This is a genomic window from Arthrobacter crusticola (genome assembly GCF_004357995.1).
Classification (GTDB): Bacteria; Actinomycetota; Actinomycetes; order Actinomycetales; family Micrococcaceae; genus Arthrobacter_D; species Arthrobacter_D crusticola.
Map to the genome: position 1 here is coordinate 285,306 of NZ_SMTK01000001.1, position 113,551 is coordinate 398,856.

A 113,551-nucleotide genomic window follows, 5' to 3' on the forward strand; every position below is an offset into this window, starting at 1 on the left:
CTCTCATGGCCGCCCGTGTAGCCGGAGACAACCGCCGTGACGCCGCGGGTTTTCTGGTAGAGGGCGTCGAGGCACCAGAAGCAGCCTCCGCCAAGTACAAAAGTTTTCATACCTTGTACAATGCGCGTGACCGCCCGAGAATTCCCACCCGTGGCAAGAGTCACAGCGGTATCTTGCTGCCATCCCTTACCAGCACCCGTCCGCGATCAGAGCGCGACACGCCGAAGTTGATCGAGACCACATAATTGGTCGGCGGCGCGGCGCGCGGGGTACAACTGGTCCTATGGAAGAGAACCTGCAGCCCTCCAGCCCGGAACAAAGCGGGACGGAAACGGTTCCGACAGTCGGTGAGGTCCTGCTGGCCATCGAGGAACTCTGGCCCGAAAGCCTCGCCGAAGGCTGGGATGCCGTCGGCCTCGTGGCCGGCCGTGCGGACGTCGAGGTCAGCCGCATCCTCTTCGCCGTCGACCCCACCAGCGAGGTGCTCGACGAGGCCCTCGCCTGGGGCGCGCAGCTGATCATCTCCCACCACCCCCTGCTCCTGAAGCCGGTGAACTCGGTGGCTGCCACCGGACCGAAGGGGGAGGTGCTGCACCGGCTGATCGAAAGCGGCTGCGCCCTGGCCACGGTGCACACCAACGGTGACAGCGCCGTGGGCGGGGTATCCGATGTCCTGGCCGACGCCTTCGGACTCAGCGAGGTAAAACCGCTCGTACGCTCCCAGGACGGCCTGCCCGAGGAGGGCATTGGCCGGGTGGGAAACCTCCCGGATGCCACCACCCTCGCCGACTTCGCCGAGTCCGTCTTCTCCATCCTTCCGTCGGTGGCCGGCGGCGTCCGGGTCGCCGGGGACAAGGACGGGCTGATCCGCAGGGTCGCCGTCTGCGGCGGCGCCGGCGACAGCCTGTTCGACGCCGTGCGTGCCAGCCAGGCCGATGTGTTCGTCACGGCCGACCTTCGCCACCACCCAGCGTCCGAGGCCCGGGAGCGGGCGGCGGGCGGACGGCCCTACCTGATCGACGTGTCGCACTTCGGCAGTGAGTGGCTTTGGCTCACACCGGCCGCCGCCGCGCTCGGCAACGTCCTGACCGACCAGGGCTTCCTGACCGACATCCGGGTCAGCAGCGTCAACACCGACCCCTGGGACTTCGTCCTCACCCCCGGCCACGCCTGAGCGTCCCGCCTCAGCAATGAACCGGGCGGAACCGGCGCCCGGTCGACTGTGCGCGCCGCCCCGCAGCGGGACGGGTGGGATCCGTGGAGGTCTCCGCCGTCCGTGCAATAGGCTAGGACGGAACGTCAGTCGCCCACACACCGGAGGATAACCGTGGCCAAGGCTCCACCAGAGGAACAACTGCGACTGCTGGATCTGCAGGCGCTTGACTCCCGGCTGAACCAGCTCCAGCGGCAGGCAGCGGTGGTGCGGAACAACCCCGAGATCACAGCCCTCCAGGCGAGGGTCGCCACGGTCGACGGCGAACTGGTCAAGGCCACCACCGAGCTGGCCGACCTCGAGCGGGAGCTGACCCGCGCCGAGGACGACGTCCAGGCCGTCGTGACGCGCCTCGAGCGCGACGAACAGCGGCTCAACAGCGGCACGGGAACCTCGAAGGACCTCACGGCGCTGCAGAGCGAGGTCGCCTCCCTGACCCGCCGGCGCTCGGACCTCGAGGACGTCGAACTCGATGTCATGGAGCGGGTCGAACAGGCCCGCGCCGCGCAGCAGGAGGTCCAGCAGCGCACCGACTCCGTCCGCAGCGAACTGGCCGCGCTCGAAGCGGCACGGGATGCCGAGCTCGAAACGCTCGGGGCCCAGCGCGCCGAGGTGCAGGTCCAGCGCGATGAGCTCGCCTCGACCTTCGATGCCGCACTGCTCGGCCTGTACGAGAAGACGCTGGCACGCCGCGGCGTCGGGGCGGCGAGGCTTTTCCACGGCAAGTCCGAGGGCTCGGGCATGCAGCTCAGCCCCGGTGACCTCGCTGACATCTCCAAGGCGGCGGCGGACGACATCGTGATGTGCCCCGACTCGGGCTCCATCCTGGTGCGTTCCGCGGAGTGGGGACACTGACACCCGTGGGATTCGATGCAGAACTGTTCGACCCGCATGCCCGCGCCGGTGCGGACCCGTCGGGGGATGCGCCCCTGCTCGTCGTCGAGGCCGACGGCGGCTCCCGCGGCAACCCCGGGCACGCCGGCTACGGCGCGCTTGTCCGCGACCCGAAGACCGGCGCGATCCTGGTGGAGAAGGCCGAGTACATCGGGAAGGCCTCCAACAACGTGGCCGAGTATTCCGGGCTCGTGGCGGGCCTTGAACTGGCCAACGAGATCAATCCGGGCAGCCGGATCCACGTGAAGATGGACTCCAAGCTCGTCGTCGAGCAGATGTCGGGCCGCTGGCAGATCAAGCACGCCGATATGCGCACCCTCGCCGCGAAGGCCCGGAAGGTCGTCGATCCACGCCGGGTGACCTATGAGTGGATCCCGCGGGAGCGGAACAAGGACGCCGACCGGCTGTCGAACGAAGCGATGGACGCCGGCATGTCGGGCGTTCCGTGGAAGCCGCGCACTCCGGCCTCGGCGGCCAAGGCACCCGAGGCGGTTCCCGAGCCGCCGGCACCGCCGCGGGCGCCGGGGCGGCTGCATCATCTTGAGGTATGGGTTGCCGACCTTGAGGCCGCCCGGAACAGCCTGGGTTGGCTGCTGGAGCGCCTCGGATTCGCCGAGAAGGACTCCTGGGCCGACGGCGTCAGCTACAGCGGCGAGGGGTTCTACCTCGTCCTTGAGTCCGGGCCCGACGTTCACGCGGCACCGCACGAGCGCCGCCGTCCGGGCCTGAACCACCTGGCCTTCCGTGCAGGTACCCGCAGCGAGGTGGACCTGCTGGCCCGGCGCGCCGCGAGCCACGGCTGGACGCTGCTCTTCCCGGACCGGCACCCGTTCGCCGGGGGAGCCGAACACTATGCGGCTTACCTCGAGAACGCCGAAGGGTTCGAAGTGGAGCTGGTGGCCGACGCCGGCTAGCAGTGCCTCTGGTTCCGGCAGCGCACGCGGCCAGGCAGTGCACCATGTCCAGTAGCGCGCCCTAAGCAGTGCACCCGCCTGCGGCAGGACCCGCCTCAGGCGTCGAGGACGAGGTTCAGACGGGCCGGTTTCTTCCCGGAGGCCGGCTCAAGCTCGGACCTCCATGCCTCGGACGCCGCCGACAGCAGCTGATCCGGTGTCGAGGGCGCCTTGCCCCGCCGCGTCAGCAGGTGCCGGGCGAGGGCGCCGCGCGTGTGCTTGGCGAAGTGCGACACCACTGTGCGCTTTCCGTCCCGCTCGGCAAAGACATTGACGGCCACGGTGCGCTCCGCCGGGGGAGTCCACGCCGAGGCATACGTGCTGGAGCGGCAGTCGATGATCAGGGACCCCTCGGAGTGGGCGCGCAGCGGGGCGTCGAGGACGTTCTTCCAGAAGGAGCCGAGCCTCCCGGCACCGGGCAGCGTCACGGACATGGCCAGGCGGTACGCCGGAATCGGGTCGCCGAAGCGCACCGCGCCCCAGAGCGCCGACACGACCACGATGTGCTCCCGGGCCTTCCGGCGCTGGGCGGGGGTCATCCCGTTGTAGTCCAGCGCGTCGTAGAGGACGCCCGTGTAGATGTTGTGGGCCGGGGCCGCGGGCTCGGTGTCGAGGGCTGTGTTGCGCAGGATCTCGGCCCCGAGCGATGCGCCGACGCCCAGCACCTCGTGCGCGTCGGGCGTGGCGCTGACGTCGCGCAGGGCCCGCAGGACCCGCTCCCGGGCGGGGTTCAGTTCGGGGAAGTGGAGATTGTCGAGGGATACCGGCACACCCTGCGCCGCCGCGGACTTACCTTCAGACGGGGGCAGCAAAATCAGCACCCGAATACTCTACCGATTCCGGCCCGCGTCCGGGTTCACCGTACACTTGGAGGCGGATGGGTCGACCAGGCGGTCGCGTTGGCTGCGGGTCGGAAGATGCCGCAGGCACCGAGGAACGTCCGGGCTCCGCAGAGCAGGGTGGTGGGTAACGCCCACTCGGGGTAACCCGCAGGCCAGTGCCACAGAAAACAGACCGCTTCCCGGGGCCCTCGCGGTCGGAGGAAGTAAGGGTGAAAAGGTGGTGTAAGAGACCACCAGCGTGCCGGGTGACCGGCACGGCTCGGTAAACCCCACCCGGAGCAAGGCCAGACAGGGCGCATTTGAGGGCTGCTCGCCCGAGTGTCCGGGTAGGCCGCTGGAGGGCGTCGGCAACGGCGTTCGTAGATGGATGGCCGCCGCTCCCGCACCGGCAACGGAGCGGGAGAACAGAACCCGGCGTACCGGTCGGCCCATCCCCCGACCGGCCCTGAGCGGTCCCCGGCGCGATCCGGGTTACCGCGCGGTAATGCGGCCGCGAACAATAGGCAGATTTAGTAAAAGGGTCAACCCACCGGAAAGTTTTTTCTTTCCGAACGTCCGCCCGGGTGATAGCAATCACACGCGCTCCGCTACTCTGTGTCAATGACCGACACCGCCCCGCCGCGAAGGCACCTTCTGGTGCGCAACGCGGACTTCCGGTCGCTGTGGATCTCGGGTACGGCGGGGGTCTTTGGCAATGCCGTGACCGCCGTCGCCCTGCCGGTGGTAGCCGCCGTCGAACTCAACGCGAGCAACTTCGAAGTCGCCGCCCTCGCCGGAATGGTGTTCCTGCCCTGGCTGCTCTTCGGCCTTGTCATCGGCGTCTGGGTCGACCGGCTCCCGCGCAAACCGGTGATCCTCTGGTCGCTGGCGGTGCGGGTCGCCGTCCTGCTGACCCTTCCGCTGGCCTACTGGCTGGGCATACTCACCACCGTCCATCTCTTCGCCGTCGCGTTCGCGGCCGGACTCACGTCCGTGTTCTTCAACCTTGCCGACACGGCCCTGGTGCAGCAGGCCGTCTCAAAGCATGAACTCGTAGAGGGGAACGGGCTCATGACCGGCTCGGGAGCAGCGGCCGATGCCGCAGGACGTTCCCTCGCCGGCTGGCTGACGACGGTCGCCGGGGCATCCAATTCACTCCTGGTGCAGGTGGGGGCCTCGCTGGTCTCCCTCGGGGCGGTCTCGCGCCTGAAGGTGCAGGAGGTGAAACTCGCGAAGACCGAACACCGCCTGCTTCGGGACATGGCCGACGGCATGAAATACACCTTCAGCACCGGGCCCCTGCGGGCCATCCTTTTCAACGCGGCGCTGTGGAACCTCGGTGGAAACATCGCCGCGTCCCTGATCGTGCTGCTGGTGCTGCGCACGCTCGGTGAATCCGAGGTGTGGCTGGGCCTGCTGCTCGCCAGTGCCTCCGCGGGAGGAGCGGTCGGGGGGATCTCCGCCAAGGCCATGAGTGAACGGTTCGGGTCCGGGCCGCTGTGGCGCTGGTCGATGGTGCCCGGAGTGGCGGGCTATGCGTCCCTGCTGTTGATGACCCCGGGGTGGGGCATGCTCGTCGGCGTGCTGGGAATGTTCGTGATGGGCGCCAGCGTGGCCTGGAACATCGTCGTGGGCGCCAGTTTCCGGCAGCAGGTCTGTCCACCGGGGATGATGGGACGGCTGGGCGCCGCGTCCCGCACGGTGAGCTGGGGGATGCTGGCCCTTGCGAGCTTCGCCGCGGGAACCCTCGCCCATCTCTTCGGGGTGCGGGAGGCCGTCCTGACCGGCGTCCTCATCGCCTGCGGGGCGCCGCTCATCGCCCTATTGGGGCCGTTGCGCCGGGTGCAGCGGCTCGAGGACCTCGAGCCGGCCCCCGAGGCGGACGGCGCCCAAGCACCCTGACCGCTGCTGCCGCAGGGCGGCGTCGGGCGTGTGCGTTGGAGCAGTGCGTCAGTGGCCGAATGGATCGGGGTCGACTCCCGGCAGCCAGGTGAGGCCCGGAACGCCCCACCCATGGGCCTTCACCGCCTTCTTGGCCTTGCGGCCCTGGCGGGCATTGAGCCGGTCCACGTACAGCTTCCCGTCGAGATGGTCATACTCGTGCTGCATGCAGCGGGCGAACCAGCCGGTGGCCTCGAACTCCACAGGCTTCCCGTCGCCGTCGAACCCGGTTACCTTCACCCATTCGGCCCGCTTCAGCGGATAGGCCTCGCCGGGCACCGACAGACACCCCTCGGACTCCTCCTCGGGGTCCGGGTCGGCGCCCGAGATCTTGGAGGTGACCAGCGTGGGGTTGACCAGGACGCCGCGCGGCGGCACACCGTCGTCGTTCGCCATGCCGTATACGAAGATGCGCAGGCCCACGCCGATCTGCGGGGCGGCGAGCCCGACGCCGTTGGCCTTGTCCATGGTCTCGAACATGTCGGCGATCAGGGCTCGGAGCTCGTCGTCGAATGCTTCGACCTCTGCTGCCCTGCGGTGCAGGACGGGTTCTCCGACGATGGTCACTGGGTGAACAGCCATGGGTCCTTCCGGTGGTGCCGGGAGGACGGCCAGGGGCCTCCCGGGATGGTGACGTGGTGCCGGCGCTAGCCGGCGATCGAGCGGCCCACGGTCTCGCGCATGATTTCGCTTGTGCCGCCGAAGATGGTCAGCAGGCGTGCGGCGAGGAAAGCCTGCGACACGGGGTACTCAAGAATGTAGCCGTACCCGCCGTGCAGCTGGAGGCAGCGGTCGGTGATGGATTTGACCCGTTCACTGGCCCAAAGCTTGACCCGGGCGGCGGAGACGGCGTCGAGCCGGCCCTCGTTGAAGGCCGTCATGGCCGAATCCACGTAGGTTTCGGTGACTTCGACCTCGGTGAGGATGTCGGCGAGTTCGAACCGGGTGTTCTGGAAGTCCAGGATCCGTTCGCCGAACGCGTTGCGTTCGCGGGTGTAGGTGAGGGTCTGGGTGTAGATGGCGCGGGCGACGGCGGCCGATGCCACCGCGATGCCCAGGCGGCCCTGGGGGAGCTGCTCGAGGCTGTAGCGCAGGCCCGAGCCGACCTCGCCCACCACGTTGTTGCCGGGAACCCGCACCTTGTCGAAGAACAGTTCGGCGGTGTCCGAGGCCTTCAGGCCCATCTTGTCCAGCTGCCGGCCGGTCGAGTAGCCCTCGGTCTTCTCCACCATGAACAGCGTGAAGGAGTCGCTGGCGCCGCGGCCGCTCCCTCCGTCGGTGCGCGCGAGCACGAGCGAGGCATCGCCGGTGATGCCGTTGCCGATGAACGTTTTCTGTCCGCTCAGCAGCCAGTCGTCGCCGTCGCGGACGGCCTTGGTACGGATTCCGCGCAGGTCGCTGCCGGCGCCGGGTTCGGTCCACGCGACCGAGGTGACCTTCTCACCCGAGACCATGGCGGGCAGCCAGCGCTCCTTGAGGTCGTCGGAGCCGTAGGCCAGCAGGTGCGGCAGAACCATGTCGTCGTGGAGGTGAAAGGCCAGACCGACGGCGAGGTGGTTGCTCCGGGCGAACTCCTCGTCCAGGACGGCCCGGAACCGGTAGTCCGACATTCCGGCCCCGCCGAACTCCTCGGGCACGGCCATCCCGAGCAGGCCCTGCTCGCCGGCGGCTTCCCAAAGCCTGCGCGGCATGCGGTGCTCCCGGTCCCACTCCGCGTAATGCGGGGCGACCTCCCGGACGTTGAACTCGCGGGCAACTTCGCGGAATAGCTCGTGATCTTCTTCGAACACTCGGCGCTCCATGCGGCACTCCTCAGCGGTGTCAATGGCTCGGTTCCTTCGCCTGCCGGCAAAGCCCTGAAAAAACAACTGCCGCCCCGGAGGATCTCCGAGGCGGCTCGTTGTGCCGGCCGTTGAAACGACCGGCCTCTTCGGGTGAGTAACGGGGGTTGAACCCGCGACCTCCTGGACCACAACCAGGCGCTCTGCCAACTGAGCTATACCCACCATGCAGCCTTTTCGTTCCCCGGCCCGGTCTGCGCTCGGGCCCCGGATCGATTCGCTAAAGGCAGCGGAAACAAGTTTACACACTTTTTCGGATGCTTTTGCCACCACCCGTTCCGGCGCGGCCGAGCAGGCACCCGGTCCGGCCGATCAGGCGTCCAGTTCCTGCGCCAAAGCCTTGCTCGCCGCCGAATCCGGGCCGGGGCTCGGCACGAAGACGGCCCGCCGGTAGTAGCGAAGCTCACGGATCGAGTCCTGGATGTCTCCCAGCGCGCGGTGTCCGCCGAGTTTGGCCGGGGCCTGGAAGTAGGCGCGGGTGAACCACCGACGTGCCAGTTCCTTGATCGTGGAGACGTCGATGATCCGGTAGTGGAGGTGCTCGATGACCCGGGGCATGTCCCGGGCAAGGAAGTTGCGGTCCGTCCCGACCGAGTTGCCGGCCAGCTGGGCCTTCCGCGGCTCCGGCACCCATTCCTGGATGTACGCGAGGACCTTCTCCTCCGCCTCCTCCATGGACATCCCCTCAGGGAGCTCCTCCAGCAGGCCGGAGGTGGTGTGCATGGTGCGGACGAAGTCACCCATTTGGGCCAGGGCTGCCGGGTCCGGAGCGATGACGACGTCGACGCCGTCGCCCAGAACGTTCAGCTCCGAGTCGGTGACCAGGACCGCCACCTCGATGAGGGCATCGGTTTCGAGGCTGAGGCCGGTCATTTCGCAGTCGATCCAGACGATGTGTTCATTTGAGATTGGCACCCGACCAATGTACCGCTGACGGGGCCCGGCCGCGGCGATCCGGTACCCCCGACGGGGGCATCCGGGAGCGGCAGCGGGGGTCCCCGGCCCGGCGCCGGTGACGGCGTTCACCGGGCCGGGCCGAGCGGCGCCGGTGCTAATATCGAGGCAGTCTGGGCGGGATCCCCGCGGACGGCCGGTCCGGAATCGTCGGGCCACCCGGTCCGCTCATGGGGAACCACCGGGTGCCCGGTCGTTCCGTTCCGTCGTCCGATCCGGTGCCGACCGCGGGTCTTGGTGCGTCCAGCCCCGCCAGTGCCGACCAACGATTGGATACCCGTAGATGACCGCCCAGGTCCCAGTCACTGAGCCCTCGTCGGCGCCGCGCGTCGACCGGCCGAACACGGCGATCCTCCAGGGATTCATCGGTTCGCTGCTGATGTGGGCCGGATCCCTCGGGGTCGGGTGGCTTTCCCTGGCCTCGGTCGAACTGCGGCGGATTCCCCTGATCATCTGGCTGAGGTTCGAACCCGCCGGCGCCGTGGTGTCGGTGCTGGTCCTGGCTGTGGGCGGGATGCTGCTCGTCCGGTCCTGGCTGCGCCTCGGGCAGCGGCTGCACGGCTGGGGGCCGGAAACGCGCCCCTACGTGCTCAAGGCCGTAATCGCCTGGGCGGCGCCGATGGCGGTGGCGCTGCCGCTGTTCAGCCGGGACGTCTTCGCGTACATCGCCCAGGGGCAGGTGATGGTCGCCGGCCTCAACCCGTATCGGGACGGCTATTCGCAGATTTCGAACTATCTGCAGATCGGCGCCGACGATCTCTGGGCGCAGAGTCCAACCCCCTACGGGCCGGTGTTCCTCTGGCTCGAGGAGCTGGTGGTCCGCATCACCGCCGGGCAGCCTGACTTCTCCATCATCCTCTTCCGGGTGATCGCCCTGGCCGGGGTGGCGCTGTGCGTGCTGATGGTGCCCAAACTCGCCGCGCTTCACGGCATCAACGCGAACCGCGCCCTGTGGCTGACCGCCGCCAATCCGCTGTTCCTCACGAACTTCGTCGCCTCGATCCACAACGATGCGCTGATGCTGGGCCTGGCGCTCGCCGGCCTGTACCGGGCCGCTGTCCACCGCCCGCTCTGGGGCATCCTCCTGGTGACCCTCTCGGTCGCCATCAAGCCCATCACCCTTCTCTTCCTGCCGTTCATCGGACTGATGTGGGCCGGCAAGGGAGCGTCCTGGAAGCGCAAGTTCGCCTACTGGGGCATGACCGCCGGAATGTCGCTTGGCCTGCTGTGGATCCTGGGGCTGATCAACGGGTTCGGCTTCGGCTGGGTGGGGGCGCTGAGCACACCGGGGAGCATCTGGATCTGGTATGCACCGATCGGCTACCTCGGGCTGGTGGTCGCCACCCTCGCCGGAGCCCTCGGGCTGGACGGGTGGTTCCTGGCCGACCTTGTGCACAAGGCGGCGCGGGTCGCCTCGCTGGTCATTATTGCCCACCAGATTTTCATCGGCAGCCATGCACGCCTCGTGCGCAGGCTGGCCGTGGCGCTCGCCGCCGTCGTCCTTCTGGCGCCCATCATCCAGTCCTGGTACGTGGTGTGGCTCATCCCACTGTTTGCCGTGACCGGAATCCGCGAGGACTGGCAGGTGAAGACCCTGTACTTCACCGTCTCCTTCTTCATGATCTACGCCATTTCGGACCAGCTGGACATCTTCCCCTACTTCGAACTCAGCCTGACGGTGGCACGCCAGATCGCCGCCGTGGTGGCCTTTGCCTTCGCCTTCTATCTGGTGTTCCTCGACCCGCGCACCAAGGTCCTCTTCCGCCGGCGGTTCCGTCCACGGGGTCCGGGAATGCTGCGCTGAGGACAGCGCATTCCGGGTTCGGCCGGACCGTGGCCGGGCCGCGGCGGCGTCCCCCGGCATGCGGTCACCGCAATCAGCGGTAATACTTGAAGGATGACCGAACTCGAAGAAACCCTGTTCCGCGGCGAATATGAGATCACCGAATGGGACCCCCAGCCCTACCAGGTGGAGGGAAGCAGCTGCGAGCTGTCCCGGGTGCGGGCAGTAAAGGTGTTCACCGGGGAGATCTCCGGCACGAGCACCGCCGAACTTCTCATGGCCGGCAATAACCTCGGTGCCGGATACGTCGCCTCCGAGCAGTTCACAGGGTATGTGAGCGGACGATCAGGCTCGATGACTGTGCAGCACTGGGGCGTTGCGGAGGGCTCCGAGGCCGCGGCCTCCGGGCACATTGTGCCGGGCTCCGGAACAGATGGGCTCGCCGGGATCTCGGGCAAGGCCACCTTCTCGCAGGACCCCGATGGGCAGCACCGGCTCGAGCTGAAGGTCTCCTTCGGACCCACGGACTAGGTGGCGGTGCGCGACCCCCGGCAGCAGATCTCTCCGGACGGCCCCGCACGGCATAGTAAACTGGCAGTGCTGCCTCCGTAGCTCAGGGGATAGAGCAGGGGCCTTCTAATCCTCTGGTCGCAGGTTCGAATCCTGCCGGGGGCACTTCCGAAAGCGGCCTGAACCGGCCTTCCGCCCGGTCGGGCCGCTTTTCGTTAATGTCGGGCCGCAATGCCGGGTCGTTGTCTGACACTCGCTGACCGTCGGCCCGGTCCGGCTACTCCGGCCTAGCTGCCTGCCGAGGCCTGCAGGACGATTCCATTGCCGTCGGGGTCGTTGAACTGCACGAACCGGCCCCACGGAGCAGCCTCTATTCCGCCGGGGATGTCGACACCGGCGGCCCGGAACCGGGTGACGTCGCCGTCGAGATCGCCCGTCTCCAGGACGATCCCCTTGAGGGACCCCGGGGGCATGGTGGGGAACCAGGTGACCAGGGTCATCGCCGTCTGGGCGCCGGCCGGTGAGACCATCACCCAGCGCATGTCCGGTCCCATCTGGGTATCGGCTACGAGCTCGAGGCCGAGGACGCCGACATAGAAGTCGCGGGCGCGGTCCTGGTCCGAGACGGGAATTGAGAAGAGCTGAACCTTGTCGATTGCCATGGCTCGATTCTTGCACCCGGGTCGGTGCCATCCCGCCCGGCGCGGGTCGGACCGGCGCTGGTGGTGCAGGATTCAGTTCGTCAGCCCGGCCAGCTGCCCCCGGGCAGCCTCCGCCATCAGGTCCGAGCCCTTCCGGTTGGAGTGAATCCCATCGTTGCTGAGCCCGGCGCGCCACGACCCGTCGGTCGCCGCCACCGGGGTGTAGACATCGAGCAGGGGCATGCCCCGGGCCTCCGCGGCGGTCCTGAGCAGCCGGTTCAGCTCGACGGCGAGGGCAGGCTGCGTTTCCGACGGCGGCACGAGGGCAGCGACGGGCGCCGCGCCGCGTGCGGTGATGCCGTCCCACAGCACGCGCACGCCCTCGGCGGCCTGTTCGGGGGACCGCCCCTTCCGGATGTCGTTGGTTCCGGCCTGAACCACCACCAGGTCCGCCTGGTGGGCCGCCGCATCGAGGCGGTCGACCAGGGCCACTGTCTGCGCCCCGGGGTGGGATTCGTACGCCCCGAGCCGAAGTCCGGGCACGGTGCCAGCAACGACCGTCTGGCGCCACCACGAATGCTTCCCGTAGGCGTGGGAGTCCGAGAGGATGCCGATGGTCCGTGCGGTGGACGTACCCGCGGCTGCCGTGCGGGCGTTGGCGGGCCCAGTGCCGGCGGGCAGGGCGGCCGCGTCCCGGCGGGTGGACCGGCGGCGGGCCGTCCGCCGTCGAAGCGCGGCTTGAAAGGCGATCAGTGCCACTGCCGCCGCGGCTCCTGCAGCGGGCAGGATCCCGGGTCGGCGGGTTCGTCCAGCCATAGTGTCCCCTTTGCAGCTCGGGTGTTTCCCCATGCTAACTTCCGGCGCCCCACCCGGGTGTGCGGGGAAAAGCCAGCCCAGGGGAGAGCCAGTGCCTCGCAGATGTCCACATACGCGGGCCGCCCCGACCCAACCCTCCTGGACCTGGGGAGACTGAATCAGGGCCGGCGCTCGGCCGGCCCCGGAGGTTCCGGTCGGAAGGAACAACGATGAACGAGACCATCACGGTGCGTGGATATGTTGCCACGGAGGTGCGGCTGGCGCTCACGCCCAGCGGCCTGCCGATCGCGGGGTTCCGCATGTGTACGACCGAACGGCGCTACGACCGGGAGGCTGGGGCCTGGGTCGACGGGCACACGAACTGGTACTCGGTCTCGATGTTCCGCCAACTCGCCACCAACGCTTCGGCGAGCCTGAAGAAGGGCGACCGGGTCGTCGTCTTCGGACGGCTAAAGGTCCGTCCGTGGTCAAAGGAAGACGGGCGGACCGGAACCTCGGTGGAGATCGACGCGGAGTCCGTGGGCCACGACCTGATGTGGGGGACTGCAGCGTACCGGAGGAGTTCCGCGGAGAAGACCGAGAATATCGAGAAGACCCAGGAACCCGGGGACGGGGCGGAGGAGGCGGTGCCGGAGGGTGTCGACCCTGCCACTGGACAGATCCTTGATGCGCCCGACAATCTGGGCACCACTCAAGGCTCCGACGAAGGACAGGGGCCGGAAGGCGGGGAGGCCGACGTGGCAGACGTGGCAGACGGTGGAGGAAGGTCGGCTGCGAAAGCCGGCGCCGCGCGCTGATACGGGATGGATGACTCATTCGCGGAATGTGAGATATGCCGTGCCACGCACTAGCCTTGGTGGTATGGCGGAATTTATCTACACAATGACCAAGGCCCGCAAGGCCGTCGGCGACAAAGTGATCCTCGACGACGTGAGCATGTCCTTCTTCCCCGGCGCAAAGATCGGCGTGGTCGGCCCGAACGGTGCCGGTAAGTCCACCATTCTCAAGATCATGGCCGGTCTCGACACCCCCTCCAACGGCGAAGCCCGCCTGAGCCCCGGCTACACCGTCGGGATCCTGCTTCAGGAGCCCCCGCTGAACGAGGAAAAGACGGTGCTCGGCAACGTCCAGGAGGGCGTCGCGGAAATTTACGGCAAGATCGAGCGTTTCAATGAAATCTCCGAAGAGATGGCGAACCCGGACGCGGACTACGACACGCTCCTGACCGAGATGGGACAGCTGCAGGAGGCTATCGACGCCGCCGACGCGTGGGACCTCGACTCCCAGCTCGAGCAGGCCATGGACGCCCTGCGCTGCCCGCCGCCGGACGCCGACGTCACGGTGCTCTCCGGTGGTGAGCGCCGCCGCGTCGCCCTGTGCAAGCTGCTGCTCCAGAAGCCGGACCTGCTCCTGCTCGACGAGCCGACCAACCACCTTGACGCCGAAAGCGTGCTCTGGCTCGAGCAGCACCTCTCCGCCTACCAGGGCGCCGTGCTGGCCGTCACCCACGACCGGTACTTCCTCGACCACGTCGCCGAATGGATCGCGGAGGTCGACCGCGGTCACCTCTACCCCTACGAGGGCAACTACTCCACCTACCTGGAAAAGAAGCGGGCCCGCCTCGAAGTCCAAGGTAAGAAGGACGCCAAGCTTTCCAAGCGCCTCACCGAGGAACTCGAATGGGTGCGCTCGAACGCCAAGGGCCGCCAGACCAAGTCCAAGGCCCGCCTGAACCGCTACGAGGAGATGGCGGCCGAGGCGGAGCGGACCCGGAAGCTTGACTTCGAAGAGATTCAGATCCCGCCGGGACCGCGCCTGGGCAGCCAGGTCATCGAGGCGAAGAACCTGCGCAAGGGCTACGACGAGCGCGTGCTCATTGACGGGCTCTCCTTCTCGCTGCCGCGCAACGGCATCGTGGGTGTCATCGGGCCCAACGGTGTGGGTAAGACCACGCTGTTCAAGACCATCGTCGGCCTCGAGCCGCTTGACGACGGCGAGCTGCGCATCGGTGAGTCGGTCAAAATTTCCTATGTTGACCAGTCCCGCGGCGGAATCGATCCGAACAAGTCCCTGTGGGAGGTCGTCTCGGGTGGTCACGACTTCATCCAGGTCGGCCAGGTCGAGATGCCGTCCCGGGCCTACGTCTCCGCGTTCGGCTTCAAGGGCCCGGACCAGCAGAAGAAGGCCGGTGTGCTCTCCGGTGGTGAGCGCAACCGCCTGAACCTTGCCATGACCCTCAAGCAGGGCGGCAACCTGCTGCTGCTCGATGAGCCCACCAACGACCTCGACGTCGAAACGCTCTCGAGCCTCGAGAATGCGCTGCTCGAGTTCCCGGGCTGCGCCGTCGTCGTCTCGCACGACCGGTGGTTCCTTGACCGGGTGGCCACGCACATCCTCTCCTATGAGGGCACCGAGGCCGAGCCGGACAGGTGGTACTGGTTCGAGGGTAACTTCGACGCCTACGAGGAGAACAAGATCGAGCGGCTCGGTCCCGACGCGGCCAAGCCGCACCGGGTCACCCACCGCCGCCTGACCCGCGGCTAAGCGGGCAGTCGGCGGCAGACGCCGGCCGGCTCCGGTCGGCGCCGGGGTCCGCCCAAAGGCAGGCCGCACGAAGGACCAACGCAGAAGGACACGGACCGTTCGGTCCGTGTCCTTCTGCGTTGTGCTGGGGCCGGTGCGGGCGGAGGTGTCATCCGGGCGGGGAACGGGATGCCCAGCCCGTCCGGGAAGCCTCGGTACTCAGCCCTCCCGGGGGACGCGGACCATGCCCTCCTGCGCCACGCTGGCCACCAGGTCCCCGGCCCGGTTGTAGATTTTCCCGGCGGCCAGCCCGCGGGCGCCCGAGGCGCTGGGGGAGCTCTGCACGTACAGCAGCCATTCGTCGACCCGGACCGGGCGGTGCCACCACATGGCGTGATCGAGGCTGGCCACGCTCATTCCGGGATGGATCCAGCTCAGCCCGTGCGGCCGCAGGATCGGCTCGAGCAGCGTGTAGTCGCTCGCGTAGGCCAGGGCCGCGCGGTGCAGCCCGTCGTCATCGGGCATCGGGCCGAAGGTCTTCATCCAGACGGCGTTGCGCGGCTCGCGGACGCCGTCATTGCTGACGTAGAGCGGGGAGTCGAGGTGGCGGACATCGAAGGGGCGGTCGAAGGCCCAGGCCCGCGCCACCGGGTGGTCAAAGCCGCCCAGCAGGTCGGCGGTGCTCGGCAGCGATTCGGGGTCCGGCACGCCCGAGGGCATCGCGTCCTGGTGGTTCAGGCCCTCGTCGGGCTCCTGAAAGGAGGCGATCATCGAAAGGATCGGCACGCCGTCCTGGTAGGCGTGCGTCCTCCGGGCGGAGAAGGACCTGCCGTCACGAAGGCGCTGCACGCCGAAGGTGATGGGCAGGTCGGCGTCGCCGGCCCGCAGGAAGTATGCGTGCATCGAGTGCACTTCCCGGGTGGGCTCGACGGTTCGGATCGCTGCGATGAGCGACTGGCCCAGTACCTGGCCACCGAACACCCGCTTGCCCGGCTGGGGGGCCGAGGTCCCAACGAAGATGTCCTCATCGGTCTGAGCGCCATCGGCGCTGCTCAGGTCGAGCAGGGACAGCAGCGAGTGCGTGGGGTCGGTGCGGGGCTCTGCGGCCATGGGGCGGTTTCTCCTCGGGGCGGGTGCGTTCTCCGGATCCTCGGCGTAGGCTTCCGGGCCTACTGCTGACCTTAGACGCACCGGCACCGGCGCCTCAAGGCGGCACCGGGCGGCCCGGTTGGAGGTTCCGTCGAATGGTCCGCAGGCGGCGGGTTTGAGAGGATGGATCCATGCCCCGCACCCTCCCAGTCCTTCCCCCGCCGCGCTCCCGCGATGGCGATACCAACGCACGCCCCGCCACTGTCGTCCATTTCCCCACTTCTTCCGGCGGACGGCGGGCACATCAGTGACAGCGTCAGCGGAGTCAACGCACCTGATTTTCCCCGACGCGCAGGTGTCGGCCGACCTGCGCACCTTCACGTCGCGGGCGCGGGCGACCGACGACGGCGCCGTACGGCTGCAGGCCTCGGGATCCGTCCTGGCGGCCTACGTCTGCATGCTGCGCCCCGCGGTGCTCGGCGAGGCGATCCCCACGGTGCTCGGACTGCGCACCATGCCCCTGGCGGAGCCGGCCCGGGTCGATGTGACGGTGGCGCTTGCCTCGGTCTCCGACCGCCTGGCCCGCATGCGGGATGACGTCGTCTTCACCGTGCCGACGGTCACCTTGCGGCAGAACTGGGCCGGGGTGCTGCCGCCCCGTTCCGGCTGGCAGCCCGCCGGAACGCTCGCCACCGACGCACTTGAAGAGGCGGCGAGGGCCGGGATCGCCGACGTCGCCGGCAGTCTTCCCGACCGCGCGGGGGCGCTGATGGTCAACAACCGGCGCGGCACGGTGTGGGGGAGGGCGATCCCCGGTGCTCCGGCCGACCTGCCGGCGGGGGCCGCCTTCGGCGCCTTCGCCCTAGGGTTCCTCGTCGACGGTGAAACCCCGTCGCTGTTCACCAGCGGCCGGTGGACCCGGCTGAGCACGTCGCGGGGGCATGTGCTGGTGCGCGCCGCCGCGGTGCTCTAAGCGCCTCGAGAGCCAGGCCTGCCGCCCCGTCGGTCCTCGGGATCCTGGGTGCGATTCCGGCCACCCTCGAGGACTGAGCACTGACCGCCGAATGGTCGTGTCGCCGGCAAGTAGTGCGTCCTCGACGCCGCGGGGGAGAAGGTCAGGCCGGGTCGGCGGCGTTCACCATGGACTGCGCGGCCCGGTCGAGGTAGTCCCACAGGGTCGCTTCGTGAAGGGGAGCGAGGTCCAGGGAGTCGACGGCGGTGCGCATATGGCGCAGCCAGGCGTCCCGGGCCTTCGGCGTGACTTGGAAGGGGATGTGGCGCATGCGCAGCCTCGGGTGTCCGCGCTGCTCGCCGTAGGTCTTCGGCCCGCCCCAGTACTGCTCAAGGAACAGCAGCAGGCGCTCCTTGGCGGGCCCGAGGTCCTCCTCCGGGTACATGGGCCGCAGGATCTCGTCCTGGGCCACGCCGTCGTAGAACACGTCGATCAGTTTCACGAAGGTCGGGTGGCCGCCGACCGCCTCGTAGAAGTTGTAGTCGGGCTGGGTGAAGCCCCGCCCGACCTGAATGACCCTCTCCGCCGGCAGGGGCGGGCGGCCCGGTGTCAGCGGAATGGTCTCCTGGAGCAAGGGCTCTGGTTCGGTCATGGCTTCTCTCCTGCCGATTCCGGCTGGTCCGCCGGCGCCGGCTCGATGTAGTTTCCCTGCGAGCGGTTGCCCACCTTGGTGATGTCGCCGTTGCGCACGTACCAGATGGCGCCGTTCGCATCGACCATGCGGGTGATGCGCAGTCCGACGGACTGCACCACGCCCACGGTCTCGCCGATCTCGATGGTGTCCCCGATGCCGTACTGGTCCTCGATGGTGATGAAGAAGCCGAGGAACGCGTCCCGGATGACCTCCCGCGCGCCGAAACCGATGGCGATGCCGACGATCCCGACGCTGGCGAGGATCGGGCCGATGTTCAGGCCGAGTTCCCCCAGCGCCATCATGATGGCGACGGTGGCAAGGCTCACGGCGGCGACGCTGGTGAGGAGCCCGCCGATGGTTTCGGCCCGCTGGCTGCGCCGGCCCGTATCCAGTGAGCGGAGCACGGGCTGCGCCCAGCGGAAGTGGGGCTTCTTGAAGACGCTGTACCCGTTCCGGACCCGGGTCACCGAGCGGTGCACCAGGTAGCGGACGATGAGCCAGAGGAGGAGGGCGGCGATCAGGATGACGACGGCGCCGATGACACGCCCGCCATAGCCGAGCTCCGGAAAAAGATGCATGCCGGTGTTTACTGCTTCCTTCGTGGGTGCCGCGGGCCGGCTCCCGCCCGGTGCGGGGGCCCGGCGGCGCTGCTGTTACTAGGCTACCGCCGGGTCCGCCAGGACCGTGACGGGCTCATGGTCGACCGGGAAGTTCACCGAACGGGCGATGAAGCACGTCGCAGCGGCCCGGGCGTGAAGTCCGGTGGCCTTTTCGACATCCTCCGGTGAGGCGACCGTCACCCGGGGACGGAGGAGAACGCGGGTGAATTCGCCGGTGCCGTCGCGGTTGAGCCGCATAAAGCCTTCGGCGTCGTCGTCGTAGGCGGTCACTGTCACACCCGCCTTCACCGCCACATGGAGGTAGGACAGCAGATGGCACTGGGACAGTGCGGCCAGGAGCAGCTGCTCCGGGTTCCACCGGTCCTTCTGGCCATGGAAGGTCGGATCGGCGGTGCCCGGAAGGAGCGGCAGACCGGGGGCGGTGACCTCGTTCTCCCGGCTGTAGTCCCGGTAGCCCGAGGTGCCGGTGCCGAGGTTCCCCGTCCACTTCACCGCCACGTTGTATCGATGTTCGGAGAGGTTCACGGCTACCGGTCCACGGCCTGGGCGCGCAGCGCCCGCTGCACGCCGTCGCGGTTCTCCAGGATCAGGCGCCGCAGCGACGGAATCTCGTCACCGAGTTCGGCCAGGAATGCGTCGGTCCTCTCGAGGGTATCCTGCGAGACGAGCCGGGAGGGGTACAGACCGACGACGATCTGCTGGGCGATCTCGTAGGTGCGCGAGTCCCAGACCTCCCGGACCGAGTCGAAGTACTTCGCGGCGTACGGCTCGAGCAGCGCGGTGTCGTGGACACGGGTGAAACCCTGGATCGCCGACCGCTGGGCGGCGTTGGGCAGGTCACTGCGCTCCACGATGGCGCTCCAGGCATCGGCCTTGGCCTCCGCGGTCGGCACTGCGGCGCGTGCCTGGGCGGCCGCGAGCTGGCCGGTCGCGGTGGAGTCGGCGGCGAGCTCGGCATCGATCTTCTCTTGGCCGTACCGGCCTCCGGCGACGAGGGAGGTGAGCAGCTCCCAGCGGAGGTCCTGGTCAACCGTCAACCCTTCGGGAACCGACGTGCCAGTCAGGATTGCCTCGACAACGTCGAGCTGGGCATCGGTGCGGGCGTGGGTGGCGAAGGCCTTGATGAACTGCAGCTGCGAGTCCGAGCCGGGCCCTGCCGCCTCGGAGAGCTCAAGCAGGCTGTCGGCCACGGCGTCGCTCATCGCCTGCCGGTCCTCGGGCTTGACGTAGAAGGTGAGGGTGGCGGCCAGCTGGCGGAGCAGCACCAGGACGACCGAGGAGTCCGATTCCTCCCCGATGTTCTGCATGATCAGTTCGACGTAGTTCCGCGCCGGCGTCTCGCCGTCCCGCGCCGCATCCCAGGCCGAACCCCACACGAGGGTGCGGGCCAGCGAGTCGGCGAAGTGCCTCAGATGCCGGATGGAGGTGCGCAGCGACGCCGGATCCAGGCGGATCTTGGCGTAGGCGAGGTCGTCGTCGTTCAGCAGGACCAGGGCGGGCCGGCGCTGCCCGAGGGCTTCGGGCACCTCGGTGCGTTCGCCGTCGACGTCGAGCTCCATGCGGGCCACCCGGGTCAGCCGGCCCTCGTCGTCGAGGTCGTAGAAGCCGACCGCGAGGCGGTGGGGACGGATGGTCGGGTAGTCCTCGGGTGCGGACTGGGCGATGGAGAAGGCGGTGATCACGCCGTCCTCGTCCACGGTGAACTCGGGGCGCAGGGTGTTCACGCCAGCGGTCTCGAGCCACAGGGAGGACCACTGGGTGAGGTCGCGCCCGCTGGCCTTTTCGAGCTCGACGAGCAGGTCCTTGAGTTCGGTGTTCTTCCAGGAGTGCCGGGAGAAGTATTCCCGCACGCCCTCCATGAACTTTTCCTGGCCCACCCAGGCGACCAGCTGCTTGAGCACCGAGGCGCCCTTGGCGTAGGTGATGCCGTCGAAGTTCACCTGGACGTCATCGAGGTCCTTGATCTCGGCGACGATCGGGTGAGTGGAGGGCAGCTGGTCCTGGCGGTACGCCCAGGACTTCTCGAGCGAGGCGAATGTGGTCCAGGACTGGGTGAACTCCGTCGCCTCCGCGGCGGCGAGGGTCGACATGTACTCGGCGAAGGACTCATTGAGCCACAGGTCGTTCCACCACTTCATGGTGACGAGGTCGCCGAACCACATGTGCGCCAGCTCGTGAAGGATGGTGATGGCCCGGCGCTCCACCGTGGCCTCCGGGACGCGGGAGCGGAAGACATAGGTCTCCACGAAGGTCACCGCGCCGGCGTTTTCCATGGCCCCGGCGTTGAACTCCGGGACGAACAGCTGGTCGTACTTCTCGAAGGGGTAGGGCGTGCCGAACTGCTTCTCGTAGAACTCGAACCCCTGGCGGGTGAGCTTGAAGATGTTTTCGGCGTCGAGGTGCTGCATGAGGGACCGGCGGGCGAAGACCCCAAGCGGGATGGTGCGTCCGTCGGCGCTGGTCAGTTCGCTGCGCACCGCCTGGTACGGCCCGGCGATCAGGGCCGTGACGTAGGAGGACATGACCGGCGTCGGCTCGAACGACCAGGTGGAGCGTGCCGGCTCCTCGCCGGCAGCGGCTGCGGCGACCGGCTCGGGGGTGGGCGAGTTGGAGATGACATCCCAGTGCGGCGGCGCGGTCACCGTGAAGCGGAAGGTCGACTTGAGGTCGGGCTGCTCGAACACCGCGAACACGCGCCGGGAGTCAGGAACCTCGAACTGGGTGTAGAGGTAGACCTCACCGTCCACCGGGTCGACGAAGCGGTGGAGCCCCTCGCCCGTGTTCATGTACAGCATGTCGGCGTCAACGACGAGCTCGTTGGAGGCGGCGAGGTCCGGCAGGGCGATGCGGTGCCCGTCGGCGACCGAGGAGGGATCGAGTTCCACGCCGTTGAGGCTCACGCGGTGCACCGTGTCGGTCACGGCATCGATGAATGTTGAGGCACCCTGGACCGCATCGAAGCGGATCACCGTCCTCGATCCGAACACGCGCTCCCCGCGCATCAGGTCGAGGTTGATGTCGTAGGAGTGGACTTGCAGGAGTTCGGAGCGGACGCTGGCTTCGCTGCGCGTCAGGTTCATGCCGGGCAAGGGGTCGCCTCCAGGGTGGGGAACAAGGACGCCGCGTCGGGGTCGCCCTGCGCAGCGTTTCGTATTCTCTCACTTTTTCCTTTTATCCACCTCCCTTCGGGCGCCCCGGCAGCACGCTGCCGGGGAGCGGGGAAGCGGGCGGAGGCCGGGCAGCGGCACCGGGGGAGACGGGGCGGCGGTGGCGTAGCAGTAGGCTAGAAGGCGGAATCACCCCCGACCGAACGGATTGCTCATGCGTGTCCACCTCGCCACAGATCATGCAGGGATGGAGCTCAGCGCCCACCTTGTCGGCCACCTCGGCGCCGCCGGCTACGACGTGGTCGACCACGGCCCCACCGAGTACGACCCCGAGGACGACTACCCACGCTTCTGCATCAACGCGGCCCTCGCCGTCGTCGCCGACCAGGCCGCAGGGGTCGAGGCGCTCGGGATCGTCCTGGGCGGGTCCGGCAACGGCGAGCAGATCGCTGCCAACAAGGTGCGCGGCATCCGCGCCGCCCTGGCCTGGAACCTCGACACCGCCCGGCTTGCCCGCAACCACAACGACGCGAACATCATCGCCGTCGGCGGACGCCAGCACAGCGTCGAGGAGGCGACCTCAATCATCGAGGCGTTCCTCGCCGAGCCGTTCAGCAACGACAGCCGCCACGTGCGCCGCATCGGCAAGATCGCCGACTACGAAGCCACCGGGGACGTCCCCGAGTAGGCCCGGCGGCCGCCCCACGGGAGCGCACACAAAAACACCCGGACGTTCAAGACGTCCGGGTGTTGTCGTTTCCGAGGGGATGACGGGAATCGAACCCGCGTAATCAGTTTGGAAGACTGAGGCTTTACCATTAAGCTACATCCCCGGAGTCCGGGCCTCAGAGGCTCTCCGGAACGCATATAACTACACCACAGGTCGGGTGCAATCGCCAAATGTGCAACGGGGGTCAAAGTTACGTAGACTGGCTCTCGCACTCTCGGGGTGTAGCTCAGCTTGGTAGAGCGCCTGCTTTGGGAGCAGGAAGTCGCAGGTTCAACTCCTGTCACCCCGACTCCGTATGTCGAAGACCCTAGTATTTTCGGATGCCGGGTCCTCGTTTTTCAATACGGAAACTATCCCAATCACTCAGGAGTCCTACGCTGTGAAGAGCGCTGTCGAAAACCTTTCCCCCACGCGGGTGAAGCTCAATGTCGAGGTCCCGTTCGAGGAACTCAGGCCGAACATCGACGCGGCTTACAAGACGATCGCCGGTCAGGTGCAGGTTCCTGGATTCCGCAAGGGCAAGGTTCCCCAGCAGCTCATTGACCAGCGCGTTGGCCGCGGCTACGTCATCGAGACCGCCGTCAATGACGGGCTTGACGGGTTCTACCAGAACGCCGTCAAGGAAACCGGAATCCGGCCGCTGAGCCGCCCCGAGGTCGAGATCACCGAGGTTCCGGACCCCGCCAAGAAGGACGGCCAGCTCGTCTTCACCGTTGAGCTGGACATCCGCCCCGAGATCGAACTGCCCGACTACTCGGGCATCGAGGTCACCGTCGAGGCCGCAAAGGCATCGGACGAGGACGTCGACAAGGCCGTGGACGAGCTGCGCAGCCGCTTCGGCACGCTCAACTCCGTCGACCGCCCGGCCAAGGACGGGGACTTCCTGACCATCGACCTCAGCGCCAAGATCGACGGCGAAGAGGTCGACTCCGCTCAGGACCTCTCCTACCAGGTCGGCGCCGGCACCATGCTTGAGGGCATGGACGAGGCCGTCACCGGCCTGAGCGTCGATGAGTCCGCCACCTTCGCGACCAAGCTCGCCGGCGGCGAGCACTCCGGCGCCGACGCCGAGGTCACCGTCACCGTCAAGGCCGTCAAGGAGCGCGAGCTTCCCGAGGTCAACGACGACTTTGCCCAGCTGGCCAGCGAGTTCGACACTGCAGCCGAGCTGCGCGAGGACCTCGCCAAGCGCGCCGCCGAAAGCAAGATCGTCGACCAGGGCGTCGAAGCCCGCGACAAGGTCCTCGACAAGCTGGTCGAGATGATCGAGGTGCCCGTCCCCGAGGCCGTCATCACCGAGCAGCTTGAGCAGCACTTCAAGCCCGAGAACGCCGGCAACGCCGGCGAGGAGCACGACACCGAGGAGCACCGTGCGGAGGTGCGCACCAACACCGAGCGCGCCTTCCGCAACGAGATCATCCTCGACACTGTTGCCGAGAAGGAAGAGGTCTCGGTCAGCCAGGCCGAACTGATCGACTACATCGTCTCGACCGCCAGCCAGTACGGCATGGAACCGAACCAGTTCGCCCAGATGCTCGACTCCAGCGGCCAGGTGCCGATGATCGTCGGAGAGGTCCGCCGCCGCAAGGCCCTGGCCAAGGTTCTCGAACTGGCAAAGGTCACCGACTCCAACGGCGACGCCGTCGATCTCACGGACTTCGTGCGGCCCGGTGCCGACGACACCGAGACCGTCGAGGTCGAGGACACCGTCGAGGACGCGCCCGCCGCCGAGGTCACCGAGGGCGACGACGCGCAGCGCGCCTGATTCCGTTTCACCAGCGTGAAAAGACGCCGCGCCCTTCGGGGCGCGGCGTCTTTTGCGTTGCCCAGGCGGCCCCGGTTCCGGCCCGGAATGTCCCGCCCGGGCTGGTGCGCCGTCAGCGAACAGTTCCCGGAGCAGCAGCAAAAATTCGCCGGGCCGGGTTAGTGTCCAATGTGAGACAAACGGACGGGCAGCCCCTTTCGGGGAAGCGCCCGCCAGAGTGAGAGGTTAACGAGAATGGCAACCGAACCAACCACCCCCAGCATGGCGACCGCCGATCCGGGCGGACGTGATGACTACATCTTCAACCGGCTCCTCAAGGAGCGCATTATCTGGCTCGGTTCCGAGGTGCGGGACGACAACGCGAACGTCATCTGCTCCCAGCTCCTGCTGCTCTCGGCGGAGGACCCGGAGCGGGACATCTTCCTGTACATCAACTCGCCCGGCGGCTCGGTGACCGCGGGCATGGCCATCTACGACACCATGCAGTTCATCCCGAACGACGTGGTCACGGTCGCAACCGGCCTCGCGGCCTCGATGGGCCAGTTCCTGCTGTCCTCCGGCACCAAGGGCAAGCGCTACGCCACCCCCCACGCGCGCATCCTCATGCACCAGCCCTCCGGTGGCATCGGCGGCACCGCCTCCGACATCCGCATCCAGGCCGAACTGATCCTCCACATGAAGCGGGTCATGGCTGAGCTGACTGCCGAGCAGACCGGCCAGAGCGTCGAGACCATCCTCAAGGACAACGACCGCGACAAGTGGTTCACGGCCCAGGAAGGCCTCGAGTACGGGTTCTTCGACCACATCTCGGCGCACGCCGGCACGGTGTCCGGCGGCGGCGGAACCCACCGCCCGTAAGTGCCTGCAGTTTCCTACCTTTCACAGCCTTTCCACCAGGAGACCCTCATGAACACCAATTTCTCGGCCACGGCCGGGTCGCAGGCACCCCAGATGCCCTCAAGCCGCTACATCCTGCCGCAGTTCGAGGAGCGCACGCCCTACGGCTTCAAGCGCCAGGATCCGTACACGAAGCTGTTCGAGGACCGCATCATCTTCCTCGGAACCCAGGTCGACGACGCCTCCGCCGACGACATCATGGCCCAGCTGCTCGTGCTCGAGTCCACCGACCCAGAGCGCGACATCACCCTGTACATCAACTCGCCCGGCGGGTCGTTCACGGCCATGACGGCGATCTACGACACCATGCAGTTCATTCGTCCGGAGGTGCAGACGGTGTGCCTCGGGCAGGCCGCCAGCGCCGCCGCCGTCCTGCTGGCCGCCGGTGCGCCCGGCAAGCGCCTGGCGCTGCCGAACGCCCGCGTCCTGATCCACCAGCCTGCCCTCTCGGGCGGGCAGGGCGGACAGGCCTCCGACCTGGAAATCCAGGCCAACGAAGTGATGCGCATGCGCACCTGGCTCGAGGACACCATCGCCCTGCACAGCGGGCGCGACACCGAACAGGTCAACCGCGACATCGAGCGCGACAAGATCCTCACGGCGGCCGAGGCCGTCACCTACGGTCTCGTCGACGAGGTCCTGACCTCGCGCAAGATGGTCCAGCCGATGATCAACACGCCGTAATCTCCACCGGCCGCTCCCGGCCGCCGATGCCCGTAGTGCCAGGTTTGGCACTACGGGCATTTTGGTACTGATTCGCGGGATCATGTGGCCTAGAGTGGAAACAGCATCCAAGTACCACGTAAGGGGACTGACACATGGCTCGCATTGGTGAGAGCGCGGATCTGCTGAAGTGCTCTTTCTGTGGAAAAAGCCAGAAGCAGGTGCGGAAGCTCATTGCCGGCCCCGGGGTCTACATCTGCGATGAATGCATCGACCTCTGCAACGAGATCATCGAAGAGGAGCTCTCGGAGGTCGCGGACCTCGGCACGTTCGAACTGCCCAAGCCCCGCGAAATCTTCGACTTCCTGCAGGAGTACGTGGTGGGCCAGGAGCCCGCCAAGCGTTCCCTGGCCGTTGCCGTCTACAACCACTACAAGCGGATCCAGTCCGGCAGCGCCCCGCGCACGGCCGGAACCCTCACTGGCGCAGCCGGTGCCGAGGAAGTGGAGATCGCCAAGTCCAACATCCTGCTGATCGGGCCGACCGGCTGCGGCAAGACCTACCTGGCCCAGACCCTCGCCCGGCGGTTGAACGTTCCGTTTGCCGTGGCCGATGCGACGGCCCTCACGGAGGCCGGGTATGTCGGGGAGGATGTCGAGAACATCCTCCTGAAGCTGATCCAGGCCGCGGACTATGACGTGAAGAAGGCCGAGCAGGGCATCATCTATATCGACGAAATCGACAAGATTTCGCGGAAGAGCGAAAATCCCTCGATTACCCGCGACGTCTCCGGCGAGGGCGTCCAGCAGGCCCTGCTGAAGATCCTCGAGGGAACCGTGGCGTCGGTTCCGCCGCAGGGCGGACGCAAGCACCCCCACCAGGAGTTCATCCAGATCGACACGACCAACGTGCTGTTCATCGTCGCGGGCGCCTTCGCCGGCCTCGAGGAGATCATCGGGTCGCGTGCCGGCCGGAAGGGGATCGGGTTCGGTGCGCCGCTGAGCTCACTGAAGAACGAGGAAGTCAGCTACGGCGACGTCATGCCCGAGGACCTCCTGAAGTTCGGGCTGATCCCGGAGTTCATCGGCCGGCTTCCGGTGATCACGACGGTGACCCACCTTGACCGTCCGGCGCTCATGCAGATCCTCACCGAGCCCAAGAACGCCCTCATGAAGCAGTACCAGAAGATGTTCCTGCTCGATGGCGTCGAACTGTCCTTCGACCCGAAGGCGCTCGAAGCGATCGCCGACCTCGCCCTGGAGCGGGGAACGGGCGCCCGCGGGCTGCGGGCCATCATGGAGGAAGTGCTGCTGCCGGTCATGTTCGACCTGCCAAGCCGTGACGATGTCGCCTCGGTCGTCATCACCGCCGATGTCGTCGCCAAGCGCGCCGAGCCGACGCTGATTTCGCACGACGTCGTCGCCAAGCGCCGCACCAAGTCGGCCTAGTCCCCATTCCCATCCCGTAGAAAAACCGCCAATACCCGGCATCGGCGCCGTGCCCTGAGGGCACGGCGCCGTTCTTATCTGCCGCGGTTCGCCGCGAACAGAACTGTCCCAACCCCAAAAAGGAGTATCCCCATGCAAGATTCCGTAGCCGAGAAGGCCGACTTCTGGTTCGACCCGGTGTGTCCGTTCGCCTGGGTGACATCCCGGTGGATGGGTGAGGTGCAGCAGGTCCGCAGCATCAGCATCGACTGGCACGTGATGAGCCTTTCGGTGCTGAACGAGGGCCGCGATCTTCCGGCGGACTACCGGAGCCTTATGGACTCGGCCTGGGCGCCGGTGCGTGTCCTGATCGCGGCGGAGACGCTGCACGGCGCCCAGTACACCAAGCCTCTCTACGATGCCATGGGCACCCGGATCCATGTCGACGGAAACCGGGACTTCGAACTGGTCATCAAGGAATCCCTCGCGGAGGTGGGGCTTCCCGATGAGCTGGCGGACTATGGTTCGACGGACGAATTCGATGCCAGGCTGCGGGCTTCGCACCAGGGGGCCATCGACCGGGTGGGGGACGACGTGGGAACTCCGGTCGTCGCCTTCAACGGCACCGCCTTCTTCGGCCCGGTCCTCACCCGCATCCCCCGGGGGGAGGAAGCCGGCCGAATCTTCGACGCCGCCGTGCAGCTCGCCTCGTTCCCCGGCTTCTTCGAGATCAAGCGCACCCGCACCGAGGCCCCCAGCTTCGAGTAGGCGGTCGACGCCGCCCACCGGCGGCATCGACACGAACGGCCCCGCGCAGTGCGCGGGGCCGTCGTCGTTGCAGGTGCCTGGGGCCGATTCAGACGCCTAGGCGTCGGCGGGCGTGACCTCGGCGGGAACGAGTTCCACCGCGGAGACGGTCAGGTCGCCGTCCCCCTCGGCCAGGGTGAGGTCGCGCGCATTGCCGGCGGCGAGCAGGTCGGGAAGGCCCGCCCGCAGGTGCGCCACGCGGGCCGGCGACGCCGTGACGACGGCGGTGGCCACCTCGGTGCGCTGTTTGACCTTCGCCTCGGACTTCGCCTTGCGCACGCCGCCCAGGGCCAGGGCAACGGAGGTCAGCAGCTCCGGATCGGCGCCGTCGAGGCCCTGCAGGGCTTCGGCCGACGGCCACGGCGCGCGGTGCACCGAACCTTCCCGCCACCAGCTCCAGACCTCGTCGGTGGCGAAGGGCAGGAACGGGGCGAACAGCCGCAGCAGGGCGTCGAGCGTCGTGGCCAGGGCCGTGAGCACCGACTCCTTCGCGTCCTCGCCCGCCGCACCGTAGGCGCGGTCCTTCACGAGCTCCACGTAGTCGTCGGTAAAGGTCCAGAAGAAGGACTCGGTAAGTTGGAGTGCCCGCGCGTAGTCGTACTTCTCGAACGCCGCCGTCGCCTGCGCCGTGACCTCGCGCAGCTGCGCCAGCAGGGCGAGGTCGAGGGGCTGGGTGACCCGCGGCAGGGCCGACGGGGAGGCCGAGGCCTCCGTGGCCCCAAGGTTCAGCACGAACTTTGACGCGTTGAGCAGCTTGATCGCCAGCCGGCGGCCGATCTTCATCTGGTTGATCTCATAGGCGGTGTCGGCGCCAAGCTTTGCCGAGGCCGCCCAGTAGCGCACCGCGTCCGAGCCGAACTGCTCGAGCACGTCGGTGGGGACCACGACGTTTCCCTTGGACTTGGACATCTTCTTGCGGTCCGGGTCCAGAATCCAGCCGGAGAGCGCCGCGTGGCGCCACGGCGCGGAGTTTTGCAGGGCGTCGGCGCGCACGGCGGTCGAGAACAGCCAGGTGCGGATGATGTCGTGGCCCTGCGGGCGCAGGTCGAAGGGGAAGACGCGGGAGAACAGCTCCTCGTCCCGCGACCAGCCGCCGACGATCTGCGGGGTCAGCGACGACGTCGCCCAGGTGTCGAGCACGTCGGCGTCGCCGATGAACCCGTTCGGCTGGTTCCGGGCGCTCTCCTCGAAGCCGGGAGCCGGCTCTCCGGCCGGGTCCACCGGCAGGGACTCATCGGAGGGCACGATCGGGTTCTCGTAATCCGGCTCGCCGTCGGCGTCGAGGGGGTACCAGACCGGCACAGGCACGCCGAAGAAGCGCTGGCGGGAGACCAGCCAGTCGCCGTTGAGGCCCTCGATCCAGTTCTCGTACCGGGAGCGCATGAACGCCGGGTGGAAGTCGATCTCCCGGCCGCGGGCGAGCAGGCGCTCGCGCTTGTCGGCGTCGCGTCCGCCGTTGCGGATGTACCACTGGCGGCTGGTGACGACCTCGAGGGGCTTGTCGCCCTTTTCGTAGAAATTCACTGGGTGCAGGATCTTCTTCGGCTCACCGTCGAGGTCCCCGCTGGCGCGCAGCAGTTCAACGACGGCCTCCTTGGCGCTGAAGATCGTCTTGCCGGCCAGGGCCGCGTAGTTCTCCCGGGCGCGGTCGGTGGCGATCCATTCGGGGGTCTCGGTGCGGATGCGCCCGTCGCGGCCGACCACGGCGCGGGTGGGAAGCTGCAGTTCGCGCCACCAGGTGACGTCGGTGAGGTCACCGAAGGTGCAGATCATCGCGATGCCGCTGCCCTTGTCGGGCTTGGCCAGCGGGTGCGCCTTGATCTCGACCTCGACGTCGAACAGCGGGGAGGTGACGGTGGTGCCGAACAGCGCCTTGTAGCGTTCGTCGTCGGGGTGGGCCACCAGCGCCACACAGGCGGGCAGGAGCTCGGGCCGGGTCGATTCGACGTGGATCGTCTGCCCGTTCGGGGCGTGGAAGGCGATGCGGTGGTAGGCGCCGGGCTGCTCGCGGTCCTCAAGTTCGGCCTGGGCCACCGCGGTGCGGAACGTGACGTCCCACAGGGTCGGCGCCTCGGCGAGGTACGCGTCCCCGGCGGCGAGGTTGGCCAGGAAGGCGCGCTGGGAGACGGCCCGGGAGGTGTCATCGATGGTGCGGTAGGTCAGGTTCCAGTCGACCGACAGGCCGAGGGTGCTGAAGAGGTCCTCGAAGACCTTCTCGTCTTCGACCGCGACCTGCTCGCAGAGCTCGATGAAGTTGCGGCGGGAGACGGCGTCGAAGTCGCGCTGGTTCTTCGCGGGCTGGGCCGGCGGTGCGTAGCCGGCGTCGTAGGGGACCGAGGGATCGCAGCGCACCCCGAAGTAGTTCTGCACCCGGCGCTCGGTGGGCAGGCCGTTGTCGTCCCAGCCCATGGGGTAGAAGACGTTCTTCCCGCGCATGCGCTGGAAGCGCGCCAGCACGTCCGTCTGGGTGTAGGAGAACATGTGCCCGACGTGCAGCGAACCCGACGCCGTGGGCGGGGGAGTGTCGATCGAGTACACCTCCTCCCGGGTGGTGTCCCGGCGAAACGCGTACGTCCCGTTGTCCCTCCACTGCTTGGCCAGGCGCGGCTCAAGGCCCTCAAGGGCTGGCTTGTCGGGAACGGTGACGGGCTGGTGGGCGGGCGTGTCTGTGCCCTGAATGTTTTCGGCCATGGTGTCCATTCTTCCATGACGCCAGTGCCTCCCGGCCGCCGCGCCGGGCACCGGCCGGGGGTTGCTGGCTAGAGTGGTGGAATGAGCACCGAACCAGCGCCAACTCCTGCCATCGGCTCCCCTTCACGCAGCGCGGACGGGCCCCTGCGCGCCGTCGTCACCGGCGCCAGTTCCGGGATCGGCGCCGCCACGGTCCGTGCGCTGCGCGCCGCCGGGTGGGACGTCACCGCCGCGGCCCGGCGGGCCGACCGGCTCGAACAGCTCGCGGCCGAGACGGGGGCACGGGCCGCCGTCGTCGACGTGACCGACCAGGACTCGGTTGACGCCCTGGTGCGGGAGGTGACCGCCGGCGGGGAGGTCAATGCGGTCATCAACAACGCCGGTGGTGCGTTCGGGATGGAAACGGTGGCCGAGGCGCGCACCGCCGACTGGGAGCACATGTACAACGTGAACGTGCTTGGGTCGATGCGCATCACCCGCGGCTTCCTTCCGGCGGTCCGCAGCAGCGGGCACGGCAGCTTCGTGTTCCTCACCTCCACCGCGGCCCTTGCAGCCTACGAGGGCGGGGCCGGCTACGTGGCCGCGAAGGCCGCCCAGCAGGCGGTGGCACGGACCCTGCGCCTCGAGGAGGCCGCCAACAACGTCCGCGTCATCGAGGTGGCCCCCGGCATGGTCCACACCGAGGAGTTCTCCCTGAACCGCCTGGGCAGCTCGGCGGCCGCCGACAAGGTTTACGAGGGGGTCGCGAACCCGCTGAGCGCCGCCGACGTCGCCGACGCCATTGTGTACGCGCTCAACGCCCCGCTCCACGTCAACGTCGACACCCTGGTGTTGCGTCCCCTCGCCCAGGCGGCGAACCACAAGGTCATCCGCGCCACCTGAGGTTTTCAGCGGCACCGGTTCCCGGGCTCCGCGGGCAATTTCCGCGGCCCCGGCGGCGCCCGGGCGTAACCTTCGCACCGGCGCCCGGGCGCCTTTCGACACTCCCGCGCGCGGGCGGCTAGACTTTGACCCATAAGCGTCGAACCGGCAATCACCGGGGAGCTTCCGGAAGAACAGCACGGCGGGCCCGGCAGGGGCTGCACGGCCCAGTAGAACCGGACGGGTGGGCCCGTCACCGCCTGAAAATGAGTGGCAGCCCTGCGGGGCCGGCCTCCCCGCGGAGGCCCGGCACGCGGCGGCGGCAAGTGAGGTGGTACCGCGGGTTCCGCTCCCGGTGGCCGGCATCCCGGCCTCCAGGTTCAGAGCACGTCCTCGCAGCAGGATAACCGCCCCTTGTTCTGTCTCCACCGTTGTTCAGGATGAATACATGCCGCAGATCTACCCCAAAGCCACCTCAGCCACCGACTCCGCCCCGGACGGCCAGGGCCAGCCCGAAGGCGCCGGCGCCTCGCCGCGCTTCCCGGAGATCGAAGAGCGGGTCCTGAAGTACTGGGACAAGGACGGGACCTTCCAGGCCTCGATCGACGCCCGCGACGCCGGCGAGAACGGCTCCAACGAGTTCGTCTTCTATGATGGGCCTCCCTTCGCCAACGGACTGCCGCACTACGGCCACCTGCTCACCGGCTACGCGAAGGACCTCGTGGGCCGCTACCAGACCCAGCGCGGCCGCCGCGTCGAGCGGCGCTTCGGCTGGGACACCCACGGCCTGCCCGCCGAGCTCGAGGCGATGAAGCAGCTCGGCATCACCGAAAAGCGCCAGATCGAGGCGATGGGCATCGATGCGTTCAACGACGCCTCCCGCGCCTCGGTGATGAAGTACGCGGGGGAGTGGAAGGACTACGTCACCCGCCAGGCGCGCTGGGTGGACTTCGAGAACGACTACAAGACGCTCAACATCGAATATATGGAGTCCGTCCTGTGGGCCTTCAAGACCCTCTACGACAAGGGCCTGCTCTACAACGGCTACCGGGTGCTGCCCTACTGCTGGAACGACGAGACCCCGCTGTCCAACCATGAGCTGCGCATGGACGATGATGTCTACCAGGACCGGCAGGACCAGACGGTCACCGTCACCTTCCCGATCCTCGCCGGCGAATCCGAACTCTCGAAGGAGCTGGCCGGCACCGCCGCCCTCGCCTGGACCACCACGCCCTGGACCCTGCCCACCAATGCCGCGCTCGCCGTCGGGCCCGACATCCGGTACGCCGTCGTTCCCGACGCCCGCGAAACGCCCGGCGGGACCCCCGGCCGCTTCCTGATCGCCGAGGACCTCCTCGGCGCCTACGCCAAGGACCTCGGCTACCCCGACGCCGCCGCGGCCGCCGCGGCCGTCACGGCCACCTACGCCGGCACCCAGCTCGAGGGTCTGACCTATGAACCGCTCTGGGACTACCTCGCGGACCCCGAGGCCGGCGGCTACCGCAACGCGTTCCGGTTCCTCGTCGCCGACTACGTCACCACGACCGACGGCACCGGCATCGTCCACCAGGCCCCCGCCTACGGCGAGGAGGACCAGAAGATCTCCGAAGCCGCCGGCATCCAGGTGATCCTCTCGGTCGACTCCGGCGCCCGCTTCCTGCCCCTGTTCGGCACGGGCCCGCTCGCCGAGATCGCCGGCCAGCACGTGTTCGCGGCGAACAAGCCCATCACCCGGGTGCTCAAGGAGCAGGGACGCCTCGTCCGCCAGGCCAGCTACGTGCACAGCTACCCACACTGCTGGCGCTGCCGCAACCCGTTGATCTACCGCGCCGTGTCCTCCTGGTTCGTCGAGGTCACCAAGGTCAAGGACCGCATGGTCGAGCTGAACAAGGAGATCAACTGGATCCCCGGCAGCGTCAAGGAGGGCCAGTTCGGCAAGTGGCTCGCCAACGCCCGCGACTGGTCGATCAGCCGCAACCGCTACTGGGGCAGCCCCATCCCCGTCTGGCAGTCTGACGACCCCACCTACCCGCGCACCGACGTCTACGGGTCCCTGGCGGAAATCGAGGCGGACTTCGGCCGGCTGCCCCTGAACAAGGACGGCAAGCCGGACCTGCACCGGCCGTTCATCGACGAGCTCACCCGGCCCAACCCGGACGACCCGCGCTCCCCGGAGGAGGGCGGATCGACGATGCGCCGCGTCACCGACGTCCTCGACGTCTGGTTCGACTCCGGGTCGATGCCCTACGCGCAGGTCCACTACCCGATGGAGAACGCCGACTGGTTCGCCTCGCACAACCCGGGTGACTTTATCGTCGAGTACATCGGCCAGACCCGCGGCTGGTTCTACACCCTGCACGTCCTGGCCACGGCACTGTTCGACCGCCCGGCGTTCCGCAACGTGATCAGCCACGGCATCGTGTTGGGCTCCGACGGGCAGAAGATGTCCAAGAGCCTGCAGAACTACCCGGACGTCTCCGAGGTCCTCGACCGCGACGGTTCCGACGCGATGCGCTGGTTCCTGATGTCCTCGCCGATCCTGCGCGGCGGGAACCTCGTGGTGACCGAACAGGGCATCCGCGACGGCGTGCGCCAGGTCATCCTGCCGCTGTGGAACGTGTGGCACTTCTTCAGCCTCTACACCAACGCCGCCAACGGCGGCGCCGGCTACGAAGCGCGCACCGTAGGCGCCGAGGCCGCGGCGGGACTGCGCGAGCCGCTCGACCAGTACCTGCTGGCCAACACCGGCAATCTGGTCCGGGAGGTCACCGAGGCCCTCGACGCCTTCAACATCAGCGACGCCAGCGAGTCGCTGCGCCGCTACCTCGACACGCTGACCAACTGGTACGTCCGGCGCAGCCGGCAGCGGTTCTTCGACGAGGACACCGAGGCCTTCGACGTCCTCTACACCTGCCTCGAGGCCGTGTGCCGGGTCGCGGCCCCGCTGCTGCCCCTGATCTCCGAGGAGATCTGGCGCGGGCTCACCGGCGCGCGCTCGGTGCACCTCACCGACTGGCCCTCGGCGTCGGAATTCCCCGGGGCCCCCGACCTGGTGGAGCGGATGGACCGCACCCGGCAGATCTGCTCGGCCGGATCGAGCCTGCGCAAGGCGGCCAACCTGCGGGTCCGGCTGCCGCTCTCGGAACTGATCGTCGTCGCGCCCTCAGCGGAGGGCCTGCAGGGCCAGTTCACCTCGATCATCGCCGACGAACTGAACATCAAGTCGGTGCGCCTGATCGACGCCGACGACGCCTCGCCCGAGGAATTCGGCATCACCCAGCGCCTCGCCGTCAACGCGCGCGCCGCCGGGCCGCGGCTCGGGAAGAACGTCCAGACCGTCATCAAGGCCGCCAGGGCCGGCGACTGGTCCGTGGACGACGCCGGCGCCGTCACCGCCGGCGGGGTGGCGCTGGAGCCGCAGGAGTACACCCTGGAGACCGTCGTCGAGAGTGCCGACTCCGATGAGAAGGCCGTCGCGGTGCTCCCAGGCGGCGGCTTCCTCGTCCTCAGCACCGCCGTCACGGACGAGCTGGCCGCCGAGGGCACCGCCCGAGACGCCATCCGTGCCATCCAGCAGGCCCGCCGCGACGCGGACCTGTCGATCAGCGACCGCATCACCGCGGTCGTCGAGACGGCCCCGGCCAGCGTGAAGGCCCTGCAGGACCACGCCCGGCTGATCCAGGACGAAACCCTCACCAACGAACTGATCGTGCGGGCCGGCAACGGCTCGGGCGAGGACTTCCGCGTCACCGTTGAAAGGCACAAGTGAACCCGAACGACGAAGCGCCCCTTGACCAGTTCTCCGTCGAAAGCGTCTACGCCGAGCTGCTGAGCCGGGCCCCCGAAAACAAGATGGAGCCGCGCATGGCTCCGATGTTCCGGGCTATGGATATCCTGGGCGAACCCAACAAGGCCTTCCCGATCATCCACATCACCGGGACGAACGGGAAAACCTCGACGGCGCGGATGATCGAGTCGCTGCTGCTGGCCCACGACCTGCGCACCGGGCGCTACACCAGCCCGCACCTCTCCAAGGTGACCGAACGGATCAGCATCGACGGCGAACCCGTGCCCGACGAGACGTTCGTGCGGGTCTGGGACGAGATCCGCCCCTACCTCGACATCGTCGACGCCGAACTCGAGGCCGCCGGCGAGCCGCGGCTCACCTACTTCGAATGCGTCACCGTGCTCGCCTTCGCCGTCTTCGCCGACCAGCCTGTCGACGTCGCCGTCATCGAGGTGGGTCTGGGCGGGATCACCGATGCCACCAACGTCGGCGACGGCGCGGTCTCGGTGGTCACCCCCATCTCCCTGGACCACACCGACCTGCTGGGTGACACCGTGGAGGACATCGCCTACGAGAAGGCGGGCATCATCAAGCCCGGCGGGTTCCTCGTCAGCGCCGCCCAGCCCCGCGACGCCGCCCAGGTGCTCCTGGAGAAGGCCCGCGAGACCGGGGTGGAGTTCCGCTTCGAGGGCGTCGAGTTCTCGGTCGACTCCCGCAGCGTGGGCGTCGGCGGGCAGGTCGTCTCCATCACCGGCATCGCCGGACGCCGGTACGAGGAACTGCTCGTCCCGCTCCACGGCGAGCACCAGGCGCAGAACGCCGCCGTCGCTGTCGCGGCCGTCGAGGCGTTCCTGGGCGGGGGAGCCCGCCAGCTCGAGCCCGACGTCGTGCGTGCCGGGCTGCGGGCCGTGACCTCCCCCGGCCGGCTCGAGGTGGTCCGCACCGCCCCCAGCATCCTCGTCGACGCGGCCCATAACGCCGACGGGGCGCGGGCCGCCGCCCGCGGCATCGCCGAGGCCTTCCAGTTTCCCCGCATCGTGCTGGTCATCGGGGTCCTCCAGGACAAGGACGCTGCGGCCATCCTGGCCGAACTCCACGAGGAGCTGGCCGGGGTGCTCGAGGACGTCGTCCTGACCCAGTCCACCTCGCCGCGCGCGATCCCCGCCGCCGACCTGCTCCCCGACGCCCTGGCGGCCGGGTTCGCCGAGGAGAACATCCACATCGCCGAGCGCCTCGACGACGCCCTCGAATGGGCGGTGATGAAGTCCGAGGAATCCGGCGACCTCGCCGGCGGAATCCTCATCACGGGCTCCATCACCGTCGTTGGCGAGGCCCGGACCCTCCTAGGAAAGTAGGACCATGGCCCGCCTGACCAAGGCCCAGCGCGAGTGGCGTCCCGGCATGCCCAGGAAGCGCCGCTCAATCAAGATCATGTTCGCCTCGACGGTGCTGCTGCTCGAGGCGTTCGTGGTGTTTTTTGGGACCCTCGTCATCTTCGGCCTGCGCCGCGACGAGCTTTCCCCGGCCCTCATCCTCGGCTCCGGGGTGGCGCTGAGCCTGCTGCTCGTGCTCACCTGCGCGGTGCTGACCCGCCCGTGGGGCATCGCCGTCGGCTGGGTCCTCCAGCTGGCCATCATCGCCGCCGGGTTCCTCGAACCCACCATGTTCCTCGTCGGAATCGCCTTCGCCCTCACCTGGCTCTACGGCATCCGCACCGGCAGGAGGCTCGACCGGGAGAACGCCGAGCGGGACCGCGCCCAGGCCGAGTGGGAGAGGGAGCACCCCGAGGCGGCCGCCGAATAGGCAGCACCCTGCCTGTCTTTAGTAGAGTCAAAGACGGAGCACTTCGATTCCTTTCCCCACGAACCCCCTGGAGGACCGCGTGAGCACTGAACGCACCCTTGTACTGATCAAGCCCGACGGCGTCGCGCGGAACCTGACCGGCACCATCCTCGGCCGGATCGAGACCAAGGGCTACACCCTGGTCGACCTGAAACTCATGTCTGCCACCCGTGAGCTCCTCGAGGAGCACTACGCCGAACACGTCGGCAAGCCCTTCTACGAGCCGCTCGTCGAGTTCATGCTCAGCGGCCCGATCGTCGCCGCCGTCTTCGAGGGCCAGCGCGTCATTGAGGGATTCCGTTCGCTCGCCGGGTCCACGGAGCCCACGGCCGCGGCCCCGGGCACCATCCGCGGGGACTTCGGCCGCGACTGGGGGCTGAAGGTGCAGCAGAACCTCGTCCACGGCTCCGACTCGGCCGAGTCCGCCGCCCGGGAAATCGGCATCTGGTTCTCCGCGTCCTGATCCCGCTCCACCGAACTCCCCGGGAAGGGTGAGGCATGACCGAATACCGACGGCTCGGGTCTTCCGGCCTGAGCGTCTCAACCGTGGGCCTGGGTTGCAACAACCTTGGCCGCCCCGGCACGGCCACCGAGACCCAGCAGGGGACCGACGCCGTCGTCCACGCGGCCATCGATGCCGGGATCACCCTGTTCGACGTCGCCGACATCTACGGCGGGCACCCCGGGCTGAGCGAGGAGATGCTCGGTAGGGCCCTCGGGAAGCGCCGGGACGACGTCGTGCTTGCCACGAAGTTCGGCGCGGACATGCGCGGCGCAAACGGTCCCGACTGGGATGCCCGCGGCTCCCGCCGGTACATTTTGCGCGCCGTCGAGTCGTCCCTGAAGCGGCTGGGCACCGACTGGATCGACCTCTACCAGTTCCACGTCCCCGATGCGGGCACGCCCATCGAGGAGACCCTGTCGGCGCTCGACACCCTCGTGAGCGATGGAAAGGTCCGCTACCTCGGGCACTCGAACCGGGCCGGCTGGCAGATCGCCGAGGCCGAGTTCACGGCGCGGCTCGAAGGACTCACCCCCTTCGTCTCCGCCCAGAACCCGTACAGCCTGCTCGACCGGGCTGCCGAAGACGAGGTGATCCCTGCCTCCGCCGCGTACGGGCTGGGACTGCTTCCGTACTTCCCGCTCGCCAACGGGCTGCTGACCGGCAAGTATTCCTCCGGGAAGGCGCCCGAGGGCAGCCGGCTGACCCGGGTCCGTACGCACCTGCTCGCGCAGGCCGACCTGCAGCAGTTGGCGGTCTTCGGTGCCTTCGCGTCGGCCCGCGGGCTGACCGAGGTCCAGGTGGCCTTCTCCTGGCTTGCGGCGCAGCCGACCGTGTCGAGCATCATCGCCGGGGCCACGACCCCCGAGCAGGTGGCCCAGAACGCCGCGGCCGCCTCCTGGGCGCCGTCGCCGTCGGACCTGGAGGAGCTGGACCGGATCTTCCCGCGGGGCTGAGCCCCGACGTCGGCGTCCGTTGCACGGGCTGCGCGGCCGAAAGCCACGGCGGCGCCGGAAAACGACAAACGCACCCGATATTGCAGGTGCGTTTGTCGTTATCTGGCGTGTTCGTCGTAATCGGGGGCGGCCTAGCGGAACGTCCTGCCGCGGACCCTCTCGGAGGCGCTCGTGCGGTCGAGGTACGGCGTGATACCGCCGAGGTGCATCGGCCAGCCGGCGCCCATGATGACGCACAGGTCGATGTCCTCCGGGGCGGCGACGACGCCCTCGTCGAGCATCCGGCCGATCTCGTCAGCGAGGGCGTCCTGCGTGCGCCGCAGGATCTCCTCACTCGACGACGGCGAGGAACCGCGCTCCATCAGGGCCAGGGTGGACTCGGGCACGGTTTCCCGGCCCGACTCGTCCGGAACCCACAGGCCCTTGATGCCGGCGTCGATCAGTTTCTGCTGATTCGCCGAGACGTGGAACCGGTCGCCGAAGGCGGCGTGCAGGGACTCCTGGACGTGCTGGCCCACCGGCAGGCCCACGAGGGCCAGCAGCCGGAACGGCGTCATCGGCAGGCCCATGGGCCGCAGAGCGTTGTCGGCGGTCTCGGCGTCGGTGCCCTCGTCGAACACCTTGGTGATCTCGCCGAACATGCGCCCCAGGATCCGGTTGACGACGAACGCCGCGGCGTCCTGGACCAGGACGGCGTTCTTCTTCAGCTGCTTGGCCAGGGCGAAGGCGGTGGCGAGCACGGCGTCGTCAGTCTTGGGCGCCCTCACGATCTCCAGCAGCGGCATCGCGGCCACGGGGTTGAAAAAGTGGAATCCGACGACCCGCTCGGGGTGGGCCAGGTCGGCGGCCATGTCAGTGACCGACAGGGATGAGGTGTTCGTGGCGAGGATGCACTCGGGCGACACAACGGCCTCAACCTCGGCGAAAACCTGCTTCTTGACGCCCATCTCCTCGAAAACCGCCTCGATGACGAAGTCGGCGTCAGCGAAGGCCTCCTTGGAGACCGATCCGGAGACCAGCGCCTTGGTGCGGTTGGCGGCGTCGGGGGAGAGCTTCTTCTTGCCCAGCAGCTTATCGACCTCGGCGTGGACGTAGGCGACGCCCTTGTCGACGCGGGCCTGGTCGATGTCGGTCAGGACCACGGGCACCTTGAGCTGGCGGGCGAACAGCAGCGCCAGCTGGCTGGCCATCAGCCCGGCCCCGACGACGCCGACCTTCGTCACCGGGCGGGCGAGTTTCGCGTCCGGCGCCCCGGCGGGCCGCTTGGCGCGCTTCTGCACCAGCTCGAGGAACGCGTACACGGTCGCGTGGAACTCGGGGGTCTGCATGAGTTCGGCCAGCGCGATGCATTCGGCCTCGGCGGACTGCTTCCGGGTCAACGTCTTGCCTGCCTCGAACAGGTCGAGGACCCGCGCCGGGGCCGGCGCGGCGTTGCCGGTGCGGGCCTCGATGAAGGCCCGTCCCGCGGCGGCGGCGGCATCCCAGTCGGCGTCGCTGTAGGCGGTGAAGCCCGCACGGCGCTCCTCGACGGACTGCACCGTGGCGGTGTGGCCGGCGACGACGCGGGCGGCCCAGGCCAGGGACTGCTCGAGGAAGTCCGCCGGTTCGAAGAGCGCGTCGGCGATGCCAATCCCGTAGGCGGCGGACCCGTCGAGCATCCGGTTGTTGCTCAGCGGATTCTCGATCATCACCTTCACCGCGGAGGCGGGGCCGATCAGGCGCGGCAGCCGGTACACCCCGCCCCAGCCGGGCACCAGGCCGATGAACGCCTCAGGGAGTCCGAGTCCGTTGGCTCCGGTGGAGACCGTGCGGTAGTCGGCGGCCAGGGCGATCTCAAGGCCGCCGCCGAGGGCCACCCCGTTGATGAAGGCGAAGCTGGGCACGCCGAGGGAACCCAGCAGGTCGTAGGCCGCGTGGCCAAGCTCGGCCATCGCCCGGCCGTGCTTTTCGGCCTTGAGCGACTTCACCGTCGAGAGGTCGGCGCCGGCGACGAGGAAGTAGGGCTTGCCCGTGATGGCGACCGCGGCGATCTCCCCGCGGCTGCTGCGCTCCTTGAGGCCCTCGAGGGTGCGTCCGAACTCGATCAGGGTGTTCGGGCCCAGGGTGGTCGGCTTGGTATGGTCCTTGCCGTTGTCGAGGGTGATGAGCGCCAGGGTGCCGGCCCCGCCGGGCAGGGCGACGTCCTGCACCAGGGAGTGGGTGACGATCTCGTTGGGCACCAGTCCGGCGAGTTCCTCAAAGCGTTCGAAGCTCATGCTGCGTCCTGTCCGTAGTCGGCGTGGTGGGGGTTTTCCCAGATGACCGTGGCGCCCATTCCGAGGCCGATGCACATGGTGGTCATGCCGTAGCGCACCGAGGGGTCCTCCTCGAACTGGCGGGCGAGCTGGGTCATCAGCCGGACGCCGGAGGAGGCGAGGGGATGCCCGACGGCGATGGCGCCCCCGTAGCGGTTGACCCGCGGGTCGTCGTCGGCGATGCCAAAGTGGTCCAGGAAGGAGAGCACCTGCACGGCGAAGGCCTCGTTGATCTCGAACAGGCCGATGTCTTCGATGTCCAGTCCCGCCTGGCGCAGGGCCTTCTCGGTGGCGGGGACCGGGCCGATGCCCATCACCTCGGGTTCGACGCCGGCGAAGGCGTAGGCCACCAGCCGCATGCGCACCGGGAGGCCGAGTTCGGCGGCGCTGCCGGCGGAGGCGAGCAGCGCGGCGGTTGCGCCGTCGTTGAGGCCAGCGGCGTTGCCGGCCGTGACGCGGCCGTGCGGGCGGAAGGGGGTGCGCAGCTGGGCGAGGTCCTCTACCGTGGTGCCGGGCCGCGGCGGCTCATCGGCGCTGTGCAGGGTCCAGCCCTCGCCGGGCTTCCGGCCCGCGACGGGCACCAGGTCCGGCTGGATGCGGTTCTCCGCGTAGGCGGCGGCGAGCTTGGCCTGGCTGCGGACGGCGTAGGCGTCGGTTCGGTCTTTGGTGATGGCGGGGAAGCGGTCGTGCAGGTTCTCGGCGGTGTTGCCCATGTTCAGGGCCGCCGGATCCACGAGCCGTTCGGACAGAAACCGCGGATTCGGGTCGGCGCCCTCGCCCATCGGGTGGTTGCCCATGTGTTCAACGCCGCCGGCGATCGCGACGTCGTAGGCGCCGAAGGCGATGCCGGAGGCCGTGGTGGTCACGGCGGTCAGGGCGCCGGCGCACATCCGGTCGATGGCGAAGCCTGGCACGGTGCGGGGGAGCCCGGCGAGCAGGGCGGCGGTACGGCCGATGGTGAGGCCCTGGTCCCCGGTCTGGGTGGTCGCGGCGATCGCGACGTCGTCGATCCGCTCGGGGGGCAGCGAGGGATTGCGGCGCAGCAGGTCCCGGATGCACTTGACCACCAGGTCATCGGCCCGCATCCCGGCATAGATCCCCTTGTCGCCGGCCTTGCCGAAAGGGGTCCGTACGCCATCGACGAAGACGACGTCCCGCACGCTGCGGGCAGCGGCACGGGCAGGGGTGGTTGCTGCTGGTTGGCTCACACTGTGCTCCTCTTTGAGATGTTGATCCGACCTCATGTTACTCAGCAGTAACTTAGCGGTGCAAGCGGAACCCGGACCCTCGCTACCCGGCGGCCTCCACCGGGCCCGTATCTGGCGCCGCCTTCGGCGCCGGGGCCTTGACGGGAAGCGGGTCGGGGTCGAGGAAGGCCACGGTGATGACTGCCGCAACGCGGTCGATCTGCCAGGGCCGGGCACCCAGTTCCGCAAGGGCGGCGCTGATGCTTTCCAGGGTGATCTCGGCGGGCGGACGCCAGGCGATCCGGCGCAGGAAGTCCGGCGTCAGGAGGTTCTCCACCGGCATGTCGAGCTTGTCGGCCTGCGCGGCGATCCGTGGGCGGGCGGTGATGAGCCGGGCGGCCGCCTCGGGATCCTTCTCGGCCCAGACGCGCGGCGGCGGGGGAGTGTTGCTGGAGATGTGAAGGGGCGGGAGGTCCTTGGCCCGGCGGGCGTCATTGATGCACCGCATCCAGCGGGGCGCTTCCTTCTGGGCGGCGCGGCCGTGGAAGCCCTTGGTGGACAGCAGCTGCGGCACCGTGGTGGGCATCGCCTTCGCCGCGGCGACGATTGCGGAATCCGGGATCAACCGGCCCGGTGCGACGTCACGCCGCTGGGCCAGTTCCTCGCGTTCGGTCCACATCCGCCGGACCGCCTCGAGCTGGCGGCGGTCGCGGATCTGGTGGAGCCCCGACGTGCGGCGCCAGGGGTCGGTCTTGGGTTCGGCCGGCGGAGTCGAGCGGATGTGCTCGAACTCCTCCTCGGCGATCTCAAGCTTCCCCTGCCCGTCCAGCAATGCGGCGAGCTTGCCGCGCAGTTCGGGGAGCACTTCGACGTCGAGGGCGGCGTACCGCAGCCAGGGCTCGGGCAGCGGGCGGGTGGACCAGTCGGCCGCCGAGTGTTCCTTGGCGAGGGTGAAGCCCAGCTGCGACTCGATCACCGCGGCGAGCCCGACGCGCGGGAGCCCGGCCAGCCGTGCGGCCAGTTCGGTGTCGAAGAGGCGGTCGGGCCACATGCCGAGGTCCGAGAGGCAGGGAAGGTCCTGGCTCGCGGCGTGAAGGATCCACTCGACGCCCTCGAGGGCGTCGTCGATGATCTTCAGGTCTCCGAAGGGCTCCGGATCGATGAGCCAGGTGCCTGATCCCTCCCTGCGGATCTGCACGAGGAAGGCCCGCTGGCCGTACCGGAAGCCGGAGGCGCGCTCGGCGTCCACGCCGGCCGGCCCGGTGCCCGCGGCCAGGGCGGCGGCGGCCCGTTCGAGCCCGGCGGGGGTGTCGATGACGAAGGGAACGCCGTCGCGCGGTTCCGTCAGCAGCGGCAGGTGCCCGGCCTCCGGTTCCGTGCCGTTCTCGGGCGTCTCGGTGGGCGGGGCGGCGTCGGCGGGCAGGTCCTGCCGATCGGAATTCTCGGAGCTCATGGTGGTTCCAGTCTATCGGGAGGCCGGACGGGCCTAGCTGCGCCGGTGCGGCAGGGACAGGACGCCCTCGGGGAGGGGTGGCAGCCCCGCGAAGGTGCACACCATGTCGGACCACGCCTCGAGATGCCGTCGGATCTCGGCGCTGTCCGGTGTCCAGGAGGCCCGCAGTTCGATGTCGATGGTGTCGGGCCGGTCCTCGAGCGTCCCGTAGCTCTCGGAGAGGATGCGGGTTGCCGTCCCGCCGGCGTTGGAATGGGCGGCACCGTGGTTCTCGAGCGCCTCCGCAAGCCAGGTCCAGGCCACCGAGCCGAGCAGCGTGTCATTGCCCATATCCGGTTCGAGCTGGGCGCGGATGTAGGTGACCACCCTGAATTTGCCGTCCCAGACCGCCGAGCCCTGCGGGTCGTACAGCAGAATGAACCGTCCGGTGGCAAGCTCCACGGGTTCCTGGGGGAGCAGCTCGACGCCGGCGGGCCCGTGGGCCGGGCGCCGCGCCGGCTGGGCCGGCTGGTAGACCTCCGCGCCAAGCGCGACCGCGAAGGGCGCAAGGCGCGAGGGCGCCGGAATCTCCTCAAGGCGCAGCTCGGTGCGGCAGCGGGCCTCCTTGAGGCCGGCAAGAGCCGTTCGGAATTCGTCAGGTGCCTGCGACAGGCCGCCAAGTGCGCTCACCCCCGCAGGCTATGCCAGAATCTGGGGCGTGTCGCGGGGGGACTCGCGGGGGTTACCTTTTCGTAACCATAGGCAATGAGCGCTTACGCGCCGACTTCGCGTGCGATGGCCGCCGCGAAGGCGTCAACGTCCTCTTCGGTCGTGTCGAACGAGCACATCCACCGCACCTCGCCGGTCGCCTGGTCCCAGTCGTAGAAGCGGAACTGCTTCCGTATGCGGTCGGCGGCGGCCGGGTCGAGGATGGCGAAGACGGCGTTCGCCCGGGTCTCCTGGGTGAGCCGGACGCCGTCGATGCCGCGCACCGCCTCGGTCAGGCGTGCGGCCATGGCGTTCGCATGGGACGCCGAGCGCAGCCACAGGCCGTCTTCGAGCAGGGCGATGAGCTGGGCCGAGACGAAGCGCATCTTCGAGGCGAGCTGCATGTTCATCTTGCGCAGGTATTCAAGCCCGGTCGAGGCCGAGGGGTTGAGCACGACGACGCATTCGCCGAACATCAGGCCGTTCTTGGTGCCGCCGAAGGAAAGGATGTCCACGCCGGCGTCGCGGGTGAACGCCCGCAGAGGCAGGCCCAGCGCCGCGGCGGCGTTGGCCAGCCGGGCACCGTCCATGTGCAGGTGCATCCCGCGGGCGTGGCAGTGGTCGGCGATGGCCCGGATCTCCTCCACCGTGTAGAGCGTGCCGAGTTCGGTGGTCTGGGTGATCGAGACGGCCAGCGGCTGGGCCCGGTGGGCGTCCCCCCAGCCCCAGGCCTCGCGGTCGATCAGCTCGGGGGTGAGCTTGCCGTCCGGGGTGGGCACCGTCAGGAGCTTGAAGCCGCCGACACGCTCGGGTGCGCCGTTCTCGTCGACATTGATGTGCGCGGTGGCCGCGCAGATGACGGCGCCCCAGCGCGGCAGGATCGACTGGAGCGACAGGACGTTCGCGCCGGTGCCGTTGAACACGGGGAACGCCTCGATCCCCTCGCCGAAGTGCTCCTCGAGCAGTTCCTTGAGCCGGGCGGTGTAGACGTCGTCGCCGTAGGCCACCTGGTGGCCGCCGTTGGCCGCCGCGATGGCGGCGAGCACCTCGGGGTGGATGCCCGAGTAGTTGTCGGAGGCGAAGCCGCGCTCGTTGATGTCGTGCAGCGGGCGGAAGGTCGAAAGAGTTTCAGTCACTGTTCCATTATCCCCTAGCGGCGCTCAGCCGTCGGCCTTGGCCAGCAGGTCCGCCGGCGCCGTGCGCGCGCCGTTGATGTCCGCTGCGGGCGTCTCGAACAACAGCGCGGCGGCCCGGGCGAGGTCGTCGACGTGGGTGTAGCCCGGGAAGCGCCGCTCCGGGTGGGCCTCGCGCAGAGCGTCGTCGAGCAGGGCCTTGACGACCAGCGCGGTAGACGCCCCTGCGGACCCGTCCCGGACGAAGCCGTCGGCGACGGCGCGCAGCCAGGTCTCCACCGAGGCCTTCACAGCCGCGTAGGAGGCGCTGCCCGCGGTGGGGGAGTCGACGGCGGTGGCCGAGACGGCGGCGAGCCGGCCGCGGGGTGAGCGCGCCAGTTGGTCGTAGAACGCGCGGCTCGTGTTGAACAGGGTGCGGAACACCGAGTCGTGCAGGAAGGCGTAGTCCTCGTCTGTCTGCGTGGTGATGCCCTTGGCGCCGCGCCAGCCGCCGACGAGGTGGATCAGCCCGTCGGCGCCGCCGGTGTCCGCCTCGACCGCGGCCGCGAGGGCGGTCACGGCGGCGGCGTCGGTCAGGTCGCACACCCGCTGCTCGACGCCGTCCAGGTGCCCGAGGGCGTCCTGCAGCCGGCCGGCATGGGAGCCGACGGCGATCACGCGCGCGCCCCGGGCGGTGAGCTCCCGGGCCGTGGCCACGCCTGAGGCACTCGTCGCCCCGGCCACCACCACCGTGAGGCCGGCGGGCCCGGATGCGCCCGCCGGCGGAACGGCGTCCGTCACGCCGACGCCCCGGTGATGCCGGCCGTCGACTCGATGACAGGCTTCATCTTGCGGTCAAGGGCTTCGAAGAACATCGACAGCGGGAACTCGTCGTCGAGCACGGCGTCGGTCAGGCCGCGCGGCGGCCCGCTGAGCGGGAGGGCGTCGGGTCCCTTGGCCCAGACCGACGCCGGGTGGGGCGTGACGGTCTTCGAGACCAGCTCGTAGGCGGCGAGCCAGTGGGCGGTCTTGGGCCGGTCGATCGAGCGCCAGTACAGCTGCTCGATCTCCTCGCCCAGGGCCACCACGACGTCGGCCACTTCGTCCCAGTCGATGGTGAGCTTGGTGTCGGTCCAGTGCAGGACGCGGTGCTGGTGCATCCAGGCGAAGAGCAGCTGGCCGCCGAGGCCGTCGTAGTTGCGCACGCGGGAGCCGGTGATGGCGAAGCGGAAGATCCGGTCGAAGATCACCGCGTACTGCACCAGGCGGGCGTGCCGGCGGGTCTCGGGCGAGGCCTCCTCGTCCTTCGCGATGCGCACCGATTCGCGGAATGCAGTCAGGTCGCAGCGCAGCTCCTCGAGGGAGTACAGGAAGAAGGGCATGCGCTGCTTGATCATGAACGGGTCGAAGGGCAGGTCCCCGCGCATGTGGGTTCGGTCGTGGATCAGGTCCCACATCACGAACGTTTCCTCGGCCAGCTTCTGGTCGGCGAGGAGCTCGCGGGCCTCCGCGGGCAGGTCGAGACGGGTGATGTCGGCGGCGGCTTCCACCACGCGGCGGAAGCGGGCGGCCTCGCGGTCGGCAAAGATCGCGCCCCAGGTGAAGGTGGGGGTTTCACGGACGGCGACGGTCTCGGGGAAGAGGACGGCGGAGTTGGTGTTGTAGCCCTCGGTGAAGTCGAGGAAGCGGATGGGCACGAACAGCCCGTTCGAGTAGTCGCCGGCCTCAAGGTCGGCGATGAACTCGGGCCAGATCACTTCGATCAGCACGGCCTCCACGAGGCGGTTGCTGCTGCCGTTCTGGGTGTACATGGGGAAGAGGACAAGATGGGTCAGCCCGTCGACGCGGTGCTGCTGCGGCTGGAAGGCCAGCAGCGAGTCGAGGAAGTCGGGAATGCCGAAGCCGGACTCCGCCCAGGCCAACAGGTCCTTCACCAGCGCGGTGAGGTAGGCGGAATCGTGCGGGAAGGCGGGGGCGAGTTCGGTGACCGCCTCGACAATCGCCGCGTTGAGCTCGGCGGCCTTCGGGCGGTCAGCGGGTTCGGGGACCGATCCGTCCTTGACCTGCAGCTGCTGCAGGGCGCCGGCGGCCGCCTTGAGGCGGAGCCAGGCGGGGTGCTCCGCGAGGGCGGTGGAGCTGAGCGGTGAGGACGCCAGAGTGGTCATGGATGCCTGCTTTCGGAGCGGCCCCGGCGGGCGGGGCGGTGGATCGGATGCTGAGGCGAGCCTAGCAACAAAAAAGCATTGCTTACTCCAAAAGCACTCTCCAATTAGACACTCTTATGCTCATACGCCGTCCCTGTATGCCGAGACCAAGAGGACCTGCGGCTGCCCGCGCAGGGCGGCAACCGCAGGTCCTGTTGGCAGTCTCCGGTGGTCAAGCCTACCGGGCTACTCGGCCGGAACGAGCTTCATGGAGATGGAGTTGATGCAGTAGCGCTGGTCGGTCGGGGTCTGGAAACCTTCGCCCTCGAAGACATGGCCCAGGTGCGAGTCGCACCGGGCGCAGCGCACCTCGATGCGTTCCATGCCAAGGCTCCGGTCGTGGATGTAGCGGACCTTGTCCTCGGCGAGCGGGGCCCAGAAGGACGGCCAGCCGCACTGGGAATCAAACTTCTCGTTGCTGGTGAAGAGTTCCTGGCCGCAGGCGCGGCACTGGTAGACCCCGGCGGTGTAGGCATCGGTGTATTCCCCGGTCCACGGACGTTCGGTCCCGGCCTTCCGCAGCACCTGGAACTCCTCGGGGGTCAGTTCCTGGCGCCACTCGTCATCGGTCTTGAAGATTTCGGGCTGAGCGGCGTTTTCTGATGTCGTCATACCTTTGGCAACGCTTATGAGTCGCCAATAAATCCCGAGCCGGAATACAGGTGCAGCACGGGGATCCCCAGGTGGCTTTGCGCGCGGTTGGCCCAGTCGGTGTGGAGGGTGTCCGCCACGGCGTGCGGGCGGGTGATCACCACGGCCTGCGCTGCGCCCTCGTCGGCCGCGGCCCGCACGAATTCCTCGACGGCGTTGTCCCCGACCGTGTAGCCCCGTGCCCTCAGGCCCGATGCCGCAGCAATGCGCAGGGAGACCTCCAGTGCGTCGGCGGCCGTGTGCTCCGGCCGGCGGTCGGCATCATTGCCGGCAACGTCCCGGAACGCCTGTGCGAACTCAAGCATGCTCAGGTGGTGGAAGAACTCGCCGAGCATGCTCTTGTTCCGGTCCGCAGGAACGAGAATGATGAATTCGGCTTCCTCCTCGCCCTGCAGTGTCCTGAGGTTCGAGACATCCGCGTCCTGAAGGGCTTCCTCGGTCAGCACCAGAATGGTTGAAGTCATACCGCCAACAGTAGACCCGGCCCGCCGGGCGCGGGAGGACCGCGGTTCGGCCCTGCCCGTGGCCCCGGCGGCGGCGTCGCGCGGAGGGGCGGACGCACCGGCTCCAACGAAATTGCCCGCTGGGCGCCGTAACGGGTGAGAATGGCCGTATGGCATTCCCACCAGCATCACAGGCCACCGCCCCCGCCCCCTGGTTGAAATGGACGGCATTCGGAATCGGCGTGGGTGCGCTGCTGACGTCCTCGGCGGCCACGGCGGCATCGGCGCTCGCCGCCTACTTCGCGCGCCGGGTCGTGACACCTGCCCGGACGCGCGAGGAGAACCTCGAGATCCTGGCGGTCACCGGAGCCGGGCAGTCCCAGCGGGTGATCCTTCCGGCCAACGAGGACACCACGGTCGAGGGCACCTACAGCCTCTACTTCAACCGGGGGGCCGGCCACGCCCGGATCGGTGCCATCCACTCGTACAGCCCCGGCGAGGGAACTGTTGAGCGCGACGTCGAGGAGGTGTACGCGGGGGACCTGCGCACCGCCCGGCGCGGCTGGTGGAGCGGGAGCGTCTACCCGGCGCCGTCGGGCATGGGGTTCGCCGACGAGGAGGTCCAGGTGCCGGTGGACGGCGGGGTAGCGCCGGCGTGGCTGATCCGCGCCGAGTCGCCGGCCGACACCTGGGCGATCATGATCCACGGCAGGGGCGCCCAGCGCACCGAGGCCCTGCGGGCCGTGCGCACCGCCCGCAGTGTCGGCCTGACCAGCCTCGTCATCTCCTACCGGAACGACGGCGATGCACCATTCGCCCCGGACGGCCGCTACGGTCTCGGCGCGACCGAGTGGCGCGACGTCGAGGCGGCCATCGACTACGCCATCGCCGCCGGCGCCCAGGAGGTGGTCCTGTTCGGCTGGTCGATGGGAGGTGCCATCGCCCTGCAGACCGCGGACCTCTCCCGCCACCGCCGTCGCATCGGCGCGCTGGTGCTCGACGGCCCGGTGGTGAACTGGATCGAGGTGCTGGCCTACCACGCCCAGCTGAACCGGATCCCGGCCCCGGTGGGCCGCCTGGGCCAGTGGCTTCTGGCCAACGACGCAGCCAAGCGCATCACCGGCCTGGCCGCGCCCCTCGACCTCAAGAGCATGGACTGGATCTCAAGGGCAGAGCAGCTGACCATCCCCACCCTCATCCTGCACAGCGAGGACGATGAGTTCGTTCCCGTCGCCCCCTCGGTCGAACTCGCCGAACGGAACCCGGCCTTTGTCACCTTCGAGCGGTTCCACCGGGCGCGCCACACCAAGGAGTGGAACGTCGATCCGGCCCGCTGGGAGGAGACGGTCTCACGCTGGTTGGACCGGGTGCTGCACCAGCGCACCCTGCCGGGCGGCAGGCACCCCGGAGCGGAGGCTAGGCCGCAGTCTCCCTGATCTGCCGCTTGATCCGGCCCAGCATCGCGCTCATGCCGCGCATGCGCAGCGGCGTAATGGCTCGGGTCAGGCCCAGCCGGTCCGGCACGTCGTCCGGGACCGCGAGGATCTCCTCCGCGGGAAGCCCGTCGAGGCCCTCCATCAGAACTCCGGCGAAACCGCGGGTCGTCGGAGCCTCGGGCGGAGCCGAGAAGAACAGATTCACCAGGCGCTCGGGCCCGTCGCCCACCTCCAGGGTGAGGAACACCGGGCTCTGGCACTCGACGACCTGCTCAAGCAGCTCGGGATGCTCGCGGAGACGCTCGGGCAGCTCCGGAAGCTCACGGGAGAAATCGAGGAGCAGCTGGAGCCGGTCCGGCTCCGTCAGGTCCTGGAAGTCATCGATGATCTCGGCCAGCTGGGCCGGCAGGGCCGTGCTCATCGCCGGGCCTCCGCCGGACGGGCCGGAGCCTCGCCGCGTTCGGGACCGCGGACGATCGGCACGCGCACCGCGTTGCCCCACTCCGTCCAGGACCCGTCGTAGTTGCGGACCCGGTCGAAGCCCAGCAGGTGGGTGAGGACGAACCACGTGTGGCTTGAGCGCTCACCGATGCGGCAGTAGGCCACGACGTCGTCACCGTCCTGAAGGCCCCCTTCTCCGCGGTAGATCGCGTCGAGCTCCTCCCGGCTGCGGAAGGTGCCGTCCTCGGCGGCAGCGCGGCCCCACGGGATGGAGGCCGCCGTGGGGATGTGGCCGCCGCGCATGGCGCCCTCCTCCGGGTAGGCGGGCATGTGCGTACGGGCACCGGTGTATTCCTCGGGGGAGCGGACATCGATGAGCGGGTTGCCGAAGTGCTCAAGCACGTCGCCGAGGTAGGCGCGTACGCGGGGATCGTTCCGCTCGATGACCGGGTAGTCGCCGGGGCGGACCTCAGTGGCCTCGGTCGTCAGCGGCCGTCCCTCGGCGATCCATTTATCACGTCCGCCGTCGAGCAGCCGGACGTCCTCGTGGCCGAACAGCTCGAAGACCCAGAGGGCGTAGGCGGCCCACCAGTTGCTCTTGTCACCGTAGATGACCACAGTGGTGTCGCGGGAGATGCCCTTGGCGGACATCACGCGGGCAAAGGCCTCACCGTCGACGAGGTCGCGGCGCACTTCGTCGTTGAGTTCGGTGTGCCAGTCGATCTTCACGGCCCCGGGGATGTGCCCGGTCTCGTACAGCAGGATGTCCTCGTCGGACTCGAGGACCACCAGCCCGTCCGCGCCGAGGTGGTCGGCGAGCCAGTCCGTCGAGACGAGCCGGCCGGGGTGGGCGTAGGCAGCGAACTTTTCGGACGAATCTGTTTCGAGCGGCATCAAATGGCTTTCTGCTGGGGGCGGCTTCTCTCTCTTAGCCTAACCACGCCCGGTGCGAATTGCTTCCGGTGGGTTGGAGTCCGGTGCCGTAATGTTGCCTAGCGGGCGCGCCGTCGCGCTCCCCATCGCATCCTTCGGCCGGCAAGAGAAAGCACCCCAGATTCGTGGCATCCGTAGAGCACCTGACCGACCGCGCGCCGAAAGTCTCAGTCGAGGAACTGCTCGACGGGTTTTACCCCTCGCCGCGCTTCAAGGACGTGTCGTTCTCCAGCTACCGGCCCGACCCCTCACAGCCCTCCCAGTCTGCCGCCGTCCGGGGGCTGCGGGCGTTCGCCGCGACCGTTGACGAGCCCGAGCCCAGCGGACTGCGGAAACTCTTCGGCGCACGAAAGGCGCCGTCCCGCGCGGGGATCTACCTCGATGGCGGCTTCGGCGTCGGAAAGACGCACCTGCTCGCCTCCCTCTGGCACGCGACGCAGGGACCCAAGGCCTTCGGCACGTTCGTCGAATACACGAACCTGTGCGGCGTGCTTTCGTTCCGCAAGACCGTCGAGTCGCTCAGCGGCTACAACCTCGTCTGCATCGACGAATTCGAACTCGACGATCCGGGTGACACGGTGATGATGTCCCGGCTCATGCGCGAACTCGCCGACGCCGGCGTCAAGCTGGCCGCCACCTCCAACACCCTGCCGGGCTCCCTCGGCGAAGGCCGGTTCGCGGCGGTCGACTTCCAGCGGGAGATCCAGGTGCTCGCCGACCAGTTCGACGTGCTGCGGATCGACGGCGAGGACTACCGCCACCGCGGGCTGCCGCAGCCGCCGGCGCCCCTGAGTGAATCCGGCCTGCGCGACCACGTCCGGAACTACTCGGGCAACGGCGGGGTGCTGGCCGAGGATGACTTCGGCGACCTCATCCACCACCTGGCCGGGGTGCACCCAAGCAAGTACCGGCAGATGCTCGACGGGGTGGAGGCGGTGGCATGGCACCGCGTGTCCACGATCACCGAGCAGTCCGTGGCGCTGCGCTTCGTGGTGCTGGCCGACCGCCTCTACGACCGGGACGTACCGATCTTCGCCAGTGGTGTGCCCTTCGACAAGCTGTTCACCGATGAGATGATGCACGGCGGATACATGAAGAAGTATTACCGGGCGGTCTCCCGCCTCACGGCGCTGGCCCGCCAGGGCGGCTCCGTAGCGTAGCCTCCGGGCCGGAGGTTAAACAAAAGCGCCGGTTCCGCCTCACGGCGGGACCGGCGCTTCCTTTTTGCGGTACTTAAAGCGATGAGGCCGGAGGAGGTGTAGGTCCGGTCGTGCCGCCGCGCTGCTCGCGTTCGATCTTGTCGACCATCGCCGAGGCCTTCGACTGCACCCCGCGGATGCGCCCGGAGTACTTGCCGCCGGTCCTGCCGTCGACAAAGCCGCCGGCCTTGGTGATGCCGGTCTTGACCTTCCCCGAGTTGGCGCCGATCAGTCCGGTCGCCTTGTCCTTCAACCCACCGGCCTTGCCTTTGAGCCCGTCAAAAACAGACACAGGCACCTCCTTTCCTACCCGGGAACCTGGTGTTCCCCTCGTCACAATCGTAGTGCAGATTGCCGGGAATCGTCCGGGGGAGGGGTGGTAGCTCCTCCGGGGGTTCCGCAGTCCGTCGAGTGTGCAGGTCACCACGCTCTGCGTGGGACATAACGTGGTGTGCTGCAATTTCGCCGGGAAGGCTTGGCGGGAGGCGCTGCGGTCGCGGTCGAGTGTGCAGGTCACCACGCTTCGAGTGGGACATAACGTGGTGAGCTGCAGTTTCGCCGGGGGGGGTGCCGAGAGGGCGGTGGGGGCGGCAGGCGGCAGACGTGCTGCGGTGGCGCAGTTCCGGCTGGAAGCCTGAAGCGATGGAGCGGACGACGGGATTCGAACCCGCGACATCCACCTTGGCAAGGTGGTGCTCTAGCCAGCTGAGCTACGTCCGCAAAAGGCGCCCCTGCACGGGACCCCGGGTGATATGTGCCTGGCTCTAAGGGGATTCATCAGCGGAAGGCTATTTACGCTTCGCGAAACCGGTTCAAACCAGTGGCTCAACAATATCGCGCCGGGAAGGGGGAGCCAAATCCGGGGCAGGCGGTTCTGCGGCAACCGCTGAACCGCTCCGAGGGGCGCCGGAAGGGTGCCGTGGAGCCGGCATTCGGCCGGAGGGGAGGTGTCCTTTCCTCCGGCAGGAGCATTACGCGATCGTGATGTCGCTCAGGTCGATCTCGATCAGAACCCAGGACAGATCGGGGGTCCTGTCATCGTTGCGGATGTGGATGTGCCGCTTCGTGGGGATGATGAGTCCGTCGACCTCGGCCTCCCCGCGGATGTAGTGGGCACCGGGGGCGTTGCCGTTGACCTCCGGCTGATAGTCCATGCGGCGCAGGTGCCCTGCCGCGTCGAAGTAGTACAGCTGGGTGGTGTTGTGGGTGTCGATCGAGGAAGGGAAGGTGACGCTGAGTACGCGCCAGGTCTCGCCGTTCTCGGTCCAGGGCTCCACTTCCTGAGTCTCGACGCCCGGCCAGGTGAAGATGTAGGGCTCGACGAGGTAGTGCCAGGTGGCGTAGCTGCGGAAGTAGTACATCTGAGCGAGGGTCCACTGCGTTTCGAAGGTGTAGCCCTCGAAGCTGGCGCGGGGGTTGGTCAGTTCCTCGATGAGCGTGCCGTCGGCGGCGGTCACCGTCACGCGGTCTGACTTCTTGTCGTATTCGATGACGCGGCCGGTGCCCTCCTGCGTGTGGCGGGTGCGCTGCTCCTGCAGGCTCGCCTCGACGAGGTCGGTGCCGAGGACGTCGGGCTGTCCCTTGAATTCCCAGAACGGGCCGCCGTAGGCGATGCGGGCGGTGAAAGTGTTGAGGCTCTTCCAGCGGTCAAGGCCGCCATTGGCTTCGAGGACCTGCTCGAGTAGTGTCGCCATGTCAATACTCCTTAGGACGAACCAGTTCTGTTTCGATATCAACTTCTGGCGCCGAGGGATAATTCCCCTTCAGTGGGCCGGATCACTTTTCGGTCCCGGGGCACTGAAAGGTGATCCGGACGCCTTCGCGTCATTCCTCCAGCGGTTCTCCGACGCGGCGTCCAAGGTCCAGTTCGACCCCGCCGGCCTGCTGCAGGCCCTGAGCGAACAGGCTGCGGATCAGCGGCTGGCTTCCGGGCCGGCCTGCCGTCGCAAAGAATGCCTGAAGGCCCGGCGCGAAGTCTTGATCCTCCGGCAGCGTCGCCTTGTCGACGAGCGCCTTCGTCCTAGACAGGGCCGCCCTGTCGAACCCGGCGATCCGGCGGGCGAGTGCATCGACGTCGGCCTCGATCGTCGCATCACTGATGACCCGGTTGACATAGCCGTAAGCGGCGGCATCCGCGGCATTGATGTCATCGGCTCCGAGGAGGATCTCGAGGGCCCGGCCGCGCCCGATGAGGTGTCCGAGTCGCGCCATTGGGCCTCCCCCCGGTACGGCGCCGATACCCACTTCGAAATGGCCCAGAACCGCGCGTTCCGACGCAAACCGCATGTCGGTGGCTAGGACGAACTCGCTGCCGGCTCCGCGCGCGCGTCCCCGGATGACGGAGATGGTTGCCACGGGGAGCCTGCTGAGGCGGACGAAATTGTCGAGGTAGGGGTGGAGGCCCGTCGGTCCCGGAGCCATGTTCGCCACTCTGGTTCTGTCGCTGAGGAGATCCCAGTGTGCCATGAAAAAATCCGGGTTGTCGCTGCGGAAGACGATCACCCGAAGGTCGGGATCCTGCTCGGCGGCGGTGAGCAGGAGGGCGAGTTCATCGATCGAATCCGGGTCGAAGAGGTTGACGGGACCATTGGCGAAGGTGACCCGCCAATAGGACGGAGAGACGGGGTCGACGGTGAATTGTTTCGAAGTCATGGACTGACGCTGGCTCCTTGGGTCCGCGGAACGAAAGAGTTCCGGATCGGTTGCGGCTTCGCGGGTGGGGAGGGGGAAGGCCCGCTTTGGATCGCTCTCGCCGGGATGGGGGCGGCGGATCCGCCGCCCCCGGCCGGTGCTAGTTGCCTGCGCTTTGCCCGCCGTCGACGTGAAGGAACTCGCCGGTGACGAACCGGGCCTGCTCAAGGTAGAGCACGCCGTGTACGACGTCGTCGATGGTTCCCATCCGGCCGACCGGGTGGAGTGCTCCGTAGGCGTCGTGCGTCTCCTCGGCGTGCAGCGGGGTCTTGATGATGCCGGGGGAGACCGCATTCACGCGCACCCCGCGGGCCGCGTACTCGATCGCGAGCGACTTCACGACGGAAGCGAGGCCGCCCTTGGTCAGGGAAGCGAGAGCAGACGGGACGTTCGAGTTCGCGTTTTCAACCAGGGTGGTCGTGATGTTCACGACGTGCCCCGAGCCCCGCTCGACCATGTTCGCCATGGCCTTCTGGCTGATGTGGAAGAAGCCGCCGAGGTTCACGCGCAGGGCGTTGTCGTAGTCCTCCTGGGTGTAGTCCGCAAACGGCTTCGCGATGAAGATGCCCGCGTTGTTCACGAGCGTGTCCACGCGGCCGAAGCGCTCAACCGCCGTGGCAATGACGCGCTCGGCAACCTCGGGGTCCGAGATGTCTCCGGCAACGGTGACGAGGTCGAAGTCCTCGGACGGGGCGATGGAACGGGAGTTGGCGACAACCGCATACCCGAGCTTGCGGTAGCCGTCGACGAGACCTGCGCCGATGCCCTGCGATGCGCCGGTAATGACGGCAACTTTACGTGTTTCCATAGTTTCGATTCCTTTGGTAGACAGTCGGTCAACTACCGACCCGTACAGTTATAGCCAACCAGTCGTTTAATAGCAACCCTTTGGAGAGGAGCCTTGGATCGGGAACTCAGCGCCGGGCGGGTCGGGGTGTGGACGGCGGGTGCGCAGCGGCAGGCAATGGCAGGGTGTCCTGGCCCCACCGGCGCCGCAGGAAAGCGCACCCGCCGGCTTTTTCCGGGAGTCCTGAAGATACAGAGCGCCCCGCGTCGATGCTCAAGGGTGACTCGCCTCACGCCGACACCGGGAACCCGTGGAGCGTGCCTTAGAAAACAAAAGACCCCCGGTTTCCCGGGGGTCTTTCTCCGTGGGCGATACTGGGATCGAACCAGTGACCTCTTCCGTGTCAGGGAAGCGCGCTACCGCTGCGCCAATCGCCCAATTTCCTGCTCTGCAATTCACCTACTGGAGGTGGGGACGGGATTCGAACCCGCGTGCACGGCTTTGCAGGCCGCTGCCTAGCCACTCGGCCACCCCACCGCTATCCAACAAACAGACAGCCGGATGAACCGGCCATGCAGTGACTTGCGAGCGGACGACGGGATTCGAACCCGCGACATCCACCTTGGCAAGGTGGTGCTCTAGCCAGCTGAGCTACGTCCGCAGAAAGAAAATTTAGAACACCGAAACCCTTGAGTTCCTCGTGTTTTTCTGTTTTCCAACGAGAAAAAACTCTATAGGACTATTCGAGGTTCGTCCAATCGGGCGCGTCTTCGGGTCAACGGAGCGGCGCGGGAGTGTCACCGGAGAGTGACAGACTTAAGCCATGACTGAACCGCTGCTCGCCCACTCCACTCCCTACGGACGGATGTATGCGAGGTCGACGTCGGACCAGCCCACCGTCCCGTCGATCACGACCGTCATCGCCCAGGCGCCGTCGTCCCTCGGTGGCTGGTTTGGGCACATGGCGGCGAACGCCCTGGCTGCCGATCCGCGCCTTCCCGGATCGCTGGGCAAACCTGCCGAGCTGAAGCAGGCCGTCCGGGACGCCTCGCAGGCCGCCGAGCGGTACCGTGACGACGCGGCGCTCCGGGGCACCCGGGTGCACAACTACTGCGAGCAGGTGGCCCTGCGTGCCCTCGGCCGGCCCTCCACGCTCGACGCCGCGCGGCTCGCCCTCGCGGAGAACGGGGAGGAGGGTTTCGCGGCCCGTTTCGACGAGTGGTGGGAACTCTATGATGTCCGGCCGATCGCCCCGGAGCTGACCGTCTGGAATCAGGAACTCGGGTACGCGGGAACCCTCGACCTGGTGGCCACCATCGGAGGCCGGCTGTGCCTCATCGACTACAAGACCAAGAACACCGACCGCGACGGCTTCGTCAAGGGGCTCGATGACAAGGTCGTCATGCAGCTGGTCGCGGGCATGAAGGCCCAGGAGAGCCTCGTTGATCCCCATCAGGGCGAATGGGAACCGTGGAAGTACGGCGAGCAGCCCCTCCTCCTCGGTGTGGCCATCGGCCAGACGGAGGTCCGTGCCCTCCGGGCCAACCCCGAGGTGTTGAAGGAGCACTGGTTTAGATTCTGTGCACTGCGCCGCGCCTGGGAAGCCGGCCGAAACGCCGAAACGGCAGGGCGGGCGCTGCTTCCCATCGGCCCGCCGCCCGCCCGCGCTGCGGCCGGGGCGCCGGCTCCGGTCACCGGTGCGGACGCTTCGGGCCCGGCCGCACCCGCTCCGGAAACGCCGTCCTCCGTCGCAGCCGGCTGACGGTTACCGCGGAGCCCGGGCCGGCTCCCGCCCGGCAGATTACAGGCCGTGGGCAGCGACCGGCCCTGCCCAGATGCGCCCGGCACTCCCGCAGCCCAGCGGCGCCGGGGACGGCAGGGCGGCGCGGCGTTCTAGAATGGCTCGAGGGCTTTCGCTGATGGGTCCGAGCCCTCCGCGCACGCCGCAGACCCCCGCAGCGCCCACCCGGGCATCCGCCCGCCGCGCCCGACAGGTGAAGGAATTCGAACCGAATGGCTGTACTGAGTATCAGGATCATCGGCGACCCGATCCTGCGCACCCCTGCCGCGACGGTGACGAACTTCGGCCCCGAGCTCGAAAAGCTGGTTGCGGATATGACCGAGACGATGCTCGATGTGCAGGGCGTCGGCCTCGCTGCACCCCAGATCGGTGTGGGCCTTTCGGTCTTCACCTACAGCATCGACGGTTTCGAGGGCCACGTAGTCAACCCCGTTCTCGAGGTGGGGGAGACCCTGCAGCAGGACGGCGCCGTCGAAGGCTGCCTCTCCGTCCCGGGGCTTGGGAACTTCCTTGAACGGGCCGAATGGGCGAGGGTCCGTGGGCAGGATGCGCACGGGGAGCCGGTCGAGGTCGAAGGCACCGGCATGCTGGCGCGGTGCCTGCAGCACGAGACGGACCACCTGCGCGGAACGCTCTACATCGACAGACTCCGGGGCGAGGAGAAGAAGGTCGCCATGCGCGCCATCCGCAGCGCCGACTACAACAGCGTGGCCGGCCAAACGGCGGCACAGCGGGCCAAGACCCTCGGGTCGAGCTTCATCAGCGCATCGGCCGCCGGTCCCGCGGGCGCACCGCGGCGTGCGGAGAACTCGGGACGCCGGCGGTGAGGATCCTGTTCGCCGGCACTCCGGCCGTCGCCGTCCCCTCCCTTAACACGCTGTCGGACGCCGGCTTTGAGATCGCCGCGGTGCTCACCCGCGTCGATGCCCCCGTCGGGCGGAAGAGGACCCTGGCCCCGAGCCCCGTGGCCGCCCGGGCCGAGGAGTTGGGGCTGCCCCTGATCAAGACCAACCGGTTCACTGACGAGGTGGTCGAGCAGTTGGCCGCGCTCGACCTCGACGCCGCGGCAATCGTCGCCTACGGAGGGCTTGTGCCGCCGCGGGCGCTCGAACTTCCCCGGCATGGCTGGATCAACCTTCACTTCTCGCTGCTGCCAGCCTGGCGCGGCGCCGCACCGGTGCAGCACGCGGTGCTTTCCGGTGACGACATCACCGGGGCGTCGACCTTCCGCCTCGAGCGCGGACTCGACACCGGCCCCGTGTTCGGAACCGTGACCGAAGCGCTGGCGCCCTCCGACACCAGCGGGGAGGTCCTGGACCGGCTCGCCGGCAGCGGCGCGGTCCTTCTGGCGCAGACGCTGACGGCGCTCGGGCAGGGCGCGGTCGAGGCGGTTCCGCAGCAGGGGGAGGTCAGCCTCGCCCCCAAGCTTTCGATCGATGACGCCCGGATCGATTGGACGCAACCGGCCGTCGCCGTCCGGCGGCGGATCAATGCCGTGACCCCCGAGCCGGGCGCGTGGACGCTCCTTGCGGGTCAGCGCGTGAAAATCGCGCCGGTGCGCCCGGCGTCCGAACTCCGGCCGGCGCGGCCGGACACCGGGTCCGGCGATCCGGTGGACCTTGCCCCCGGTCGGGTGGAGCTCCGGGACGGCGGCGTACAGGTCGGCACCGGGTCGGAGCCGGTGGTGCTCGGCCGCCTGCAGCCCGCCGGAAAGACAATGATGGACGCCCGTGACTGGGCGAGGGGCGCCCTCGCGCGCGGAGAGTTGGTTTTCGATGTCTGATACCCCAGGAGCGGGTCAGCGGCCGGGCCAGCGCCCGCGCCGTAATGAAAAGGGCAGGGAGCGGAACCGTTCGGGGGAGCGCAAGTTCTCCCAGTCCGCTCCCTCCCAGCGGACCCGGAAGGCCGATCCGGCGCGCCTTGTCGCGTTTGAGGTGCTTCGGGCGGTGGCTGCGGAGGACGCCTATGCGAATCTCGTCCTCCCGGTGAGCATCCGCAAGCATCGACTCGACCGCCGAGACGCAGGGTTCGCGACGGAACTGGCCTACGGCGCGCTGCGCGGGCAGGGAACCTACGATGCGGTGCTGGCCCGCTGCGTCGACCGTCCCCTGGCTCAGCTCGATCCGGCCGTGCTCGACGCGCTGCGCATCGGTGCCCATCAGCTCCTCGGGATGCGCGTGCCCGCCCATGCCGCGCTCGATCAGACGGTCGGCCTGGTCCGTGCGGTGATCGGCGCCGGGCCCGCTTCCCTCGTCAACGCCGTGCTGCGCAAGGTGGCCGCCCGCGACCTCGCCTCCTGGATCGGGGAGCTGACCGCCAACCAGACCGACGGCGTCAAGATCGCCTCCCTGACCCACAGCCACCCGGAGTGGATCGTGCGGGCTCTGCGGCAGTCACTGGTCGCCCACGGACGCACCGTCGAGGAGATCGACGAGCTGCTCGAGGCCGACAACGCTGCGCCCGTGGTGAACCTCGTGGCGCTTCCCGGCCTGGGCTCCCTCGACGAAGCCCTGGCCGAGGGCGCCGAACCGGGCCGCCTGGCCGAAGGGTCCGCCTACTTCGCAGGAGGTGACGTCGGACGGCTGGCCGGGGTGCGGGAGGGTACGCTCCGTGTGCAGGACACCGGTTCGCAGCTGGTCGCCCGCGCCCTGGCTGCCGTCGACCTGCTTCCCGCCGGACCGGAGAACGGAGCCGTGGCCGGCTCCGTTCCGGCGCCCGACGCCGGATCCGAGCGCTGGCTCGACCTGTGCGCCGGGCCCGGAGGTAAGTCCGCGCTCCTCGCCGCGCTGGGCCGCTCCGTGCCCGCCACCCTTGTCGCCAATGAGCCGGTGCCGCACCGCGCACAGCTCGTCCGTCAGGCCCTGCGTCCGGTCGACGGCGGGACGTGGACGGTGCGCGTCGGCGACGGCAGGGAGGTTGGGCAGGAGGAACCGGAAAGCTATGACCGGGTCCTGGTCGACGCGCCGTGCACCGGGCTCGGTGCCCTGCGGCGCCGCCCCGAGGCCCGATGGCGGCGCAAGCCTGCGGACCTCGTGGAGCTTGCCCCGCTGCAGCGCGGCCTGCTTGAGTCCGCGCTCGAGGCCGTGCGCCCCGGAGGCGTCGTCGCCTACGTGACCTGCTCGCCGCATCATGCCGAAACCCTCGCCGTCGTCGAGGACGCCCTGCGCCGTCGGCCGGAGATGGAGTTGCTCGACTCCGGCGCGGCCCTCGACGCGGTCAGCATCGGCGGACCGTTGAACTCGGCCCGGCCGGCTGCGTCCGGGGCGGGATCCACGGCACAGCTGTGGCCGCACCTGCACGGCACCGACGCCATGTTCCTGGCCCTGATCCGCAAGCCCGTCTGACTTCCGTTCCGGGACGCAGCGCGCGCTCCCGCCACCTCCAACCGCAAAGGACACCTGTGGGCGCCTGCCGCATCAATCCGAGCATCCTTTCAGCCGACTTCGTGAACCTCGAGCGTGAACTCGAGCGCATCGGTGCGGCCGACGCCGTGCACGTGGACGTGATGGACAACCATTTCGTGCCCAACCTCACGCTGGGCCAGCCGGTGGTGAAGCGGATCCAGGAGGTCAGCGGGCTCCCGCTCGATGTCCACCTCATGATCGAAGACGCCGACCGGTGGGCCCCCGCGTATGCCGAGCTCGGTGCCGCGTCGGTGACCTTCCACGCCGAAGCCGCGGCCGCCCCGGTCCGCCTGGCCCGCGAGCTTCGGGCCGGCGGCGCCCAGGCCGGTATGGCGCTGCGGCCGGCCACGTCGGTCGAGCCCTACCTCGACATGCTGGGGGAGCTCGACCTGCTCCTGATCATGACCGTGGAGCCAGGGTTCGGCGGGCAGTCCTTCCTCGACCTGACCCTGCCCAAGATCCGGCGGGCGGCCGAGGCGGTCCGCGGCGGGTCGCTTCCCCTGGCGATCCAGGTCGACGGCGGCATCACCGAAGAGACCATCCTGCGCGCAGCGGAGGCAGGGGCCACGGTGTTTGTCGCGGGATCCTCCGTGTACGGAGCGGAGGATCCCGGCCAGGCGATCGACCGCCTCCGCCTGGCAGCCGAAGCCGCTTCCGCCGGCCGGTAGCCGACGCTGTCCGGCCTGGACGCCCGGACCGGATCGCCCTGGCCGTGGTCCGACAGCGCTCCAACCGGTGCCGCCGCCGTCGGAGAGCGTGCGGCGCCGGAAGGGTTCAACCCGCGGCTGCCTCCGGCGGGTCGGTGATGGTGATCCGCACCGACATCGCCTCCGCCGCCGCCCGCTCCAGCACGGCCAGGCGCGGATCGGGCACAGCGGTGAACGGCAGCCGGGGGAGGTGGGCGTACTGGGTCAGCGCCGGGTGGGCGAGCACTTCAAGGGCCAGGGTGCGGTCGCCGCCCAACTGGACGCAGTCAATGGGGTGGGCCGAGAAGACCGCCGAGGCGTGTTCCGCCGCGGCCTGGACGAGCGAGGAGGCCTGGTTCGCCCGGCGCCGGGCGAACCGCTGTTGTGACCAGCCGCCCGCGGCCGTGCGGGACTGGACGTACCGGGTGCCCGTCTTGGAGGCGAGCAGCCGGCCGTTGCGGGCCACCCCTACCGAATAGCCGCCCCGGCGGACCAGGATCAGCGCCACCGCGCGCGGTTCCCCCGCGGCGGCGGTCAGTGCCTCCACAGAGGGCGCCCCGGCGGCCTCCTGTGCCGGTGGAAGCGGGGGGACCAGGACGGCACGGCACCCGTTGGATGCGTTCAGGGTCAGGGCTCCGCCGGGGGAGCCGGCGTCGATCGTGTATCCGCCGTTGCGCTGCGCGAACCGCTCCAACCAGCCGGCCAGGCGCTCGCCCGAAACGAGGACGGTTCTCGGCTCTGCCATCGTGTCCTCCGCTCCGCCCCGGCCATCCGCCGGCGTCAGTGCTACACAGTAGCCTTGGCAATGTGAATGATCTATTCAGCGCCGCCGCCGAAGATGAGGACGACGGCTTCCCCGGCGCCGCACCGCCGACCGTCGCGGGCGCTGTGTCCCAGCGGCCGCGGAGCCCCCTGGCCGTGCGGATGCGTCCGCGCTCCCTCGACGAGGTGGTCGGCCAGCAGCATCTCCTCGGCCCCGGGTCGCCGCTGCGTACCTTGGCCGGCGACACCGCCTCCGGAGGGCCCGCCGGCCCGTCCTCGGTCGTGCTGTGGGGTCCGCCCGGAACCGGTAAGACGACCCTCGCGCACGTGGTGGCCCGCGGGCAGGGGCGGCAGTTCGTGGAGCTTTCGGCGATCACCGCCGGCGTGAAGGACGTCCGCCGGGTGATGGAAGAGGCCCTGACCGCCCGCGACCTCCACCGCCGGACCACCATCCTCTTCCTCGATGAGATCCACCGGTTCAACAAGGCCCAGCAGGACGCGCTGCTGCCCGGGGTCGAGAACCGGTGGGTCGTCCTGATCGCGGCCACCACCGAAAACCCCTCGTTCTCCGTCGTCGCTCCGCTGCTCTCCCGGTCGCTGCTGCAGACCCTCCGCCCGCTGACCGAGGCCGATATCGCCGGGCTGCTGCAGCGGGCGGTCGAGGACGAACGGGGCCTGGGCGGGACCGTCCGCCTGAGCGAGGAGGCCCTTGAACACCTGGTGCGTCTGGCCGCCGGCGACGCGCGCCGCGGGCTCACCGCCCTCGAGGCGGCGGCCGGCGTCGCCCAGTCCGCCGGCGACGGGCCGGGGCCGGTCGTGGTGGAACTCCAGCACGCCGAAAAGGCGCTCGACGTCGCGGCACTGAGGTACGACCGGGCGGGCGATCAGCACTACGACGTCGCCAGCGCCTTCATCAAGTCGCTTCGGGGTTCGGATGTCGACGCATCCCTCCACTACCTAGCCCGGATGCTCGAGGCGGGGGAGGACCCGCGCTTCGTCGCCCGCAGGATCATGATCTCGGCCTCCGAGGACGTGGGCATGGCCGATCCGACGGCGCTGCAGACGGCGGTGGCGGCGGCGCAGGCGGTCCAGCTTGTCGGGATGCCCGAGGCGAGGATCATCCTCGCCGAGGCCGTCGTCCACATCGCCACGGCCCCGAAGTCCAACGCGGCGTACAACGGCATCAACGCCGCCATCGCCGACGTGCGGGCCGGACGGGGCCAGGGCATCCCCGCCCACCTGCGCGACGCCCACTACCCCGGGGCCTCCCAGCTCGGCCACGGCAAGGGATACGTCTACTCCCACGACGAAGCGCATGGCATCGCCGCCCAGCAGTACGCGCCCGATGACCTGGTGGGCCGGGACTACTACCTCCCCACCGACCGGGGGGCCGAACGGGACATCGGAACCCGCCTCGGCCGGCTGCGCAGGATCCTGCGGGGCCGGTAGGCCCGGGCCCCGGTGGAGGGCCCGCCGGGAGGCGCCCTCAGGGGAGGGCGCGGCGCATCAGCACGCGCGGGAAGCCGTTGGAGACCGCGGTGGTGTCGGCGGCCTTCGTGAAGCCGGCCCGCTCGAACAGCGCCCGGGTGCCGACATAGGCCATCGTCGTGTCGACCTTCTGCCCACCGTTGTCCACCGGGTAGCCCTCGACCGCTGGCGCCTCGTGGTCCCGGGCATGCTCCACGGCGCCCTGCAGCAGCGCCGCGGCAACGCCCTTGCCGCGGTGCCCGCCCCTGACCCGGAAGCACCAGACACTCCACACGGGCAGGTCATCGAGGTGCGGAATTCTCGTGCTGCGGGCGAAGGAGTGGAGTTCGGCCCGGGGCGCCACGCCGCACCAGCCCACCACGTTGTCGCCGTCGTAGGCCAGAATCCCGGGTGGAATGGCGCGGCCGCAGAGCTCCTCGACGCGCTGGGCGCGCTGGCGCCCGGTCAGCTCCCGGTTCTCGCGGGACGGCAGCCGGTAGGTCAGGCACCAGCACACCGAGGAATCGGGATTGCGGGGGCCCAGCAGCACCGCGACATCCCCGAACCGGTCCCTGTCCGCCGGACGGATCTCATACTCCATGGCGGTACCCTAGCCGCCCGGGAGCCGGGGAACCATCGGGCGCCGGACCGGCGGGGGAAGCGGCCGCTGACCATTCTCGGGCCCTCGGACTGCTAGGATTGTGGGTTGACTGGCAAGTAGCGCCGTGCCCGTTCCCTTTCCCTCGAATTTCGACGGCGGAGGAGCGTGCGCGGAGCTGACTGTAGTACCGGGAAGCGGCCAATCCCGGCTCTCCGCACAAGGAGGCCAGCAACACAGAGAAAGTGCCGCGCATTCAACCGATGCGCCAGGCTCTTTGCCGCAGAAACAGATGAAAGGTAAACGTGGCTAACAACACACGTGCCCGCCGGAAGGTCCGCATTTCGCGTGCCCTCGGCATTGCTTTGACCCCGAAGGCCGAGAAGTACCTTGAGCGTCGCCCGTACGCTCCCGGCCAGCACGGACGCGCCCGCCGCAAGCAGGACAGCGACTACGCCGTACGCCTGCGCGAAAAGCAGCGTCTGCGCGCCCAGTACGGTATCCGCGAAGCGCAGATGACCCGCGTCTTCGAAGAAGCACGCCGCACCTCGGGCCTGACCGGTGAGAACCTCATCGAGCTGCTCGAAATGCGTCTGGACGCCCTCGTGCTCCGTGCCGGCTTCGCCCGCACCATCGCCCAGGCCCGCCAGCTGGTCGTCCACCGCCACATCATGGTCGACGGCGCCCGTGTGGACCGCCCGTCGTTCCGCGTTGCGGAGGGGCAGCTGATCCACGTCCACAGCCGCAGCGAGACCATGGTCCCGCTCCAGGTTGCAGCAGCCGGCGCCCACCGCGACGTCCTGCCGGCCGTCCCGGGCTACCTCGACGTCTCGCTCGAGAAGCTCCAGGCCCGCCTGGTCCGCCGCCCCAAGCGCTCCGAGGTCCCCGTGACCTGCGAAGAGCAGCTCGTGGTGGAGTACTACGCCCGCTAGTTCCGGCTCCGGCGGCTAGCCCGCCGGTTTCGAACAGCAGCCATCCCAATAGCCCGCGGCTCCGGCCGCGGGCTATTGGGTAAGGCACCCCAAATCCTTGCCGCCCGAGGGCGGTTATCTGTGTACGAAGGAGACCGTCCATGTCCGGTGGAGATATTGCCGGCCTCATTGCAGCCGGTGTGTTTGCCGTCCTGGTCGCATTGCTGGCTGTGCCCGTGCTGAAGCTGGGCAGGGTGTTCGACGAGCTGCGCACCGCGATCCGCACTGTGACGGACGAGACGACGCCGCTGATCACCGAGGTGACCAGCACCGTCAGCACCACGCACCAGCAGTTGAAGAACGTCGACGGCATCACCTCCAACGTGTCCGACGCCTCCGCAAACCTTTCCGCGCTGTCCTCCCTGGTCGCCGCGACGCTCGGAGCCCCGCTGATCAAGGTCGCGGCGTTCTCCTACGGCGTCCGCACCGCCTTCGCCGGCCGGAAGACGCCGGCCGGGCGGCGCCGCAGCCGCTGAGCCGCCCCACCCGGGCCCGCGGTCCCGGATCAGCAAACACCGCCGTCAGCACTCGACGAGGAGGATCCCATGATCAGAAGAGCCCTATGGATGGCAGCGGGAGTGGCCATCGGTGTTCTCGCAGTACGCAAGGTCAGCGCCGCGAAGTCGGCACTGGGGCCGGCCGGCCTCAACCGCGCCGTCGGCTCGGCCTCTGACAATATCGCCGGATTCGCCGACGCCTTCCGCTCAGGGATGCGTGAGCGCGAGGCGGACCTCCGCTCGGCGCTCGGCGTCGAGCAGCCGGTTCTCCCGGCCCCCGCAGCAACGCACCGCTGACGCGGCCGGAGCGCCCCGAACCCGAACCGCACCGGCTCGCCGCGGGCAGCACCGCCCCTGCCGGTCCGAACCCACCTGCCGAACCCGAAGGATCCCCCGTGAAGTCCCATGAGATCGCAAGCCGCTGGCTGAGCTACTTCGAGAAGAACGGGCACACCGTCGTGCCGTCGGCGTCGCTGGTCTCCAGCGACCCCTCGCTTCTCTTCACGGTGGCGGGAATGGTTCCCTTCATCCCCTACCTCACCGCACGGGAGCAGGCCCCCTACGACCGGGCGACGAGCGTGCAGAAGTGCATCCGCACCGGTGACATTGAGGAGGTCGGCAAGACCGCACGCCACGGCACGTTCTTCCAGATGGCCGGAAACTTCTCCTTCGGGGACTACTTCAAGCAGGATGCCATCAGAATGGCCTGGGAGCTGCTGACCTCCAGCGTCGAGCAGGGCGGATACGGCCTGCCCCCGGAGAAGCTGTGGATCACCGTCTACCACGAGGACGACGAGGCCCTGGCCATCTGGCGGGACGAGGTGGGTGTGCCCGTCGAGCGCATCCAGAAGATGGGCAAGAAGGACAACTATTGGTCCACCGGACAGCCGGGCCCCGCGGGCCCCTGCTCGGAGATCTTCTACGACCGCGGCCCGGCCTACGGCGTCGAGGGCGGACCCGAGGCCGACGATTCGCGCTACGTCGAGATCTGGAACCTCGTGTTCATGCAGTACCAGCGCGGCGAGGGAACCGGCAAGGACGACTTCGAGATCCTCGGCGAACTGCCCAAGAAGAACATCGACACCGGCCTCGGCCTCGAACGCCTGGCCATGGTGCTGCAGGACGTCGAGAACATGTACGAGACGGACCAGGTCCGCCCCGTGCTCGACAAGGCGGCCGAACTCAGCGGACGCGAGTACACCAGCGCCGAAAGCCCCGACGACCCCCACCACACCGACGACGTCCGGATGCGCGTCGTCGCCGACCACATCCGCTCCTCGCTGATGCTCATCGCCGACGGCGTGACCCCCTCGAACGAGGGACGCGGGTACGTGCTGCGCCGCCTCATCCGCCGTGCCGTGCGGGCGATGCGCCTGCTCGGGGTGGAGAAGCCCTGCCTGCCCGACCTGCTGCCCGCCTCCCGCGACGCCATGAAGGGCACCTACCCGGAGGTCGAGAAGGACTTCGACCGGATCGCCCGGATCGCCTACGCCGAGGAAAAGGCGTTCCTGCGCACGATCGCCTCGGGCACCGCGCGTCTGGAAGAGGCCGTGAAGGAGTCGAAGGCCGCCAACCGGCCGCTGTCCGGATCGGATGCCTTCGCCCTCCACGACACCTACGGCTTCCCCATCGACCTGACCCTCGAAATGGCCGAGGAGGCCGGGCTGTCCGTCGACGCCGAGGGCTTCCGGACGCTGATGCTCGAACAGCGCCAGCGCGCGCAGGCAGATGCCCGCGGCAAGAAGGCAGGGCACGCGGACCTCTCCGTCTTCAACGAGATCCTCGCCACGGGCGAGACGATCTTCACCGGCTACGACGAGCTGACCACCGAGGGTGTCGTCACCGGCCTGCTGCGCGACGGACAGTCGATTCCGGTGGCCTCCACGGGCGAGGAGATCGAACTGGTCCTCGACCAGACGCCGTTCTACGCGGAGTCCGGCGGACAGGCCGCCGACGTCGGGATGATCAACGGCAACGGTTTCGTGGTCGAGGTCCTCGACGTGCAGCGCCCGGTGAAGGGCCTTCACGTCCACCGCGCCGTGGTCCGTGAAGGCGAGATCACCCAGGGAGCCCTGGTCACCTCCGCCGTCGACCGCCAGCGCCGCCATGCCGGGGAACAGGCCCACTCCGGAACGCACATCGTCCACGCCGCGCTGCACCAGATCCTCGGCCCGGAGGCGACCCAGCGCGGGTCTTTCAACAAGGCCGGCTACCTGCGGTTCGACTTCGCCTGGGGTGAGGGCATCAGCTCCGCCGCCCGCAGCGAAATCGAGGAGGTGGCCAACCTCGCCATCCGCAGCAACCACTCCGTCGAGACCAAGATCATGCCGCTCGCGGAGGCCAAGGCCCTCGGGGCCATGGCGCTCTTCGGTGAGGCCTACGGCAACCGGGTGCGCGTCGTCGAGATCGATGGCGACTGGTCCCGTGAACTGTGCGGCGGCACGCACGTCGAGTCGACCTCGCTCATCGGGTCGCTGACCCTGCTGGGGGAGCAGTCGGTCGGCTCGGGCAACCGGCGCGTCGAAGCGCTCGTGGGCATGGATGCCTTCCGCCACCTTGCCGCCGAGCGGGCCCTGGTGAGCGAGCTCTCGGACATGCTCAAGGTGCCCTCCAACCAGCTGCCCGAGCGGCTGTCGTTGACCCTGCAGAAGCTGAAGACCGCTGAGAAGGAGCTCGAGCGGCTGCGCAACGAGCAGCTCGCCGCGGCCGCCGCCTCCCTCGTCGGCACGGCGCAGGACGTCGACGGGGTCCGGCTCATCGCCCACGACGCCGGCGAGGTCGCCGGCGCCGACGCGCTGCGCACGCTGGCGCTCGACCTGCGGGGACGCCTCGGGTCCTCCGCGGCGGTCGTGGCCGCGGCCGGCGTCGCCAACGGGCGCCCTCTCATCCTCATCGCCACGAATGAAGCGGCCCGGTCCGAAGGCGTCAAGGCCGGCGCGCTGGTGCGCATTGCCGCGGGCGTGCTCGGCGGCGGCGGCGGCGGCAAGGACGACGTCGCCCAGGGCGGCGGCGCGGACCCGGAGAAGGTGGCCGCGGCCCTCGAAGCGGTGCGCGCCGCCGTGGCCGCACGCTGAGGTGCCGGCCGAGGTGACGGGCGGGTATCCTGCGGGGCCGAAGCTGGGGGTCGACGTCGGCCGCGTCCGGGTCGGCCTGTCCGGCAGCGACCGTGACGGCCTGCTGGCCACCCCGGTCCGCACCCTGTCCCGGGATGCGAAGAAGAACTCCGACGTGCGGGTCCTTGTGCAGGAAGCGCGGGACCGCGGCGCGGTGGAGGTCTTCGTCGGGCTGCCGAAGAACCTCAGCGGCCGGGAGTCGGAGTCGGCGGAGATGGCGCGCGAGTACGCGCAGCTGCTGGCGGATGCGCTTGAGGCGGCCGGGCTGGAGCTTACTGTGCGGCTGATCGATGAACGGCTCAGCACCGTGTCGGCGCACCGCTCCCTGCGGCAGGCTGGATTGAGCACCCGTGATCATCGTAAGGTAGTAGATCAGGTGGCAGCCGTGGAGATCCTCCAGCATGCCATCGACATGCAACGTTCACTTGGACGGGACGTGGGGGAACAGGTCAGCGCACGTCTTCGGAGCAGTTCCGGGAGCGCATCGGTGGCCGCTACCGAGGAGCCGGTCATTTCGGAGATCACTTTGAGTGGGAAGGACCAGGAACTGTGAGTTCCCGTTACCCGCAGTCACCCGCATCCCAGGAGCCTGAAGGCTGGCGCGATCCGGACGCCCCCTACTCCCGCCGCGGAGCCGAACCTGTCCACCCCGAACCAGTCGAGCAGTTTTTTGCCAGTCAGGACGTGAGCCGCCGCAGCCGGGCCCGGCGCCCGTCCAAGGCGCGCCAGCGCCGCCGCCAGCGCCGCACCGTCATCCTCCTGGTCGTGCTGCTCGTCTTTGCCGGCGTGGTGTTCGGCGTCGCCATGATGCTGAGGGATCTCCTCGGCCTCAATGACGTCAAGGACTATCCCGGCCCCGGCACCGGCGAGGTGGTTTTCACGGTCGCCGAGGGTGCCGGGCCGCTGGCTATCGCCGATGCCCTGGAGTCCGAAGACATCGTCGCGGACTCCGGCGAATTCATCGCTGCGCTCGAGGGAGTCCTCGACGGGCGGGAAGTCCAGCCCGGCGAGTACGAAATGCGCTACCAGATGGCTTCCGACGACGCCGCGGCCATCCTGGTCGGCGACGAGTCGGCGAAGGTTTCCTACGCCGCAGTGGCGCGGGACCTGCGCCAGGGTGAGGTGTTCACCATCCTCGCGGAGTCGACGGGGATTCCGGTCGCCGAATTCCAGGCACTCGCCAAGGAACCGGCGCGCTTCGGCCTCCCCGATCAGGCCCGCAGCCTTGAGGGCTACCTGCATCCGGGCGAATACCGCTTCAAGGTCGAAGCGACCGCACCGGAGATCGTTCAGGAGATGGTCGACAACACCTTCGCACAGCTCGAAGAGGACGGCATCACGGATCCCGCCGAGCAGTACCGGATCCTGACCATCGCAAGCATCATCCAGGCCGAGGCCGGCGAGGCCGACTATGCCTCCGTCGCCGGATCCATCATGAACCGGCTCAAGCCGGACAACACCGAGACGTCGGGGCTGATCCAGTCCGACGCCACGGTCACCTACGGCCTCGGGCGGAAGAGCTACGACATCACTCCGGAGGAGAAGGCCGACACGTCCAACCCGTACAACACCTACGCCAACCCGGGGCTGCCGGTCGGCCCGATCGGATCGCCCAGCGAGGAAGCCATCGACGCGGCCGTCTCGCCCGCCGAAGTGCCTTTCTACTACTGGGTGACCGTTGACCTCGACTCCGGCGAGACCAAGTTCTCCGAGACGCTCGCCGAGCACGCCAAGTACGTCGCCGAGTACCAGGCGTGGTGCGCCGACAACCCCGGCCGGTGCGAGTAGGCGCAGACGGGGTGGGCGCCGGCCCGGCGGGAGGCGCCGGTCGGGCCGCCGTGATCGGACACCCGATCGCGCACTCGAAGTCGCCGCTGCTCCACGCCGCGGCGTATGCCGGGCTTGGCCTCGACTGGTCCTACACCGCGGAGGATGTCGCGCCGGAGGGCCTCGCCGCCTTCGTCCGTTCCCTGCGGGCCGACGACCGGTGGCGCGGTCTGTCGGTGACCATGCCGCACAAGGCCGCGGTTGCGGCCCTGACCGACGCCAACACGGCCCTCGTCGAGACCCTCGGTGTCCTCAATACGGTCACCTTTAGCGGCGGCCCCGGCCGGCGGGTCCTCACCGGGCATAACACCGACGTCGCCGGGATCGCCGGTGCCCTCGCCCATGCCGGCGCGTCGACGCCGCGGAACTGCGTTCTCCTCGGCGGGGGCGGCACCGCGGCGGCGGCGGTCGCCGGACTGGCCGGTCTCGGTGCGGACCGGGTCAGGGTGTACGTCCGGCAGCCGGAACGGGCGGCCGGGCTCGCCGCCACCGGTGCGGCACTCGGCCTGGCGGTGGAAGTGCTTCCCTGGGACGGCGCGCCGGCCGGTGTGCGCGGTGCCGACGTCGTCGTCTCAACCCTGCCGCCCCGCGCCGCGGATTCCCTGGCGGCGGCGCTTCCGGCGGACGGCCGGTATGCGGAAGGCCCGGCCGGGGTCCTCCTGGACGTCGCCTACGATCCCTGGCCCAGCGTTCTGTCCGCCGCCTGGGCGCGCGCCGGCGGCGTCGTCGTGCACGGCCTGGAGATGCTCCTGTACCAGGCGATCGAGCAGGTGCGCCTCTTCTCCCCGGACGCCGGGCCGCTCCCGCGGGCCGTCATAAACCGGATGTGTGAGGCGATCGGCGTTCCCCTGCGCTGAAGCACTCCCCGGGCCGTGGCAGTATTGAAGGCATGTTGCGTTGGTTGACGGCCGGAGAATCCCACGGCCCCGCTGGAGTCGGAATCCTTGAAGGCATGCCCGCCGGAGTCGAGGTGACGAGCTCCGATATCCAGGCCGCCCTGGCCCGGCGCCGGCTCGGTTACGGCCGCGGGGCACGGATGAAGTTCGAACAGGACGAGGTGCGCATCCTCGGCGGCATCCGCCATGGGCTCACCCAGGGCGGACCCATCGCCATCGAGGTCGGCAACACCGAATGGCCCAAGTGGGAGCGCGTGATGTCCCCGGATCCGGTGGATCCCGAGGAGCTGGCCAGTTTGGCCCGCAACGCCCCGCTCACCCGGCCGCGCCCCGGCCACGCGGACTTCACCGGCATGCAGAAGTACGGCTTCGACGAGGCCCGCCCCGTGCTCGAACGCGCAAGCGCCCGCGAAACGGCCACCCGTGTCGCACTCGGCACCGTCGCGGCGCGGTTCCTCGCGGCCCTGGGCGTGCAGCTGGTCAGCCACACCGTCTCGATCGCCTCGGTATCCGTCCCTGCGGGGGCCCGGCTTCCCGGCCCCGGCGACGTGCTCGCCCTGGATCAGGACCCCCTGCGCTGCTTCGACCGCGCCACCTCCGATGCCATGGTGGCCGAGGTGGACGCCGCCCACAAGGACGGCGAGACCCTCGGCGGCGTCGTTGAGGTCATCGCGTACGGGCTGCCGCCGGGACTTGGCAGCTATGTCCACTGGGACCGGCGCCTGGACTCCCGCCTCGCCGCGGCCCTCATGGGTATCCAGGCCATCAAGGGCGTCGAGGTCGGCGACGGCTTCCTCACCGCCTCCCGGCGCGGCACCGCGGCCCACGACGAGATCCTGCGGAACGGATCGGGACGCATCGTGCGCGACACGAACCGCGCGGGCGGCATCGAGGGCGGTATGAGCATCGGAGACACCCTGCGCGTCCGCGCCGCCATGAAACCGATCGCGACCGTGCCGCGTGCCCTGCGCACCATCGACGTCAGCACGGGCGAAGCGGCCACGGCTCACCACCAGCGCTCCGATGTGGTCGCCGTCCCGGCGGCCGGCGTGGTGGCCGAGGCCATGACGGCGCTGGTGCTCGCCGAGGCAGTCACCGAGAAGTTCGGCGGTGACTCTGTCGCCGAGACCGCCCGGAACCTCCGCAGCTACCTCGACGCCATCCCGGAGTCCCTGGGCTCAGCCGCGCACTGATGCCCGGCACCCTTTCACCGGTCGTCTTCACCGGCCCCATGGCGACCGGCAAGACGGCCGTGGGCCGCTCCTTCGCCGCCCGCCGCGGGCTGACCTTCGTCGACACCGACCGCCGGATCACGCAGCGGCACGGCCCGATCCCTTCAATCTTCGAGGCCGAGGGCGAGGACGGCTTCCGGCGGCTCGAGGCGGACGTGGTGCGCGAGGTGCTGGCCGGGGGAGGCCCCGGCGTCGTGGTTTCTCTCGGTGGAGGCGCCGTGCTGAACGCCGGGACCCGCGCCCTGCTCAAGGCGGCACGGGTCGTGTTCCTCGACGCGGACCTGGCCACGGTGCTGCCGCGGCTGAACGCCGGAGCGTCACGGCCGATGCTCGCCGGGGACGCCGGTGAACGGTGGGCCACCCTGTACGAACAGCGCCGGCCGCTGTACCTCGAGGTCGCGGAATGCGTCGTCGACACCCGCGGGCGCACGGTCCGCCAGGTCGTCGACGAGGTCGAGCGGATGCTCGGACTCAATGATTCAAACGAAAGAAGGACCACCGGACATGGCACCTGAGCCCACCATCATCCCCGTCACGGGGACCACCCCCGAAGCCGCCTACGACGTCGTCGTGGGCCGCGGGCTCCTGGGCCGGCTCCCGGGCATTCTCGGCGAACGCGTGCGCCGGGTCCTGGTCATCCATCCCCGGGCGCTGCGCACCACCGGGGATATCGTGCGGGCCGAACTGGCCGACGCCGGGTTCACCGCCGTCACCGCGGAGATTCCCGACGCCGAGGAAGGCAAGCACATCCAGGTGGCTGCGTTCTGCTGGCAGGTGCTCGGGCAGAACGACTTCACCCGCTCGGACGCCATCGTCACCGTGGGCGGGGGAGCGGTCACCGATGTGGGCGGCTTCGTCGCCGCCACCTGGCTGCGCGGGGTCAAGGTCGTCCACCTGCCCACCAGCCTGCTCGCCATGGTCGACGCCGCGGTCGGAGGCAAGACCGGCATCAACACCGCCGAGGGCAAGAACCTTGTAGGCGTCTTCCATCCGCCGGCCGCCGTCCTGGCCGACCTCGATGCCCTCGACACCCTGCCGAAAAACGAACTCGTCACCGGCATGGCCGAAGTGGTGAAGTCCGGCTTCATCGCCGACCCGGTCATCCTCGACCTCATCGAGGCGGACCCGGCCGCGGTCTCAGATGCCCGCTCCGAGACGGTGCGGGAACTGATCGAACGCACCATCGCCGTCAAGGCCGCCATCGTCTCCGAGGACCTTCGGGAGTCCGGCCGGCGCGAGCACCTCAACTACGGCCATACCCTGGGGCACGCGATCGAGCTGGCCGAGCGGTACTCCTGGCGTCACGGCGCTGCGGTCTCCGTGGGCCTGGTCTTCGCCGCCGAACTCTCGCGCATGGTCGGCCGGCTCAATGACGCCGATGCCGACCGGCACCGCAGCATCCTCGAGTCGCTGGGGCTGCCTGTCACCTACCGCCGGGACCGGTGGCAGGCCCTGCTTGACGGGATGCGCCGGGACAAGAAGGCCCGCGGGGACCTGCTGCGTTTCGTCGTCCTCGACGGCGTCGGACGTCCCGGCATGCTCGAGGTACCCGACACCTCGCTCCTGTTCGCTGCGTACCAGGAAATCGCCTCCTAGGGGCGCCTCTGCGCCGCTTTGACCCCAGAGGGTAGACTTGCCTCTGGACTTTTACCGCGCTGCGCCGTGCCCTGCACCCGGGTGCAGCCATCCATTTCCCCGATCGACGAAAGTGAACCTGTGGCCACCACGAATGACATCAAGAACGGCACCGTGCTGAAGCTTGAAGGCAACCTCTGGAACGTGCTCGAGTTCCAGCACGTCAAGCCGGGCAAGGGTGGTGCCTTCGTGCGCACCAAGATGCGCAACATCCTCTCGGGCAAGGTGGTGGACAAAACGTTCAACGCCGGCCTGAAGATCGAGACGGCGACCGTCGACCGCCGCGACTACCAGTACCTGTACAAGGACGGCGAAGACTTCGTCTTCATGGACACCACCGACTACGACCAGATCACCGTGCCGGGCAAGACCGTCGGCGACGCCGAGAACTTCATGCTCGAGAGCCAGATGGTCACCATCGCCATGCACGAGGGTTCCGCGCTGTACATCGAGCTGCCGCCCTCGGTTGTCCTCGAGATCACCTACACGGAGCCCGGGCTGCAGGGCGACCGCTCCACCGGCGGCACGAAGCCGGCCACCGTCGAGACCGGCCACGAGATCCAGGTTCCGCTGTTCCTGACCACCGGAACCAAGGTCAAGGTCGACACCCGCACCGGCGATTACCTGGGACGCGTCAACGAGTGAGTGCACGCAGCAAGGCCCGCCGCAGGGCACTGGACGTCCTCTTCGAGGCCGAGCAGCGCTCGGTGACCCCGCTTGAGGTGATGAAGGCCCGCCGGGAGAAGACCGACATGGTCATCGCCGACTACACCGTCGACATCGTCGAGGGTGTCATGGCCCACCGGGAGCAGATCGACGAGTATCTCAGCACCTACTCACAGGGCTGGTCTCTCGAGCGGATGCCCGCCGTTGACCGCATGATCCTGCGCATCGGCAGCTGGGAGCTGCTGTACAACGAGGACGTGCCCGACGGCGTGGCGGTCAGTGAGGCCGTGGAACTGGCGAAGATGCTCTCGACCGACGAGTCCCCGGGATTCATCAACGGGCTGCTCGGCCGGCTCCAGCAGCTCAAGCCGACCCTGCTGGCGTAGGCCGGAAGCCGACACCGACACCGGCACACGGGAGCGCGGCCCTACTGCCCTTCGGGGCGGCGGGGCCGCGCTCTTTCGCGGTTGGGCCCGCATCAGCGGCCGAAGAACTCCGTCAGGGCGCCGGCCGTCTCCGCCGGCAGCTCCTCGGGGATGAAATGACCCGAGGGCAGCGCTTTCCCGGTGACCCTCCCGTCGCACTGGGCCTGCCATAGCTCCAGCGGCCGGAACAGCCGGTTCACCACGGCGCGCTCGCCCCAGAGCACGTGGGTGTCGCACCGGATTCGATGGCCGCGTTCCCTATCCTGGCGGTCGTGATCGAGGTCGATGCCGGCGCTCGCCCGGTAGTCCTCGCAGATGGCGTGGATGGTTCCGGGGGTGAAGCACCGTTCGTACTGCTCGAGGGCCTGCTCCTCGAGGAATCCGAGGCCGCCGCTTCCGAGGCCGCCCAGGGTGGCGCGCAGGTAGGTCATTGGGCTGCCGCCGATCATGCTCTCGGGCAGCGGGTTCGGCTGGATCAGGTGGAACCAGTGGTAGTAGGCCGTGGCAAACGCCTGATCGGTGGCGTCATACATGTCCAGCGTCGGCGCGATGTCGATGACGCACAGCTTCTCCAGCCGGTCGGGGAAATCGAGTGCCAGGCGGTGACCAACCCGACCGCCCCGGTCATGGCCGCACAGGAAGAAGCGTTGACGGCCCAGGGCGTCCACCACTGCCACGAGGTCCTGCGCCATGGTGCGCTTGCTGTAGTTGCTGTGGTCGTGCATCCCCGGGGTCTTGGAGGAGTCGCCGTAGCCGCGCAGGTCCGGGAGGATGATGAAGAATTCCTCCCGCAGTTCTTCAACGGTCCGGCGCCACATGACATGGGTCTCCGGCGAGCCGTGGACCAACAGAAGCGTGGGACCCGCCGGGTTTCCGCCGTACCGGGCGAAGATCGAAGCCCCGTCCACCGCGAACTCCCGGGAGGAAAAGCCTTCGAACCAGCCGGCCGGCAGGGAGGAATCCATGCCGGAAGCGTACACCGGCGCGGCCCTCCGCCTTTTGGATGAAGCCCGTGCAGCAGATCGGGTCCGGACGGGCGGCAGCCGGCCGGCGCCTTACCGCTCAATTGTTACGCCCGCCGACCGCATGCGAACCGCACGGGCCGGCTATGTTCCCGGCGGGGTCCCCCCGCCGGTGGAGTACCGGCCCGTCCTGACCTGGATATGGCCGCCGCGCACGGAGGCGCTCCGGAGGTCCGACAGTCCGCGCTCCACAGCGGTCCACGGGTGAGCGGCAATGTCGGAGCCGCCCAACCGGCAGGCGAGCCGTGCCAAAGGCGCGGCCGCGGTGAACTTTCCGGTCGGCTCCTGCATGTCCACCACGGCGAGGGAGGCGCCCGGGGCGCTCAGCGCCAGCATGCGCTCCCACGCGTCCTCCCAGGAGGGCATGAGCGAGAGGGAGTAGGTGGCCAGCGCCGCATCGAACTGCGCGCGTCCGCCGTGGGCGACCGCGCAGGCGCCGACGGCCGCGGGCCGGAAAGTCGTCGCATCCGCCTGGAAGAGAAGAACATTGTCCCAACCCGAACGCTCCGCCCGCCGGCGCGCCCGCCGAAGCATGCCCGGACTGCGGTCGATGCCAAGGAGAATGCCGTCGGGCCCGATCCGCTCCTGAAGCAGGGCAAAGTTGAGTCCGGTGCCGCAGCCGACGTCGAGCACCTGGGCGCCAGGCCCGAGGGCGAGCAGTTCCACCGCTTTCCTCCTGCCACGTCCGTAGACGGGGAATTCACCCGAGAGCAGGTCGTAGAACGGAGCAACGATGCTGTACCTGTCGGCGATGGGGTTCCTCCTCCTCGGGCACGGCGGCCCGGGTGGCCGTGGCTACAGCATAGGCTGGACGGAAGTCCCGGGCCCGACGACGATGGAGGAATTTCATGGACGGAAGCGATGAGCCCGTCGACCTGCTGGTGATCGGCGGGGGAACAGCCGGGCTGGTTGGGGCGCGGACGGCCGCCCGGCTTGGAGCCCGCACGCTGCTCGTCGAACGGGCCCGGACCGGGGGAGACTGCCTCTGGACCGGCTGCGTTCCCTCCAAGGCGCTCCTGTCCGCCGCCGAGGGACCGGATGCCCGCCCGCCCGGGGCCGGCACGCCCACCGACTTCGCCGCCGTCCGCCGGCGGGTCGCGGACGCCATCGCGGCCATCGAACCCGAGGACTCACCGGAGGCGCTCGAGGCCCTGGGAGCCACGGTGATTCCCGGCACCGCCCGGTTCACCGGCCCCCGGAAGGCGGAGATCAACGGCACGAGAATCCGCTTCCGGCAGGCCCTCATCGCCACGGGCGGCGCGCCGATCCTGCCGCCCATCCCCGGGCTGGAGGCGGCACGCCCGGTCACCTCGGAAACGGTGTGGGACCTGGAGGAACTGCCCGGCCGGCTGGTCGTCATCGGCGGAGGACCCGTCGCCTGCGAGCTCGGGCAGGCCTTCGCGCGGCTGGGCTCCGCGGTCACGCTGCTTTCGCGGTCCGGCATCCTTCCCCGGGAGGACCGCGACGCCGCGGCCCTGGTCCGCTCCCGCCTGGCCGCCGACGGGGTGGAGGTGATCGAGGGTGCAGCTGTTGCCAGGGTCGGTGCCGGGGGATCCGGCAGCACCGTCCATACCTCGGACGGGCGGAGTTTCGAGGCCGATGTCATCCTCGTTGCCGTCGGCCGGGCCCCCCGGACCGCCGGGCTCGGGCTCGATTCGGCAGGGGTGGAATGCGACGATGCGGGATATGTGCGGGTGGATACCTCGATGCGAACGTCCAATCCGGCGGTCTGGGCCGCCGGCGACGTCACCCCCTACCCCGACTTCACCCACCTGGCCGGAGTCCACGCCAGCACGGCAGCCCTCAACGCCGTCCTCGGCGGCCGCCGCACCGTCGACACCACCATCCCCCGCGTCACCTTCACCTCACCCGAGGTGGCGGCCGTCGGCCTCACCACGCCGTCCGGCAGGGGCTCCACTACGAGGACCATCGAGCACGCCGGCTCGGACCGGGCGATCACCCAGCAGGAGACCAGCGGATTCACGCGGATTGTCATCGATCGCCGCGGAAGGATCCTGGGCGGAACCATCGTCGGCCCCCGGGCCGGGGAGTCCCTCGCCGAGCTCACCCTCGCCGTGCACCAGAAGATGACGACCCGTACGCTGACAGCGGTCACCCACCCCTACCCGACCTACAACGACGCCCTGTGGAATGCCGCCATCGCCGAAACCTACGCCCGGCTGGAGAGGCCGCTCCCGCGGGCTGTGGTGAAGATCCTCGTCGGGCTCAACCGCCGCAGTTCCCGGAGCGCCCGAAGGGACGGACACGCGGATTGATTGAATCGGCTGCCATCCTGCTGGCCGGCTTCGCGGCGGGGATGATCAACGCGGCGGTGGGGACCGGAACCCTCGTGACTTTTCCCGTCCTGCTGCTCCTCGGCTATCCCTCGCTGGTGGCCAACATCTCCAACAACATCGGCCTCGTCGCAGGGGGACTTTCGGGGGCGTGGGGATACCGCAGGGAGCTGGCCCCGAACCGGCGGTTGCTCCTCCGGCTGCTGCCGGCGTCCGCGGCCGGCGGGGTTGCCGGCGCGCTGCTTCTCCTGGTCCTGCCGGCGGAGGCCTTCGCCGCGATCGTCCCGGTCCTGATCGGCCTGGGCCTGCTGCTGGTCGCCTTCGGGCCGGCTCTCCAGCGGCGCACGGCGCAGCGGAGCCGCGAGGGCCGGGCGCCGCAGCCGGGCCGGGGGCACGCCGGCCTGCTGGCCGGGGTCCTGGTCCTCGGCGTCTACGGCGGATACTTCGGCGCCGCCCAGGGCGTCCTCGTCGTCGGCCTGATGAGCACCGTGACGGCGCTCGCCCTTCAGCAGATCAACGCGGTCAAGAACGTGCTGGTCACCGCGGTCAACACGGTCGCCGCGGGGATCTTCATGCTCGCCGCATGGGAACTCATCGACTGGATGGCGGTGCTGCTGATCGCCTGCGGCTCGCTTGCCGGAGGCTTCATCGGTGCCCGCTACGGGCGCAGGCTTCCCCCGGTGGCGCTTCGAAGCATCATCATCACCGTGGGAACGGCGGCCCTGGTGCGGATGGTCTTCTTCACCTGACGCCGGCGGTGGGCCCCGGGGGCCGGGCGTCCCGCGGCGGCTCGGGTCACGATCCGGGGCCGATTCCGCCGCACACGTTCCAACGCCCCGGGGAATCGGGGATCATGTCCACATGAGCTTCAGGACGTTGATGTCCGTTGGTGCCGCGGCGGCTGTGGTGGTCGTCCTTGCGGGCTGCGGAGCCGATGCCCCGCGCTGGCAGGCGGCGCCGGCGGATGCCGTCTCCAACATCTCCGCCGAGCTGGTAGGGCAGGGAACCGTCCTCCAGAAGGAGGGCGGTCCCGCCGAACTGTGCCTGGGGCCGGTGGCGGAGTCCTACCCGCCCCAATGCTCGGGACCGGTCATCAACGGCTGGGACTGGTCCGCGGTGGAGCAGTCCGAGAGCGCGTCCGGCGTGACCTGGGGGACGTACGCGGTCTTCGGGACCTGGGACGGCATCGAGTTCACCTCGACGCGGGCACCCATTCCGCTGTCGCTGTATGACGCGATGCCGTTCGAGGACCCGCGGTTGTCCGGGGGCAGGACCGGTGCGGGCGACGAGCCGCAGCTCGAGCGCATCCAGCAGGAACTCCACGCCTCCGGCGACCCCGCCGTCCTGAGCTCCTGGACCACCCAGGGCTTCCTCGTGGTCAGCGTCATTTACGACGCCGGCGACCTCCAGCGCTCCCTGGACGAACGGTTCGGCCCCGACCTGATCCTGGTCCAGCCGGCGCTGCGACCGGCCGGATAGCCGGTCCTCCCCGCCGGACGGTTTCCTCCGGGCCTTCGCTACTCTACTTGCCGCAAAATATACCCGTCGTGCATCTGCCGGCCCCGCTCCCGGGTAGTACCGGGTGTCAGCAGAAACGCGCCCGGTCGGGCGACACAAAGGAGTTGTCATGCGAAGAAGCTTGTACACCGTTGGGACCGTGCTGGTGATGGGCGCCGCGGCCATGGCCGGTCCGGCCTCGGCAGCCGAGACAGAATCCCAGGCATCGCTGTCAGTGCTGCACGCGGTCCCCGACCTGACGGTCGACGTCTACGTCAATGGGGCTCTCACCCTCGATGATTTCACCCCGGGTCAGCTTGCCGGTCCGCTCCCGCTGCCCGCCGGAAACTACCAGTTGGCGGTGACGGCGGCAGACGCGCCGGATGCCTCCGCGCCGGTCATCGGTCCCGTTGACGTGACCCTTGAGGCTGGCGGCAACTACACCGCCACTGCCAACCTCGACGCCGCGGGGAACCCGACGGCCAACTTCTACACCAACGATGTCTCCCCTGTGGAGGCGGGCAAGGCCCGGCTGACCGTGCGGCATGTTGCCGCTGCTCCAGCCGTCGACGTCCTCGCCGGCGGCGCACCGATTGTCCCGAACCTGAGCAACCCGGGTGAGGCGTCCTTGAGCACCGCTCCGGGGACGGTGTCGGCAGCGGTCGCGGCGGCGGGCACCACCGAGCCCGTGATCGGTCCGGCCGACCTCAACCTCGCCGAAGGCACCTCGACGATCGTCTACGCGTGGGGAAGCCTCGAAGGCGGAAACCTCGCGCTGGCCACCCAGGTCATCGAGGGCCTTCAGTCCACCCCCGGGGCTGTCCCCGGCGGCCAGTCGGGTCTGGCCGCGCAGAGCGCGGACAATGACGGCGCGGCGCTCGGCCTCGGCCTCGGCGCACTGCTCCTCGGACTTCTGGGGGGCGCCGTCGTGGTCAACCGGAGGCGCACCGCCCGGGCCTGACACGTTGCGGGGTGTGCGTCGCCCATTGACGCACACCCCTCCCAGCGCACCACCGAGGGACCCATCCTGTGCACGAACAACGAAAATCCTTCGCACTGACTGCGGCGTCGATCGCGGCCGGCGTGCTCACCATCTGCTGCTCGGTGAGCCTCTGGTCCGGCCCGACGGCGCCGCAGCGGGGCATAACTGCCGCGGCCGAGGTGGTGTCCCCGCGGGAGGCCGTGGGCCCGGCGTCGCCGCCCGTGGTCCCCGAAGCGAACCCCACACGGAAGCCGACGGGCGCGCCTGCGCCCCCTGCGCCCGTGCTTCCTCCGCCCGAGAAGATCCCCGTCCGCCCTGCCAGGGTCGACGCCGAGCCTCCCCCCGTGCCCCCCGTCTCCCTTGACATCCCCAACACCAGCATTTCCGTCAACATAGTCGAGGTGGGGGTTGACAAGAACGATGCCATGGAGATCCCCAACAGCTTCTGGGAAGCGGGCTGGTACCGCTACGGGCCCGCCCCCGGCTCGGAATCGGGTAACGCCGTCATCGCCGGCCACGTCGACAGCCAGACCGAAGTGCTGCCCTTCGCCCAGCTCAGGGCCGTAGTGCCGGGCACCGTCATCACCGTCGGCCTCGCGGACGGACGGGCGCTGCGGTATGAGGTGACCGAGGTGCGGAACGTGCCAAAGGCCACCCTCAACGGTTCCGAGGTGTTTCGGCGCGACGGCCCCGCCCAGCTCAAGATCATTACGTGCGGCGGAAAATGGCTGCCCGAAAAGGGCGATTACGAGGATAATGTTGTCCTTACAGCCTTGCCCCTCTGAAAGCGGCATTAGTGCAGTCCCCTCGCCGATCAGTTGAACCCCAGACCTCCTCTACGCCGGGAGGTAGCAGCGAAGGACAGCAGGCCGCTTTTTAGCGCGGTGCCGGGCCCGCACTGCGCTAGAGGAGTGAAGCGTGACCTCTCCAGGCTTTGAGTGGACGCCGCAGCTTGACGCACGGTTCTTCGCCGGGGACGAGGAAGCCCTGATCGACGCCTACCGACTGTATTCACCCCTGGTCTACGCCGTTGCCCTGCGGTCAACCGACGACCGGGCCGTCGCCGCGGACATCACGCAGGATGTGTTCGTCCGGGCCTGGCGCTTCCGGGACAGCTTCGATCCGCGGTCCGGCACCGTGCCGAGGTGGATCTTCGGGATCTGCCGCAACGTGGTCCTCGACAGTCTTTCCGCGCGGAACCGGCACAACCACCTGGTGGCCCGGTGGGGCATCCACACGGATCTCCGGAATTTCCGGAACCGCGCGCGCGAGGTGGACGCCGTGACGGACCGGGTGGCCCTCGACACGGAGCTTCAACTGCTGGGGGAGCCCCGCAGCTCCATCCTGCGGCTCGCCTTCTACGAGGACCTGACGCACCAGCAGATCGCGGTGCTGCTCAATCTTCCGCTGGGGACCGTCAAGAGCCACATCCGGAGGGGGCTCACGCACCTGCGCGGGCGGTTGGGGGCCTGGCATGCGGCCTGATCCCGGTGCCATCGGCCGAGCACCCACCGCCCGGGTGGCCCTGCGCAGCGTAGCCGATCCCGCGCATCCGTTGATCGCCTCACACGAGGCGGAGGTGCGCGCACGCGTCCTGAAGGCTGCCAGCGCCCTGGTGGACCGGCTGACCTACGACGCCGTTACCATCGATGCCGTCGCCAGGGCCTCGGGGGTGAGCAAATCGACCCTGTACCGGCACTGGCCGTCCCGCCAGCTGCTCGTCCTCGAGGCCTTCACCTACAAGACAAACCTGCTCACCACGGTCGAGGACACCGGCGACATGGGACGGGACCTCCACTCCTACCTCGTATCGCTGACTTACTGCCTGAAGGTCGGCGGGGCGGCGTCGACCGTGGCGAACCTCCTGGCGGAGGCGATCCGCAGCGAGGAATTCGCCGTCCAGTTCCGCCAGACGCTGCTGCGCGAACGCCGGCATGGGTTTCTGGTGATCCTGCGCCGGGGCCAGCTGCGCGGCCAGGTCCGCGACGATGTGGACTTGGTGATGGTGATCGACGCGGTCTACGGGGCCCTGCACCATCGGTTGATCGCCACCGGGCAGGACGTCGACGGGCCGTTCCTGCGGGCGCTGGCCCGCTTCGCTGTCGAGGGGACCGCCACCGCACCGTACCGGGAGTCCTACAGGTCCCGGAACTAGGCCGCCGGGTGGAACGATCGGTGCCCCTTCGTCCCATCCCTTCGACCGTCCGGGCGCCGCCGCGCGATAGTGGCACCGGCGCACCACCAGGCGCCGACACTCCAAGCGACCGAAGGAACCAACACCATGACGATCAAGGCACAGCCCGGGCGGACGAACATCGGATCGGAGCACCCGGAGCCGTACAGGGCACTCGCGGCGGTGGCGAAGCGTGCGGACGAGGCGGCGCTCGCCGAAGGGCTCTCGCCCCTGCTGATCGAAATGATCAAGATCCGGGTTTCCCAGCTCAATGGGTGCGCGTTCTGCCTCCGCATCCACACCATGGACGCCGTCGGGAAAGGCGAGAGCGCCGAACGGCTGAGCGTGTTGCCCGCATGGCGGGAAAGCGGGTACTTCGACGAAAAGGAACGCTCGGCACTGGCGCTGGCCGAGTACATCACGGACATCCGCGACTCCCACCCCAACACGGGTCTCTACGAGTCCGCCGCTGCCCACCTTTCCCCGGGGCAGATGTCCGCGGTGTCATGGGTGGCCCTAGTCATCAACAGCTACAACCGCATCGCCATCAGCAGTGCCTACGAGGTCAACCCCTAACAGTTCGCGGCGGGAGCGCCACAGCGCCGACGCCGGCCGCACGGACCGGGGGCAACCCCGGTTCTTCCCTCCGACCCGCAAGGCCGGAGCTCCGTCCCACCGCCCAGCGGGACGGGTCTTCCGCCCGGGCGCCGGCGCACCAGGTGCCCATTCCAGCAGTACCAGCATGAAAATGGAGGCGCAGGTCAATGCGCAGAATTCTCATTATCGGCGGCGGTTACGCCGGTTTCTACGTCGCCTGGCGGTTGGAGAAGTACCTCCGCCCCGGCGAGGCGCAGGTCACGATGGTCGATCCGCTGCCCTACATGACGTATCAGCCGTTCCTCCCGGAGGTGCTGGCCGGGTCGATCGAGGCCCGGCACAGCGTGATCCTGCACCGCCGGCACCTTCGAAAGACCCGCCTGCTGACCGCGAAGGTCAGCTACCTCGACCACGCGGCGAAGACCGCCACGCTTCAGTTCCCTGATGGGCACGAGGACACGGAGACCTACGACATCGTGGTGGTCACCGGCGGCGCGGTCACCCGCACCTTCCCCATCCCGGGGGTCGGCGCGCAGGCCGTCGGGCTGAAGAACATCGAGGAAGCCGTGTTCATCCGGGACACGCTGCTGCGCAATATTGACATGGCCGCGTCACTTCCCCCGGGCCCGGCCCGGGAGAAACTGCTGACCGTCGTGTTCGTCGGCGGCGGATACGCCGGCATTGAGGCTTTCGGGGAACTGCGGGCGCTGGCCACGGCCACGCTGAAGCGCTACCCGGAACTGAGCCCTGCCGAGACGCACTTCCACCTGATCGAGGCGACCGGCCGGATCCTGCCCGAGGTCTCCGAAAAGACCAGCCGGTGGGTGCTCCGGCATCTTGCCGCCCGCGGGGCGCAGGTCCACCTGAACACCCAGCTCGACTCCGCCGTCGAGGGGACCATCCGGCTTTCCACCGGCGAGGAATTCGAAACGGGCCTGTTGGTGTGGACCGCCGGAGTCCTTGCGAACCCCGCCCTCGCACGGCACACCGACCTTCCGATCGACGAGCGCGGACGCCTGAGGGCGCGGGCCGACCTGCGGGTGGGCACCGACGACACCCCGATTGCCGATGCCTGGACGGCCGGAGACATTGCGGCCATCCCCGACCTCTCCGGAGGCGGCGTCGGCGGCTTCACCGTCCCGAACGCCCAGAACGCCATCCGCCAGGGCAAACTGCTCGCCCGGAACCTGCGGGACACCCTGCGCGGCGGCGAGGCGAAGAGGTACTTCCACCGCAACCTGGGCGCGGTGGCCACCCTGGGCCTTGGCTCCGGGGTGTTCCAGTCGGGGCCGATCGTGGTCAAGGGATTCCCCGCCTGGGTAATGCACCGCGGATACCATGTGCTGGCCATTCCGACCTGGGAGCGGAAGTGGCGGGTGCTGTGGGGGTGGTGGAACAACCTCTGGCTGGGGCGCGACACCGCCGGGCTGCGCGGACTGCAGACCCCGCGCGGGACGTTCGAGGAGGCCGACTCCTACAGCAGGCCCGCACCGCAGGCGGCTCCGGGAGCGACCGAAGCACCAACCGTCCGGTAAGCGGGCTCTCCGGGATGGCCTCCTGCCCGGCCGGGGCACTGCGCCCCGGCCGGCCCGAGGTCGATCCGCACTGCGCCCCGGCTGGCCCGAGGTCGATCCGGCCCGGCGTCTAGCCGGATCGACGCCCGGGCGCGGGCCCAGACGGGAACCTACACTGGGGCAATGGATGGGGTCCAAGTGGTGAAGACGTCCCTGGGGGAGGTCGAAATCCTGTACCTGCCCGGCGTATAGCCGCCCGTGCTGTTCTTCCCCGGGGGCCACTGCCGGGCCGGCAGCGACTGCGGGTGGAGCCTCTACACCTCGCTGGGCTATGGGGTGCTCGCGTTCTCCCGCCCCGGGTACGGGCGCACCGACATGGGTCCGCTGACTGCCGCCGAGTTCCTCCCCGCTGTGGCCGAGAGCGCCCGGCGCCTCGGCATCGAGCGGGCCACCGCGGCGGTCGGGGTCTCCTTCGGGGGCCTGCAGGCAATCGCCACGGCCGTGTCACTGCCGCACCTCGCACCCCGGCTGGTGCTCCACAGCTGCGCCCCGTCGACCACCCCTACCCGGACTCGCCCGTGCAGGCCCGGATCGCTCCGGTGGTCTTTGGACCGGCGCTTTCCGGCCTCATCTGGAAGGCGGTAGCCCGCAGCGTGGCCACCGACGCCGGGCTGCGGCGCATGGCCGGAACGCTCTCGGACCTTCCGGCCGGCGCATGGTGGCACACCTTCCCTGCCGAGGACCGGCAGCGGGCCCGGGAACTGTTCCAGGGAATGGCGTCGGGTCCGGGTTCGCCAACGACCTGCGCCAGGCCCGCCGTGCCCGGTCCTCCTACCGCCGCCGGACCCAGGCCCGCGTCACCTGCCCCACGCTGGTGACGGCCTCCCGCCACGACGGCGGCGTCGCCTACTCCCACGCCGAGGACTTCCGGGACACCATCCCCACCGCACGGCTGGTGGAGCTGTCGGCGCCCAGCCACCTCTTTTGGCTCGGGACCAGCCGTGGTGAGGCCGCGTCAGCGGTCCGGGAGTTCCTGGCGCCGTCCTGATTCCTCCGAGCCACCCGGAGGGCCGGCTGGCGGGCTCGCTGGAGCGCCGGCCGGAGCGCTGCACTCCCGGCCGGTGACCGCCGATCGGGTGGGGAGAAACCTACACGGAGAGGAACTACACGGAGAGGTCCCGGCGGCGGAACGCCGGGACCGCCGCCGCCAGCAGCACCAGGGCGGTGAGGCCCATCAGCAGCAACGGGCCGGCGTTCAGCGGAACCGAAGGCACCGCCGGCACCAGGCCGAAGGGTTCGGCCTCCAGCAGGGCCTCCGGGAGCCGGAGGATCGGTCCATAGAGGCCGATCAGCAGCGAGGCGATCAGGATCAGCCACACCCACCACGAACCCGTCCTCAGGCCGTAGGCCAGCGCCGTCAGGGCCGCGAAGCAGGAAACCAGGGGAAGGTAGGCCAGGGACGCCGCGGTGAATTCCAGCGCCAGGTTCCGCGCATCCGGTTCGACGGACGCCACCGCGCCGGCTCCCAGCCCGAATCCGGCGGCCAGCAGGAGCAGTGTGTCTGCTGCAAGGGTGACGGCGAGGAAGTGAAGCATCAGCCGGTCCCGCCCGGCGCCGGCGGCCAGCAGAAGCGCGGTGCGCCCCGAGTCCTCCTCCCGGCGCAGCCGGTTCACCGTGACCACCACATGGACGGCGACCGCCATCGCGAAGTATCGAAGGAACGCTGAAAGGGCCGCCCGCAGGGCGTCTCCGCCCGGCGGGCCCCCGATCACCGCCGCGAGCTCGGGGCGGGCCTCGAAGCTGTCGACGATGGCCTGGCCCATCGAACCGGTGAGCAGGGCAAAGGCGAAGAGGCCGAGGCACCAGCTGAGGATGCTGACGCGCTCGAGCCGAAACACCAACCCCGCGGGAGAGGTCAGGGCCCGCGTGGCGCGGCTGGGGCCCGGGCGGGCGGCGATCAGGCCCGCCCCGAGGTCCCGCCGGGAGGCCAGCAGGTACGCGGCCAGGCAGAGCAGGGCGGCGAGGACCACCGCGGGCAGCAGCGGCCACCAGCGCAGGTCGACGAACGCCCGGGTCTGCTGGCTCCACCCGATGGGGGAGAGCCAGGACAGTGCAGTTCCGCCGACGCGTTGAGCGTCGCCGATCCCGCGGAGGAGGTAGGCAAGCCCGAGGGCCCCTCCGGCCAGGCCCGTGGCGCCTCGGGCCGACTGGCTGAGCTGGGCCGTCACCGCGGCGGCCGCGCCGAAGACAACACCGGCGGCCCCGACCCCGGCGGCGAGGGCGAGGGAGTCGGCACGGGCAAGCCCGTTGCCAAGCATCGCAACGGTCAGGACGACGGCGACGGCGCCGTTAGCCACCAGCAGCGCCGCCAGGGCGGCCGTGAGCGGGGCATGCCGCCCCACGACGCCGGCCCGCACCAGTTCGGCCCGCCCGGATTCCTCCTCGGCCCGGGTGTGCCGGACCACCAGGAAAATGGACATCAACGCCGCCGCGACCGCCAGCATGCCCAGCACTTCGTTGGCCAGCAGAGCGCCCAGCGTGTAGTGCTCCAGCCCGTACCCCGGACCGGACAGCAGTGCGCCGGAGGGGTCTTTCAGGATGGCCGCACGGGTCTGCAGGGCCGCCTGATCCGGGTAGGCCAGCGGAAGGACCGCGCCGAAGTAGCCGACGAGTCCGCCCAGGGCCACGGCCCAGAGCGGAATCCGGAGGCGGTCCCGCAGCAGGGCGAAGTGGAACAGCCTTCCCGTTCCGGCGAGGGCGCCCGCAGTGCGGGCGCCCCGAAGCCCGTCCCGCTGCCCCCGGGAAGGGGCTGCGGCGCTCATGAGCGCGCGCCCTGCGCGTCCGGGCTGTACTGGTGGACGAACAGTTCCTCGAGGGTGGGCGGTGTCGAGGTGAGGCTGCGGATATCCAGGGGCAGGAGGTGCTCAAGCACCGCGGGCAGGGCGCCGTCCTCGACACTGAAGAGCAGGCGCTCGCCGTCCCGGCGGACGTCGTGGACCCCGGGCAGCAGGGCGACACCCGACGGATCCTTCCCGCACACCACTGACACCGCCGCACGGGCCAGGTGCCGCAGCTCACTGAGGGCACCCGACTGAACGGTCCGCCCCTGTCGGATGATCGTCACCCGGTCGCAGAGGGTTTCCACCTCGGCGAGGAGGTGGCTTGAGAGCAGCACGGTGCGTCCGGCCGCCCTGGCCTCCCGAACGCAGTCCTGGAACACCCGCTCCATCAGGGGATCGAGGCCGGAGGTGGGTTCGTCGAGCACGAGGAGCTCGACATCGCTCGCGAGCGCCGCGACGAGTGCGACCTTCTGGCGGTTTCCCTTGGAGTAGGTCCGGGTTTTCTTGCTCGGGTCGAGATCGAAACGCTCAAGGAGGTCGCTGCGGCGCCTGCTGTCTGCGCCGCCGCGCAGGCTTACGAGGAGGTCGATCGCCTCGCCTCCGGTGATCTTCGGCCACAGGTTCACGTCCCCGGGAACGTAGGAAAGCCTGCGGTGGAGCCGGACCGCCTCCGTCCACGGGTCCTCCCCGAAGAGCCTCGCAGTCCCGGAGTCGGCCTTTGCCGCGCCAAGCAGGATCCGGATGGTGGTGGACTTGCCGGCTCCGTTGGGGCCGAGGAAGCCGTGGACCTCTCCGGCCTCAAGCCGCAGGTCCAGTTCGTCGAGTGCCCGGACGGCACCGAAGTTCTTGCTCAGTTTCTGCACGTCAATGACGGGGTTCACGGGGTGCTCCTGATGGAAGGGCCGGGGTCAGCGGGGGGATTCTTCCTGCGGAGGGTCCGGAACGTACATCAGGTAGGTGTCGAGCATGGAACGGTCGGTGGTAAGCCCCTGGGAGAAGAGTTCGAGGGTCGGCGATGCGTGGCGTTCAAGGTACCCGCGCAGGATCGAGGAAAAGTCATGGGGGTCCTGCGGCGGGTGCACGCTGAGATCGAGCAGCACCGCGCCGAACCCCTGCAGGGCCAGGCAGCGGGCCCGTGCCTTCTCGTCCCGGGAGGGGCGGATGGTGCCCGCTGCCACCCCTTCGGCGAGCCACCCCTCCACCTCCTCGGCGAAGTGGTCGAGGAAGGACCCGGCAGCGGATCCGCCCTCCTGAAGGCAGCGGATGGCGTAGGCCAGGAGGTGGGCGGACTCCTCGACGGTGGCCAGGCCGATCAGGCCCTCGACCGCCGCCGGCCCGCCCGTTGCCTGGCTCTTGTAGGAGCGGATCTGCTCGAGGACATAGCCGTCGCAGGCTTCCCGGAGGCCGTCCTTCGAGCCGAAGTGGTGAAGGACCAGAGCCGGGCTCACCCCGGTCTCCCGGGCAATGGCGCGCAGTCCCACCCGGAAGCCGTCGCGTCCGAACAGCCGGACCGCGGCGTCGCGGAGACGTGCCCTGGCCGTCCGGTCCTCCGGGCGGTCAGCTCGAACGAAGGCGCCGGCTGAACGCATGTTCAGCATGCTAACCACCCGCACAGTGGCGCACTAGGGCCGAAAGGACCGATCCTGTCCGGGGCGGGCCCGGCCCGGGCTCAGGGGCGTGCCGAGGCCAGTGCGAAGAGCCGCGACCGGTGGTGGGTCGCCGAGTCCAGGAGTGCGCGTTCCTCTGCGGCCTGCGCGGTCCGTGGCCGGCCGTTGACCATCTGCTGACGGGCAAAGGCGAGGCGGGTAGCGGCGCGGATGAAGGCCTTCATCTCGCTGCGGGCGCCGAAGGAGCCAGCCCAGGCGAGGGCCTGCGCCCGCCCCGGACCGGTGGCGAGCATCGACACCTCCTGGGAGGTGAACCAGCCGGCGTCGACATAGTCACCGAGCCGGGATTCGGTCAGTCGGCGCTCCGCCCGCCGGATCAGCACCACCGCGACGATCGCCACGCAGAACAGCGGGACCTGGACGAGCAGGTAGAAGGAGAAGAAGTCATCGAACAGCAGCACCGTCCCCCCGTTCCAAAGCATGTGCCCGGCGATCGCGGGGACCAGGCCCAGGAGGAAGGCCGGCAGCACCCGGGCCGGGCCGCCGCCCCGGCTGACCGCCCGCCCCACCACGAAGCCCAGGGCGGCGGTGAACATCACGTGGGCGAACGGCGAGAACAGCCCGCGCAGCACGAACACGCCGACGACCGCACCCAGGGTTCCCGACTCAAGGATGGCCGAACTGAAGTAGAGGATGTTCTCGGTGAAGGCGAACCCCGCGGCGATGGTGCCGGCATAGACGATGCCGTCCACCGGGCCGTCGAAGTGGCTGCGCCGGGAGTAGACGAGGATCAGCACCCCGAGTCCCTTGGCGAATTCCTCGACGACCGGGGCCTGCAGGACCGGGCCGATGACGTCGGTCGAGGTTGAGTCAAGGGCCACGCTGAGCAGGCCGAGGACGTAGTTTCCCAGCAGCAGCGTCACGACCACGGAGATCCCCGCACCCCACAGGAAGGCGAACAGCAATGCGCCGCGGGGCTCCGGATCCCAGCGGTCGATCCAGCCGATGCCGAGGGCACAGATGCCCAGCGGCACCAGTGCCAGCACCGCGCACAACACCAGTGCCGTCGTGCCAAGGGACTGCGACAGGAACCAGACGAGCGCCGCGAGCACCAGGGCGGTGACGAGCAGCAGCACGACGTTGAGGGCGCCGGCTCCGCGCTTCACGGGCCGGTCCCATACCGGAGGCGGGGGAGCGAGCCCGTTCCACTGGGGCGCCGGCGGTGCCGAGCGCTGGGTTGAGGCCTCCCACCAGGAAAGCCCCTGATGGCCGGGGCGGGCCGAACCGGACGGATCGTAAAGCGACATACGCCCAGACTATTCGCCGTGAGTCCTGTGATACTTTTGAGAACGCAGCCAACCTTTAAATGCCGTCCTGTGAGGCGGGGAAGGAGGAAGCGTGATATGACCGTGCCCGCACCGCATGCCGGAGCCGCACCGCGCGTTGTTCTCGCCGAAGCCGATATAGACCGCGCGCTCACCCGCATCGCCCACGAGATCCTCGAAGCCAACAAAGGCTCCCAGGACCTGGTCCTCCTCGGCATTCCCCGCAGGGGTTTCCCGCTGGCCCAGCGCCTCGCCCGCCGCATCGGCGCCGTCGATCCGTCCGTTGACCCCCGCGCCATCACCGGTCAGCTCGATGTCACCATGTACCGGGACGACCTGCAGCGCAATCCCACCCGCCCGCCGCGGGCCACCCAGCTCCCGCCGACGGGGATCGACGAGAAGGTCGTGGTCCTCGTCGACGACGTCCTGTACTCCGGGCGGACCATCCGCGCCGCCCTTGACGCGCTGGCCGACCTGGGCCGGCCCCGCATCGTGCGGCTCGCCGTCCTGGTGGACCGCGGGCACCGGGAGCTTCCGATCCGCGCCGACCACGTGGGCAAGAACCTCCCGACCTCCTCGGCGGAACGGGTCCGGGTCCACCTCGAGGAGATTGACACCGCCGGTGGTCGTCCCGTGAACGAAGTGGTCATCGAGGGCGGCGCATGAAGCACCTCCTCTCCACCCATGACCTCGCCCTGCCCGACGCGCTGCGCCTGCTCGACACCGCGGAGGAGATGGCGGCGGTGGGCGAGCGCGAAATCAAGAAGCTGCCCGCCCTGCGCGGGCGCACCGTGGTGAACCTGTTCTACGAGGACTCGACGAGGACCCGGATCTCCTTCGAGGCCGCCGCCAAGCGGCTCTCCGCGGACGTCATCAACTTCGCCGCCAAGGGCTCCTCGGTCTCCAAGGGCGAATCACTCAAGGACACCGCCCAGACGCTTGAGGCGATGAGCGCCGACGCCGTCGTCATCCGCCATCCCGCCTCCGGCGCCCCCGCCCGCCTGGCCGCATCCGGCTGGATTGACGCGGCGGTCCTCAACGCCGGCGACGGCACCCACGAGCACCCCACCCAGGCGCTGCTCGACGCCTTCACGCTCCGCCGCCACTGGGCGAAGGTGGCCGGCACCGGCTCTCCCGGCAGCGACCTCGCCGGCATGCGGGTCCTGATCGTGGGGGACATCCTCCACTCGCGCGTCGCCCGCTCCAATGTGTGGCTGCTGAAGACCCTCGGCGCCGAGGTCACCCTGGTGGGTCCGCCCACCCTGCTCCCCGTGGGGGTCGACACCTGGCCCTGCACCGTGCGGTACAACCTGGACGAGGCGCTCGCCGACCGGCCCGACGCCGTGATGATGCTCCGGCTGCAGGCCGAGCGGATGAACGCCGCCTTCTTCCCCTCCACCCGGGAGTACTCCCGGCGCTGGGGGTTCGACGACGCCCGCCTCGCGGCGCTCGACACCCTGGGCCTCGGCGACACGGTCATCATGCATCCCGGACCCATGAACCGGGGTCTGGAGATTTCGGCCGCCGCGGCGGACTCGGTCCGCTCCACCGTGCTGGCCCAGGTGCGCAACGGCGTCTCGGTGCGCATGGCCGCGCTGTACCTGCTGCTTGCCGGCGGCACCCACGACGACCCGGCCGCGCCGACCGTGCGCGCCAACCCCGCACTTTCCCCCACGAAGGAGCCCGCAGTATGACCGGCGCAGAACCGACACCCGGAAACGGGTACCTGATCCGGGGCGCCTCCCCGCTGGGCGGATCCCGCCAGGACCTGCTGATCCGGAACGGACGCATCGTGCGGGTTGGTGCCGGCGCCGCCCCGGAACCCGGAACCCGCGTCATCGACGCCGACGGGCTGATCGCCCTTCCCGGCATGGTGGACCTCCACACCCACCTGCGCGAGCCCGGCCGCGAGGACGCGGAAACGGTCGAGACCGGATCCCGTGCCGCCGCACTGGGCGGGTTCACCGCGGTTCACGCCATGGCCAACAGCTCGCCGGTGGCCGACACTGCCGGCGTCGTCGAACAGGTGTACAGCCTCGGGCAGCGCGCGGGCTGGGTGGAGGTCCGCCCGGTCGGCGCCGTCACCGTCGGTCTGGCGGGGGAGCGGATGGCCGAACTCGGCGCCATGGCCGAATCCCGCGCTCGAGTGCGCGTCTTTTCCGACGACGGCATCTGCGTCTCGGACCCCGTTCTAATGCGCCGTGCCCTCGAGTACGTGAAGGCCTTCGACGGGGTGATCGCCCAGCACGCCCAGGAGCCCCGGCTCACCGAGGGGGCGCAGATGAACGAGGGCGAGGTCTCCGCCGTCCTGGGCCTGACCGGGTGGCCGGCCGTCGCCGAGGAGAGCATCATCGCCCGCGACGTGCTCCTGGCCCAGCACGTAAACTCGCGGCTGCACGTCTGCCACGTCTCCACCGCCGGGTCCGTCGAGATCCTGCGCTGGGCCAAGGCCCGCGGCATCCGTGTCACCGCCGAGGTCACCCCGCACCACCTGCTGCTCACCGACGACCTCGTGCGCAGCTACAACCCCGTCTACAAAGTGAACCCGCCCCTGCGCACCGCCGATGACGTGCAGGCACTGCGGGAGGCCCTCGCCGACGGCACCATCGACGCCGTCGGAACCGACCACGCCCCGCACCCCAGCGAGCACAAGGAATGCGAGTGGGCGCAGGCGGCCATGGGCATGACCGGTCTTGAGACCGCCCTGTCCGTGGTGCAGCACACCATGGTCGAGACCGGCCTGCTCGACTGGGAGGGTTTCGCCCGCGTCACCTCCACCCGGCCGGCCGAGATCGGGCGGCTCGCCCACCAGGGCAGGCCGCTGACCGAAGGGGAGCCGGCCAACGTCGTCCTGGTCGACCCGGCCGCGCGGTGGACCGTCGATCCGAATAAAATGGCAACGATGGGACGCAACAGTCCTTTCGCCGGGATTGAGCTTCCCGGCCGGGTCCAGGCGACGTTCTACCGCGGCCACCCCACCGTCCTCGACGGCGCCCTCAACGCGCCGCTCACCCCGGCTGCAAAGGAAACCGCGTGGACTGGCTAGGCCCGCTCAGCCTCACCGTTTTGATTGTCGGCGCCGTCTTCGCCCTAATGGCCGTGGGCTGGCGCAACCGGCTGCGCCGGCAGGCCGCGGTGCCCGCCCCGCCGGCCGCCCCGGCCGACCCCGGCCCGGAGCTGTACCGGACCGAAGGCCAGTACGTGGCCACGACCACCGCGGGGGACTGGCTCGACCGCCTCGCCGTCCACGGCCTGGGGGTGCGCTCCGAGGCGGTCGCCACGGTGCACCCCGACGGCGTCCTGCTGGCCCGCCGGGGCGCCCCGGACGTGTACGTGCCGCGGAATGCCCTCACCGGAGTGCGCCTCGAGTCGGGCATGACCGGCAAGTTCGTTGAAAAGAACGGCCTGGTCGTCCTTTCCTGGCGGCTCAACGGCGAAGGCGTCGACACCGGCTTCCGCACCCGCCACGCCACCGACAAGGCACAGCTTCTCGCGGCGGTCGCCGCCCTCACCCCAGCCACCCCACCGTCGAACGATTCCCCGATTGATCCCGAAGGCAGGAACCCCCAGTGAACCAACCCCCCACGTCCCCGGCAGCGGCGGTGCTCGTCCTTGAAGACGGCAGGTCCTTCCGCGGCCGCAGCTACGGCGCCGAGGGCACGGCCCTCGGTGAGGCGGTGTTCGCCACCGGCATGACCGGCTACCAGGAGACCATCACCGACCCCTCCTACGCCCGCCAGCTCGTGGTGCAGACAGCACCGCACATCGGCAACACCGGGGTGAACGCCGACGACGCCGAGTCACGGCGCATCTGGGTGGCCGGCTACATCGTGCGCGATGCGGCCCGCCGCCCGTCCAACTGGCGCTCCGAACTGAGCCTCGACGCCCAGCTCCGCGACCAGGGCGTCGTGGGGATCGAGGGCGTTGACACCCGCGCCGTCACCCGCCACCTGCGTGAGCGCGGCGCCATGAAGGCCGGCATTTTCTCCGGCGCCGCCGCCGCCCTGCCCGCGGCGCAGCTGCTGGAACAGGTCCAGGCGCAGCAGTCGATGGCCGGGGCGCGCCTCGCGGAGGAGGTGAGCGCCGAGGCGGTGTACACCGTCGAACCGGCCGACCACGGGTGGGACGGCGAGCCCCGGTTCACCGTCGCCGCCCTGGACCTCGGGATCAAGACCATGACTCCCCGGCACTTCGCCCAGCGCGGGGTGCGCACCGTCGTCTTCCCCGCCGACACCTCCTTCGAGGACCTCACGGCGGCGGGTCCGGACGGCGTGTTCATGTCCAACGGTCCCGGGGACCCGGCGACGGCTGACGTGCAGGTCGAGCTGCTGCGGCGGGTCCTGGAGCGGCGGATCCCGTTCTTCGGCATCTGCTTCGGCAACCAGATCCTCGGCAGGGCTCTGGGCTTCGGCACCTACAAGCTGCGCTACGGCCACCGCGGCATCAATCAGCCCGTCCTTGACCGGCGGACCGGCCGGGTCGAAATCACCTCCCAGAACCACGGGTTCGCGGTCGACGCACCGCTCGAGGGCCCCGTCGAGGCGCCGCACGGCGGCTTCGGCCGCGTCGAAGTCAGCCACATCAGCCTCAACGACTCGGTGGTCGAGGGGCTCGCGTGCCTCGACCTTCCCGCCTTCTCCGTCCAGTACCACCCCGAAGCGGCGGCCGGCCCCCACGACTCCGCCTACCTGTTCGACCGCTTCATCGACCTGATGGGCGCCGCTCACGGCGCGCAGCAGGCCAGCCCCGACAGCACCGCCCCGAGCACCCCCCAGGAAGAGAACTGATGCCCCGCAGAACCGACCTCAAGAGCGTCCTGGTCATCGGCTCCGGCCCCATCGTGATCGGGCAGGCCGCCGAATTCGACTACTCGGGCACCCAGGCGCTGCGCGTGCTCAAGGAGGAGGGCCTGAGGGTCATCCTCGTCAACTCGAACCCGGCCACCATCATGACCGACCCCGAATTCGCCGACGCCACCTACGTTGAACCCATCACCCCCGAGGTGGTCGCCAAGATCATCGAAAAGGAACGCCCGGACGCGCTCCTTCCCACCCTCGGCGGGCAGACCGCGCTGAACACCGCCATCGCCCTGGACAAGAACGGCATCCTGGAGAAGTTCGGCGTTGAGCTCATCGGCGCCAATATCGCCGCCATCGAGCTGGGCGAGGACCGGGAGAAGTTCAAGGGCGTCGTCGAGCGCTGCGGCGCCGAATCGGCCCGCTCAGTCATCGTCCACACCCTGGACGAGGCCCTGGCGGCCGCCGGCGACCTCGGCTACCCCATGGTGGTGCGGCCCTCCTTCACCATGGGCGGCCTCGGCTCCGGCCTTGCCTACACCGAGGCCGACCTGCGCCGGATCGTCGGGCAGGGCCTTCAGTACAGCCCCACCAGCGAGGTCCTGCTCGAAGAGAGCATCCTGGGCTGGAAGGAGTACGAGCTCGAGATGATGCGGGACAAGAACGACAACGTCGTTGTGGTCTGCTCCATCGAGAACTTCGACCCGGTGGGGGTCCACACCGGTGACTCCATCACCGTCGCCCCCGCCCTCACCCTGACCGACCGCGAGTACCAGCGGCTGCGTGACATCTCCATTGCCGTCATCCGCGAGGTGGGCGTGGACACCGGCGGGTGCAATATCCAGTTCGCCATCGAACCCTCCACCGGCCGCGTCGTCGTGATCGAGATGAACCCCCGCGTCTCGCGCTCCTCCGCGCTGGCCTCCAAGGCCACCGGCTTCGCCATCGCGAAGATCGCCACCAAGCTCTCCCTCGGCTACACCCTCGATGAGATCCCGAACGACATCACGCAGAAGACGCCGGCATCCTTCGAGCCGACCCTGGACTACGTGGTGGTGAAGGTTCCGCGCTTCGCCTTCGAGAAGTTCCCCGCCGCCGACACCACGCTGACGACCACCATGAAGTCGGTCGGCGAGGCCATGGCCATGGGACGTAACTTCACCGAGGCGCTGCAGAAGGCCCTGCGCTCCCTTGAGCAGAAGGGATCCCAGCTGTCATTCGCCCCGGTGCCCGCCGAGGAGGTCCCCGGCCTCATCGAGGCGGCGAAGCGCCCCACGACGGAACGGCTTTCCCAGGTCCAGCGCGCCCTGCTCGGCGGGGCGAGCATCGAAGACCTGCACGAGGCCACCGGCATCGACCCGTGGTTCCTGGACCAGCTGGTCCTGCTCAACGAGACCGCCGAGCAGGTGCGGACGGCCGGGAACCTGAGCGAGGACATGCTCCGCCTCGCCAAGCGCCACGGCTTCTCCGACGAACAGATCGGCGCCCTGCGCTCCATCCCCGACGCCGTGGTGCGCGGGGTCCGGCACGCGCTCGGCGTGCGCCCGGTCTTCAAGACCGTCGACACGTGCGCCGCCGAGTTCGCCGCCTACACCCCGTACCACTACTCCTCCTACGACGAGGAGGACGAGGTGGCCGACCACGCCCAGCCCTCGGTGATCATCCTGGGCTCCGGACCGAACCGGATCGGGCAGGGCATCGAGTTCGACTACTCCTGCGTGCACGCCTCCATGGCGCTGCGGCAGGCCGGGTACGAGACGGTGATGATCAACTGCAACCCCGAGACGGTCTCGACCGACTACGACATTTCCACCCGCCTCTACTTTGAGCCGCTCACCCTCGAGGACGTCCTCGAGGTGATCGCCGCGGAGCAGCGGACCGGGGGAGTGATGGGGGTCTTCGTCCAGCTGGGCGGGCAGACGCCGCTGAAGCTCGCGCAGGAACTGGCCGACGCCGGCATCCCCATCCTGGGGACCTCCCCGGAGGCCATCGACCTCGCCGAGCACCGCGGGGCCTTCAGCCGGGTGCTCGACGCCGGCGGGCTGATCGCCCCGAAGAACGGCACCGCCGTCTCCTTCGAGGACTCCAAGAAGATCGCCGACGAAATCGGCTACCCCGTCCTGGTGCGCCCCTCCTACGTGCTGGGCGGACGCGGCATGGAGATCGTGTACGACGAGCCGAACCTCTCGCGCTACATCGCCAACGCCACCGAGATCACCGCCGACCACCCTGTGCTGATCGACCGGTTCCTCGAAGACGCCATCGAGATCGACGTCGACGCCCTCTACGACGGCACCGAGATGTACCTGGGCGGGATCATGGAGCACATCGAGGAGGCCGGCATCCACTCCGGTGACTCCGCCTGCGTGCTGCCGCCGATCACCCTGGGCGCCGACGTCCTCGAGCGGGTCCGGACGGCCACGCTGGCCATCGCCGAGGGGGTGGGGGTGCGCGGGCTGATCAACATCCAGTTCGCCCTGGCCTCCGACATCCTCTACGTCCTCGAGGCGAACCCGCGTGCCTCCCGCACCGTGCCGTTCGTCTCCAAGGCCACCGGCGTGCAGCTCGCCAAGGCGGCGGCCCTGATCGGGGTCGGAGTCAGCATCGCAGAACTGCGCAACGACCACCGGCTGCTGCCGCAGCAGGGCGACGGCGGGTCCCTGCCCTTCGACGCCCCGGTGTCGGTCAAGGAAGCCGTGCTGCCCTTCAGCCGGTTCCGGACCCCCGAAGGTGTCGTCGTCGACTCGCTGCTCGGCCCGGAAATGCGCTCCACCGGCGAGGTCATGGGCATCGACCGGTACTTCGACACCGCCTTCGCCAAGAGCCAGGCCGCGGCGAACGCGGCCCTGCCGATCTCGGGCAAGGTCTTCGTCTCCGTGGCCAACCGGGACAAGCGCTCGATCATCCTGCCCGTCAAGCGCCTCGTCGACCTGGGCTTCCAGATCGTCTCCACCGGCGGCACCGCCGATGTGCTCCGGCGCAACGGCATCAGCGCCACCACGGTGCGGAAGGTCGCCGAGGGCGCAGGGGCCGACGGCACGGGCACCGTCGTCGACCTGATCACCAGCGGCGGCATTGACATGATCATCAACACCCCCTCCGGAGGGCAGGCCCGCGGCGACGGGTACGAGATCCGGGCGGCGGCAACCTCCTACGGGCTCCCCGTCGTCACCACCATCCCCGAGGTGGGAGCCGCCGTGCAGGCCATTGAGGCCATGCGTTCCTTCGAATGGTCGGTGACGAGCCTTCAGGAGCACGCGGCGAACCTGCGTGCCTCCACGGAGGCCCAGCATGCCTCCTAGCACCGGCACCCGGCCCGCCGGCGCGCCCCGCGAACCGTTCGGGGTGCGCCTTGCGGCCGCCCGGCGGCGCCGCGGCGGCCTGTGCATCGGGATCGACCCGCACCCGGCCCTGCTGGCGGCCTGGGATCTGCCGGACAGCCCGGCGGGCCTTGAGCGGTTCTCCCTGGCGGCACTGGAGGTCCTCGGGCCCGAGGCGGCGGCACTGAAGCCGCAGGTGGCCCTGTACGAACGGCACGGCTCGAAGGGCCTGGCCGTGCTCGAGATGCTGCTGGCCCGGGCGGCAGAGGCGGACGTGCTGACGATCGCCGACGCCAAACGGGGCGACATCGGCTCGACGATGACCGCCTACGCCGAGGCCTGGCTGGGCGACGGCGCGCCGCTCGCGGCGGACGCCGTCACGCTTAACCCGTACCTGGGCTTCGAGTCGCTGCGCCCGGCCCTCGACCTGGCCGCGGCCACCGGGCGGGGCGTGTTCGTCCTGGCCCTCACTTCCAACCCCGAGGGAGCTTCGGTGCAGCACGCCGGCGGCGCCGAATCGGTCGCCCTGAGGATCGTGAGGGCCGCCGCGGCGGAGAACCGTGCAGCGGCGGAGGCCGGAGCCCCCGGGTCCGTGGGCCTGGTCATCGGCGCCACCGTCGGATCCGCGGTGACGTCCCTGGGCCTTGACCTCGGTGCGCTGAACGGGCCCATCCTGGCTCCCGGTGTGGGAGCGCAGGGTGCGGGCGCCCGCGAACTCGAGGCGAGCTTCGGAGCCGCCCGCCCCCTGGTGCTGCCGACCTCGAGCCGGGCGGTCCTTGCAGCGGGGCCGGATCCGGCACGGCTTCGGGAGGCCGCGCGGTCCGCCCGCCGGGAACTCGATCCGCTCCCGGCAGTGGATTGATTTTGGGCCGATCGAGAGGATAGGTTCAGATCCAGCCCATTCTCCAAGACCAGCGGTGACCGGCATTTCACCGGGGCCGTCCAATGCAGGGAGCACTTGTGAGCCTGAAGCCTTTGACGGACGTCGAACGAACTCAGGCACGGAAGAAGGCCACCGCCGCGCGGGCAGCACGCGCCGAAATCAAGTCAAGCCTCAAAGCAGGTAAAGTCTCAGTAGCGGAAGTCATCGAGAGCAGCGCCGATGACGAGGCTGTGGGGCGGCTGAAGGTCCTCGACCTGCTCAAGGCCCTGCCAGGCGTGGGCGACGTACGGGCGGCGGCCATCATGAGCGCCGTCGGCATTGCCCCCACCCGCCGCGTGCGCGGGCTGGGAATCCACCAGCGCAAAGCGCTCATTGACCATTTGAACGATTCGAACCCTGGCTCCGCCAGGAAGTGAGGAACTACGTGTCGAAGCCGCGGCTGACAGTACTGGCCGGGCCAACGGCCGTGGGCAAGGGAACCGTCTCCACCTACATCCGGGACAACTATCCCGACGTGTGGCTCTCGGTGTCGGCCACCACCCGGCCCCCGCGCCCCGGCGAGGTCCACGGGATCCACTACTTCTTTGTCTCTCCGGAGGAGTTCGACGCCCTCGTCGCCGACGGCCAGCTGCTCGAATGGGCCGTGGTGCACGGACGCAACCGGTACGGCACCCTGCGCAGCACCGTTCAGGAGGCCATGGACGAGGGCAGGTGCGTGCTCCTGGAGATCGACCTGCAGGGTGCCCGGCAGGTCAAGGAGACGATGCCGGAGGCCAATTTCGTCTTTCTGGCCCCGCCCACCTGGGAGGAACTGGTCCGCCGGCTGATCGGCCGCGGCACCGAAAGCACCGAGGAACAGCAGCATCGGCTGGAAACAGCTAAACTGGAGCTTGCCGCCGAACCGGAGTTTGACCACACCGTGGTCAATGACAGTGTCGAACACGCGGCTGACGAGCTTGTTTCGCTGATGGGACTGCGCCCCCTGCAGCGCTAAAGCGCAGGCCATGAATAAGTAACAGCTCAAGTAACGCCTATTTTTTGGAGATATTTCGTGTCAACACAGCCCGAAGGCATCATCAACCCGCCGATCGATTCGCTCCTTGAGGCATCGGACTCGAAGTACGCCCTGGTCATCTACGGTGCCAAGCGCGCCCGCCAGATCAACGCCTACTACTCCCAGCTCCACGAAGGCCTCTTCGAGTACGTCGGCCCCCTGGTCGACACCCGGCTGAACGAGAAGCCGCTGTCCATCGCCCTGCGCGAAATCGACGAGGGAATGCTCGTCGCCGCCCCCATGGAGCAGGCCGAGTAACGGCCCCGACGGGCAGGATCCGAACGTGAGGGTAGTCCTCGGCGTTGGAGGAGGGATCGCGGCGTATAAGGCCGCATCCCTCCTCCGCCTCTTTACCGAGGCAGGCCACGAAGTCACGGTCATCCCGACCGACAACGCCACCAAGTTTGTCGGCGCCGCGACCTGGGAGGCCCTCTCCGGGCGCACCGTGAGCAACAGCGTCTTCGACGACGTGGAGAAGGTCAACCACGTCCGGCTCGGGCACGAGGCGGACCTGATCGTCGTCGCCCCGGCCACCGCGGACATCCTCGCGCGCGCCGCCGCCGGTCTCGCCAACGACCTGCTCACCGGCACACTGCTGATGGCCTCCGGGCCGGTGTTTATGGCCCCGGCGATGCACACGGAGATGTGGCGGCACCCCGCGACCACCGCGAACGTCGACCTCCTGCGCTCCCGCGGGGTCCACGTGATGGAGCCCGCCACCGGCCGCCTGACCGGGACCGACTCCGGACCCGGTCGGCTTCCCGAGCCCGCCGACATCTTCACCGCAGCCCTCGCCTTCCACCGCGGCCGCACCGGTGCCGCCGCCGGGCCGCTGGCCGGACGCACCGTCACCATCACCGCCGGCGGAACCCGCGAGCCGCTCGACCCGGTACGCTTCCTCGGCAACCGGTCCTCCGGCAAGCAGGGGATGGCCCTCGCCGAGGCGGCCCTGGCCGCCGGCGCGTCGGTGAACCTCATCGCCGCCGCTGTCGAGGTGCCGGCCCCTGCCGGGGTGCGTCTGACCCGCGTCGAAACCGCCCTCGAGCTGCGCAGCGCCGTCCTGGCCTCCCTCGCGGAGTCCGACGTGCTCATCATGGCGGCCGCCGTGGCCGACTTCCGCCCGGCCCAGGTGGCGGAGTCGAAGATCAAGAAGACCGACGACGCCGCCGAGCCCGTCCTGCAGCTGGTGCGCAACCCCGACATCCTCGCCGAAAGCGTGCTGCGGCGCGCCGACACGGGAGGCCCCGCGGTGATCGTGGGGTTCGCCGCCGAGACCGGCGACCCGGACGCCGACCCGCTGACGCACGCCCAGCTGAAACTCAAACGCAAGGGCTGCGACCTGCTGGTCCTCAACGTGGTGGGCCGGGACCTCGTCTTCGGCTCCGACACCAGCGCCGCGCTCATCCTGGCGGCCGACGGCAGCGAGCCGCTGCCGGTCGAGGGCAGTAAACGCGAGGTCGCCGAGGCGGTCCTCGCCCGCGCCGCGGCGGCGCTGAACCCCTGAACCAGCGCAGTTCCCTGTTACGCCGCCCGCACCTTACGTACCCGAACCAAGTAGAGTGAGCACGTGAATCCTGCCAGCCCCAATCCCGCCGCGCTGCGGCTTTTCAGCTCCGAATCGGTCACCGAGGGCCATCCAGACAAGATCTGCGACCAGATCAGCGACGCCATCCTCGACGCCATGCTCCAGGCGGACCCCGACGCCCGGGTGGCCGTGGAAACCCTGGTCACCACCGGCCTGGTCCACGTCGCGGGCGAGGTCACCACCGAGGCGTACGTTGAAATCCCCGAGATCGTGCGCAACACCATCCTCGGAATCGGCTACGACTCCTCGGCCAACGGCTTTGACGGCGCCCGGTGCGGCGTCTCGGTCTCCATCGGCCAGCAGTCCCCGGAGATCGCCTCCGGAGTCTTCCACTCGCTCGAGGTGCGTGAAGGAAAAGGCCTCGACCCGTACGACGCCCAGGGCGCCGGCGACCAGGGCATCATGTTCGGCTACGCCAGCGACGAAACCCCCGTGCTCATGCCTGCGCCGATCTGGCTGGCGCACCGGCTCTCGGAGCAGCTCACGGCCGTGCGCAAGGACGGCACGCTTCCCTACCTGCGGCCCGACGGCAAGACCCAGGTCACCATCGGCTACGACGGCGACACCCCGGTCTCGGTCGACTCCGTGGTCATCTCCTCCCAGCACGCCGCCGAGGTCTCCCTCGACGAACTGCGCGCGGACCTCGTCACCCACGTCATCAACCCGGTCCTCGAGACCTCGGACCTCGACGCCTCCTCCGTGCGTCACATCCTCAACCCGGGCGGGGCCTTCGTTATCGGCGGTCCGGTCGGGGATGCCGGCCTGACCGGCCGGAAGATCATCGTCGACACCTACGGCGGAAGCGCCCGCCACGGAGGGGGAGCCTTCAGCGGCAAGGACCCCTCCAAGGTCGACCGCTCCGCCGCCTACGCCATGCGCTGGGTCGCCAAGAACGTCGTGGCCGCAGGACTGGCCCGCCGGGCCGAAATCCAGGTCGCCTACGCCATTGGCATGGCGCATCCGGTCGGGATCTACGTCGAGACCTTCGGCACCGAGACGGTCGACCCCCTGGCGATCGGCAGGGCGATCCGGGAGATCTTCGACCTGCGCCCGCTCGGCATCATCAACGCCCTCGACCTGAAGCGGCCGATCTACCAGAAGACCGCGGCCCACGGGCACTTCGGCCGCGAGGACGAGGGGTTCAACTGGGAGCTGACCGACCGCGTCGACAAGCTGCGGAGCTACTTCAACGCCTGATCGGCGGCATAATCTCCCTATGACCACCAGCACGGGCGCCGACGGCGGGCAGTTGTCACTGCTCCATGGCTTCGGCGCGCCGCGCCTGCCCTCGGGCAGCCCCGGCGCGGCGAAGACCAACCCGGTGGCGCAGGTGATCCTTGAATCCCCGCTGCCACACCTCGACCGGGTCTTCGACTACTACGTCCCGGAGGAACTCGACGGCGAGGCGGTGCCCGGCGCCCGCGTGAAGGTCCGCTTCGCCGGGCGGGAGCACACCGGGTACATCGCCGGCCGCATCCCGTCCTCGGAGGCCAAGGCCACCCTGCTTCCCCTGGCGAAGGTGGTCTCCTCCCACCCGGTCCTCACCCCCGCCGTCCTGGAGCTGGCCCGGGCCGTGGCCGCGCGCTTCGCCGGGACGGTCAGCGACGTCCTGCGGGCGGCGGTGCCTCCGCGGGCGGCGCGCGTCGAGAAGGAGTTCGACGGTGTGCCGGCCCCGGCCGCGGGACCGGTGCAGCTGCCCGCGGTGGTTCCCGCCCGCTCCGCCGGCTCGGGGAGCTACAGCCGGTACGTGCACGGTGAGGCGTTCCTGCTGCACCTTGCGGCCGGGGAGTCCCCGCGTGCGGTGCTCACAACGGTCGGTGGGTACGGGCCGCAGTCCTGGCCGGAGGAGCTCACCGACGCGGTGGCCGCGGTGGTCACCAGCGGCAGGGGCGCCGTCGTCGTCGTTCCCGACCAGCGCGACCTCGCCCGGGTGGAGGCGGCCCTGGTGCGCCGGCTGGGCGAGGAGGCCGTGGCCCGCATGACCGCGGAGGACGGCCCGACGCCGCGCTACCGAAGTTTCCTGCGCCTGCTGCACGGGCAGGCCCGGGTGGCCGTCGGCACCCGGTCGGCGGCCTATGCGCCGGTGCGGGACCTGGGACTGGTCGTGCTGTGGGATGACGGCGACGACCTTCACTTCGAGCAGCGCGCGCCCTACCAGCACGCCCGCGAGGTGCTGCTGCTGCGCGCCGAACAGGAGGGGACGGCGGCGTTGATCGCCTCGGTCTCCCGTAGCGCCGAGGCGCACCGCCTCGTTGAGACGGGTTGGGCGCGGTCCATCCACGCCGAGCGCTCCGAGATCCGCCGCCGGGTCCCGCGCGTCCAGCACGCCACCGACGCCTTCCAGCTCGAACGCGACCCCCTCGCCGCGCAGGCACGGATTCCCTCGGTGGCCTGGCGGGCGGCCCAGGACGGGCTCACCCGGGGCCCGGTGCTGCTTCAGGTGGCCCGCACCGGGTTCTCTCCGGCCACCGCCTGCGCCACCTGCCGGCAGCCGGCCCGCTGCCGCCACTGCACCGGTCCGTTGGCCCAGCAGAGCCGCGGCGGCATTCTGGGCTGCCGGTGGTGCGGGCGTCCGGACCCGAACTGGCACTGCCGCACCTGCGGGGGCACCGCGATCCGGGCCACCGTGGTCGGCGCCACCCGCACCGCCGAGGAGCTGGGTCGGGCCTTCCCCGGAACCGCCGTCGTCTCCTCCGCCGGCGAGCACATCGTCGACACCGTGCCGGACACCCCGGCGGTGGTCATCGCCACCCCCGGCGCCGAGCCAATCGCCGAGCGCGGCTACGCGGCGGTCATCCTGCTTGACGGCACGGCCATGCTCAGCAGGGAGTCGATGCGGGCCGGGGAGGACACCCTCCGGCGCTGGTTCTCGGCGGCCGCGCTGGCCCGGCCGGCGGGCGAGGGCGGCCTGGTGGTCGTTTCGGCCGATGACGACACGACCGTGGGGCAGCTCGTGCGCTGGGATCCGATGGGGGCGGCAGCCCGCGAGGTGGCGCTGCGCCAGGAACTCGGCCTTCCACCGGCGGTCCGCTACGCGGCCCTGACCGGAAGCCGGGAGGCACTGGCTGCCTTCATGGAGGGACTCGACCCTGACCTGTTCCTGCGCACCGTCGGACCGGTTCCGGCACCGCCGCCGCCGTGGCGGGCCGCCGAGCGGGACCCGGGCCACCTCGCCGGCGAGGGAGCGAGCCGGCTGCTTCTGTTCTTCAACTACCGTGGAGCCGCCCAGGCCGTCGGTGCGCTGCGCACCCGCCGCGCGGTGCTTTCGGCCCGCCGTACCACCGAGCCGGTGTCCATCCGCTGCGACGCCCTCGACCTGCTGTAGCACGGGCCGGTCCGGCGCCCATGGGCGCCCGCCTCAGGCCGAGATGTCGGCGACCGTGGCCTGCAGCCCTGCAATGAGCTGGTCGGCGTCCACCACGGCCCCGACACCGTGTTCGCCGCTGCCCATGCCGATCCGGCGGCCGGCGATCCGTTCGTCGGCGAACACGGGCCAGGCCCGAGTGCTGCCGAGCGGGGTGATGGTGCCGCGTTCGTACCCGGTCATGGCCAGCGCAACCGAGGCGTCGGGGAGCAGGAGCTTGTTGACGCCCACCACCGCCCGGAGCTTCGGCCAGGCGATCTGCCGCTCCAGGGGGACCAACGCGAAGAGGAAGGTGCCGTCGTGGCGTTTGACCAGCATCGATTTCACGAAGTCGGCCCGGTCGAGCCCGAGCTCGGCGGCGTGCGTGCGCTCAACGAATTCAATGGAAATGCCGCGCGCGGCCGCGTCGGCCTCCACCCGTTCCCGTCCCGTTCCCACCTGGCACCTTTCCTTCCGCGGCCCGGCGGGGCCCGCTGCCTGCGGATCCCGCCGGGATTTTGTCCGACAGACCGGCGGCGGGCCGCCGCCGGTTCGGCTCAGGCGCGCCGGCGCCTAGGCATCGCCCATCATCAGGCCCTCGATTGAGTGCTTCTGGGTGATCGGCGTCAGCTCGTCCACGATCGGGCAGCTCAGGTGGTTCCGGACACGCTCGGGGAGCGAGTCGTAGAACTTCCGGGTGACGGCCATATCGTGGTGCTCGGCGTTGCCCGCACCGGGGGCGTCCACTCCGAGCACCAGGACCGGCCGTGACTTCTGCGAGAAGTTCTGGGTCCCCCGGTGGATGGTCAGCGCCGAGCGGGCGGAGATGTCACCCATCTTCGGGTACTTGCGCTGGGCCAGCGCCTCGTAGCGGCCGTAGGCCGACTTCGGGGGGAACATTTCGTGATCGAACCCTTCCGGCAGATCCCACTGGGTGGTGGGGGCCACCTCGAAGGGCCCCATGTCCTCCTCGGTGTCCACTGCCGTGAGGTTGAAGGCCAGGGAGGTCAGGCGCCCGCCCACCCGGGTCTCCTCGGGCATGGGGAAGTCCCGGTGCCACGGCTGGTTGACCGCGCCGGCCCCGGGAATGTCGAAGCCGAGCTCGACGAACTGGTAATCCGGGCCGAGCACGGACCCGCAGACCATCCGCACCCAGGGGTGGTCGACAAGCTCAAGCCACCCGCTCATCTGTTCAGGGTGGATTTCCACGTAGTGGCGGTTCGGCCCACGGCCGACGGCGCCGCCCGGCCGGGAGAGGGCCTCCTTGAAGGCGACGTCGATGTCTTCGGCCATCCGCTGCGCCCACTCGCGGGAGAAGGCGCCCTTCCGGGCGATGATCCCGTCCGTGTAGAGCCCGGTCACGGCTGCCACAACTTCAGCATCGGCTCCGTCGGGGATCGGGAAGTCCAGCGGCTCAACGCTATTGGCAAGGTAAGTCATGAGGTCCTTTTCCATTGACTGCTTTGGCATGAAAGCCTCAATCTTATCCGTCAGGCGGGGGCAGCGAAGAGTTCGCAGGCGGTGTCGTAGTATCTCGTGGACACCCCGAGGTGCCGCATTCCGATCCTCTCGCACACCCGCTGCGAGCGCCGGTTTTGGAGATGGGTGACCGCGACGACCCGCTCCAGACCCTGCGCGAAGCCATGCTGCAGCACGGCGGACGCGGCCTCGGCTGCGTAGCCCCGGCCCCAGAAGTCCGGGTGGAAATGCCAGCCGATTTCGGTCTCCCCGGCCGGATCCGATACTCCGGCGGACAGCGGGATCGGCTTGAGCAGGAGCACCCCGGCCAGCCGCCGGGTTTCATCCACCTCCACCGCCCAGATCCCGTGCACCCCGTCGTCCCGGCGCCGCCAGGCCTCGAGCCGCTCGTGTGCCTCCGCCGGGTCCACCATGAGGTGCGGGCTTCGGCCGATGAAGCGCTGGACCTCAATCCGCGAGTAGAGGTCGAGGACGAAGCCGGCGTCCTCCTCCGTCCAGTTCCGCAGTGCCAGGCGGTCCGTGGAGTAGGTGCGCATTCCTCAAGTCTGCCACGCCCGATACGGGCGGGCGGCGGAAGATCCGCCCACCGGCAGGCCCGTCGGCCGGCCTGACGTCCAGCCCGGATCCGGCATCCAAAAAATAGTAGACAGAGTTGTTCGCCGCTCCGTAGCCTTCTGTGGGTCAGTTGTGAAGAATGAGCAATGTGTCACCAATTGAGACACAGCGGCAGAGCCACCGGAGCATGGTCCGGAACAGGGTGGCACTGCAACCCGGTCGCCCCGCACCGGTTCCGGACCCGCATCCCACCCGACCGACGCCGGGCAGCGCCCCTCGGACGGCTGGCCCGGCAGCGGACCGGGACAACAGCACCCCCTCACCCCGCGCAGCCCGCTGCGCCTACCGGTACCCGATGGAGACCCCTTGCGCATCCTTGCCCCACTTCGTTCCGTGCTGACCGCTGCCCTGGTGGTCCCGGTCCTGCTGTCAACGACCGCGTCGGCCCAGGCCCTGCCCGGGGTCCCCGCGCCGGCCGCCCCGGCCGGCACCACCCACGCCGAGCGGGACGGCGCCCAGGCCCGGTACCTTGTCCAGTTTGTCCCCGGTGCCGACGTCGCCGCGCAGGCGCGGGAGCTGCGCTCGCGTGGGATCGGCGTCGGACGCACCTTCTCGGCCGCGGTGCGGGCCGCCGTCGTGACCGCAACCCCGGGCCAGGCCGCCGCTCTCGAACGGAAGGCCGGGGTCGCCGCGGTGGAGGTCGACGCACCGGTTGGCATCTCCGGAACGCAGTACTCCGCGCCGTGGGGCCTCGACCGGATCGACCAGCGGGCCCTTCCGCTGTCCGGAACCTATTCGACTCCCACAACCGGCGCGGGCGTGAGCGCCTATGTGATCGATACCGGCGTGCTGGGCTCGCACACCGACTTCGGCACCCGCGTCGCACCCGGGTGGAGCGCCGTGCCGGACGGGCCGGGCGCCGGGGACTGCAACGGACACGGGACCCACGTCGCCGGGACCGTCGCCGGGGCCACCTATGGTGTCGCCAAGGCCGCAACCATTGTCCCGGTGCGGGTGCTTGACTGTGCCGGGTCCGGTTACACCTCCGACGTGGTGGCGGGACTTGACTGGGTCGCGGCCCACCATCCGGCAGGCGCCGCAGCGGTGGCCAACCTCAGCCTCGGCGGAGGGACCAGCACGACCGTCGATGCGGCGCTGCAGGGAGTCATCAATGACGGTGTGACGGCGGTCGTGGCCGCAGGGAATTCCGCGGTGGATGCCTGCGGCGCGTCCCCGGCGCGGGTCCCGGCTGCCCTGACCATCGCCGCCAGTGACCGTACGGACGCCCAGGCCTACTTCTCCAATTACGGCACCTGCGTCGACTTGTACGCACCGGGAGTGGCCATCACCTCCGCCTCGCACTCCTCGACGACCGGCTCCGCCTCGCTCTCCGGGACCTCGATGGCGGCTCCGCATGCCGCCGGCGCCGCGGCCGTGCTCCTTTCGCAGAATCCCGCACTCACGCCCGCCCAGGTATCGGCCTCACTGACCGGCGGTTCGACTCCCGGCGTCATCACCGGCGCCACCGCCGGCACGCCCAACCGGCTGCTGTACGCGGCGCCGGGCACCGCGGCCCCCGATGCCGCCGCGCCCACCGTCACCGGCCGCACCCCCGGAACCAACGCCCTCAGCGTTGCCGGCTCGGGCAATGTGACGGCCACCTTCAGCGAGGCCGTCCAGGGCGCGGGCACCTCGACGTTCGTACTCAAGGATGCGGGAGGCGCCGTTCTTCCCGCGGCGGTGACCTACAACTCCACCACCCGCACCGCTGTGCTCGATCCTGCGTCGCCCCTGGCGGCCGACCGGAGGTACACCGCCACCCTTCTTGGCGGTCCCTCGGCCATTCGGGATGCGGCCGGTAATCCGCTGGCGACGACGGGGTGGTCTTTCACCACCGGACCGGCTCCCACCGTCACCGGGCGCACCCCCGCCATCAACGCGGTGGGAGTCAGCCGAAGCGCCAACGTCGCGTCAACCTTCAGCGAGCCGGTCCAGGGCGCAGGGACCACCACCTTCCGACTGACGAACACGGCGACCGGCGCGGCGGTGTCGGCGGCCGTCGCACGGAACGGCACCACGAACCAGTGGATCCTCAATCCCGGGGCGACTCTCGCGGCGAACACGCGGTACACCGTCACGCTCACCGGTGGCACCACGGGCATCCGGGACCTGGCGGGCAACCCGTCGGCCGGCTCGAGCTGGACCTTTACCACCGGCTCCTACTAACCGGGACAGCGACCGGCCCGCCGGGGGGCGGGCCGGTCGATCCCTGCGAAGCCCCGGTCGGCACCTAGACTCTCGAGGCGCGCCGTTACAGCGGGGGCGGAAACACCCGGGCGTGGATTCGGGGAGTGGTCGATGGGGGAGCCGGCGGTGTTGGTGTTTTCATGGATCGAACGGGGCACACTCCGGGGCAGGTTCTGCGTCCCTCGGGTTGTTCGTGCCACGAGCGGGCGGCGCCCTTGAGGGGATCGCTTTGGTGGTCCCGGGGGTTAGGTATTCTGGGACTGCGGTGGGAGTCCTTCTGATCCTTGGCTGCCACCGCCGTCCAGCTGGCTGAACGCGCCCGGCAGGAGTGACTGCTGACGGCTTCAGTAGCCAGCCGGGGCGCCGCCCGTGGAGCCGCCCGCGGTGTACTCGGCGGCCAGGGCCTCGGATCCGCGGGCCAAGAGGGCGACGTCGGCCCCGACCAGGATAAAGGAGGCCCCTGCCTCGAGGTAGCCGCGCGCCGCGTCGGGCCGGAAGGCGTTGACGCCGGCAGGAGTGCCCGCGGCGCGGGCGGCGCGAAGGCACCTTTCGACGGCATCGCGCACGTCGGGGTGTTCCTGTTCTCCGAGGAGGCCCATCGATGCGGCGAGGTCCGACGGGCCGAGGAAGATCGAGTCGACCCCGTCCACGGCGAGGATGTCCTCGACGGCGTCGACCGCGGCCGTTGACTCGATCTGGACGGTGACGCTGATGGTTTCGCCCGCACGCGCCAGGTAGTCGGGGATCCGGTTCCAACGGGCGGCCCGGGCCAGGGCCGAACCCACCCCGCGCACCCCGTGCGGCGGGTAACGGGTCGCGGCCACGGCCGCCGCGGCCTCGGCGGCTGTGTTCACCATCGGCACGAGCAGGTTCTGCACGCCGAGATCCAGGTACTGCTTGATGAGCACCGTGTCGTTGGCCGGCGGGCGGACCAGGGTGGTGACGGGGTACCCGTTGACGGCCTGAAGCTGGGCGAGGATGGATTCGAGGCCGTTGGGGCTGTGTTCGGCGTCCACCAGCAGCCAGTCGAGGCCGGAGCCGGCGCAGATCTCGGCCACCAGGGGGCTGCCGGAGCAGACCCACATTCCGGCCAGTGGGCGGTCCGCGGCGGCCAGCGCTTCCCGGAAGGTGGCGTCGGGGGCTAGTCGAAACGGCATGTGATGCTCCCCAGGGGTCCGTAGTCGGCGTGGATTGTGTCTCCGGGATCCACCCAGAGCGGCCGGGTGAAGGAGCCGGCGAGGATGGTATCGCCGGCCCTCATGCCCTCGCCATGGGCGGCGATCTTGTTGGCGAGCCAGTGCACCCCGGCGGCGGGATGGTTCAGGACCCCGGCGGCCACTCCCGTCTCCTCGACGGTCTGGTTCTTGTAGAGGATGGCGGCCACCCAGCGCAGGTCGACCGCGTCCGGACGCACCGGATTGCCGCCGAGCACCATGGCGCCCATCGCGGCGTTGTCGGCGATGGTGTCGACGATGGTGCGTCCCTCCATTTCGATCCGCGAATCGAGGATCTCCAGGGCAGGCACGACGTAGTCGGTGGCGTTCAGGACGTCGATCATCGTGCAGCCCGGTCCGGCGAGGTCGGTCTTGAGCACGAAAGCGAGCTCCACCTCGACCCGGGGACGGGTGTACCGGTTCCACTGCACCGAGCACCCGGATTCGAAAACCATGTCATCGAAGATCGCGCCGTAGTCGGGCTCGGTGATGCCCGTGGCCGCCTGCATCGCCCTCGACGTGAGGCCGATTTTCCGGCCCACGAGCCGGCGGCCGGCGTCCTCGCTGCGCTGCCGCCACAGGCGCTGGACGGCGTAGGAATCCTCGACGGTCATGGCGGGGTAGCGGGCGGTGAGCAGGGGAACCGGGGTGCGGGAGCGTCCGGCCTCCAGCAGTTCGTCGGCGATCGATTCAATGGCGGCGGGATTCAGCATACGGTGCTCCGTTCAGCAGCAGGAAGGGGAAGCGCCCGCGGGCGGGCGTCGGGGTCAGAGCTGGGCGCCGACCTTGAATCCCTTATCCTCCCCGCCGGGCTGGCGGGTGTAGGAAAAGCCGTCGGCGCCCACCGTGACGGCCATCTCGGAGGCGTCGGTGCGCGCGATGACGGGCTGGGGGTTGCCGTCGAGGTCGAGCACGAGGGAGGCCTCGGTGTACCAGCTGGGGACGACAGGGTTGCCCCACCAGTCGCGGCGCTGGTTGTCGTGGACGTCCCAGGTCACCGTGGGGTTGTCGGGGTCGCCCGTGTAGTAGTCCTGGGTGTAGATCTCGATCCGGTGCCCGTCCGGGTCCAGGATGTACAGGTAGAACGCGTTGGAGACCCCGTGCCGGCCGGGCCCGCGTTCGATCCGGTCGCTGATCCGCAGGGCGCCCATCTTGTCGCAGATCTGGATGATGTTGTGCTTCTCGTGGGTGGCGAAGGCAACGTGGTGCATGCGCGGGCCGTCGCCGCCGGTCAGGGCGGTGTCGTGGACCGTCTGCTTACGGTGCAGCCAGGCGGCGTAGGTGACGCCGTTGGAGTCCTGGATGTCTTCGGAGACGCGGAAGCCAAGGTCTTCAAGGTACTTCCGGCCGCGGGGGACGTCGGGGGTGACCTGGTTGAAGTGGTCGAGGCGGACGAGCTCACCGGCGGAGTAGAGGTCGTACCGCTGGGTCAGGCGTTCGACGTGC

General features: G+C 69.4%; 108 protein-coding genes, 8 tRNA genes and 1 other RNA gene (2 of these 117 only partly in view). 69 read left to right on the forward strand and 48 right to left on the reverse strand.

Annotated features, from left to right (window positions below; genetic code table 11):
- Positions 1-110, reverse strand: partial view of a peptide-methionine (S)-S-oxide reductase MsrA gene (msrA, locus tag E2F48_RS01280; protein ID WP_133402212.1) — the 5' end (the start) only. The gene continues 415 nt to the left of window position 1, outside the view; the window shows 110 of its 525 coding nt (coding positions 1-110); its start codon is at positions 108-110; its stop codon lies off the left edge, out of view.
- 173 nt (positions 111-283) lie between these two features.
- On the opposite strand from msrA, the gene E2F48_RS01285 reads away from it, so the two are divergent.
- From E2F48_RS01285 to E2F48_RS01295, 3 genes are all read left to right on the forward strand, one after another.
- Positions 284-1,174 (forward strand): Nif3-like dinuclear metal center hexameric protein, encoded by an 891-nt coding sequence (locus E2F48_RS01285; RefSeq protein WP_133402213.1) that lies wholly within the window; start codon positions 284-286, stop codon positions 1,172-1,174.
- A 153-nt stretch (positions 1,175-1,327) separates the two neighbouring features.
- A complete protein-coding gene (locus tag E2F48_RS01290; protein WP_133402214.1) occupies positions 1,328-2,068 on the forward strand; it encodes a zinc ribbon domain-containing protein in 741 nt (246 codons plus the stop codon).
- Positions 2,069-2,073: 5 nt separating this feature from the next.
- Positions 2,074-3,021, forward strand: coding sequence for a reverse transcriptase-like protein (locus tag E2F48_RS01295; protein ID WP_342772569.1), 948 nt, complete (start codon positions 2,074-2,076; stop codon positions 3,019-3,021).
- A gap of 95 nt (positions 3,022-3,116) precedes the next feature.
- On the opposite strand, the gene E2F48_RS01300 is transcribed toward E2F48_RS01295, so the two are convergent.
- Positions 3,117-3,881 carry a YaaA family protein gene (locus E2F48_RS01300; RefSeq protein WP_133402215.1) on the reverse strand — a complete coding sequence of 255 codons (765 nt, stop codon included), beginning with the start codon at positions 3,879-3,881 and terminating at the stop codon, positions 3,117-3,119.
- 57 nt (positions 3,882-3,938) lie between these two features.
- On the opposite strand from E2F48_RS01300, the gene rnpB reads away from it, so the two are divergent.
- Together rnpB and E2F48_RS01310 are read left to right on the forward strand one after the other, a co-directional pair.
- Positions 3,939-4,337: RNase P RNA component class A (rnpB, locus tag E2F48_RS01305), an RNA gene on the forward strand.
- Positions 4,338-4,502: 165 nt separating this feature from the next.
- Complete coding sequence (locus tag E2F48_RS01310) at positions 4,503-5,783, forward strand: MFS transporter (RefSeq protein WP_133402216.1); 1,281 nt, start codon at positions 4,503-4,505, stop codon at positions 5,781-5,783.
- Between the two features lie 48 nt (positions 5,784-5,831).
- Here E2F48_RS01310 and def (E2F48_RS01315) read toward each other — a convergent pair whose 3' ends face one another.
- The 4 genes from def (E2F48_RS01315) to orn form a co-directional block, all read right to left on the reverse strand.
- Positions 5,832-6,404 (reverse strand): peptide deformylase, encoded by a 573-nt coding sequence (gene def / locus E2F48_RS01315; protein ID WP_133402217.1) that lies wholly within the window; start codon positions 6,402-6,404, stop codon positions 5,832-5,834.
- A gap of 65 nt (positions 6,405-6,469) precedes the next feature.
- The gene (locus tag E2F48_RS01320) at positions 6,470-7,624 is read right to left on the reverse strand and encodes an acyl-CoA dehydrogenase family protein (protein ID WP_133402218.1); all 1,155 of its coding nucleotides are present in this window, start codon (positions 7,622-7,624) and stop codon (positions 6,470-6,472) included.
- Positions 7,625-7,755: 131 nt separating this feature from the next.
- A tRNA-His gene (locus E2F48_RS01325) sits at positions 7,756-7,828 on the reverse strand.
- 147 nt (positions 7,829-7,975) lie between these two features.
- Positions 7,976-8,578 (reverse strand): oligoribonuclease, encoded by a 603-nt coding sequence (orn, locus tag E2F48_RS01330; protein ID WP_133402219.1) that lies wholly within the window; start codon positions 8,576-8,578, stop codon positions 7,976-7,978.
- A 322-nt stretch (positions 8,579-8,900) separates the two neighbouring features.
- Between orn and mptB the strand changes: the two genes are divergently transcribed.
- From mptB to E2F48_RS01345, 3 genes are all read left to right on the forward strand, one after another.
- The gene (gene mptB, locus E2F48_RS01335) at positions 8,901-10,421 is read left to right on the forward strand and encodes a polyprenol phosphomannose-dependent alpha 1,6 mannosyltransferase MptB (protein WP_133402220.1); all 1,521 of its coding nucleotides are present in this window, start codon (positions 8,901-8,903) and stop codon (positions 10,419-10,421) included.
- A 93-nt stretch (positions 10,422-10,514) separates the two neighbouring features.
- A complete protein-coding gene (locus tag E2F48_RS01340; RefSeq protein ID WP_133402221.1) occupies positions 10,515-10,931 on the forward strand; it encodes a DUF3224 domain-containing protein in 417 nt (138 codons plus the stop codon).
- Positions 10,932-11,002: 71 nt separating this feature from the next.
- Positions 11,003-11,075 (forward strand) — tRNA-Arg (locus E2F48_RS01345).
- A gap of 122 nt (positions 11,076-11,197) precedes the next feature.
- Here E2F48_RS01345 and E2F48_RS01350 read toward each other — a convergent pair.
- Both E2F48_RS01350 and E2F48_RS01355 read right to left on the reverse strand, forming a co-directional pair.
- A complete protein-coding gene (locus tag E2F48_RS01350; RefSeq protein ID WP_133402222.1) occupies positions 11,198-11,572 on the reverse strand; it encodes a VOC family protein in 375 nt (124 codons plus the stop codon).
- A gap of 72 nt (positions 11,573-11,644) precedes the next feature.
- Positions 11,645-12,367, reverse strand: a complete 723-nt coding sequence (locus tag E2F48_RS01355; RefSeq protein ID WP_165968663.1) for an SGNH/GDSL hydrolase family protein — start codon at positions 12,365-12,367, stop codon at positions 11,645-11,647.
- A 209-nt stretch (positions 12,368-12,576) separates the two neighbouring features.
- On the opposite strand from E2F48_RS01355, the gene ssb reads away from it, so the two are divergent.
- Positions 12,577-13,164 (forward strand): single-stranded DNA-binding protein, encoded by a 588-nt coding sequence (ssb, locus tag E2F48_RS01360; RefSeq protein WP_133402224.1) that lies wholly within the window; start codon positions 12,577-12,579, stop codon positions 13,162-13,164.
- Between the two features lie 64 nt (positions 13,165-13,228).
- Positions 13,229-14,911: an energy-dependent translational throttle protein EttA gene (gene ettA, locus E2F48_RS01365; RefSeq protein WP_133402225.1), complete on the forward strand. Its 1,683-nt coding sequence runs from the start codon at positions 13,229-13,231 to the stop codon at positions 14,909-14,911.
- 198 nt (positions 14,912-15,109) lie between these two features.
- On the opposite strand, the gene E2F48_RS01370 is transcribed toward ettA, so the two are convergent.
- Positions 15,110-16,000, reverse strand: a complete 891-nt coding sequence (locus E2F48_RS01370; RefSeq protein ID WP_133402226.1) for an acyl-CoA thioesterase — start codon at positions 15,998-16,000, stop codon at positions 15,110-15,112.
- Between the two features lie 286 nt (positions 16,001-16,286).
- Between E2F48_RS01370 and E2F48_RS01375 the strand changes: the two genes are divergently transcribed.
- On the forward strand, positions 16,287-16,952 hold the full coding sequence (locus E2F48_RS01375; RefSeq protein ID WP_246018464.1) for a DUF8185 domain-containing protein: 666 nt from the start codon (positions 16,287-16,289) through the stop codon (positions 16,950-16,952).
- Between the two features lie 142 nt (positions 16,953-17,094).
- Here E2F48_RS01375 and E2F48_RS01380 read toward each other — a convergent pair whose 3' ends face one another.
- From E2F48_RS01380 to pepN, 4 genes are all read right to left on the reverse strand, one after another.
- Complete coding sequence (locus E2F48_RS01380) at positions 17,095-17,583, reverse strand: globin (RefSeq protein ID WP_133402227.1); 489 nt, start codon at positions 17,581-17,583, stop codon at positions 17,095-17,097.
- The gene (locus E2F48_RS01385) at positions 17,580-18,203 is read right to left on the reverse strand and encodes a mechanosensitive ion channel family protein (protein WP_133402228.1); all 624 of its coding nucleotides are present in this window, start codon (positions 18,201-18,203) and stop codon (positions 17,580-17,582) included. Before E2F48_RS01385 ends, E2F48_RS01380 begins: the two co-directional genes overlap by 4 nt.
- Positions 18,204-18,281: 78 nt before the next feature.
- Positions 18,282-18,770, reverse strand: coding sequence for an OsmC family protein (locus E2F48_RS01390; protein ID WP_133402229.1), 489 nt, complete (start codon positions 18,768-18,770; stop codon positions 18,282-18,284).
- 2 nt (positions 18,771-18,772) lie between these two features.
- A complete protein-coding gene (gene pepN, locus E2F48_RS01395; RefSeq protein WP_133402230.1) occupies positions 18,773-21,325 on the reverse strand; it encodes an aminopeptidase N in 2,553 nt (850 codons plus the stop codon).
- Positions 21,326-21,566: 241 nt separating this feature from the next.
- Here pepN and E2F48_RS01400 point away from each other — a divergent pair, with 241 nt between their 5' ends.
- Positions 21,567-22,040: a ribose-5-phosphate isomerase gene (locus E2F48_RS01400; protein WP_133402231.1), complete on the forward strand. Its 474-nt coding sequence runs from the start codon at positions 21,567-21,569 to the stop codon at positions 22,038-22,040.
- A 74-nt stretch (positions 22,041-22,114) separates the two neighbouring features.
- Here E2F48_RS01400 and E2F48_RS01405 read toward each other — a convergent pair.
- A tRNA-Gly gene (locus E2F48_RS01405) sits at positions 22,115-22,185 on the reverse strand.
- Positions 22,186-22,297: 112 nt separating this feature from the next.
- Here E2F48_RS01405 and E2F48_RS01410 point away from each other — a divergent pair.
- From E2F48_RS01410 to E2F48_RS01435, 6 genes are all read left to right on the forward strand, one after another.
- Positions 22,298-22,371: transfer RNA gene (locus E2F48_RS01410), tRNA-Pro, on the forward strand.
- A gap of 90 nt (positions 22,372-22,461) precedes the next feature.
- Positions 22,462-23,847: a trigger factor gene (tig, locus tag E2F48_RS01415; RefSeq protein WP_133402232.1), complete on the forward strand. Its 1,386-nt coding sequence runs from the start codon at positions 22,462-22,464 to the stop codon at positions 23,845-23,847.
- A gap of 261 nt (positions 23,848-24,108) precedes the next feature.
- Positions 24,109-24,705 (forward strand): ATP-dependent Clp protease proteolytic subunit, encoded by a 597-nt coding sequence (locus tag E2F48_RS01420; protein WP_133402674.1) that lies wholly within the window; start codon positions 24,109-24,111, stop codon positions 24,703-24,705.
- 48 nt (positions 24,706-24,753) lie between these two features.
- Positions 24,754-25,428, forward strand: coding sequence for an ATP-dependent Clp protease proteolytic subunit (locus tag E2F48_RS01425; protein ID WP_120165387.1), 675 nt, complete (start codon positions 24,754-24,756; stop codon positions 25,426-25,428).
- A gap of 134 nt (positions 25,429-25,562) precedes the next feature.
- Positions 25,563-26,855, forward strand: coding sequence for an ATP-dependent Clp protease ATP-binding subunit ClpX (clpX, locus tag E2F48_RS01430; protein WP_133402233.1), 1,293 nt, complete (start codon positions 25,563-25,565; stop codon positions 26,853-26,855).
- Positions 26,856-26,987: 132 nt separating this feature from the next.
- Entirely contained in the window at positions 26,988-27,602 is a 615-nt protein-coding gene (locus tag E2F48_RS01435) for a mycothiol-dependent nitroreductase Rv2466c family protein (RefSeq protein ID WP_133402234.1), read from the forward strand.
- Between the two features lie 96 nt (positions 27,603-27,698).
- Here E2F48_RS01435 and valS read toward each other — a convergent pair whose 3' ends face one another.
- Positions 27,699-30,332 carry a valine--tRNA ligase gene (gene valS / locus E2F48_RS01440; protein WP_133402235.1) on the reverse strand — a complete coding sequence of 878 codons (2,634 nt, stop codon included), beginning with the start codon at positions 30,330-30,332 and terminating at the stop codon, positions 27,699-27,701.
- A gap of 81 nt (positions 30,333-30,413) precedes the next feature.
- Here valS and E2F48_RS01445 point away from each other — a divergent pair, with 81 nt between their 5' ends.
- The 6 genes from E2F48_RS01445 to E2F48_RS01470 all read left to right on the forward strand — a co-directional run bounded on the left by E2F48_RS01445 (position 30,414) and on the right by E2F48_RS01470 (position 38,280).
- Complete coding sequence (locus E2F48_RS01445) at positions 30,414-31,214, forward strand: SDR family oxidoreductase (RefSeq protein WP_133402236.1); 801 nt, start codon at positions 30,414-30,416, stop codon at positions 31,212-31,214.
- 427 nt (positions 31,215-31,641) lie between these two features.
- The gene (gene ileS, locus E2F48_RS01450) at positions 31,642-34,962 is read left to right on the forward strand and encodes an isoleucine--tRNA ligase (protein ID WP_133402237.1); all 3,321 of its coding nucleotides are present in this window, start codon (positions 31,642-31,644) and stop codon (positions 34,960-34,962) included.
- Positions 34,959-36,335, forward strand: a complete 1,377-nt coding sequence (locus E2F48_RS01455) for a bifunctional folylpolyglutamate synthase/dihydrofolate synthase (protein WP_246018465.1) — start codon at positions 34,959-34,961, stop codon at positions 36,333-36,335. Before ileS ends, E2F48_RS01455 begins: the two co-directional genes overlap by 4 nt.
- Positions 36,336-36,339: 4 nt before the next feature.
- Positions 36,340-36,783 carry a DUF4233 domain-containing protein gene (locus E2F48_RS01460; protein WP_133402238.1) on the forward strand — a complete coding sequence of 148 codons (444 nt, stop codon included), beginning with the start codon at positions 36,340-36,342 and terminating at the stop codon, positions 36,781-36,783.
- Positions 36,784-36,862: 79 nt separating this feature from the next.
- Entirely contained in the window at positions 36,863-37,285 is a 423-nt protein-coding gene (gene ndk, locus E2F48_RS01465; protein WP_133402239.1) for a nucleoside-diphosphate kinase, read from the forward strand.
- A 35-nt stretch (positions 37,286-37,320) separates the two neighbouring features.
- Positions 37,321-38,280: an aldo/keto reductase gene (locus tag E2F48_RS01470; RefSeq protein ID WP_133402240.1), complete on the forward strand. Its 960-nt coding sequence runs from the start codon at positions 37,321-37,323 to the stop codon at positions 38,278-38,280.
- A 131-nt stretch (positions 38,281-38,411) separates the two neighbouring features.
- Here E2F48_RS01470 and E2F48_RS01475 read toward each other — a convergent pair whose 3' ends face one another.
- The 9 genes from E2F48_RS01475 to E2F48_RS01515 all read right to left on the reverse strand — a co-directional run bounded on the left by E2F48_RS01475 (position 38,412) and on the right by E2F48_RS01515 (position 48,332).
- Complete coding sequence (locus tag E2F48_RS01475; protein WP_133402241.1) at positions 38,412-40,535, reverse strand: 3-hydroxyacyl-CoA dehydrogenase NAD-binding domain-containing protein; 2,124 nt, start codon at positions 40,533-40,535, stop codon at positions 38,412-38,414.
- Positions 40,532-41,782, reverse strand: a complete 1,251-nt coding sequence (locus E2F48_RS01480; RefSeq protein ID WP_246018466.1) for a thiolase family protein — start codon at positions 41,780-41,782, stop codon at positions 40,532-40,534. Before E2F48_RS01480 ends, E2F48_RS01475 begins: the two co-directional genes overlap by 4 nt.
- 82 nt (positions 41,783-41,864) lie before the next feature.
- Positions 41,865-43,214 (reverse strand): HRDC domain-containing protein, encoded by a 1,350-nt coding sequence (locus tag E2F48_RS01485; RefSeq protein WP_133402243.1) that lies wholly within the window; start codon positions 43,212-43,214, stop codon positions 41,865-41,867.
- A 33-nt stretch (positions 43,215-43,247) separates the two neighbouring features.
- Complete coding sequence (locus E2F48_RS01490) at positions 43,248-43,883, reverse strand: DUF3000 domain-containing protein (RefSeq protein ID WP_133402244.1); 636 nt, start codon at positions 43,881-43,883, stop codon at positions 43,248-43,250.
- 83 nt (positions 43,884-43,966) lie between these two features.
- Complete coding sequence (locus E2F48_RS01495; protein ID WP_133402245.1) at positions 43,967-45,037, reverse strand: threonine aldolase family protein; 1,071 nt, start codon at positions 45,035-45,037, stop codon at positions 43,967-43,969.
- A gap of 24 nt (positions 45,038-45,061) precedes the next feature.
- The gene (locus E2F48_RS01500; protein ID WP_133402246.1) at positions 45,062-45,814 is read right to left on the reverse strand and encodes an SDR family oxidoreductase; all 753 of its coding nucleotides are present in this window, start codon (positions 45,812-45,814) and stop codon (positions 45,062-45,064) included.
- Complete coding sequence (locus tag E2F48_RS01505; protein ID WP_133402247.1) at positions 45,811-47,178, reverse strand: DUF6421 family protein; 1,368 nt, start codon at positions 47,176-47,178, stop codon at positions 45,811-45,813. The genes E2F48_RS01500 and E2F48_RS01505 overlap by 4 nt, the downstream gene beginning before the upstream one ends.
- A 225-nt stretch (positions 47,179-47,403) precedes the next feature.
- The gene (gene msrB, locus E2F48_RS01510) at positions 47,404-47,829 is read right to left on the reverse strand and encodes a peptide-methionine (R)-S-oxide reductase MsrB (RefSeq protein ID WP_133402248.1); all 426 of its coding nucleotides are present in this window, start codon (positions 47,827-47,829) and stop codon (positions 47,404-47,406) included.
- Between the two features lie 14 nt (positions 47,830-47,843).
- A complete protein-coding gene (locus tag E2F48_RS01515; RefSeq protein ID WP_133402249.1) occupies positions 47,844-48,332 on the reverse strand; it encodes a hypothetical protein in 489 nt (162 codons plus the stop codon).
- A 149-nt stretch (positions 48,333-48,481) separates the two neighbouring features.
- Here E2F48_RS01515 and E2F48_RS01520 point away from each other — a divergent pair, with 149 nt between their 5' ends.
- On the forward strand, positions 48,482-49,747 hold the full coding sequence (locus E2F48_RS01520) for an alpha/beta hydrolase family protein (protein ID WP_133402250.1): 1,266 nt from the start codon (positions 48,482-48,484) through the stop codon (positions 49,745-49,747).
- Here E2F48_RS01520 and E2F48_RS01525 read toward each other — a convergent pair.
- Both E2F48_RS01525 and E2F48_RS01530 read right to left on the reverse strand, forming a co-directional pair.
- Positions 49,728-50,168: a SufE family protein gene (locus E2F48_RS01525; protein WP_133402251.1), complete on the reverse strand. Its 441-nt coding sequence runs from the start codon at positions 50,166-50,168 to the stop codon at positions 49,728-49,730. The genes E2F48_RS01520 and E2F48_RS01525 overlap by 20 nt on opposite strands.
- Positions 50,165-51,082, reverse strand: coding sequence for a sulfurtransferase (locus E2F48_RS01530; protein WP_133402252.1), 918 nt, complete (start codon positions 51,080-51,082; stop codon positions 50,165-50,167). The genes E2F48_RS01525 and E2F48_RS01530 overlap by 4 nt, the downstream gene beginning before the upstream one ends.
- A gap of 164 nt (positions 51,083-51,246) precedes the next feature.
- Between E2F48_RS01530 and zapE the strand changes: the two genes are divergently transcribed.
- On the forward strand, positions 51,247-52,281 hold the full coding sequence (gene zapE / locus E2F48_RS01535) for a cell division protein ZapE (RefSeq protein WP_133402253.1): 1,035 nt from the start codon (positions 51,247-51,249) through the stop codon (positions 52,279-52,281).
- A 73-nt stretch (positions 52,282-52,354) separates the two neighbouring features.
- Here the strand turns inward: zapE and E2F48_RS01540 are convergent, their stop codons facing one another.
- The 8 genes from E2F48_RS01540 to E2F48_RS01575 all read right to left on the reverse strand — a co-directional run bounded on the left by E2F48_RS01540 (position 52,355) and on the right by E2F48_RS01575 (position 56,459).
- Positions 52,355-52,612 carry an antitoxin gene (locus E2F48_RS01540; RefSeq protein WP_133402254.1) on the reverse strand — a complete coding sequence of 86 codons (258 nt, stop codon included), beginning with the start codon at positions 52,610-52,612 and terminating at the stop codon, positions 52,355-52,357.
- A 351-nt stretch (positions 52,613-52,963) separates the two neighbouring features.
- Positions 52,964-53,040: transfer RNA gene (locus tag E2F48_RS01545), tRNA-Gly, on the reverse strand.
- Positions 53,041-53,291: 251 nt separating this feature from the next.
- Positions 53,292-54,014, reverse strand: a complete 723-nt coding sequence (locus E2F48_RS01550) for a hypothetical protein (RefSeq protein WP_133402255.1) — start codon at positions 54,012-54,014, stop codon at positions 53,292-53,294.
- Positions 54,015-54,144: 130 nt separating this feature from the next.
- On the reverse strand, positions 54,145-54,972 hold the full coding sequence (locus E2F48_RS01555) for an enoyl-CoA hydratase/isomerase family protein (RefSeq protein WP_133402256.1): 828 nt from the start codon (positions 54,970-54,972) through the stop codon (positions 54,145-54,147).
- Positions 54,973-55,111: 139 nt separating this feature from the next.
- Complete coding sequence (locus tag E2F48_RS01560; protein ID WP_133402257.1) at positions 55,112-55,819, reverse strand: SDR family NAD(P)-dependent oxidoreductase; 708 nt, start codon at positions 55,817-55,819, stop codon at positions 55,112-55,114.
- Positions 55,820-56,163: 344 nt separating this feature from the next.
- Positions 56,164-56,235: transfer RNA gene (locus tag E2F48_RS01565), tRNA-Val, on the reverse strand.
- Between the two features lie 26 nt (positions 56,236-56,261).
- A tRNA-Cys gene (locus E2F48_RS01570) sits at positions 56,262-56,335 on the reverse strand.
- A gap of 50 nt (positions 56,336-56,385) precedes the next feature.
- A tRNA-Gly gene (locus tag E2F48_RS01575) sits at positions 56,386-56,459 on the reverse strand.
- Between the two features lie 162 nt (positions 56,460-56,621).
- Between E2F48_RS01575 and E2F48_RS01580 the strand changes: the two genes are divergently transcribed.
- The 5 genes from E2F48_RS01580 (at position 56,622) to rpe (ending at position 61,671) form a co-directional block, all read left to right on the forward strand.
- The gene (locus E2F48_RS01580) at positions 56,622-57,560 is read left to right on the forward strand and encodes a cytochrome (protein ID WP_246018467.1); all 939 of its coding nucleotides are present in this window, start codon (positions 56,622-56,624) and stop codon (positions 57,558-57,560) included.
- Between the two features lie 251 nt (positions 57,561-57,811).
- Positions 57,812-58,426 carry a peptide deformylase gene (gene def / locus E2F48_RS01585; RefSeq protein WP_133402258.1) on the forward strand — a complete coding sequence of 205 codons (615 nt, stop codon included), beginning with the start codon at positions 57,812-57,814 and terminating at the stop codon, positions 58,424-58,426.
- Positions 58,423-59,382 carry a methionyl-tRNA formyltransferase gene (locus E2F48_RS01590; protein ID WP_133402259.1) on the forward strand — a complete coding sequence of 320 codons (960 nt, stop codon included), beginning with the start codon at positions 58,423-58,425 and terminating at the stop codon, positions 59,380-59,382. Before def (E2F48_RS01585) ends, E2F48_RS01590 begins: the two co-directional genes overlap by 4 nt.
- Positions 59,375-60,943 carry an RsmB/NOP family class I SAM-dependent RNA methyltransferase gene (locus E2F48_RS01595; RefSeq protein WP_133402260.1) on the forward strand — a complete coding sequence of 523 codons (1,569 nt, stop codon included), beginning with the start codon at positions 59,375-59,377 and terminating at the stop codon, positions 60,941-60,943. Before E2F48_RS01590 ends, E2F48_RS01595 begins: the two co-directional genes overlap by 8 nt.
- Positions 60,944-60,999: 56 nt before the next feature.
- Complete coding sequence (rpe, locus tag E2F48_RS01600) at positions 61,000-61,671, forward strand: ribulose-phosphate 3-epimerase (protein WP_133402261.1); 672 nt, start codon at positions 61,000-61,002, stop codon at positions 61,669-61,671.
- Between the two features lie 106 nt (positions 61,672-61,777).
- Here the strand turns inward: rpe and E2F48_RS01605 are convergent, their stop codons facing one another.
- Positions 61,778-62,434 (reverse strand): acVLRF1 family peptidyl-tRNA hydrolase, encoded by a 657-nt coding sequence (locus E2F48_RS01605; protein ID WP_133402262.1) that lies wholly within the window; start codon positions 62,432-62,434, stop codon positions 61,778-61,780.
- A 62-nt stretch (positions 62,435-62,496) separates the two neighbouring features.
- Between E2F48_RS01605 and E2F48_RS01610 the strand changes: the two genes are divergently transcribed.
- On the forward strand, positions 62,497-63,900 hold the full coding sequence (locus E2F48_RS01610; protein WP_133402263.1) for a replication-associated recombination protein A: 1,404 nt from the start codon (positions 62,497-62,499) through the stop codon (positions 63,898-63,900).
- A gap of 37 nt (positions 63,901-63,937) precedes the next feature.
- Here E2F48_RS01610 and E2F48_RS01615 read toward each other — a convergent pair whose 3' ends face one another.
- Positions 63,938-64,519: a GNAT family N-acetyltransferase gene (locus E2F48_RS01615; RefSeq protein WP_133402264.1), complete on the reverse strand. Its 582-nt coding sequence runs from the start codon at positions 64,517-64,519 to the stop codon at positions 63,938-63,940.
- Positions 64,520-64,821: 302 nt separating this feature from the next.
- Between E2F48_RS01615 and rpsD the strand changes: the two genes are divergently transcribed.
- The 12 genes from rpsD (at position 64,822) to nusB (ending at position 75,739) form a co-directional block, all read left to right on the forward strand.
- The gene (gene rpsD, locus E2F48_RS01620; RefSeq protein WP_120165419.1) at positions 64,822-65,448 is read left to right on the forward strand and encodes a 30S ribosomal protein S4; all 627 of its coding nucleotides are present in this window, start codon (positions 64,822-64,824) and stop codon (positions 65,446-65,448) included.
- A 140-nt stretch (positions 65,449-65,588) separates the two neighbouring features.
- Positions 65,589-65,963: a DUF948 domain-containing protein gene (locus E2F48_RS01625; RefSeq protein ID WP_120165420.1), complete on the forward strand. Its 375-nt coding sequence runs from the start codon at positions 65,589-65,591 to the stop codon at positions 65,961-65,963.
- Between the two features lie 69 nt (positions 65,964-66,032).
- Complete coding sequence (locus tag E2F48_RS01630) at positions 66,033-66,281, forward strand: DUF6167 family protein (RefSeq protein WP_246018468.1); 249 nt, start codon at positions 66,033-66,035, stop codon at positions 66,279-66,281.
- Positions 66,282-66,379: 98 nt separating this feature from the next.
- Positions 66,380-69,058 carry an alanine--tRNA ligase gene (gene alaS / locus E2F48_RS01635; RefSeq protein WP_133402265.1) on the forward strand — a complete coding sequence of 893 codons (2,679 nt, stop codon included), beginning with the start codon at positions 66,380-66,382 and terminating at the stop codon, positions 69,056-69,058.
- A gap of 13 nt (positions 69,059-69,071) precedes the next feature.
- Positions 69,072-69,650, forward strand: coding sequence for a Holliday junction resolvase RuvX (gene ruvX / locus E2F48_RS01640; protein WP_133402266.1), 579 nt, complete (start codon positions 69,072-69,074; stop codon positions 69,648-69,650).
- Positions 69,647-70,885: an endolytic transglycosylase MltG gene (gene mltG / locus E2F48_RS01645; RefSeq protein ID WP_133402267.1), complete on the forward strand. Its 1,239-nt coding sequence runs from the start codon at positions 69,647-69,649 to the stop codon at positions 70,883-70,885. Before ruvX ends, mltG begins: the two co-directional genes overlap by 4 nt.
- Positions 70,876-71,781: a shikimate dehydrogenase gene (locus tag E2F48_RS01650; protein ID WP_246018469.1), complete on the forward strand. Its 906-nt coding sequence runs from the start codon at positions 70,876-70,878 to the stop codon at positions 71,779-71,781. Before mltG ends, E2F48_RS01650 begins: the two co-directional genes overlap by 10 nt.
- A 32-nt stretch (positions 71,782-71,813) precedes the next feature.
- Positions 71,814-73,013, forward strand: coding sequence for a chorismate synthase (gene aroC, locus E2F48_RS01655; protein WP_133402268.1), 1,200 nt, complete (start codon positions 71,814-71,816; stop codon positions 73,011-73,013).
- Positions 73,013-73,567 carry a shikimate kinase gene (locus E2F48_RS01660; protein ID WP_133402269.1) on the forward strand — a complete coding sequence of 185 codons (555 nt, stop codon included), beginning with the start codon at positions 73,013-73,015 and terminating at the stop codon, positions 73,565-73,567. The genes aroC and E2F48_RS01660 overlap by 1 nt, the downstream gene beginning before the upstream one ends.
- The gene (aroB, locus tag E2F48_RS01665) at positions 73,557-74,648 is read left to right on the forward strand and encodes a 3-dehydroquinate synthase (protein ID WP_133402270.1); all 1,092 of its coding nucleotides are present in this window, start codon (positions 73,557-73,559) and stop codon (positions 74,646-74,648) included. Before E2F48_RS01660 ends, aroB begins: the two co-directional genes overlap by 11 nt.
- Before the next feature lie 120 nt (positions 74,649-74,768).
- On the forward strand, positions 74,769-75,332 hold the full coding sequence (gene efp / locus E2F48_RS01670; RefSeq protein ID WP_120165428.1) for an elongation factor P: 564 nt from the start codon (positions 74,769-74,771) through the stop codon (positions 75,330-75,332).
- Positions 75,329-75,739, forward strand: coding sequence for a transcription antitermination factor NusB (nusB, locus tag E2F48_RS01675; protein ID WP_133402271.1), 411 nt, complete (start codon positions 75,329-75,331; stop codon positions 75,737-75,739). The genes efp and nusB overlap by 4 nt, the downstream gene beginning before the upstream one ends.
- A 92-nt stretch (positions 75,740-75,831) precedes the next feature.
- On the opposite strand, the gene E2F48_RS01680 is transcribed toward nusB, so the two are convergent.
- Complete coding sequence (locus E2F48_RS01680) at positions 75,832-76,743, reverse strand: alpha/beta fold hydrolase (protein ID WP_133402272.1); 912 nt, start codon at positions 76,741-76,743, stop codon at positions 75,832-75,834.
- Between the two features lie 141 nt (positions 76,744-76,884).
- Entirely contained in the window at positions 76,885-77,553 is a 669-nt protein-coding gene (locus tag E2F48_RS01685; RefSeq protein ID WP_133402273.1) for a class I SAM-dependent methyltransferase, read from the reverse strand.
- A gap of 95 nt (positions 77,554-77,648) precedes the next feature.
- Between E2F48_RS01685 and E2F48_RS01690 the strand changes: the two genes are divergently transcribed.
- The 11 genes from E2F48_RS01690 to E2F48_RS01740 all read left to right on the forward strand — a co-directional run bounded on the left by E2F48_RS01690 (position 77,649) and on the right by E2F48_RS01740 (position 86,905).
- Positions 77,649-79,076, forward strand: a complete 1,428-nt coding sequence (locus E2F48_RS01690) for a dihydrolipoyl dehydrogenase family protein (RefSeq protein ID WP_133402274.1) — start codon at positions 77,649-77,651, stop codon at positions 79,074-79,076.
- Entirely contained in the window at positions 79,073-79,843 is a 771-nt protein-coding gene (locus tag E2F48_RS01695) for a sulfite exporter TauE/SafE family protein (protein WP_246018470.1), read from the forward strand. Before E2F48_RS01690 ends, E2F48_RS01695 begins: the two co-directional genes overlap by 4 nt.
- A gap of 112 nt (positions 79,844-79,955) precedes the next feature.
- A complete protein-coding gene (locus E2F48_RS01700; protein WP_133402275.1) occupies positions 79,956-80,573 on the forward strand; it encodes a hypothetical protein in 618 nt (205 codons plus the stop codon).
- Positions 80,574-80,721: 148 nt separating this feature from the next.
- Positions 80,722-81,552 (forward strand): DUF4397 domain-containing protein, encoded by an 831-nt coding sequence (locus E2F48_RS01705; protein WP_133402276.1) that lies wholly within the window; start codon positions 80,722-80,724, stop codon positions 81,550-81,552.
- A gap of 68 nt (positions 81,553-81,620) precedes the next feature.
- Positions 81,621-82,358, forward strand: a complete 738-nt coding sequence (locus E2F48_RS17535; RefSeq protein WP_246018471.1) for a class F sortase — start codon at positions 81,621-81,623, stop codon at positions 82,356-82,358.
- A 133-nt stretch (positions 82,359-82,491) separates the two neighbouring features.
- Positions 82,492-83,058, forward strand: a complete 567-nt coding sequence (locus E2F48_RS01715) for an RNA polymerase sigma factor (protein ID WP_133402277.1) — start codon at positions 82,492-82,494, stop codon at positions 83,056-83,058.
- The gene (locus tag E2F48_RS01720; RefSeq protein ID WP_133402278.1) at positions 83,048-83,728 is read left to right on the forward strand and encodes a TetR/AcrR family transcriptional regulator; all 681 of its coding nucleotides are present in this window, start codon (positions 83,048-83,050) and stop codon (positions 83,726-83,728) included. Before E2F48_RS01715 ends, E2F48_RS01720 begins: the two co-directional genes overlap by 11 nt.
- A gap of 126 nt (positions 83,729-83,854) precedes the next feature.
- Positions 83,855-84,322, forward strand: a complete 468-nt coding sequence (locus E2F48_RS01725; protein WP_133402279.1) for a carboxymuconolactone decarboxylase family protein — start codon at positions 83,855-83,857, stop codon at positions 84,320-84,322.
- A gap of 188 nt (positions 84,323-84,510) precedes the next feature.
- Entirely contained in the window at positions 84,511-85,878 is a 1,368-nt protein-coding gene (locus tag E2F48_RS01730; protein ID WP_133402280.1) for an NAD(P)/FAD-dependent oxidoreductase, read from the forward strand.
- A gap of 237 nt (positions 85,879-86,115) precedes the next feature.
- Positions 86,116-86,502, forward strand: coding sequence for an alpha/beta fold hydrolase (locus tag E2F48_RS01735; protein WP_133402281.1), 387 nt, complete (start codon positions 86,116-86,118; stop codon positions 86,500-86,502).
- A 70-nt stretch (positions 86,503-86,572) separates the two neighbouring features.
- A complete protein-coding gene (locus E2F48_RS01740; RefSeq protein WP_133402282.1) occupies positions 86,573-86,905 on the forward strand; it encodes an alpha/beta fold hydrolase in 333 nt (110 codons plus the stop codon).
- A gap of 115 nt (positions 86,906-87,020) precedes the next feature.
- Here the strand turns inward: E2F48_RS01740 and E2F48_RS01745 are convergent, their stop codons facing one another.
- The 4 genes from E2F48_RS01745 to E2F48_RS01760 form a co-directional block, all read right to left on the reverse strand.
- Complete coding sequence (locus E2F48_RS01745) at positions 87,021-88,679, reverse strand: ABC transporter permease (protein ID WP_133402283.1); 1,659 nt, start codon at positions 88,677-88,679, stop codon at positions 87,021-87,023.
- Positions 88,676-89,578, reverse strand: coding sequence for an ABC transporter ATP-binding protein (locus tag E2F48_RS01750; RefSeq protein ID WP_133402284.1), 903 nt, complete (start codon positions 89,576-89,578; stop codon positions 88,676-88,678). Before E2F48_RS01750 ends, E2F48_RS01745 begins: the two co-directional genes overlap by 4 nt.
- 27 nt (positions 89,579-89,605) lie before the next feature.
- Complete coding sequence (locus tag E2F48_RS01755; RefSeq protein ID WP_133402285.1) at positions 89,606-90,286, reverse strand: TetR/AcrR family transcriptional regulator; 681 nt, start codon at positions 90,284-90,286, stop codon at positions 89,606-89,608.
- An 80-nt stretch (positions 90,287-90,366) separates the two neighbouring features.
- A complete protein-coding gene (locus E2F48_RS01760) occupies positions 90,367-91,611 on the reverse strand; it encodes a PrsW family intramembrane metalloprotease (RefSeq protein WP_133402286.1) in 1,245 nt (414 codons plus the stop codon).
- 96 nt (positions 91,612-91,707) lie between these two features.
- Here E2F48_RS01760 and pyrR point away from each other — a divergent pair, with 96 nt between their 5' ends.
- The 13 genes from pyrR (at position 91,708) to E2F48_RS01825 (ending at position 106,592) form a co-directional block, all read left to right on the forward strand.
- Positions 91,708-92,295 carry a bifunctional pyr operon transcriptional regulator/uracil phosphoribosyltransferase PyrR gene (pyrR, locus tag E2F48_RS01765; protein WP_133402287.1) on the forward strand — a complete coding sequence of 196 codons (588 nt, stop codon included), beginning with the start codon at positions 91,708-91,710 and terminating at the stop codon, positions 92,293-92,295.
- The gene (locus E2F48_RS01770) at positions 92,292-93,323 is read left to right on the forward strand and encodes an aspartate carbamoyltransferase catalytic subunit (RefSeq protein WP_133402288.1); all 1,032 of its coding nucleotides are present in this window, start codon (positions 92,292-92,294) and stop codon (positions 93,321-93,323) included. Before pyrR ends, E2F48_RS01770 begins: the two co-directional genes overlap by 4 nt.
- On the forward strand, positions 93,320-94,675 hold the full coding sequence (locus E2F48_RS01775) for a dihydroorotase (protein WP_133402289.1): 1,356 nt from the start codon (positions 93,320-93,322) through the stop codon (positions 94,673-94,675). The genes E2F48_RS01770 and E2F48_RS01775 overlap by 4 nt, the downstream gene beginning before the upstream one ends.
- Positions 94,663-95,202, forward strand: a complete 540-nt coding sequence (locus E2F48_RS01780; RefSeq protein WP_246018472.1) for a PH-like domain-containing protein — start codon at positions 94,663-94,665, stop codon at positions 95,200-95,202. The genes E2F48_RS01775 and E2F48_RS01780 overlap by 13 nt, the downstream gene beginning before the upstream one ends.
- Positions 95,199-96,416, forward strand: coding sequence for a glutamine-hydrolyzing carbamoyl-phosphate synthase small subunit (gene carA, locus E2F48_RS01785; RefSeq protein ID WP_133402290.1), 1,218 nt, complete (start codon positions 95,199-95,201; stop codon positions 96,414-96,416). Before E2F48_RS01780 ends, carA begins: the two co-directional genes overlap by 4 nt.
- Positions 96,416-99,727, forward strand: a complete 3,312-nt coding sequence (carB, locus tag E2F48_RS01790) for a carbamoyl-phosphate synthase large subunit (RefSeq protein ID WP_133402291.1) — start codon at positions 96,416-96,418, stop codon at positions 99,725-99,727. Before carA ends, carB begins: the two co-directional genes overlap by 1 nt.
- On the forward strand, positions 99,717-100,607 hold the full coding sequence (gene pyrF / locus E2F48_RS01795) for an orotidine-5'-phosphate decarboxylase (RefSeq protein ID WP_133402292.1): 891 nt from the start codon (positions 99,717-99,719) through the stop codon (positions 100,605-100,607). Before carB ends, pyrF begins: the two co-directional genes overlap by 11 nt.
- A gap of 98 nt (positions 100,608-100,705) precedes the next feature.
- Positions 100,706-101,044, forward strand: coding sequence for an integration host factor, actinobacterial type (gene mihF / locus E2F48_RS01800; RefSeq protein ID WP_120165448.1), 339 nt, complete (start codon positions 100,706-100,708; stop codon positions 101,042-101,044).
- 8 nt (positions 101,045-101,052) lie between these two features.
- Entirely contained in the window at positions 101,053-101,622 is a 570-nt protein-coding gene (gmk, locus tag E2F48_RS01805; protein ID WP_133402293.1) for a guanylate kinase, read from the forward strand.
- A gap of 57 nt (positions 101,623-101,679) precedes the next feature.
- Positions 101,680-101,940 (forward strand): DNA-directed RNA polymerase subunit omega, encoded by a 261-nt coding sequence (gene rpoZ / locus E2F48_RS01810; protein ID WP_120165450.1) that lies wholly within the window; start codon positions 101,680-101,682, stop codon positions 101,938-101,940.
- Between the two features lie 25 nt (positions 101,941-101,965).
- The gene (coaBC, locus tag E2F48_RS01815) at positions 101,966-103,186 is read left to right on the forward strand and encodes a bifunctional phosphopantothenoylcysteine decarboxylase/phosphopantothenate--cysteine ligase CoaBC (RefSeq protein WP_133402294.1); all 1,221 of its coding nucleotides are present in this window, start codon (positions 101,966-101,968) and stop codon (positions 103,184-103,186) included.
- 63 nt (positions 103,187-103,249) lie between these two features.
- The gene (gene metK / locus E2F48_RS01820; RefSeq protein WP_133402295.1) at positions 103,250-104,464 is read left to right on the forward strand and encodes a methionine adenosyltransferase; all 1,215 of its coding nucleotides are present in this window, start codon (positions 103,250-103,252) and stop codon (positions 104,462-104,464) included.
- 19 nt (positions 104,465-104,483) lie between these two features.
- Entirely contained in the window at positions 104,484-106,592 is a 2,109-nt protein-coding gene (locus tag E2F48_RS01825; protein ID WP_133402296.1) for a primosomal protein N', read from the forward strand.
- Between the two features lie 33 nt (positions 106,593-106,625).
- Here E2F48_RS01825 and E2F48_RS01830 read toward each other — a convergent pair whose 3' ends face one another.
- The 3 genes from E2F48_RS01830 to E2F48_RS01840 form a co-directional block, all read right to left on the reverse strand.
- Positions 106,626-107,069 carry an aminoacyl-tRNA deacylase gene (locus E2F48_RS01830; RefSeq protein WP_133402297.1) on the reverse strand — a complete coding sequence of 148 codons (444 nt, stop codon included), beginning with the start codon at positions 107,067-107,069 and terminating at the stop codon, positions 106,626-106,628.
- A gap of 114 nt (positions 107,070-107,183) precedes the next feature.
- The gene (locus E2F48_RS01835) at positions 107,184-108,080 is read right to left on the reverse strand and encodes a phytanoyl-CoA dioxygenase family protein (protein WP_221411596.1); all 897 of its coding nucleotides are present in this window, start codon (positions 108,078-108,080) and stop codon (positions 107,184-107,186) included.
- 20 nt (positions 108,081-108,100) lie between these two features.
- Positions 108,101-108,625: a GNAT family N-acetyltransferase gene (locus E2F48_RS01840; RefSeq protein WP_133402298.1), complete on the reverse strand. Its 525-nt coding sequence runs from the start codon at positions 108,623-108,625 to the stop codon at positions 108,101-108,103.
- A gap of 385 nt (positions 108,626-109,010) precedes the next feature.
- On the opposite strand from E2F48_RS01840, the gene E2F48_RS01845 reads away from it, so the two are divergent.
- Positions 109,011-110,870: a S8 family serine peptidase gene (locus E2F48_RS01845; RefSeq protein WP_246018473.1), complete on the forward strand. Its 1,860-nt coding sequence runs from the start codon at positions 109,011-109,013 to the stop codon at positions 110,868-110,870.
- A gap of 365 nt (positions 110,871-111,235) precedes the next feature.
- On the opposite strand, the gene E2F48_RS01850 is transcribed toward E2F48_RS01845, so the two are convergent.
- The 3 genes in view from E2F48_RS01850 to hpaD are tightly spaced (at most 54 nt apart) and all read right to left on the reverse strand, a layout consistent with a single transcriptional unit that may run on beyond the window.
- Positions 111,236-112,048, reverse strand: a complete 813-nt coding sequence (locus tag E2F48_RS01850; protein ID WP_133402299.1) for an HpcH/HpaI aldolase family protein — start codon at positions 112,046-112,048, stop codon at positions 111,236-111,238.
- Positions 112,033-112,818, reverse strand: a complete 786-nt coding sequence (gene hpaH, locus E2F48_RS01855) for a 2-oxo-hept-4-ene-1,7-dioate hydratase (protein WP_133402300.1) — start codon at positions 112,816-112,818, stop codon at positions 112,033-112,035. Before hpaH ends, E2F48_RS01850 begins: the two co-directional genes overlap by 16 nt.
- A gap of 54 nt (positions 112,819-112,872) precedes the next feature.
- Positions 112,873-113,551, reverse strand: the 3' portion of a protein-coding gene (gene hpaD, locus E2F48_RS01860) for a 3,4-dihydroxyphenylacetate 2,3-dioxygenase (protein WP_133402301.1). Its footprint extends 398 nt past the window's final position; only the last 679 of its 1,077 coding nucleotides appear in the window; its start codon lies beyond the right edge, outside the window; it ends in the stop codon at positions 112,873-112,875.

Bases quoted from the DNA above. Each gene is read 5' to 3' on its own strand.
- E2F48_RS01560 (WP_133402257.1), bottom strand. From the start codon at position 55,819: ATGGAAACACGTAAAGTTGCCGTCATTACCGGCGCATCGCAGGGCATC.
- pyrF (WP_133402292.1), top strand. From the start codon at position 99,717: ATGCCTCCTAGCACCGGCACCCGGCCCGCCGGCGCGCCCCGCGAACCG.
- E2F48_RS01370 (WP_133402226.1), bottom strand. From the start codon at position 16,000: ATGGCCGCAGAGCCCCGCACCGACCCCACGCACTCGCTGCTGTCCCTG.
- E2F48_RS01340 (WP_133402221.1), top strand. From the start codon at position 10,515: ATGACCGAACTCGAAGAAACCCTGTTCCGCGGCGAATATGAGATCACC.
- E2F48_RS01730 (WP_133402280.1), top strand. From the start codon at position 84,511: ATGCGCAGAATTCTCATTATCGGCGGCGGTTACGCCGGTTTCTACGTC.
- E2F48_RS01745 (WP_133402283.1), bottom strand. From the start codon at position 88,679: ATGAGCGCCGCAGCCCCTTCCCGGGGGCAGCGGGACGGGCTTCGGGGC.
- E2F48_RS01435 (WP_133402234.1), top strand. From the start codon at position 26,988: ATGCAAGATTCCGTAGCCGAGAAGGCCGACTTCTGGTTCGACCCGGTG.
- E2F48_RS01615 (WP_133402264.1), bottom strand. From the start codon at position 64,519: ATGGAGTATGAGATCCGTCCGGCGGACAGGGACCGGTTCGGGGATGTC.
- E2F48_RS01505 (WP_133402247.1), bottom strand. From the start codon at position 47,178: ATGACCACTCTGGCGTCCTCACCGCTCAGCTCCACCGCCCTCGCGGAG.
- E2F48_RS01840 (WP_133402298.1), bottom strand. From the start codon at position 108,625: ATGCGCACCTACTCCACGGACCGCCTGGCACTGCGGAACTGGACGGAG.
- E2F48_RS01760 (WP_133402286.1), bottom strand. From the start codon at position 91,611: ATGTCGCTTTACGATCCGTCCGGTTCGGCCCGCCCCGGCCATCAGGGG.
- pyrR (WP_133402287.1), top strand. From the start codon at position 91,708: ATGACCGTGCCCGCACCGCATGCCGGAGCCGCACCGCGCGTTGTTCTC.
- E2F48_RS01515 (WP_133402249.1), bottom strand. From the start codon at position 48,332: ATGACTTCAACCATTCTGGTGCTGACCGAGGAAGCCCTTCAGGACGCG.
- carB (WP_133402291.1), top strand. From the start codon at position 96,416: ATGCCCCGCAGAACCGACCTCAAGAGCGTCCTGGTCATCGGCTCCGGC.
- E2F48_RS01475 (WP_133402241.1), bottom strand. From the start codon at position 40,535: ATGAGCTTCGAACGCTTTGAGGAACTCGCCGGACTGGTGCCCAACGAG.
- hpaH (WP_133402300.1), bottom strand. From the start codon at position 112,818: ATGCTGAATCCCGCCGCCATTGAATCGATCGCCGACGAACTGCTGGAG.
- E2F48_RS01690 (WP_133402274.1), top strand. From the start codon at position 77,649: ATGGACGGAAGCGATGAGCCCGTCGACCTGCTGGTGATCGGCGGGGGA.
- E2F48_RS01520 (WP_133402250.1), top strand. From the start codon at position 48,482: ATGGCATTCCCACCAGCATCACAGGCCACCGCCCCCGCCCCCTGGTTG.
- E2F48_RS01580 (WP_246018467.1), top strand. From the start codon at position 56,622: ATGACTGAACCGCTGCTCGCCCACTCCACTCCCTACGGACGGATGTAT.
- E2F48_RS01555 (WP_133402256.1), bottom strand. From the start codon at position 54,972: ATGACTTCGAAACAATTCACCGTCGACCCCGTCTCTCCGTCCTATTGG.
- E2F48_RS01770 (WP_133402288.1), top strand. From the start codon at position 92,292: ATGAAGCACCTCCTCTCCACCCATGACCTCGCCCTGCCCGACGCGCTG.
- E2F48_RS01400 (WP_133402231.1), top strand. From the start codon at position 21,567: ATGCGTGTCCACCTCGCCACAGATCATGCAGGGATGGAGCTCAGCGCC.
- E2F48_RS01700 (WP_133402275.1), top strand. From the start codon at position 79,956: ATGAGCTTCAGGACGTTGATGTCCGTTGGTGCCGCGGCGGCTGTGGTG.
- E2F48_RS01825 (WP_133402296.1), top strand. From the start codon at position 104,484: ATGACCACCAGCACGGGCGCCGACGGCGGGCAGTTGTCACTGCTCCAT.
- E2F48_RS01605 (WP_133402262.1), bottom strand. From the start codon at position 62,434: ATGGCAGAGCCGAGAACCGTCCTCGTTTCGGGCGAGCGCCTGGCCGGC.
- aroC (WP_133402268.1), top strand. From the start codon at position 71,814: ATGTTGCGTTGGTTGACGGCCGGAGAATCCCACGGCCCCGCTGGAGTC.
- E2F48_RS01680 (WP_133402272.1), bottom strand. From the start codon at position 76,743: ATGGATTCCTCCCTGCCGGCCGGCTGGTTCGAAGGCTTTTCCTCCCGG.
- E2F48_RS01460 (WP_133402238.1), top strand. From the start codon at position 36,340: ATGGCCCGCCTGACCAAGGCCCAGCGCGAGTGGCGTCCCGGCATGCCC.
- E2F48_RS01705 (WP_133402276.1), top strand. From the start codon at position 80,722: ATGCGAAGAAGCTTGTACACCGTTGGGACCGTGCTGGTGATGGGCGCC.
- ileS (WP_133402237.1), top strand. From the start codon at position 31,642: ATGCCGCAGATCTACCCCAAAGCCACCTCAGCCACCGACTCCGCCCCG.
- def (WP_133402258.1), top strand. From the start codon at position 57,812: ATGGCTGTACTGAGTATCAGGATCATCGGCGACCCGATCCTGCGCACC.
- E2F48_RS01310 (WP_133402216.1), top strand. From the start codon at position 4,503: ATGACCGACACCGCCCCGCCGCGAAGGCACCTTCTGGTGCGCAACGCG.
- E2F48_RS01775 (WP_133402289.1), top strand. From the start codon at position 93,320: ATGACCGGCGCAGAACCGACACCCGGAAACGGGTACCTGATCCGGGGC.
- E2F48_RS01425 (WP_120165387.1), top strand. From the start codon at position 24,754: ATGAACACCAATTTCTCGGCCACGGCCGGGTCGCAGGCACCCCAGATG.
- E2F48_RS01445 (WP_133402236.1), top strand. From the start codon at position 30,414: ATGAGCACCGAACCAGCGCCAACTCCTGCCATCGGCTCCCCTTCACGC.
- mptB (WP_133402220.1), top strand. From the start codon at position 8,901: ATGACCGCCCAGGTCCCAGTCACTGAGCCCTCGTCGGCGCCGCGCGTC.
- E2F48_RS01350 (WP_133402222.1), bottom strand. From the start codon at position 11,572: ATGGCAATCGACAAGGTTCAGCTCTTCTCAATTCCCGTCTCGGACCAG.
- pepN (WP_133402230.1), bottom strand. From the start codon at position 21,325: ATGAACCTGACGCGCAGCGAAGCCAGCGTCCGCTCCGAACTCCTGCAA.
- ettA (WP_133402225.1), top strand. From the start codon at position 13,229: ATGGCGGAATTTATCTACACAATGACCAAGGCCCGCAAGGCCGTCGGC.
- msrB (WP_133402248.1), bottom strand. From the start codon at position 47,829: ATGACGACATCAGAAAACGCCGCTCAGCCCGAAATCTTCAAGACCGAT.
- E2F48_RS01285 (WP_133402213.1), top strand. From the start codon at position 284: ATGGAAGAGAACCTGCAGCCCTCCAGCCCGGAACAAAGCGGGACGGAA.
- E2F48_RS01470 (WP_133402240.1), top strand. From the start codon at position 37,321: ATGACCGAATACCGACGGCTCGGGTCTTCCGGCCTGAGCGTCTCAACC.
- E2F48_RS01595 (WP_133402260.1), top strand. From the start codon at position 59,375: ATGTCTGATACCCCAGGAGCGGGTCAGCGGCCGGGCCAGCGCCCGCGC.
- def (WP_133402217.1), bottom strand. From the start codon at position 6,404: ATGGCTGTTCACCCAGTGACCATCGTCGGAGAACCCGTCCTGCACCGC.
- valS (WP_133402235.1), bottom strand. From the start codon at position 30,332: ATGGCCGAAAACATTCAGGGCACAGACACGCCCGCCCACCAGCCCGTC.
- E2F48_RS01625 (WP_120165420.1), top strand. From the start codon at position 65,589: ATGTCCGGTGGAGATATTGCCGGCCTCATTGCAGCCGGTGTGTTTGCC.
- E2F48_RS01320 (WP_133402218.1), bottom strand. From the start codon at position 7,624: ATGGAGCGCCGAGTGTTCGAAGAAGATCACGAGCTATTCCGCGAAGTT.
- E2F48_RS01725 (WP_133402279.1), top strand. From the start codon at position 83,855: ATGACGATCAAGGCACAGCCCGGGCGGACGAACATCGGATCGGAGCAC.
- clpX (WP_133402233.1), top strand. From the start codon at position 25,563: ATGGCTCGCATTGGTGAGAGCGCGGATCTGCTGAAGTGCTCTTTCTGT.
- E2F48_RS01630 (WP_246018468.1), top strand. From the start codon at position 66,033: ATGATCAGAAGAGCCCTATGGATGGCAGCGGGAGTGGCCATCGGTGTT.
- E2F48_RS01385 (WP_133402228.1), bottom strand. From the start codon at position 18,203: ATGCATCTTTTTCCGGAGCTCGGCTATGGCGGGCGTGTCATCGGCGCC.
- E2F48_RS01530 (WP_133402252.1), bottom strand. From the start codon at position 51,082: ATGCCGCTCGAAACAGATTCGTCCGAAAAGTTCGCTGCCTACGCCCAC.
- E2F48_RS01380 (WP_133402227.1), bottom strand. From the start codon at position 17,583: ATGACCGAACCAGAGCCCTTGCTCCAGGAGACCATTCCGCTGACACCG.
- E2F48_RS01525 (WP_133402251.1), bottom strand. From the start codon at position 50,168: ATGAGCACGGCCCTGCCGGCCCAGCTGGCCGAGATCATCGATGACTTC.
- E2F48_RS01755 (WP_133402285.1), bottom strand. From the start codon at position 90,286: ATGCGTTCAGCCGGCGCCTTCGTTCGAGCTGACCGCCCGGAGGACCGG.
- E2F48_RS01720 (WP_133402278.1), top strand. From the start codon at position 83,048: ATGCGGCCTGATCCCGGTGCCATCGGCCGAGCACCCACCGCCCGGGTG.
- E2F48_RS01850 (WP_133402299.1), bottom strand. From the start codon at position 112,048: ATGCCGTTTCGACTAGCCCCCGACGCCACCTTCCGGGAAGCGCTGGCC.
- E2F48_RS01550 (WP_133402255.1), bottom strand. From the start codon at position 54,014: ATGGCGACACTACTCGAGCAGGTCCTCGAAGCCAATGGCGGCCTTGAC.
- E2F48_RS01660 (WP_133402269.1), top strand. From the start codon at position 73,013: ATGCCCGGCACCCTTTCACCGGTCGTCTTCACCGGCCCCATGGCGACC.
- E2F48_RS01355 (WP_165968663.1), bottom strand. From the start codon at position 12,367: ATGGCTGGACGAACCCGCCGACCCGGGATCCTGCCCGCTGCAGGAGCC.
- aroB (WP_133402270.1), top strand. From the start codon at position 73,557: ATGGCACCTGAGCCCACCATCATCCCCGTCACGGGGACCACCCCCGAA.
- E2F48_RS01740 (WP_133402282.1), top strand. From the start codon at position 86,573: ATGGTGGCACACCTTCCCTGCCGAGGACCGGCAGCGGGCCCGGGAACT.
- E2F48_RS01420 (WP_133402674.1), top strand. From the start codon at position 24,109: ATGGCGACCGCCGATCCGGGCGGACGTGATGACTACATCTTCAACCGG.
- E2F48_RS01485 (WP_133402243.1), bottom strand. From the start codon at position 43,214: ATGAGCTCCGAGAATTCCGATCGGCAGGACCTGCCCGCCGACGCCGCC.
- E2F48_RS01835 (WP_221411596.1), bottom strand. From the start codon at position 108,080: ATGCCAAAGCAGTCAATGGAAAAGGACCTCATGACTTACCTTGCCAAT.
- ssb (WP_133402224.1), top strand. From the start codon at position 12,577: ATGAACGAGACCATCACGGTGCGTGGATATGTTGCCACGGAGGTGCGG.